The organism is Streptomyces sp. O3 (assembly GCF_054788135.1).
Window position 1 is genome coordinate 1 of record NZ_JBTVYK010000009.1, and the last position, 110,457, is coordinate 110,457.

114 protein-coding genes and 1 pseudogene (1 of these 115 only partly in view) are annotated in these 110,457 nt (G+C 71.6%); 67 read left to right on the top strand and 48 right to left on the bottom strand.

The features are described from left to right. From ACX6XY_RS06825 to ACX6XY_RS06835, 3 genes are all read left to right on the top strand, one after another. A partial coding sequence (locus tag ACX6XY_RS06825; RefSeq protein ID WP_460327499.1) for an adenosylhomocysteinase occupies positions 1-288 on the top strand: 288 nt, incomplete at its 5' end. A gap of 13 nt (positions 289-301) precedes the next feature. Then, entirely contained in the window at positions 302-982 is a 681-nt protein-coding gene (locus ACX6XY_RS06830) for a maleylpyruvate isomerase family mycothiol-dependent enzyme (RefSeq protein WP_460327501.1), read from the top strand. A gap of 118 nt (positions 983-1,100) precedes the next feature. Further along, positions 1,101-1,634: a hypothetical protein gene (locus ACX6XY_RS06835; protein WP_460327503.1), complete on the top strand. Its 534-nt coding sequence runs from the start codon at positions 1,101-1,103 to the stop codon at positions 1,632-1,634. Between the two features lie 167 nt (positions 1,635-1,801). Here the strand turns inward: ACX6XY_RS06835 and ACX6XY_RS06840 are convergent, their stop codons facing one another. Beyond that, the gene (locus ACX6XY_RS06840) at positions 1,802-2,569 is read right to left on the bottom strand and encodes a PIG-L deacetylase family protein (RefSeq protein ID WP_460327505.1); all 768 of its coding nucleotides are present in this window, start codon (positions 2,567-2,569) and stop codon (positions 1,802-1,804) included. A 168-nt stretch (positions 2,570-2,737) separates the two neighbouring features. Here ACX6XY_RS06840 and asnB point away from each other — a divergent pair, with 168 nt between their 5' ends. From asnB to ACX6XY_RS06870, 6 genes are all read left to right on the top strand, one after another. Next, the gene (asnB, locus tag ACX6XY_RS06845) at positions 2,738-4,609 is read left to right on the top strand and encodes an asparagine synthase (glutamine-hydrolyzing) (RefSeq protein ID WP_460327507.1); all 1,872 of its coding nucleotides are present in this window, start codon (positions 2,738-2,740) and stop codon (positions 4,607-4,609) included. 10 nt (positions 4,610-4,619) lie between these two features. Beyond that, the gene (locus tag ACX6XY_RS06850) at positions 4,620-5,663 is read left to right on the top strand and encodes a PrpF domain-containing protein (RefSeq protein ID WP_460327509.1); all 1,044 of its coding nucleotides are present in this window, start codon (positions 4,620-4,622) and stop codon (positions 5,661-5,663) included. 142 nt (positions 5,664-5,805) lie between these two features. After that, the gene (locus tag ACX6XY_RS06855) at positions 5,806-6,570 is read left to right on the top strand and encodes an SDR family oxidoreductase (protein ID WP_460327511.1); all 765 of its coding nucleotides are present in this window, start codon (positions 5,806-5,808) and stop codon (positions 6,568-6,570) included. A gap of 94 nt (positions 6,571-6,664) precedes the next feature. Beyond that, entirely contained in the window at positions 6,665-8,230 is a 1,566-nt protein-coding gene (locus ACX6XY_RS06860) for a class I tRNA ligase family protein (RefSeq protein ID WP_460327513.1), read from the top strand. A gap of 126 nt (positions 8,231-8,356) precedes the next feature. Further along, entirely contained in the window at positions 8,357-9,709 is a 1,353-nt protein-coding gene (gene mshA, locus ACX6XY_RS06865) for a D-inositol-3-phosphate glycosyltransferase (protein WP_460327516.1), read from the top strand. Between the two features lie 192 nt (positions 9,710-9,901). Continuing rightward, positions 9,902-10,102, top strand: coding sequence for a hypothetical protein (locus ACX6XY_RS06870; RefSeq protein WP_460327518.1), 201 nt, complete (start codon positions 9,902-9,904; stop codon positions 10,100-10,102). A gap of 72 nt (positions 10,103-10,174) precedes the next feature. Here the strand turns inward: ACX6XY_RS06870 and ACX6XY_RS06875 are convergent, their stop codons facing one another. The 8 genes and pseudogenes from ACX6XY_RS06875 to ACX6XY_RS06910 form a co-directional block, all read right to left on the bottom strand. Further along, positions 10,175-10,612, bottom strand: a complete 438-nt coding sequence (locus ACX6XY_RS06875; protein ID WP_460327520.1) for a Fur family transcriptional regulator — start codon at positions 10,610-10,612, stop codon at positions 10,175-10,177. Positions 10,613-10,741: 129 nt separating this feature from the next. Then, positions 10,742-11,800, bottom strand: a complete 1,059-nt coding sequence (locus tag ACX6XY_RS06880; protein WP_460327522.1) for a helix-turn-helix transcriptional regulator — start codon at positions 11,798-11,800, stop codon at positions 10,742-10,744. A 113-nt stretch (positions 11,801-11,913) separates the two neighbouring features. Beyond that, positions 11,914-12,843 carry a class I SAM-dependent methyltransferase gene (locus ACX6XY_RS06885; RefSeq protein WP_460327524.1) on the bottom strand — a complete coding sequence of 310 codons (930 nt, stop codon included), beginning with the start codon at positions 12,841-12,843 and terminating at the stop codon, positions 11,914-11,916. A 209-nt stretch (positions 12,844-13,052) separates the two neighbouring features. Continuing rightward, a complete protein-coding gene (locus ACX6XY_RS06890; RefSeq protein WP_460327526.1) occupies positions 13,053-13,538 on the bottom strand; it encodes a GNAT family N-acetyltransferase in 486 nt (161 codons plus the stop codon). Positions 13,539-13,676: 138 nt separating this feature from the next. Then, positions 13,677-14,606, bottom strand: a complete 930-nt coding sequence (locus ACX6XY_RS06895; RefSeq protein WP_460327529.1) for a M56 family metallopeptidase — start codon at positions 14,604-14,606, stop codon at positions 13,677-13,679. A gap of 95 nt (positions 14,607-14,701) precedes the next feature. Then, a pseudogene (locus tag ACX6XY_RS06900) lies at positions 14,702-15,064 on the bottom strand (BlaI/MecI/CopY family transcriptional regulator); the annotation flags it as partial. A gap of 141 nt (positions 15,065-15,205) precedes the next feature. Beyond that, positions 15,206-15,487: a metal-sensitive transcriptional regulator gene (locus ACX6XY_RS06905; RefSeq protein WP_460327531.1), complete on the bottom strand. Its 282-nt coding sequence runs from the start codon at positions 15,485-15,487 to the stop codon at positions 15,206-15,208. A 40-nt stretch (positions 15,488-15,527) separates the two neighbouring features. Beyond that, entirely contained in the window at positions 15,528-17,861 is a 2,334-nt protein-coding gene (locus tag ACX6XY_RS06910; protein ID WP_460327533.1) for a heavy metal translocating P-type ATPase, read from the bottom strand. Positions 17,862-18,071: 210 nt separating this feature from the next. On the opposite strand from ACX6XY_RS06910, the gene ACX6XY_RS06915 reads away from it, so the two are divergent. Beyond that, positions 18,072-19,106 carry a hypothetical protein gene (locus ACX6XY_RS06915; RefSeq protein ID WP_460327725.1) on the top strand — a complete coding sequence of 345 codons (1,035 nt, stop codon included), beginning with the start codon at positions 18,072-18,074 and terminating at the stop codon, positions 19,104-19,106. Positions 19,107-19,244: 138 nt separating this feature from the next. After that, the gene (locus ACX6XY_RS06920; protein ID WP_460327536.1) at positions 19,245-19,937 is read left to right on the top strand and encodes a copper homeostasis protein CutC; all 693 of its coding nucleotides are present in this window, start codon (positions 19,245-19,247) and stop codon (positions 19,935-19,937) included. A 34-nt stretch (positions 19,938-19,971) separates the two neighbouring features. Here ACX6XY_RS06920 and ACX6XY_RS06925 read toward each other — a convergent pair whose 3' ends face one another. Both ACX6XY_RS06925 and ACX6XY_RS06930 read right to left on the bottom strand, forming a co-directional pair. After that, a complete protein-coding gene (locus ACX6XY_RS06925) occupies positions 19,972-20,520 on the bottom strand; it encodes a hypothetical protein (RefSeq protein ID WP_460327538.1) in 549 nt (182 codons plus the stop codon). A 49-nt stretch (positions 20,521-20,569) separates the two neighbouring features. Continuing rightward, positions 20,570-21,859 carry a hypothetical protein gene (locus tag ACX6XY_RS06930; protein WP_460327541.1) on the bottom strand — a complete coding sequence of 430 codons (1,290 nt, stop codon included), beginning with the start codon at positions 21,857-21,859 and terminating at the stop codon, positions 20,570-20,572. A 115-nt stretch (positions 21,860-21,974) separates the two neighbouring features. On the opposite strand from ACX6XY_RS06930, the gene ACX6XY_RS06935 reads away from it, so the two are divergent. Further along, positions 21,975-22,538, top strand: a complete 564-nt coding sequence (locus ACX6XY_RS06935) for a TetR/AcrR family transcriptional regulator (RefSeq protein WP_460327543.1) — start codon at positions 21,975-21,977, stop codon at positions 22,536-22,538. Between the two features lie 113 nt (positions 22,539-22,651). Here the strand turns inward: ACX6XY_RS06935 and ACX6XY_RS06940 are convergent, their stop codons facing one another. Continuing rightward, positions 22,652-24,730 (bottom strand): HelD family protein, encoded by a 2,079-nt coding sequence (locus ACX6XY_RS06940; protein ID WP_460327545.1) that lies wholly within the window; start codon positions 24,728-24,730, stop codon positions 22,652-22,654. Between the two features lie 527 nt (positions 24,731-25,257). Here ACX6XY_RS06940 and ACX6XY_RS06945 point away from each other — a divergent pair. Then, the gene (locus ACX6XY_RS06945) at positions 25,258-25,713 is read left to right on the top strand and encodes a 2'-5' RNA ligase family protein (RefSeq protein ID WP_460327726.1); all 456 of its coding nucleotides are present in this window, start codon (positions 25,258-25,260) and stop codon (positions 25,711-25,713) included. 78 nt (positions 25,714-25,791) lie between these two features. Here ACX6XY_RS06945 and ACX6XY_RS06950 read toward each other — a convergent pair whose 3' ends face one another. Continuing rightward, positions 25,792-26,166, bottom strand: a complete 375-nt coding sequence (locus ACX6XY_RS06950; RefSeq protein ID WP_460327548.1) for a hypothetical protein — start codon at positions 26,164-26,166, stop codon at positions 25,792-25,794. Positions 26,167-26,437: 271 nt separating this feature from the next. Here ACX6XY_RS06950 and ACX6XY_RS06955 point away from each other — a divergent pair, with 271 nt between their 5' ends. Continuing rightward, positions 26,438-26,632 (top strand): hypothetical protein, encoded by a 195-nt coding sequence (locus tag ACX6XY_RS06955; protein ID WP_460327550.1) that lies wholly within the window; start codon positions 26,438-26,440, stop codon positions 26,630-26,632. A gap of 55 nt (positions 26,633-26,687) precedes the next feature. Here the strand turns inward: ACX6XY_RS06955 and ACX6XY_RS06960 are convergent, their stop codons facing one another. The 3 genes from ACX6XY_RS06960 to ACX6XY_RS06970 all read right to left on the bottom strand — a co-directional run bounded on the left by ACX6XY_RS06960 (position 26,688) and on the right by ACX6XY_RS06970 (position 29,758). Beyond that, positions 26,688-28,328, bottom strand: coding sequence for a DNA repair helicase XPB (locus ACX6XY_RS06960; protein WP_460327551.1), 1,641 nt, complete (start codon positions 28,326-28,328; stop codon positions 26,688-26,690). 252 nt (positions 28,329-28,580) lie between these two features. Then, positions 28,581-29,063: a hypothetical protein gene (locus tag ACX6XY_RS06965; RefSeq protein ID WP_460327553.1), complete on the bottom strand. Its 483-nt coding sequence runs from the start codon at positions 29,061-29,063 to the stop codon at positions 28,581-28,583. A gap of 392 nt (positions 29,064-29,455) precedes the next feature. Next, positions 29,456-29,758, bottom strand: a complete 303-nt coding sequence (locus tag ACX6XY_RS06970; RefSeq protein WP_460327555.1) for a glycine-rich domain-containing protein — start codon at positions 29,756-29,758, stop codon at positions 29,456-29,458. On the opposite strand from ACX6XY_RS06970, the gene ACX6XY_RS06975 reads away from it, so the two are divergent. Together ACX6XY_RS06975 and ACX6XY_RS06980 are read left to right on the top strand one after the other, a co-directional pair. Next, positions 29,750-30,466, top strand: coding sequence for a helix-turn-helix domain-containing protein (locus tag ACX6XY_RS06975; RefSeq protein WP_460327557.1), 717 nt, complete (start codon positions 29,750-29,752; stop codon positions 30,464-30,466). The two genes, ACX6XY_RS06970 and ACX6XY_RS06975, sit on opposite strands and share 9 nt — an antisense overlap. A 264-nt stretch (positions 30,467-30,730) precedes the next feature. Then, entirely contained in the window at positions 30,731-30,853 is a 123-nt protein-coding gene (locus tag ACX6XY_RS06980) for a hypothetical protein (RefSeq protein WP_460327559.1), read from the top strand. Positions 30,854-31,350: 497 nt separating this feature from the next. Here the strand turns inward: ACX6XY_RS06980 and ACX6XY_RS06985 are convergent, their stop codons facing one another. Beyond that, positions 31,351-31,665 carry an IPT/TIG domain-containing protein gene (locus tag ACX6XY_RS06985; RefSeq protein WP_460327561.1) on the bottom strand — a complete coding sequence of 105 codons (315 nt, stop codon included), beginning with the start codon at positions 31,663-31,665 and terminating at the stop codon, positions 31,351-31,353. A 221-nt stretch (positions 31,666-31,886) separates the two neighbouring features. Here ACX6XY_RS06985 and ACX6XY_RS06990 point away from each other — a divergent pair, with 221 nt between their 5' ends. Beyond that, positions 31,887-32,447: a zinc finger domain-containing protein gene (locus tag ACX6XY_RS06990; protein WP_460327563.1), complete on the top strand. Its 561-nt coding sequence runs from the start codon at positions 31,887-31,889 to the stop codon at positions 32,445-32,447. Positions 32,448-32,666: 219 nt separating this feature from the next. On the opposite strand, the gene ACX6XY_RS06995 is transcribed toward ACX6XY_RS06990, so the two are convergent. The 4 genes from ACX6XY_RS06995 to ACX6XY_RS07010 all read right to left on the bottom strand — a co-directional run bounded on the left by ACX6XY_RS06995 (position 32,667) and on the right by ACX6XY_RS07010 (position 34,968). Beyond that, a complete protein-coding gene (locus ACX6XY_RS06995; protein WP_460327565.1) occupies positions 32,667-33,503 on the bottom strand; it encodes an alpha/beta fold hydrolase in 837 nt (278 codons plus the stop codon). Then, on the bottom strand, positions 33,500-34,093 hold the full coding sequence (locus tag ACX6XY_RS07000; RefSeq protein ID WP_460327567.1) for a TetR/AcrR family transcriptional regulator: 594 nt from the start codon (positions 34,091-34,093) through the stop codon (positions 33,500-33,502). The genes ACX6XY_RS06995 and ACX6XY_RS07000 overlap by 4 nt, the downstream gene beginning before the upstream one ends. A gap of 223 nt (positions 34,094-34,316) precedes the next feature. Continuing rightward, a complete protein-coding gene (locus ACX6XY_RS07005; protein ID WP_460327569.1) occupies positions 34,317-34,631 on the bottom strand; it encodes a hypothetical protein in 315 nt (104 codons plus the stop codon). Between the two features lie 109 nt (positions 34,632-34,740). Next, positions 34,741-34,968 (bottom strand): hypothetical protein, encoded by a 228-nt coding sequence (locus tag ACX6XY_RS07010; protein WP_460327571.1) that lies wholly within the window; start codon positions 34,966-34,968, stop codon positions 34,741-34,743. On the opposite strand from ACX6XY_RS07010, the gene ACX6XY_RS07015 reads away from it, so the two are divergent. Next, positions 34,943-35,209, top strand: a complete 267-nt coding sequence (locus tag ACX6XY_RS07015) for a hypothetical protein (RefSeq protein ID WP_460327573.1) — start codon at positions 34,943-34,945, stop codon at positions 35,207-35,209. The genes ACX6XY_RS07010 and ACX6XY_RS07015 overlap by 26 nt on opposite strands. A gap of 100 nt (positions 35,210-35,309) precedes the next feature. On the opposite strand, the gene ACX6XY_RS07020 is transcribed toward ACX6XY_RS07015, so the two are convergent. Together ACX6XY_RS07020 and ACX6XY_RS07025 are read right to left on the bottom strand one after the other, a co-directional pair. Further along, positions 35,310-36,401, bottom strand: coding sequence for a phage baseplate protein (locus tag ACX6XY_RS07020; protein ID WP_460327575.1), 1,092 nt, complete (start codon positions 36,399-36,401; stop codon positions 35,310-35,312). 206 nt (positions 36,402-36,607) lie between these two features. Then, positions 36,608-39,238, bottom strand: coding sequence for a helicase-associated domain-containing protein (locus ACX6XY_RS07025; protein WP_460327577.1), 2,631 nt, complete (start codon positions 39,236-39,238; stop codon positions 36,608-36,610). A gap of 226 nt (positions 39,239-39,464) precedes the next feature. On the opposite strand from ACX6XY_RS07025, the gene ACX6XY_RS07030 reads away from it, so the two are divergent. The 3 genes from ACX6XY_RS07030 to ACX6XY_RS07040 are packed head-to-tail and all read left to right on the top strand — an operon-like array spanning position 39,465 to position 41,188. After that, a complete protein-coding gene (locus ACX6XY_RS07030) occupies positions 39,465-40,631 on the top strand; it encodes a hypothetical protein (RefSeq protein WP_460327579.1) in 1,167 nt (388 codons plus the stop codon). Positions 40,632-40,691: 60 nt separating this feature from the next. Continuing rightward, complete coding sequence (locus tag ACX6XY_RS07035) at positions 40,692-40,943, top strand: type II toxin-antitoxin system Phd/YefM family antitoxin (protein ID WP_460327581.1); 252 nt, start codon at positions 40,692-40,694, stop codon at positions 40,941-40,943. Then, the gene (locus ACX6XY_RS07040) at positions 40,940-41,188 is read left to right on the top strand and encodes a type II toxin-antitoxin system RelE family toxin (protein WP_460327583.1); all 249 of its coding nucleotides are present in this window, start codon (positions 40,940-40,942) and stop codon (positions 41,186-41,188) included. The genes ACX6XY_RS07035 and ACX6XY_RS07040 overlap by 4 nt, the downstream gene beginning before the upstream one ends. 15 nt (positions 41,189-41,203) lie before the next feature. Here the strand turns inward: ACX6XY_RS07040 and ACX6XY_RS07045 are convergent, their stop codons facing one another. From ACX6XY_RS07045 to ACX6XY_RS07055, 3 genes are read right to left on the bottom strand one after another with little or no spacing between them, the layout of a single operon-like run. Beyond that, positions 41,204-42,049: an ABC transporter ATP-binding protein gene (locus tag ACX6XY_RS07045; protein WP_460327585.1), complete on the bottom strand. Its 846-nt coding sequence runs from the start codon at positions 42,047-42,049 to the stop codon at positions 41,204-41,206. Then, the gene (locus ACX6XY_RS07050) at positions 42,046-43,149 is read right to left on the bottom strand and encodes a FecCD family ABC transporter permease (protein WP_460327587.1); all 1,104 of its coding nucleotides are present in this window, start codon (positions 43,147-43,149) and stop codon (positions 42,046-42,048) included. Before ACX6XY_RS07050 ends, ACX6XY_RS07045 begins: the two co-directional genes overlap by 4 nt. Then, positions 43,146-44,270 (bottom strand): FecCD family ABC transporter permease, encoded by a 1,125-nt coding sequence (locus ACX6XY_RS07055; RefSeq protein WP_460327589.1) that lies wholly within the window; start codon positions 44,268-44,270, stop codon positions 43,146-43,148. The genes ACX6XY_RS07050 and ACX6XY_RS07055 overlap by 4 nt, the downstream gene beginning before the upstream one ends. A gap of 161 nt (positions 44,271-44,431) precedes the next feature. Here ACX6XY_RS07055 and ACX6XY_RS07060 point away from each other — a divergent pair, with 161 nt between their 5' ends. After that, the gene (locus tag ACX6XY_RS07060) at positions 44,432-45,067 is read left to right on the top strand and encodes an HAD family hydrolase (protein WP_460327591.1); all 636 of its coding nucleotides are present in this window, start codon (positions 44,432-44,434) and stop codon (positions 45,065-45,067) included. Positions 45,068-45,118: 51 nt separating this feature from the next. Here ACX6XY_RS07060 and ACX6XY_RS07065 read toward each other — a convergent pair whose 3' ends face one another. Continuing rightward, positions 45,119-45,355, bottom strand: coding sequence for a hypothetical protein (locus tag ACX6XY_RS07065; RefSeq protein ID WP_460327593.1), 237 nt, complete (start codon positions 45,353-45,355; stop codon positions 45,119-45,121). Positions 45,356-45,504: 149 nt separating this feature from the next. On the opposite strand from ACX6XY_RS07065, the gene ACX6XY_RS07070 reads away from it, so the two are divergent. Continuing rightward, positions 45,505-45,888 (top strand): cold-shock protein, encoded by a 384-nt coding sequence (locus ACX6XY_RS07070; RefSeq protein ID WP_460327595.1) that lies wholly within the window; start codon positions 45,505-45,507, stop codon positions 45,886-45,888. A 53-nt stretch (positions 45,889-45,941) separates the two neighbouring features. Here ACX6XY_RS07070 and ACX6XY_RS07075 read toward each other — a convergent pair whose 3' ends face one another. The 4 genes from ACX6XY_RS07075 to ACX6XY_RS07090 are packed head-to-tail and all read right to left on the bottom strand — an operon-like array spanning position 45,942 to position 49,515. Continuing rightward, positions 45,942-46,853 carry a 1,4-dihydroxy-6-naphthoate synthase gene (locus ACX6XY_RS07075; protein WP_460327596.1) on the bottom strand — a complete coding sequence of 304 codons (912 nt, stop codon included), beginning with the start codon at positions 46,851-46,853 and terminating at the stop codon, positions 45,942-45,944. Beyond that, positions 46,850-47,650 (bottom strand): futalosine hydrolase, encoded by an 801-nt coding sequence (locus ACX6XY_RS07080; RefSeq protein WP_460327598.1) that lies wholly within the window; start codon positions 47,648-47,650, stop codon positions 46,850-46,852. The genes ACX6XY_RS07075 and ACX6XY_RS07080 overlap by 4 nt, the downstream gene beginning before the upstream one ends. Before the next feature lie 8 nt (positions 47,651-47,658). Beyond that, positions 47,659-48,153: a hypothetical protein gene (locus ACX6XY_RS07085; RefSeq protein WP_460327600.1), complete on the bottom strand. Its 495-nt coding sequence runs from the start codon at positions 48,151-48,153 to the stop codon at positions 47,659-47,661. A gap of 30 nt (positions 48,154-48,183) precedes the next feature. Then, positions 48,184-49,515: an MFS transporter gene (locus ACX6XY_RS07090; protein ID WP_460327727.1), complete on the bottom strand. Its 1,332-nt coding sequence runs from the start codon at positions 49,513-49,515 to the stop codon at positions 48,184-48,186. A gap of 487 nt (positions 49,516-50,002) precedes the next feature. Here ACX6XY_RS07090 and ACX6XY_RS07095 point away from each other — a divergent pair, with 487 nt between their 5' ends. Then, on the top strand, positions 50,003-50,929 hold the full coding sequence (locus tag ACX6XY_RS07095) for a DUF3027 domain-containing protein (RefSeq protein ID WP_460327602.1): 927 nt from the start codon (positions 50,003-50,005) through the stop codon (positions 50,927-50,929). 286 nt (positions 50,930-51,215) lie between these two features. Here the strand turns inward: ACX6XY_RS07095 and ACX6XY_RS07100 are convergent, their stop codons facing one another. Continuing rightward, positions 51,216-51,416: a DUF5988 family protein gene (locus ACX6XY_RS07100; protein WP_460327604.1), complete on the bottom strand. Its 201-nt coding sequence runs from the start codon at positions 51,414-51,416 to the stop codon at positions 51,216-51,218. 182 nt (positions 51,417-51,598) lie between these two features. On the opposite strand from ACX6XY_RS07100, the gene ACX6XY_RS07105 reads away from it, so the two are divergent. Then, positions 51,599-54,724, top strand: a complete 3,126-nt coding sequence (locus ACX6XY_RS07105) for a sacsin N-terminal ATP-binding-like domain-containing protein (RefSeq protein ID WP_460327606.1) — start codon at positions 51,599-51,601, stop codon at positions 54,722-54,724. On the opposite strand, the gene ACX6XY_RS07110 is transcribed toward ACX6XY_RS07105, so the two are convergent. Next, a complete protein-coding gene (locus tag ACX6XY_RS07110; protein ID WP_460327609.1) occupies positions 54,721-55,329 on the bottom strand; it encodes an SGNH/GDSL hydrolase family protein in 609 nt (202 codons plus the stop codon). The genes ACX6XY_RS07105 and ACX6XY_RS07110 overlap by 4 nt on opposite strands. Before the next feature lie 293 nt (positions 55,330-55,622). Between ACX6XY_RS07110 and ACX6XY_RS07115 the strand changes: the two genes are divergently transcribed. Continuing rightward, a complete protein-coding gene (locus tag ACX6XY_RS07115) occupies positions 55,623-55,997 on the top strand; it encodes a VOC family protein (protein ID WP_460327611.1) in 375 nt (124 codons plus the stop codon). Positions 55,998-56,050: 53 nt separating this feature from the next. Here the strand turns inward: ACX6XY_RS07115 and ACX6XY_RS07120 are convergent, their stop codons facing one another. Beyond that, positions 56,051-56,605, bottom strand: coding sequence for a class I SAM-dependent methyltransferase (locus tag ACX6XY_RS07120; RefSeq protein WP_460327613.1), 555 nt, complete (start codon positions 56,603-56,605; stop codon positions 56,051-56,053). Positions 56,606-56,801: 196 nt separating this feature from the next. Between ACX6XY_RS07120 and ACX6XY_RS07125 the strand changes: the two genes are divergently transcribed. The 5 genes from ACX6XY_RS07125 to ACX6XY_RS07145 all read left to right on the top strand — a co-directional run bounded on the left by ACX6XY_RS07125 (position 56,802) and on the right by ACX6XY_RS07145 (position 61,256). Then, complete coding sequence (locus ACX6XY_RS07125; RefSeq protein ID WP_460327615.1) at positions 56,802-58,016, top strand: helix-turn-helix domain-containing protein; 1,215 nt, start codon at positions 56,802-56,804, stop codon at positions 58,014-58,016. A 340-nt stretch (positions 58,017-58,356) separates the two neighbouring features. Beyond that, positions 58,357-58,602: a hypothetical protein gene (locus ACX6XY_RS07130; protein WP_460327618.1), complete on the top strand. Its 246-nt coding sequence runs from the start codon at positions 58,357-58,359 to the stop codon at positions 58,600-58,602. A gap of 160 nt (positions 58,603-58,762) precedes the next feature. Then, a complete protein-coding gene (locus ACX6XY_RS07135; RefSeq protein WP_460327619.1) occupies positions 58,763-59,101 on the top strand; it encodes a hypothetical protein in 339 nt (112 codons plus the stop codon). After that, positions 59,101-60,069, top strand: coding sequence for an ATP-grasp ribosomal peptide maturase (tgmB, locus tag ACX6XY_RS07140; RefSeq protein WP_460327621.1), 969 nt, complete (start codon positions 59,101-59,103; stop codon positions 60,067-60,069). Before ACX6XY_RS07135 ends, tgmB begins: the two co-directional genes overlap by 1 nt. Continuing rightward, positions 60,066-61,256 carry a methyltransferase domain-containing protein gene (locus tag ACX6XY_RS07145; RefSeq protein ID WP_460327623.1) on the top strand — a complete coding sequence of 397 codons (1,191 nt, stop codon included), beginning with the start codon at positions 60,066-60,068 and terminating at the stop codon, positions 61,254-61,256. The genes tgmB and ACX6XY_RS07145 overlap by 4 nt, the downstream gene beginning before the upstream one ends. A 50-nt stretch (positions 61,257-61,306) precedes the next feature. On the opposite strand, the gene ACX6XY_RS07150 is transcribed toward ACX6XY_RS07145, so the two are convergent. Together ACX6XY_RS07150 and ACX6XY_RS07155 are read right to left on the bottom strand one after the other, a co-directional pair. Continuing rightward, a complete protein-coding gene (locus ACX6XY_RS07150; protein ID WP_460327625.1) occupies positions 61,307-63,856 on the bottom strand; it encodes an HAD-IC family P-type ATPase in 2,550 nt (849 codons plus the stop codon). An 87-nt stretch (positions 63,857-63,943) separates the two neighbouring features. Beyond that, positions 63,944-64,282, bottom strand: coding sequence for a DUF2530 domain-containing protein (locus ACX6XY_RS07155; RefSeq protein ID WP_460327627.1), 339 nt, complete (start codon positions 64,280-64,282; stop codon positions 63,944-63,946). 243 nt (positions 64,283-64,525) lie between these two features. On the opposite strand from ACX6XY_RS07155, the gene ACX6XY_RS07160 reads away from it, so the two are divergent. After that, the gene (locus ACX6XY_RS07160; RefSeq protein WP_460327629.1) at positions 64,526-65,923 is read left to right on the top strand and encodes an NCS2 family permease; all 1,398 of its coding nucleotides are present in this window, start codon (positions 64,526-64,528) and stop codon (positions 65,921-65,923) included. Positions 65,924-65,951: 28 nt separating this feature from the next. Here ACX6XY_RS07160 and ACX6XY_RS07165 read toward each other — a convergent pair whose 3' ends face one another. Further along, the gene (locus ACX6XY_RS07165; protein ID WP_460327631.1) at positions 65,952-66,134 is read right to left on the bottom strand and encodes a ribbon-helix-helix protein, CopG family; all 183 of its coding nucleotides are present in this window, start codon (positions 66,132-66,134) and stop codon (positions 65,952-65,954) included. A gap of 145 nt (positions 66,135-66,279) precedes the next feature. Here ACX6XY_RS07165 and ACX6XY_RS07170 point away from each other — a divergent pair, with 145 nt between their 5' ends. The 3 genes from ACX6XY_RS07170 (at position 66,280) to thpR (ending at position 69,071) form a co-directional block, all read left to right on the top strand. Beyond that, positions 66,280-66,717, top strand: a complete 438-nt coding sequence (locus ACX6XY_RS07170; protein ID WP_460327633.1) for a MarR family winged helix-turn-helix transcriptional regulator — start codon at positions 66,280-66,282, stop codon at positions 66,715-66,717. Between the two features lie 144 nt (positions 66,718-66,861). Further along, a complete protein-coding gene (locus tag ACX6XY_RS07175) occupies positions 66,862-68,274 on the top strand; it encodes an MFS transporter (protein ID WP_460327635.1) in 1,413 nt (470 codons plus the stop codon). A 137-nt stretch (positions 68,275-68,411) separates the two neighbouring features. Further along, entirely contained in the window at positions 68,412-69,071 is a 660-nt protein-coding gene (gene thpR, locus ACX6XY_RS07180; protein WP_460327637.1) for an RNA 2',3'-cyclic phosphodiesterase, read from the top strand. Positions 69,072-69,200: 129 nt separating this feature from the next. Here the strand turns inward: thpR and ACX6XY_RS07185 are convergent, their stop codons facing one another. Together ACX6XY_RS07185 and ACX6XY_RS07190 are read right to left on the bottom strand one after the other, a co-directional pair. Further along, positions 69,201-69,572 (bottom strand): MerR family transcriptional regulator, encoded by a 372-nt coding sequence (locus ACX6XY_RS07185; protein WP_460327639.1) that lies wholly within the window; start codon positions 69,570-69,572, stop codon positions 69,201-69,203. A gap of 27 nt (positions 69,573-69,599) precedes the next feature. Beyond that, positions 69,600-70,367, bottom strand: coding sequence for an SDR family NAD(P)-dependent oxidoreductase (locus ACX6XY_RS07190; protein WP_460327641.1), 768 nt, complete (start codon positions 70,365-70,367; stop codon positions 69,600-69,602). A 109-nt stretch (positions 70,368-70,476) separates the two neighbouring features. Between ACX6XY_RS07190 and ACX6XY_RS07195 the strand changes: the two genes are divergently transcribed. Next, positions 70,477-71,469, top strand: coding sequence for an aldo/keto reductase (locus ACX6XY_RS07195; protein WP_460327643.1), 993 nt, complete (start codon positions 70,477-70,479; stop codon positions 71,467-71,469). A 158-nt stretch (positions 71,470-71,627) separates the two neighbouring features. Here the strand turns inward: ACX6XY_RS07195 and ACX6XY_RS07200 are convergent, their stop codons facing one another. Continuing rightward, positions 71,628-72,008 carry a hypothetical protein gene (locus ACX6XY_RS07200; protein ID WP_460327645.1) on the bottom strand — a complete coding sequence of 127 codons (381 nt, stop codon included), beginning with the start codon at positions 72,006-72,008 and terminating at the stop codon, positions 71,628-71,630. Positions 72,009-72,036: 28 nt separating this feature from the next. On the opposite strand from ACX6XY_RS07200, the gene ACX6XY_RS07205 reads away from it, so the two are divergent. After that, the gene (locus ACX6XY_RS07205) at positions 72,037-72,738 is read left to right on the top strand and encodes a class I SAM-dependent methyltransferase (protein ID WP_460327647.1); all 702 of its coding nucleotides are present in this window, start codon (positions 72,037-72,039) and stop codon (positions 72,736-72,738) included. 19 nt (positions 72,739-72,757) lie between these two features. On the opposite strand, the gene ACX6XY_RS07210 is transcribed toward ACX6XY_RS07205, so the two are convergent. Genes ACX6XY_RS07210 through ACX6XY_RS07225 form a run of 4 tightly spaced genes read right to left on the bottom strand, consistent with a single transcriptional unit; the run spans position 72,758 to position 74,150 of the window. Beyond that, positions 72,758-72,910: a hypothetical protein gene (locus ACX6XY_RS07210; RefSeq protein WP_460327648.1), complete on the bottom strand. Its 153-nt coding sequence runs from the start codon at positions 72,908-72,910 to the stop codon at positions 72,758-72,760. 36 nt (positions 72,911-72,946) lie between these two features. Further along, complete coding sequence (locus ACX6XY_RS07215) at positions 72,947-73,138, bottom strand: MerR family transcriptional regulator (RefSeq protein WP_460327650.1); 192 nt, start codon at positions 73,136-73,138, stop codon at positions 72,947-72,949. Continuing rightward, positions 73,138-73,815 (bottom strand): hypothetical protein, encoded by a 678-nt coding sequence (locus tag ACX6XY_RS07220; protein WP_460327652.1) that lies wholly within the window; start codon positions 73,813-73,815, stop codon positions 73,138-73,140. Before ACX6XY_RS07220 ends, ACX6XY_RS07215 begins: the two co-directional genes overlap by 1 nt. Continuing rightward, entirely contained in the window at positions 73,812-74,150 is a 339-nt protein-coding gene (locus ACX6XY_RS07225) for a WhiB family transcriptional regulator (RefSeq protein WP_460327654.1), read from the bottom strand. The genes ACX6XY_RS07220 and ACX6XY_RS07225 overlap by 4 nt, the downstream gene beginning before the upstream one ends. 194 nt (positions 74,151-74,344) lie before the next feature. On the opposite strand from ACX6XY_RS07225, the gene ACX6XY_RS07230 reads away from it, so the two are divergent. The 9 genes from ACX6XY_RS07230 to ACX6XY_RS07270 all read left to right on the top strand — a co-directional run bounded on the left by ACX6XY_RS07230 (position 74,345) and on the right by ACX6XY_RS07270 (position 81,000). Beyond that, positions 74,345-74,797: a helix-turn-helix transcriptional regulator gene (locus ACX6XY_RS07230; RefSeq protein WP_460327657.1), complete on the top strand. Its 453-nt coding sequence runs from the start codon at positions 74,345-74,347 to the stop codon at positions 74,795-74,797. Between the two features lie 291 nt (positions 74,798-75,088). Further along, the gene (locus ACX6XY_RS07235; RefSeq protein WP_460327658.1) at positions 75,089-75,838 is read left to right on the top strand and encodes a hypothetical protein; all 750 of its coding nucleotides are present in this window, start codon (positions 75,089-75,091) and stop codon (positions 75,836-75,838) included. 159 nt (positions 75,839-75,997) lie between these two features. Further along, positions 75,998-76,408, top strand: coding sequence for a hypothetical protein (locus ACX6XY_RS07240; protein ID WP_460327660.1), 411 nt, complete (start codon positions 75,998-76,000; stop codon positions 76,406-76,408). Between the two features lie 139 nt (positions 76,409-76,547). Beyond that, positions 76,548-77,117: a phage tail tube protein gene (locus ACX6XY_RS07245; protein ID WP_460327662.1), complete on the top strand. Its 570-nt coding sequence runs from the start codon at positions 76,548-76,550 to the stop codon at positions 77,115-77,117. Between the two features lie 112 nt (positions 77,118-77,229). Further along, complete coding sequence (locus ACX6XY_RS07250) at positions 77,230-77,520, top strand: hypothetical protein (RefSeq protein ID WP_460327665.1); 291 nt, start codon at positions 77,230-77,232, stop codon at positions 77,518-77,520. 161 nt (positions 77,521-77,681) lie between these two features. Further along, complete coding sequence (locus ACX6XY_RS07255; protein WP_460327667.1) at positions 77,682-78,041, top strand: hypothetical protein; 360 nt, start codon at positions 77,682-77,684, stop codon at positions 78,039-78,041. 217 nt (positions 78,042-78,258) lie between these two features. Then, positions 78,259-78,504 carry a hypothetical protein gene (locus tag ACX6XY_RS07260; RefSeq protein ID WP_460327669.1) on the top strand — a complete coding sequence of 82 codons (246 nt, stop codon included), beginning with the start codon at positions 78,259-78,261 and terminating at the stop codon, positions 78,502-78,504. 67 nt (positions 78,505-78,571) lie between these two features. Next, entirely contained in the window at positions 78,572-79,090 is a 519-nt protein-coding gene (locus ACX6XY_RS07265; protein WP_460327671.1) for a hypothetical protein, read from the top strand. Between the two features lie 1,046 nt (positions 79,091-80,136). After that, positions 80,137-81,000 (top strand): transposase family protein, encoded by an 864-nt coding sequence (locus tag ACX6XY_RS07270; RefSeq protein WP_460327673.1) that lies wholly within the window; start codon positions 80,137-80,139, stop codon positions 80,998-81,000. Positions 81,001-81,973: 973 nt separating this feature from the next. Here the strand turns inward: ACX6XY_RS07270 and ACX6XY_RS07275 are convergent. After that, positions 81,974-82,618 (bottom strand): hypothetical protein, encoded by a 645-nt coding sequence (locus ACX6XY_RS07275; RefSeq protein WP_460327675.1) that lies wholly within the window; start codon positions 82,616-82,618, stop codon positions 81,974-81,976. A 70-nt stretch (positions 82,619-82,688) separates the two neighbouring features. Here ACX6XY_RS07275 and ACX6XY_RS07280 point away from each other — a divergent pair, with 70 nt between their 5' ends. From ACX6XY_RS07280 to ACX6XY_RS07330, 11 genes are all read left to right on the top strand, one after another. After that, complete coding sequence (locus tag ACX6XY_RS07280; protein WP_460327677.1) at positions 82,689-83,327, top strand: hypothetical protein; 639 nt, start codon at positions 82,689-82,691, stop codon at positions 83,325-83,327. Positions 83,328-83,608: 281 nt separating this feature from the next. Further along, positions 83,609-84,607 (top strand): phage tail protein, encoded by a 999-nt coding sequence (locus ACX6XY_RS07285; RefSeq protein WP_460327680.1) that lies wholly within the window; start codon positions 83,609-83,611, stop codon positions 84,605-84,607. Positions 84,608-84,677: 70 nt separating this feature from the next. Then, a complete protein-coding gene (locus tag ACX6XY_RS07290) occupies positions 84,678-86,042 on the top strand; it encodes a hypothetical protein (RefSeq protein WP_460327683.1) in 1,365 nt (454 codons plus the stop codon). A gap of 76 nt (positions 86,043-86,118) precedes the next feature. Further along, entirely contained in the window at positions 86,119-87,060 is a 942-nt protein-coding gene (locus tag ACX6XY_RS07295) for a phage distal tail protein (RefSeq protein ID WP_460327685.1), read from the top strand. A 244-nt stretch (positions 87,061-87,304) separates the two neighbouring features. Further along, on the top strand, positions 87,305-88,507 hold the full coding sequence (locus ACX6XY_RS07300) for a hypothetical protein (protein WP_460327687.1): 1,203 nt from the start codon (positions 87,305-87,307) through the stop codon (positions 88,505-88,507). An 8-nt stretch (positions 88,508-88,515) separates the two neighbouring features. Next, positions 88,516-89,634, top strand: coding sequence for a hypothetical protein (locus ACX6XY_RS07305; protein ID WP_460327689.1), 1,119 nt, complete (start codon positions 88,516-88,518; stop codon positions 89,632-89,634). 6 nt (positions 89,635-89,640) lie between these two features. After that, positions 89,641-90,357 (top strand): hypothetical protein, encoded by a 717-nt coding sequence (locus tag ACX6XY_RS07310; RefSeq protein WP_460327691.1) that lies wholly within the window; start codon positions 89,641-89,643, stop codon positions 90,355-90,357. 184 nt (positions 90,358-90,541) lie between these two features. Next, entirely contained in the window at positions 90,542-92,002 is a 1,461-nt protein-coding gene (locus tag ACX6XY_RS07315) for a phage tail protein (RefSeq protein WP_460327693.1), read from the top strand. 137 nt (positions 92,003-92,139) lie between these two features. Further along, on the top strand, positions 92,140-93,063 hold the full coding sequence (locus ACX6XY_RS07320; RefSeq protein ID WP_460327695.1) for a peptidoglycan-binding protein: 924 nt from the start codon (positions 92,140-92,142) through the stop codon (positions 93,061-93,063). A 92-nt stretch (positions 93,064-93,155) separates the two neighbouring features. Then, complete coding sequence (locus ACX6XY_RS07325; protein WP_460327728.1) at positions 93,156-93,431, top strand: hypothetical protein; 276 nt, start codon at positions 93,156-93,158, stop codon at positions 93,429-93,431. Next, a complete protein-coding gene (locus ACX6XY_RS07330; RefSeq protein WP_460327697.1) occupies positions 93,428-93,691 on the top strand; it encodes a hypothetical protein in 264 nt (87 codons plus the stop codon). Before ACX6XY_RS07325 ends, ACX6XY_RS07330 begins: the two co-directional genes overlap by 4 nt. 26 nt (positions 93,692-93,717) lie before the next feature. Here ACX6XY_RS07330 and ACX6XY_RS07335 read toward each other — a convergent pair whose 3' ends face one another. After that, a complete protein-coding gene (locus ACX6XY_RS07335; protein ID WP_460327699.1) occupies positions 93,718-94,434 on the bottom strand; it encodes an SGNH/GDSL hydrolase family protein in 717 nt (238 codons plus the stop codon). Positions 94,435-94,519: 85 nt separating this feature from the next. Here ACX6XY_RS07335 and ACX6XY_RS07340 point away from each other — a divergent pair, with 85 nt between their 5' ends. Continuing rightward, entirely contained in the window at positions 94,520-95,545 is a 1,026-nt protein-coding gene (locus ACX6XY_RS07340; RefSeq protein WP_460327701.1) for a TolB-like translocation protein, read from the top strand. A 15-nt stretch (positions 95,546-95,560) separates the two neighbouring features. On the opposite strand, the gene ACX6XY_RS07345 is transcribed toward ACX6XY_RS07340, so the two are convergent. Next, positions 95,561-95,983: a PPOX class F420-dependent oxidoreductase gene (locus tag ACX6XY_RS07345; protein ID WP_460327703.1), complete on the bottom strand. Its 423-nt coding sequence runs from the start codon at positions 95,981-95,983 to the stop codon at positions 95,561-95,563. Positions 95,984-96,101: 118 nt separating this feature from the next. On the opposite strand from ACX6XY_RS07345, the gene ACX6XY_RS07350 reads away from it, so the two are divergent. After that, positions 96,102-96,680, top strand: a complete 579-nt coding sequence (locus ACX6XY_RS07350) for a hypothetical protein (protein ID WP_460327705.1) — start codon at positions 96,102-96,104, stop codon at positions 96,678-96,680. 149 nt (positions 96,681-96,829) lie between these two features. Here ACX6XY_RS07350 and serC read toward each other — a convergent pair whose 3' ends face one another. Beyond that, positions 96,830-97,948, bottom strand: a complete 1,119-nt coding sequence (gene serC / locus ACX6XY_RS07355) for a phosphoserine transaminase (protein ID WP_460327706.1) — start codon at positions 97,946-97,948, stop codon at positions 96,830-96,832. A gap of 105 nt (positions 97,949-98,053) precedes the next feature. Between serC and ACX6XY_RS07360 the strand changes: the two genes are divergently transcribed. The 8 genes from ACX6XY_RS07360 to ACX6XY_RS07395 form a co-directional block, all read left to right on the top strand. Next, positions 98,054-100,936 carry an FAD-binding and (Fe-S)-binding domain-containing protein gene (locus ACX6XY_RS07360; RefSeq protein WP_460327707.1) on the top strand — a complete coding sequence of 961 codons (2,883 nt, stop codon included), beginning with the start codon at positions 98,054-98,056 and terminating at the stop codon, positions 100,934-100,936. 184 nt (positions 100,937-101,120) lie between these two features. Continuing rightward, a complete protein-coding gene (locus ACX6XY_RS07365) occupies positions 101,121-102,074 on the top strand; it encodes an EamA family transporter (protein WP_460327708.1) in 954 nt (317 codons plus the stop codon). A 76-nt stretch (positions 102,075-102,150) separates the two neighbouring features. Beyond that, positions 102,151-102,969 (top strand): TIGR03084 family metal-binding protein, encoded by an 819-nt coding sequence (locus ACX6XY_RS07370; RefSeq protein WP_460327709.1) that lies wholly within the window; start codon positions 102,151-102,153, stop codon positions 102,967-102,969. Further along, positions 102,962-104,722: an acyclic terpene utilization AtuA family protein gene (locus ACX6XY_RS07375; RefSeq protein ID WP_460327710.1), complete on the top strand. Its 1,761-nt coding sequence runs from the start codon at positions 102,962-102,964 to the stop codon at positions 104,720-104,722. Before ACX6XY_RS07370 ends, ACX6XY_RS07375 begins: the two co-directional genes overlap by 8 nt. Positions 104,723-104,801: 79 nt before the next feature. Next, on the top strand, positions 104,802-106,400 hold the full coding sequence (locus tag ACX6XY_RS07380; RefSeq protein WP_460327712.1) for an acyl-CoA carboxylase subunit beta: 1,599 nt from the start codon (positions 104,802-104,804) through the stop codon (positions 106,398-106,400). Positions 106,401-106,414: 14 nt separating this feature from the next. Further along, entirely contained in the window at positions 106,415-108,400 is a 1,986-nt protein-coding gene (locus ACX6XY_RS07385; protein ID WP_460327715.1) for an acetyl/propionyl/methylcrotonyl-CoA carboxylase subunit alpha, read from the top strand. Next, the gene (locus ACX6XY_RS07390) at positions 108,397-109,575 is read left to right on the top strand and encodes an acyl-CoA dehydrogenase family protein (protein ID WP_460327717.1); all 1,179 of its coding nucleotides are present in this window, start codon (positions 108,397-108,399) and stop codon (positions 109,573-109,575) included. Before ACX6XY_RS07385 ends, ACX6XY_RS07390 begins: the two co-directional genes overlap by 4 nt. 164 nt (positions 109,576-109,739) lie before the next feature. After that, positions 109,740-110,457, top strand: the 5' end (the start) of a protein-coding gene (locus ACX6XY_RS07395; protein WP_460327718.1) for a 4-coumarate--CoA ligase family protein. It continues 863 nt past the right edge of the window; the window shows 718 of its 1,581 coding nt (coding positions 1-718); it begins with the start codon at positions 109,740-109,742; its stop codon lies off the right edge, out of view.

The following is a 110,457-nucleotide window of genomic DNA, read 5'->3' on the forward strand; positions in this document are numbered from 1 at the left end:
GTGCTCTCCGAGGGCCGTCTGCTGAACCTGGGCAACGCCACCGGCCACCCGTCCTTCGTGATGTCCAACTCCTTCGCGGACCAGACGCTGGCCCAGATCGAGCTGTTCACCAAGCCGGAGTCCTACCCGACCGACGTGTACGTCCTGCCCAAGCACCTGGACGAGAAGGTAGCCCGCCTCCACCTCGACGCCCTCGGCGTCAAGCTCACCGAACTGCGCCCGGAGCAGGCGGACTACATCGGTGTGAAGGTCGAGGGCCCCTACAAGCCCGACCACTACCGCTACTAGCGAAGGCGCCCAAGTGACCACCGCGACCGCCACCGGCTCACGCCCCCGCGACCCGAACCTCCCGGCCCGTCTCCTCACCACCGAACGCGACGCCCTCATCGCCTTGCTCCGCGCCACCCCCGACGACCGGTTCGCGCTCCGCACGGCCTGCCCCGGCTGGACCGTACGCGAGGTGCTGGCGCACTGCGGGGCCGCGCTCGTCCGCATCGTGGAGGGGCGGCTTGAGGAGGGGGTGTTCTCCCCGGAGTCGAACGCGGCGGACGTCGCCGAGCGCGCCGACTGGCCGCTAGCCAGGATCGTCGACGAGCTGGAGTACGGCCTGACCGAGGCCGGGCCGGTCATCGCCGGGCATGAGGACGGGCGGCTCGACGCGGTCGCGCTGGGGGAGTGGGTGCACGCCGGGGACGTACGCGAGGCGTTCGGCGCGCCGGGCGCGTACGCGGGCGACAGCACACGGCACGCCCTGCCCCTCCTCGCGGAGGCGAGCCGCAGCCGCGAAACCCCGCGGTTGTACGCGTACGTCCCGGACCACCCCGAGCCGTTGGTCCTGGGCAACGAGACACCGAGCCGCGCCCCGGCCGCCTACCACGGCGACGTCCCCACCCTGATCCGCCTGTACGCGGGCCGCCCTCTGGTGGGCACCCGCTACACCCTCACGGCCGCGACGGAATCGGACCTGCTCATCTACCGCTGACGCGGTACCGCCGTGCCGCATACGGCGACCGGTCTCCGCCACACCCGTGACGGAGACCGGTTGCGAGGGCCGGTGCGAGCTGGTCTTCGCACAGGATGTTCGACCATACTCCGGTGGCGTGGAGCAGCAGAAGAAGAACATCGCGCCCCTGCCCGTCGCGGCCGACCCCGTGCACATTCCGGGCCTGACGGTACCGGTCGCCGCCAAGCAGCCGGAGGACCCGGAGCAGTCGGGGGAGCCCGAGCAGGTGGTGGAACCGGCGGAGGCGGACGTTGATACGGGGGGTGCCGAGGCCGAAGCCGAAGCGGCTGCCGAACCCGAACCCGAAGCCGAAGCCGAAGCGGACGGTGAGGGTGCGGAGGGCGCGGAGGGCGGCGGGCCGTCGTTTTCCGTGTCCGATCGGCGGGGCTCGATCACCGCTGATCGCGCGGGCGTCCGGTACACGCTGGACGACCAGGAGGCCGAGTTCGGCTGGGACGAGATCCTGGCCGTCGAGACCAGCCACTCCCGGTTCGGGCGTCGTTTCACCGTCACGGTGCACACCGAGGGCAGCCGGTGGTACCCCGGTGAGGTGGTCGCGCCCGACAAGGCGGCGCTCGGGGCCTGGGACGAGGAGCTTGACGCCGTGCTGGACGCGTACTTCGAGGAGTAGGCCGCGGCGCGGAGCTGGCCCAGCGGATGCTCGCCGACGCGGGCTTCACGGGCATCCAGGTGCACGACGTCCCGGACGATCCGATGGACAGATGGACAGATGGACAGATGGACAGATGGACAGTCTGTACGTGGCCCGTAAGCCGGGCTGACCGCCGCTGACCACCGTCACTCGGTTCGTACGATCTGGAACGCCTCGGCCAGGCGGCCCTGCGGGAGGCCGCCCGCCCTGGCGTGCTCGCCGAGCCAGTCCCGCAGCAGCGCGGCGAGGTCGTCGAAGTGCGCGGTCTGCGAGGTGTGGATGCGCAGTGCTTCGACCTTGCGGTCGAAGACCGGGGTGACGTCGACGTACTGGTTCGGGGTCGGGCCCGTCATCAGCCAGAGCTCCGGGACGATCCAGGGGGCCAGGCCCTCGTCGCGCAGGAGTCCGGGGTGCGCGAAGGGGTTGCGGGCCTCGGGGTAGACCGCGCGGAGCGCGGCGTCGCCGACGGCGCGGTGGTCGGGGTGCAGGTCGGCCACCCGCTGCCAGTTGATCTCGGGGCTGGGGATGATCGCGCGCTGCGGGCGGGCCTCCCGGATCACCCGGCACAGGTCGCGGCGCAGCCGCACGCTGGGCTCGACGAAGCTGTCCGGGTAGCCGAGGAAGCGCACGTCGTGTACGCCGCTGAGCTTGGCCGAGTGGACCTGTTCGGCCCGGCGCAGGTCCGCCATGGCCTGGCGGGGGAGCCGGTCGTCATAGCCGCCCGCGCCGCCGTCCGTGACGATGCAGTACGTCACGCGGGTGCCCTGGGCGATCCACTGCATGACCGTTCCGCTGACGCAGAACTCGATGTCGTCCGGGTGTGCGGCCACCACCAGCAGGCTCTCCGGGGCGGTGCGGTCGGGCGGGTCGGGGGGATCGAGTGGGTCGAGTGGGTCGGTCCTGAAGTCGGCCATGAGGCAAGCCTGTTGACCTGCGGTGGGGCGCGGCAAGGCGTTCCCGGTGGCGCATTCACGACATGACACTTACGCGCCAGCCAAAAAATTGGTAGCTTCAAATTATTGGGCTCGTCAAGGGTGATGTGTGTGGGGCGGGCGCGGACGAGACTTTGGAGGTGACCGGCGATGTGCAGGATCTTCGGCTCCTTCGCCGTGACGGCCAGCGGACCCGAACTGGCCGCGGTGTCGGCCCGGCAGCGGCACGGCGGACCCGACGAGCGAGGCGTGCTCCGCGGCGCGGGGTGGTCGCTGGGCTGTGACCGGCTGGCCGTCACCGACCCCGTGGGCGGTGGCCAGCCGTACCAGCTGGCCACGGCCCCCGGCGTGCTCGCCGTGCTCAATGGCGAGATCTACAACCACCGCGAGCTGCGTCGCCGGTTGACGGCGCGCGGGCACCGCTTCCCCGACCGGTGTGACGGCGGGCTGCTGCCCGCGCTCTACGTTGAGTACGGGCCCGCGTTCGCCGAGCAGCTGGACGGGATGTTCGCGATCGCGGTGCTCGATCTGCGGGCGGCTCAAGGAGTCGCGTCCCGGCTGGTGCTCGCCGTCGACGACATGGGGATGAAGCCCGTCCACGTGCACCGCGGGGCGGACGGCGCGGTGCGCTTCGCCTCCGAACTCCCCGCGCTGCTCGCCTTCGACGGGGTGCCCGCCGACGCGCGCGACGACAGCCTGGACACCGTGCTCGCCACCAAGACGCCGTTCGGGACGGAGACCGCGCTGCGGGGCATCCATGTACTGCCGCCCGGCGCCACGGCGGTGGCCGACGGCGCGAACGGGCTGCGGGTGGTCAGGCGTACGCCGCGTACGCCCGGCCCCGGTCCCGGCCCCACTTTCGGTCCTGGCCCCGGCCGCCAGGACGCCGCGGCCGCCGCGGACCCGGCCGGCTTGGCCGCCCCGGCCGCCCTGACCACCCTGCGCCGCGAGGTGCGCAGGCTCGCCGGGGCCGACGTACCGCTGTGCGCCGTCACCAGCGGCGGCCTGGACTCCGCCCTGGTCACCGCGCTCGCCGCCGAGGCGCTACGGGACGACGTCGCGCCCCCGCTGCACACCTTCCACCTCGGCTACCGTGGCCGCTGGCCGGGCGCCGAGGACGGCTACGCGCGTGCCGTCGCCCGCAAGGCGGGTACGGTGCACCACCAAGTGGCCGTCGATCCCGATGAGTTGGTCTCGCTGCTCACCCGTACGGTCCGCCACCTCGGGCAGCCCAACGCCGACCCCATCGCGCTCAGCACGTTCGCGCTGTTCCGCGCCGTCCGCGAGGCGGGCTTCACCGTGGCCCTCACCGGCGACGGCGCGGACGAGCTGTTCGGCGGCTACGACCGCATCCGCGCCGCGCTCGCCGCGCCCGACGGGACCGACTGGGCCGCCGCCTACACCGACGCGCTCGGCGCCGCGCCCCGGCTGCTGCGTGAGCGCCTCTACACCGCCGACTACCGGACGTACATCAGGGAGCACGGCTCAGCGGCGGACCGGGTGCTGACCGAACTGCGCGCCGCGCGCACCGACCGGATCGGCGCCCTCACCGCGTTCGAGACCCGCTGGCGGCTGCCCGCGTACCACCTGCGCCGGGTGGACCACCTCAGCATGGCCTGGGCCGTCGAGGCGCGGCTGCCGTTCTGCCAGCCGTCGGTCGCCGCGCTCGCCCGCGCCCTGCCCGCCGCCGAACGCCACGGCAAGCGCGCGCTGTACGCCGCCGGACGCGGCCTGGTGCCGCGTGTCGTCCTGAACCGGCCCAAGCAGCCGTTCACGCTGCCTCTGTCCGCCATGCTCGCGCCCGGCGGCCCGCTGGCCGACACCGTGCGCGAACTGCTCTCACCGGCCCGGCTGCTGCGCTCGGGGAAGCTGCGCCCCGGCCGCGTACAGGCCGTGCTGGAACGGCAGTTCGCCCGGCCCAGCGAGCGGGACGCGCTCGCGCTGTGGGGGCTGGCCGTCCACGAGCTGTGGACGGAGGTCGTGCAGGGGATGCGGGTTCCGGCCGGATACGCGGCGGCGTGAGCGCCGGCCCGTGATCGTCGACGTCGTACGGGCCGAGGGCGCGCCGGGGCCGACCCTCGCCATCGACCGGGACCGGCTGCCCGGCGGCGCGCTCGCGCTACGGGACGAACTCACCGCCGTACGAGGGTGGTCGCTGCGTACCGGACGCGGCCACATCCGCAAGATCGGGCTCTACGGGGTGTCCGACGACCCCGCGTACGACCTGGACTACCGCTTCGTGCAGGCGCTGCCCAGCGGTTCCGATGGGTTCGACTTCCGTACCGGGTGCGGGCATTCGCTGCTCGCGTGCGTCGTGGCGGCGGGGCTGCCGGGGGCCGTCCGGGTGCGCGCGGTGACCACGAGGGACACGGTGGAGTGCGTACCGGAACCGGCGACTGGGCGCGGTGGCGCGTACACCGTGCGGCTCGTGCGGCCGACTCCGCTGCCCGCGCTGCTGCCCACCGGGCGGCCGCTCGACCTGCTGTGCGGGCTGCCCGTGTCGGTGGTCGACTTCGGCAATCCGTACGTCTTCGTGGGCGCGGACGCCCTGGGGCTGCGCACGCGGCGCGCGCTCCGCGAGGCCGGGCCCGGCGTACTGCGGCGGCTGCGCGAACTGCGGGCCGCCGCCGCGCGGTCGCTCGGCCGTCCGCCGCACAGCGCGCTGCCCAAGGTCGCCGTGGTCGGCGGGTACGCGCCCGGCCAGCTCGCGGTCCGCGCGGTCACCGTCTCCGGCTGGCACCCGAGCCTCGCGCTGACCGGCGCGCTCTGCCTGACCGCCGCGCGGGCCGTGCCCGGCACTCTGCCGCACCTGCTCGCGCCGACCGATGGCGGCGAGGGCGACACCTCGCGGATCCACACCCCAGGCGGCGTCGTCACCACCTCCGCCGACGTACGGGATGTGCGGAATCTACGGGATGTGCGGGGCGTGCAGGGCGTACAGGGCGTACGGGACGGCAGCGCGCACGCCCCGGCCGGTCGCGGCCCCGTACTGCACTCCGCCGCCGTGCACCACAAGCGCGCCCACGTCATCGAACGTGCCGCCGAGTTGCCCTGGCGTATCCACGTCACGGCGTGAACGCGCAGCCGCACGAGGAGGTTTCGCGGGGCGGACTTCTGCCACCCTGGTGAAAGGCCGGACAATTCCCAGACCTCTCCAGGGAATTCGACCGCTTTCGGCTGCTTCCGTATCCCGACCCCGACTGGGGGACAGAACCCGTATGAAGTTCGAGAATCTGCGTGTCGTGGTGACCGGAGCCTCCCGCTATTTCGGACGTGCGCTCGCCATCGGATTCGCCCACCTGGGGGCCGAGGTGTATGTGTCCGCGCGTACCGTCGAAGCGGCCGAGCGGACCCGCGCCGAGGTCATGGGAGCGGCCCGCGCACGCATCCACGCCTTCGGCTGCGACCTCAGCCGACCGGCCGAGATCCGCGATTTCGCCCGCCGCGTCGGCGAGCGCACCGACCGCGTTGACCTGCTGGTCAACAACGGTGCGCGGTGGCTGGACAGCATGGACCTGGAAGAGGCGTCGGACGACCGGATCGTGGAGACCATCGAGTCGACCGCCGGGGGCACCGTGCTGATGGTCAAGCACTTCCTGCCGCTCCTGCGGGCGTCCAGAAGGCCCGACATCGTGAACATGGTCGCGGTGTGCGGCGGCGCCGGCGGCCAGGGTGGCGAATCCGCCGCGCACGAGGCTTTTTACGCGGCCAAAGGCGCGCAGGCGGGATTCGCCGACATTCTCTCGCGCAGGCTCGGGCCGTCCGGAATCCGGGTGTTCTCGCTCTACCCGCCCGACTACTCCACTTCCGATCCGCGCTCCGCGGAATGGGAGGGCATCGGACAGCGCGGGGGCGACGGGCAGGGCGGCGGACCGGACCCGGACGAGAAACTCACCACCCAGGCGCTCTTCGAATGCATCGTGTACGCGGTCCAACAGCCCCGCGACTGCTTCATCCGCTCCTTCCACTTTGAACCCCGATAGCCCACCGCGCCAAGCGGCCCAGCAGGCCAAGCGGCCCAGCAGGCCAAGCGGCCCACCACGCTCAGCAGCCCACCACGTCAAGGAGGTCCGTTCCGTGAGCACCCCTCTCTGGATCACCGCGACCCCGCCCGCCACCCACGGAGAACTGCACATCGGCCACCTGGCGGGCCCCTATGTCGCCGCCGATGTGCTGGCCCGCTTCCTGCGCGCCGACGGCCAGGCCGTCCTGTTCACCACCGGGACCGCCGACCACGCCGAGTCCGTCGAGCTGCGGGCGCTGCGCGCGGGCCGCAAGCCGGAGGAGGTCGCGGAGGGCTTCCGTACCGCGATCACCGCCGACTGGCTGCGCTCCGGCGTCGAGTTCGACCGCATCGTCCACCCGCGCCGCGACCGCGGCTATGAGCGCTGGGTCCAGCGTCTGTTCAGCGAACTGCACGCGGACGGCGTGATCGCGCCGCGCACCCGGCTGCTGCCGTACTGCGAGACCTGCGACCGCTGGCTGTACGGGGCCCATGTCACCGGCGGCTGCCCGCACTGCGGCGAGCCGGGACACGGCGGCATGTGCCGCGCCTGCGCCCGCCCGAACGACTGCGGCGACCTGCTCGACCCCGGCTGCGCCCGGTGCGGGCAGCCCGCGCGCCCGCGCCGCTGCCGCAGGCTGTACGTACCCCTGGAGCCCTACCGTGAGGCGCTCGCCGAGTACTGGGCGGGCACCGAACTCCCGCCGCGCCTGGCCGTGTTGTGCGAGAGCCTGATCGAGGACGGGCTGCCGGACGTCGCCGTCGGCCATCCGGGCGACTGGGGCGTCCCGGTCCCCGTCGACGGCTTCCCCGAACACCGCGTGGACGGCTGCTTCGAGGCGGCCGCGATGCATCTGTTCGGCTATGGCTTCGACCGGGTGCCGCTGCCCGAACGCACCCTGCACTTCTGCGGCTTCGGGCACGCCTTCTGCCATGCCGTCCTGCTGCCGGTCCTGCTGCTCGCCCAGGGCGTGAAGCTGCCCCAGAGCTTCAACGTCAACGAGACGTACCACGCCGACGCGATGGGCACGAGCGGCACTTGGGCGCTCGACCTGCTCACCGAGTTCGGCTCCGACACGCTGCGCCGCCATGTGCTGGAGGCCCGCCCGGCCGGGCGCAGCACCGCCTTCGACCGTGCGCAGCTCGGACGTACCCGGCAGGTGCTCGACAACTCCTGGAACGACTGGCTGGCCCGGCTGTTCGCCGCCTTACGGGAGCAGAGCGGCGGCGTGGTGCCGGACGCGGCCCCGGACGGCGCGGGCTGGGAGGTCCAGCTGCGGCGGCTCGCGCGTACGGTCGACGATCTGCGCGACGCGTACGGGCCCGAGGCGTTCGCGCCACGCCGCGCGGTGGCGCTGCTCGACGAGATCGTCCGCACCACGGACGACTTCGGGCACGTCAACACCCATGAGCGGCGCAGGCCGAGCAGCGCGGAGAGCCATCTGCGGCCGCTGGTAGCCCAGTTGGCGGTGGCGCGGGCGCTGGCCGCGTGGGCGCGGCCGGTGATGCCCGAGGGTGCGGACCGGCTGGCCGCCGCGCTGTCGGCCCCGCCCGGCGGTCCGGTCGACCTGGCGGCCCTGGCCGCACCCCCGCCGGGCACCCGCCTCGCACCGCCGTCGGGCCCGGTCTTCGGCTTCTGACCCGCGCGGTATCAACGAGCGCGGTACCAACGAGCGCAGTACCAACGAGCGCAGTACTCAACCGCCGCGTGGCCGTGCGTCGGCAGCCGCGGCGCGGGGCACGTGGCCCTACCCAAGGAGCACCACGTGTCCCTGCGCATCGCCATGCTCAGCGTCCACACCTCGCCGCTCCACCAGCCCGGCACCGGGGACGCGGGCGGCATGAACGTCTACATGGTCGAGCTGGCCCGCGCCCTGGCCGAACAGGGCGCGCGGATCGACCTGTTCACCCGCTGCCGGGGCGAGGGCCAGCCCCCTCAGGTGCCGATCGCCCCCGGTGTGCGGGTGCGGCACCTGCGGGCCGGGCCGCGCCGTCCGCTGCCCAAGGAGGCCATGCCCGGACTGGTCCTGGAGTGCGGGCTCGCGCTGCTGCGGTCCCAGGCCGCCGCGACCCGCCCGTACGATCTGGTGCACTCGCACTACTGGCTGTCGGGTCAGGCGGGCGGCCTCGCGGCCGAGCACTGGGGGGTTCCCCTCGTGCACACCATGCACACCCTCGCCAAGGTCAAGAACGCCTCGCTCGCCGAAGGCGACACCCCGGAGCCCGAGGCGCGCATCCGGGGCGAGCGCGAGGTCGTCCGCAGCGCCGACCGGCTGATCGCCAACACCGCCGACGAGGCACGGGCGTTGCGCGGCCTGTACGGCGCTGACGCGCCCCGTACCGAGGTCGTCAGCCCTGGTGTGGCCACCGGTACGTTCCATCCGGGCGACGGGCGGGCCGCCGCGCGGGCCAGACTCGGGCTGCCCGCCGACGCCCTGGTGCCGCTGTTCGCGGGCCGTATCCAGCCGCTGAAGGGGCCCGATGTGCTGGTCGGCGCGGTGGCCGAGCTGCTGCGGCTGGCCCCCGGACTGCGCGCCAGGCTGCTGGTGCCGGTGGTCGGTGGGCTCAGCGGTACGGGCGCCAGGGCGTCCGGCGGCCTGCGGGAGCTGGCCGCCCGGCTCGGGGTCGCCGATGTGCTGCGCTGGGAACGGGCCGTACCTCAGCAGGAGTTGGCGGACTGGTACCGGGCGGCGGATGTGCTGGTGGTCCCCTCGCGCAGCGAGTCCTTCGGCCTGGTGGCGCTGGAGGCGCAGGCGTGCGGCACGCCCGTGCTCGCGTCGGCCGTGGGCGGGCTGCCCGCCGCGGTCTGGGACGGGGTGACGGGGCGGCTCGTACGCGGGCACGCCCCGGTGGCGTACGCACGCCAGCTGCTGTGGTTCGCGGAGCACCCGGAGCTGGCCGCGCCGATGGGCGCGGCGGCGGTGCGCCATGCGCGGGCGCTGGGCTGGGACACCGCGGCCGAGCGGACCCTGGGGGTGTACGAACGTGCCCTGGCCGCCCGGCGGTTGCGTATGCGAGAGGGTGAGGCAGGGGCGGCGGCACGCCCCTGCCCCGGCGGCCGCCCCCTCCTGGAGGAACGGGAGAGCCGCGTTCCCAATCTAGCACCTTTTTTGGTGTAACCAAAAGACTGTAAGTGTCCAGGAAATCGGGCCAGTTCGCGGCTCCTTGTCGTACCCACGCCATGGCGAGTGAACGACTGGAGAAACCATGGATTCTGACTTTAGCGCGGGACATCATAGAGATGTCTTCACCAAGGGCCCGGCGGCACGGGCCAGGTGGGACGGAATTCCCGTTCACTTCCTGGAGGAATCATGCTCGAGACTTCTCGCCCCGTGGTTTTCCGCACTGTTCTCCGTCAGTTCGCCGTCGCTTTGGTGCTGTGCACCGCGGTCGCGGGCGGCGCGGCGCTCTCCGAGGCCGGTGACGTGCGGCAGGTGGCGGCCGACCCCGACAGCGAGTGGCAGCGCCTGACCGGCGCCGTCGCGGGGACGGACGACAGCGAGTGGCAGTAAGTCACCGGCACGTCGGGCCTTGTGGCCAGCGCCTCGCGCGCGGCCGCAAGGCCCTTCGCCGTTCGTTCCGCGTCAGCTCTGGCGGCAGTCGGGGCACAGGCCCTTGAAGATGACTTCCGCGTCATCCGTGCGCCAGCCGTTCAGGGCCTTTTCCGGGGGTGCGGGCGATTCCATTTCCACATTGTCCACGCGCCCGCAGTTCACGCACAGAGCGTGCTGGTGCGCGGGGCCCGAGATTTCAAATACGGCGGGCCACCCCGGCCGCTCGAACCGGTTAGCCAGGCCGGTTTCCAGGAAATGCCGCAGCATTTCATAGACCGCCTGACTGGTGAGCGTGCCCAGGCGTTCGCGGGCCACCGCGGTCAGTGTCTCGACGTCCAGGTGCCCGCCCGCGGTGAGCACCTGGAGCACTTCGAGGCGCGGACCCGTCACCCGCAGCCCGACATCGCGAAGCCGCTGGATCGCCGCCTCGCGCCCGGCCTGTCCGTCCGCCAATGCCTCGCGTGCCATCTCTCCGCCATCTGGTGAGGCCAAAACTTTGCAGGCATCGTACCTCTTGGCCGTTCAGCGGAGGCGGTGACAGTCGACTCAGGGGCAGTCGACTCGGGTTCAGTCGAGCTGGGTTCAGTCGAGCCGGGGTCAGTCGAGCCAGCCGAGCCTGGTGGCGCGTACGCCCGCCTCGAAGCGACTGGACGCGCCCAGCTCCTGCATCAGCTCCGAGAGCATGCGGCTGACCGTGCGCAGGGAGACCCCCAGACTGCGGGCGATCTTCTCGTCCTTCATGCCGGAAGCGAGCATGCGCAGCGCCGCCCGCTGCTGCTCGGAGAGCCCGTCCCCGCCGTGCTCGGCGGGCAGCTGGTCGCCGAAGGGGACGGCCGCGTGCCAGCACTGCTCGTACAGCGCCAGATAGGAGCGCACCAGCGCGGGGCCCTTGGCGAGCACCGCGCCCGCGCCGCTGTCTTCGGGGTCGACCGGGAGCAGGGCGAACTGGTGGTCGGCGATGACCATGTTCATGGGAACCACCGGGGACAGCCGCAGATCGACGCCGACTTCGACCTTCCGGCGGAAGTACTCCGCCATCTCCGGCAGGGCCGCGAAACGCTGGTTGTAGATGGCGCGCACCCGCACCCCGTGCTCCACCTGCCGCCGGTCGCGGCTGAGGACGCGTTCGGGGATGTCGCGGGAGACCGCCGCGGGGTGCATCGAGGCCTGGCCGCTCTGCACGGTGTCCGCGATGTCCTCCAGGACCTGCTGGATGCGCCGGTAGTCCGTGATCACCTCGATCTCCACCTTGGCGGCCTGGGCGAGGGTCTCGGCGCGCAGGAACTGCCCGGCCAGGGTCTCCAGGTCGCTGTACGCGCGGTCGGCCTGGCGCAGATGGTCGCGCAGCCTGGTGCGCTCCTGCTCCAGGAGGCGGAGCAGCGCGATCTCCGGGGAGATGACGGTGACCGCGTCGGACTCCGTCTCTAAGGTGCCGCCCGCGTTCAGTCCCAGCTGGTTGTCGTGGGCGTGCCCGGTCGGCACGATCAGGCCGAGCTCGATGAGTTCGAGGCGGCAGCGGGCGTGGTCCGCGGGCTCCAGATCCATGTCGGAGGCGACCTGCTCGAAGCTGGACGCCCCTCGCGCCCGCAGCTCCCGGTATACGGCGAGCGCCAGTTCCGTGCCTTCGGCCCCCAGTCTGCCCCCGTTTTTGACCACCGCGAAGTGACCCCCCTCGTGATTCTCCGAGTCGCCCCTGTCACACCATGTCACAAGCTTCAACAGTCTTCGGCGCTCTCGAACATCGATGTGACGCGCGTCACTGCGCGTTCTCACCGCACCGTACGGCAGACCAGCAGAACGGCGCGGGTGCGGTGGTCGAGCCGCTGCTGCCGCAGGTCGGCGACGTGCAGCCCCGCCGCGCGCAGTTCCCGCGCCAAGTGGTCAGGGTTCACTATCCACTTGACGGTGCTCGTGACCGATCTGCGTACCCGCGTCTTGTCCGAGTGTTCACGGTAGTACGTGATCCGCTCGCTCATCGCGGCCGGGTCGAAGACCTGCCGGGCGACCACCCACTCGGCGACCCCGTCGAACCGGGGCACCTGGAACGGCCAGGAACGGCACGGGTCTTCGGCCAGACCGGCCGTCTCGTGCGCGGTGTAGTCGAGAGCGAGCGCGCCGCCGCTGCCGAGGTGGGAGGCGATCTCCCGGAGCATGCGGGGGCGGGCTCCGGGGTGCACGCCGGAGATCATCGCTCCGGCGAGCAGGGCGAGTTGGTACTCGCGGTCCAGGCGCAGTGCGGCGAGATCGGCGTGCGTGGTGGTGACGCGTCCGCGTACCCGCGGACCGATCCGGTCGGCCCAGGCGCGCAGTCGGCGCAGGCTGTCCGCGTCGCGGTCGACGGCCTCGACGGTGAACCCGTGCCGGGCGAAGGGCACGGCGAGCCGCCCGTATCCGGCCCCGAGGTCGAGCACCGGGCCGCCGGTGGAGCGGGCAAGGCGCAGGAAGTCCACGATGTCGCCGCTGTACGGGCCGAGCAGCGAGTCATGCAGCCAGAGTTCGTCCTGTGGATGCGGCGCCACCGACTCCAGGCCGGGCAGCTGTACGGCCGCGGGGTGCGCACCAGGGTGCGCACCGGGATGCGTGCCGGGATGCGTGCCGGGCTGCGTGCCGGTGAGGGGGCCGCGCGGGGTGCGGGCGGGCCGGGACGGCGGGACCGGGTCGAGTGCGGGCGTCACCGGTGCGCCGGTCTGTATGTACATCCGCTCCTCCAGGTGGCTCGACCGGTCCCTGCCGTCCGACGGGAACCCCGTGCCGCCGGGGTGCGCCGTCGATCACCATCGTGGCCCGGAGGAGAAGTGCCGGGCCAGCCGAACCGGCTGCGCGTCCACGCCAACGCGTAGACACGCCAACCGCGTTGCCGTCGCTGGAGGGCGACCGGTGTTGCTGCCGCCGGAGGCGGACCGCGCTGCTACCGCTGGGGGAGCGTGCGGGTCAGCCGCTGGCCGTCCCCGGTGAAGCCGTGCGCCCGGTAGAACGGCAGCGCCGGATCGGCGGCCGCGGGCAGGCTGACCGACTGGCGCGTGGCGCCGTGGTCCGTCATCCGCTCGGTGACCGAGGCCAGCAGGGTGCTGGCGACCTTTTCGCGGCGGCGGTCAGCTGCCGTGCACAAGGTGTACAACTCGCCTTCCCGTGGCGTGGGTACGCCTCCGGCCGCCGCGCCGATAACGCGTTCCTGCGCATCGGTGGCGACAAGCCAGCCGAGCCATCCGGGAGCGCCGCCGGGAATTCCGATTTCCGCGGTGATGCGGGTCAGCGAGCAATTGGTACTGACCAGCCGCAGAGTGTCCGCCTCTCCGAGCAACTCCAGGTAGCTGCTGCGGATCGCCGCGCCGAGCAGCCGGGATATCGCGGGAGCCTGGGCCGGAACCGCCGGGCGCACCTCCAGTAGGCGCATATGTTCAGAACCTCCCCCTGGGGCAGGCAGGTCAGCCGCCCCAATGGCCCCACAGTACCGGGGAATTCGTGGGTTCGGGCCCGGAGAGCAATCTACGAATTCACTTAGTAAATCAGTAGTGCGGCGGGCGTCGCCGGTTTATCCGGGAATGGCGCAGCAGGCCATCAGGAGCGGTGCCGACGCGCCCAGCGCGGCGACCGCGGCGAACAGTCCGCGCAGGACGGGACGGCCGTTGCGGTGCGGGGTCAGAATGCGGCGCATCCGCATCGCCGCCGACGGCCCGCCCGCGGCGAAGGCGGCGCGCGGGGCCTGCCCGGACGCCATGGCGTACAGCGCGGTCGCCAGCGCGTCACGCGAACAGCGGCGCAGCGCGCGGTCGTCGGCGGCCATCTCCAGGAGCAGCGGCACCTGGGTCCGCACCCGGCCGGTCAGCGGCAGCCAGCGGAAGACGGAGCTATACGCCTCGGCCGCCGCCACGAGGAGGTGGTGGCGGCCGGAGATGTGCGCCCACTCATGCGCGAGCACCGCGCTGAGCTGCGGCCTGGTCAGCAGGTTCAACGCGCCGGAGCTGACCACGACCTGGGGGGTCCGCCCCGGCAGGCAGTACACTGCGGGCGTGGGGTGCTCAAGGAGGGTCGCGTCAAGCCCCGGCGCGCGGCTCCCGGCCAGGCGCAGCAGCTCCGCGTGCCGCCGTCGGCGTCCTCTGGCCCGCATCAGCGCGCGCGCCCAGGCGACGCCGGGGAGCAGCACCACGGCCGAACCGGCCGCCACGGCGGCGAGTTCGGCGGCGCTGAGGCGCAGCAGCTCCCGTGCGCTCGGCCAGGGGGTGTCCGTCCACGGCAGGCAGGCGCTGACCAGGTCGGTCAGCCAGTGGTCGCTGTCGTGCGGCATCAGAGCCTGGGTGAGCGTCGCCGCCGTCGAGAGGGTGAGCAGCACGGCCAGCACACACCAGACGGCCACCGCGAACCGCGGGGCCTGCGAGGTCCAGCGGGCGCGGCTGAGCAGGAAGGGGATCAGCGCCCACGCGGCCACCGCGAAGCCGAGCGGCGGCAGGATGTGATGATTCACCGCGCCGTCCCGGTCTCATGCGCCGTCCCGGTCTCATGCGCCGTCCCGCCCTCACGCGCCTGCCCGGTCTGGCGCGCCTGCCCGGTCTGGCGCGGGTCCCCTTCGCGGTCCACGGCTCGCAGGGCCGCGTCCAGGGCCTGTACGTCGTCCCGCGACATGTGTTCCACGAACCGCAGCAGCGCCGCCGGCCGGTCCTCCGTCGCGCCGAGCGCGTCCCGCATCAGGCCCGCGGTGTAGTCCTCGCGGCTGCGCTCGGGCTCGTAGATCCAGGCCCGCCCGGACTTCTCGCGGCGCAGCCAGCCCTTGCGGTGCAGGATGTCCGCCACCGTCATGACGGTGGTGTAGGCGACGGGGCGTAGGTGATTGATGTCGTCGACGATCTCGCGGACCGTGGCCGGACGCCCCCAACGCCACAGCCGGTCCATGATCTCAGCCTCCAACTCGCCCAGTGGCCGCACGGTTTCCCCCTCCTGTGGCCGCCCCCGCTACGGGATGCGCCACATCGTACGGGGCACCGCCCCCGTACACCCGGTGTCGGTGTACGGGGGCGATGCCCCGAGCTGGCTGTTCTGGCTGTTCTGGCCGCTGGGCGTGGCCGGTCATGTCCTGATCAGCCGGGAGATGGCCTTGGACGCCTCGCCGATCTTGGCTCTCGCCTGGTCGTCGCCCTGCCGGATGGCCTCGCTGACACAGCAGTTGAGGTGCTCGTCGAGCAGGGAGACCGAGCAGGCCTGGAGCGCGGCGTTGATCGCGGAGATCTGGGTCAGTACGTCGATGCAGTAGGTGTCCCGCTCGACCATCCGCTGGACCCCGCGCACCTGGCCCTCGATCCTCCGCAACCGCCTGACGACGTCGTCCTTGTGCTTCTGATACCCGGCCATGACCGTCCCCCTCTCCCGCTGCCCGTCCCTCTCGCGGTGCTCACTCGCCCGCCGCCTGGAAGCCGCGCAGCCGCAGGCTGTTGCCGACCACGAAGACCGAGGAGAAGGCCATCGCCGCGCCCGCGATCATCGGGTTCAGCAGCCCCATCGCGGCCAGCGGCAGAGCGCCGACGTTGTACGCGAAGGCCCAGAACAGGTTGGTCTTGATGGTGCCGAGGGTCTTGCGGGAGAGCCGGATGGCGTCCGCCGCGGCCCGCAGGTCACCCCGTACGAGGGTGAGGTCGCCCGCCTCGATCGCGGCGTCCGTGCCGGTGCCCATGGCCAGGCCCAGGTCGGCCTGGGCGAGCGCGGCCGCGTCGTTGACGCCGTCGCCGACCATGGCGACCGAACGCCCCTCGTCCTGAAGCCGCTTGACCACGTCGACCTTGTCCTGCGGCAGCACCTCCGCGATCACCTCGGCGATCCCGACCTCGGCCGCGACCGACTCGGCGACCGCCTTGTTGTCGCCGGTCAGCAGGATCGGCGTCAGGCCGAGCCCGCGCAGCCGCCTGATCGCCTCGGGGCTGGTCTCCTTGATGGCGTCGGCCACTTCGAGCACCGCCCGCGCCTCGCCGTCCCAGGCCACCGCGATGGCCGTACGGCCCGCCGCCTCGGCGTCGGCCTTGGCGCGCTCCAGCCCGGCCGGCAGGCGGATCTCCCACTCGGCCAGCAGCTTGGCGCGGCCGACCAGCACCGCGTGACCGTCGACGACGCCCTGGACGCCGAGTCCGGGGATGTTCGCGAAGTCCTCGGGGGCGGGCAGTTCGCCGACCTCAGCGGCCGCGCCCGCGGCCACGGCCTGCGCGATCGGGTGCTCGGACGCGTGCTCCAGCGCGCCCGCGAGCCGCAGTACCTCGGCCTCGTCGGTGGAGTCGGCGGTGTGCGCGGCGAGCAGCGTCATCTTGCCGGTGGTGACGGTGCCGGTCTTGTCCAGCACGATGGTGTCGACCTTGCGGGTGGTCTCCAGCACCTCGGGGCCCTTGATCAGGATGCCGAGCTGAGCGCCGCGCCCGGTGCCGACCATCAGCGCGGTCGGTGTGGCGAGCCCCAGGGCGCAGGGGCAGGCGATGATCAGTACGGCGACGGCGGCGGTGAACGCGGCGGCCAGGCCCGAGCCGTTGCCCAGCCAGAACCCGAGGCTGCCGAGCGACAGCGCGATCACGATCGGCACGAACACCGCGGAGATCTTGTCGGCGAGCCGCTGGGCGGCCGCCTTGCCGTTCTGCGCGTCCTCCACCAGCTTGGCCATCCGGGCCAGTTGGGTGTCGGCGCCGACGCGGGTGGCCTCGACGACGAGCCGTCCGCCCGCGTTCAGCGTCGCCCCGGTGACCGCGTCACCGGCGCCGACCTCCACCGGCACGGACTCGCCGGTGAGCATGGAGGCGTCGACCGCCGAGGTGCCGTCGACGACCACGCCGTCGGTGGCGATCTTCTCGCCGGGGCGTACCAGGAACCGGTCGCCGACCTGCAACTGTGAGGTGGGAATGGTCTCTTCGCGTCCGCCGTCCCGCAGGACGGTCACGTCCTTGGCGCCCAGTTGCAGCAGCGCCTTGAGCGCCGCGCCCGCCTTTCGCTTCGACCGGTGCTCGAAGTAGCGGCCCGCGAGGATGAAGGCGGTGACCCCGGCCGCGGCCTCCAGATAGATGTTGGCGCTGCCGTCGCTGCGGGCGATGGTGAACTCGAAGGGGTGGGTCATGCCCGGCGTACCGGCCGTACCGAAGAACAGCGCCCACAGCGACCACAGGAACGCCGCCCAGGTGCCGACCGAGATCAGCGTGTCCATCGTCGCCGCGCCATGCTTGGCGTTCGTCCAGGCGGCCTTGTGGAACGGCCAGCCCGCGTAGATGATCACCGGCGCGGTCATGGTCAGCGACAGCCACTGCCAGTACTCGAACTGCCAGGCCGGGACCATCGCCATCGCGATGACCGGCACGGCGAGCACCACGGCGGTGGTCAGCCGCTGCCGCAGCGGCCGCAGCGCGGCGTCCTCCTGCTCCGCCTGCTCCGCTTCGGACAGCCCGCCGGACCCGGCTCTGGACCCGGCCCCGGCGCCGGCCCCGGCACCGGACCCGCCGTCCCCGCCCGGTACCGAGGTGCCGGCGGCCGGGGCGGGCTCCCGCGCCGTGTAGCCGGTCGCCTCGACCGTGGAGATCAGCTCGTCGACGGCGATGTCCTCGCGGAAGGTGACCTTGGCCTTCTCGGTGGCGTAGTTGACGGTGGCCTCGACCCCGTCCATGCGGTTGAGCTTCTTCTCGATCCGGGCGGCGCACGAGGCGCAGGTCATGCCGCCGATGGCGAGTTCGACTTCTGCGGCGCCGGGTGTGGTGGTGGTCATGTCTGCTGCCTCCTGGGCGCGTGGGGAAGGCCCGTCCTCCTAATACCCTGAGGGGGTATCTGTCTTCCGGTCTCCATGTATACCCCCCACCCGTATTTAGCGCAAGAGAAGTCTCCACTTGACTTCATACCCCTAGGGGGTATGTTGGCAGTGTCGGCCGCCCAGAGGAGCAGCGGCCGCTCGCGAGGGAGGCACACCATGAAGACGGGCATGAACACGGGACTGCGCATCACGGTCTTCGCCGCCGCGCTCGCCGCGACCTTCGGCACGGCGTACGGCGTGGGCTCGGGCGTCGACCCCGTAGTGGCGACGGACGAGCGCGGCCAGCGGCACGGGGGCGGCGGTCACGGCGACGGCGAGGGCGCGAAGGCGAAGGCGAAGGAGCCGGGTCCGGAGCCGGAGGGGGCGGGCGGGCACGGCGGGCACGAGACCGCCGCCGCCCCGCCCGGCGGACTCCAGATCTCCGACGGCGGCTACACCCTGGACCTGAGGTCCGACCGCCTCGCGGCCGGGAAGAAGGCCGAGCTCAGCCTGGTCATCGAGGACGGCGGCGGCCGCGCGGTCACCGCCTTCAAGCGCGAGCACGGCAAGGAGCTGCACTTGATCGTCGCCTCGCGCGACCTCACCGTGTACCGCCACCTGCACCCCGTACGCGCGGACGACGGCACCTGGTCGGTCCCGGTGCGGCTGCCCGAGGCGGGCGGCTACCGCGTCTTCGCCGACTTCACCCCCGACGCGAAGGGTGCGAGCGGCCTCACCCTCGGCGCGGACCTGGCCGTCTCCGGCCTGTACGAGCCCGAGCGGCTCCCCGCGCACAACACCACGGCGAAGACCGATGGCTACGAGGTCACGCTGAACGGCGACCTGCGCCCCGGCAAGGCGAGTGAGCTCAAGCTGAACGTCAGCAAGGACGGCGACCCCGTCAACGACCTCCAGCCCTACCTCGGCGCGTACGGCCACCTGGTGGCCCTGCGCTCCGGCGACCTGGCCTATCTGCACGTTCATCCGAACGGCGCACCCGGCGACGGCGAGACGAAGCCCGGCCCGGAGGTCTCGTTCACGGCGACCGCCCCCAGTGCGGGCGCCTACCGCCTCTTCCTGGACTTCCGGCACGAGGGCGAGGTCCGCACGGCGGCCTTCACGGTGCACGCGAAGGGCGCGGCGGGCGCGGCGGGTGAGGCGGGTGAGGCGCCCGCGCCCGCCGCCGACGGCGACGGCGACGAGTCCGAGGCCCACGCGCACTGACGGTCACGCACTGACGGTCACACACTGATGATCACGCCCCGACGATGACCTCTGGCCGGGTAGGCTGGTTTATTGGACTAGACCTATTGGGTAGTGCTGCGGCGCCACCCCATCCGACCAGCCAGAAGGAACCCACCCATGAGCAAGCGTGCAGTCCTGGAGGTGATCGCCCTCAACGCCGAGGACGCCGTCGCCGCCCAGGCCGGAGGCGCGGACCGCCTTGAGCTGGTCACGGACATGGCCGCGGACGGGCTCACCCCGCCGCTCGCCGCCTTCGCCGAGATCCGCGCCGCCGTCGACATCCCGCTGCGGGTGATGCTGCGCGCCTCGGACGGCTTCGCCGCGGGGGATGTGGACGCGCTGGCACGGGACGCGCGCGCCCTGCGCGAGGCGGGCGCCGAGGAGTTCGTCCTCGGCTTCCTCGACGAGACGGGCGCGGCCGACGTCGCCGCGATCGAGCGACTGCTGCCCGCGCTGGACGGCGCCCGCTGGACCTTCCACCGCGCCATCGACCGCGCCGCCGACCGCGACGCCCTCCGCAAGCAGCTCGCGGACCTCCCAGGCCTCGACACCTACCTCACCGCGGGCGCGGCGACCGGCGTCGAAGACGGCCTCCCGACACTCCTCACCGAGGCCGCCCGCACCGCCGAGCCGGGCTACGCCCAGCAGATCCTGGTCGGCGGCGGCCTCACCCTCCACCACGTCCCGCGCCTGCGCGCGTCAGGCATCGACGCGTTCCACATCGGCGGCGCGGCCCGCCCGAACGGCTGGTCCGCACCGGTGGCGACGACAGCGGTCGCACAGTGGCGCGCGGCGCTGGACACGCCCTAGGTCCGCGCGGCGTTGCCGCTCGGGCGAGGTGGCGCTACTTCCAGGTGGCGATCGGATCACTCTTGCCGGAGTCGGCCCACTCGACCTGGGTCGGGCCCGCGCTGTCGCCCGCGTCGGTGAGGTAGATGGTGCAGGCTTCGTAACTCTCGCCCTTCGGTGCTTTGTTGAACTCCTCGTAGCTGTGCTCGTCGGTGCACTTGTCGAATTTGGGCGCCTTCGAGTACGTGAGCTTTCCGTCCGCGCCGACGCTGGGGGACGGGAAACTGGGCATGATGTTCAGCTGTGTGAGCCGTCCTCCGTCGCCTACGGCGTCGAGGTCGGGGCTCTTGACCTCGCCCCGCGTGGTCTTGGCGACGCGGTAGTGGACGTAGTACGGCGTCCGGTCGGCGTACTTGTCGGCGTCCTTCAGCATCGCCAGGTCCGCGGTGCTGCCCTGCTCCACGCGCAGCACGGTCACGTCGAGGTCGTTGGCGCTGGCCTGCTCGCCGTACGAGAGTTCCTGCCCGGAGGAGCAGGCGGTGAGGGCGACGGCGGCGGCAATGGCGAGGGCGGGCGGGGCGGCGAGCTTCGGTCGGAGCTTCAAGGGTCCCCCTGGGGGCGGTGTGGTGTGGTTTGGCCCGGTCTGGTTCGAGTCAGGTTGATGCTGGTCTCTTCGGTTCGTTGCGGTCTGCGGCGATGTCCTGCCAGACGAACGCCACCAGGCCCAGGAGCGCACCGGCGTGCAGCAGCCACCAGCCGCCCTCGAAGGAGACGGTGAGGCTGGCGGCCGATCCGGCGGGCAGGCCCATGACCACCGGCTCCCACCAGACGTCGTCGGCGAGGAGCCGCAACGGAAGGGCCAGGGCGCAGAGGAAGCCGAGGATCCGGGCGAGTGTGCGGGGCCGTTGCGGCAGGGCGGCCAGATACAGCGGGGCCGCCTGCGCCAGGAGCGGGGCGAGCAGCCAGGGCCAGGACAGGACGCCGGGGGGCGTCGACAGGCCGGGGAACTCGTCCAGGCCGAGGGCCCGGTAGGCCGACTCGTTGCCGTGGTAGGGCTGGCCGTCGCCGGTGTCGACGTCGAACTGATAAGCCATGAGCGGCATGGCGCAGACGAACAGTGCCAGCACGGCAGCGCACGTGAGCACGATCCCGATCATGGCGCCCCACCGCACCTCGTGCGTGGGACGTGGTGGCGGTGGTGGGTACACCGGATGCGCGTACGCCGGGTGGGGTGTTGGCGGTGGTGCGTACGCCGGGTGGGGTGTTGGCGGTGGCGCGTACGCCGGGTGGGGTGTTGGCCGTGGCGCGTACGCCGGGTGGGGTGTTGGCCGTGGTGTGTACGCCGGGTGGGGCGTCGACGGTGGTGGTGCGTACGCCGGGTGCGGCGGGGGTGTGAGCGGGGGCCGGGTCGGGGTCGCGCGCTCGTCGTCCGGTCCGGTGACGACGATCTCGATGTGCGGCGGGGCGTGTTTACGGGCCTTGGCGGCCATCTTGTCGAGGTCGAACTTCCGTCGCTCGACGGCCACATGGAGCGGTGCGGGCATCGCCGGGCCGGGCGCCGGGAGGTCCGCGTCGGCCGGGACGGTCGCGCCGGGCCGCAGATCGGCGCCGAGCAGGACGTGTTCGCCGTACGGGGGCATCGCGACGACGAGCCGCGTGACGTCGGTCCACGGCAGGAGCGCACGGCCCACCCGCACGCCGTCGGCGTCGAACTGGAACAGGACGCGCCGCGCGTCGAACCACAAGGAGACGAACGGGATCGCCAGCACGATCACCTTGCCGCCCCTCAGCTCCAGCGCCCACCCGAGGACGAGGGCCAGCGCCACGATGCCGGTGATCACCCCGCACAAGGCGGCCAGGTCCCGCGGGGAGAACGGCCGGGTCACTCGGTAACGGGCCCAGCGCGTGCGGCGTGCGGCACCCTGGGCCGTCGGCTGCGGCATCCCTTCCCCCCTTCGAGATGACCGACCGGCTGGTCATTCACTGACCGGCCGGTCGGTCAATAAAATAGGGTCAGCGGTGAGCGGGCCGCAAGCGCACGGGAGGAGCGGACAGCTGATGAGCGATCAGCCGAAGAACCTGAGACAGGAGTCCGCGGAGCGCACCCGTGCCGGGCTCATCTACAGCGGGCTCTGGCTGGCCGAGCGGCGCGGGCTGGCCGGACTCAGCGTCAATGCCCTGGTGGCGGAACTCGGCGTGTCCAAGGGGACGTTCTTCCATCATTTCGCCACCCGGACGGAGTATCTGCTGGCGCTGCACCGCGAGTTCCATGAGCGGCTGGAGGCCGAGATCAACGCGGTGATGGCCGGGCGGACGCCAGGGGCCGAGAGGCTGCTGGTCGGCTCGTACGCCTATCTCGACGCCTGTCTGCGCGAGCACGGAGTGAAGGCACTGCTGCTGGAGGCGCGCGCCGAGCCCCAGGTCGCCGACGAAGTGCAGGCGCGCAACGCGCGGATGGCCGCCCTGGCGGAACCGGACTTCCGGGCGCTGGGCTGGCAGCACCCGGCGGACTGCGCCCGGCTGTGGGTCGGCATGGTCGCCGAAGCGGCCCTGCTCGAACTGCGGACGGGTGAGCGGCGTCCGGCGGTGCGGGTCTCTTTGGGGCAGTTCATCGGGCGGTGACTGGTGGCTGGTGACTGGTGACTGGCGGGCGGTGAGCGGCGGTGGTGAGCGGCAGCGGCAGCGGCAGCGGCGAGCGGCGGGCTCGGCCCGGCCGTAGCGGGGCAGGCAGGGGGCTAGGCCCTGTCCCCCGGCGCGAGTTGCTCCGGGAGCTCGGCCCCGTGCACCACCGTCAGGCCCGACACCGCGCGGGTCAGCGCCACGTACAGCCGTCGCAGGCCGGTTCGCTCGTCCGGCTCGCCGTCGACCACCGCCGCCGGCTCGTCCAGTACCACGTAGTCGTACTCCAGGCCCTTGGCGAGGGACGCGGGCACCAGCGTCAACCGGGTGTCCGGCGTCGTCTCCTCGCCGGGGGAGAGGTACGACAGGCCCGCCGCGTCCAGGGCCTGAGCCAGCACCGGAACCCGCGCGTCGGCCGCGATCAGGCCGATGGACCCCTCGTGGCGGAGGGCCGAGACGCAGGCCTCGACGGCCGCCGCGGCCAGGTCGTCCCCGGCGGTCCGCCGCACCTCCAGCGAACCCGGCGACTCCCGCACCGACGACACCTCCGCGAGCCCCGGCGCGATCCACGGCAGCAGCCGGGACGCGAACGCGATCACCTCGCGCGGCACGCGGAACCCCGCCGTCAGCTCCTCCACCACCGCGTCCCGCTTGCCGAGATGGGCCAGCGCGTCGTCCCAACTCCGCGTCGCCCAGGGCGTGGTGCCCTGCGCCAGGTCGCCCAGTACGGTCGCCGAGCCCGTCGAGCAGCGCCGTCCCACCGCCCGGTACTGCATCGGGGAGAGGTCCTGCGCCTCGTCGAGCACGACATGCCCGAGCGAGTGCGTACGCGACACGAGGTCGGTGGCCTCGTCGACCAACACCGCGTCCGCGGCGGACCACTTGGCGGTCTTCGCCGAACGCGCGGGCCGCTCCCACAGGATCGCCTTCTGCTCGTCGGAGCTCAGCACGCCCTCCGCGTGCACGGCGAGGAAGTCCGCGTCGGACAGCAGCCGCAGCACCAGCTTCGCCGGGTCGACCGGCGGCCAGATCGCCTTGACCGCCGCCTTCACCGCCGGGTTGCGGGCGACGGCGTCCTGCACCCGGTCGTCCGGGGCCTCGCCCGACTGCTCCATCCGGACCAGCACGGCATGCGCGATGCGCTGCGGCAGGGCCTCGCGGGCGGCCCCGTAGCGGATATCCCGGTGCAGCAACTCCTCGACGATCTCCTGGAGTTCATAGGACGGGATACGCCACCGCCGCGAGCCGCGCACCACTGTCAGGGCCTCGGTCGGCGGCGTCACATGCGAGCGCACGGCCCGTCGCAGCACCTCGGCCATCCGGGCGTCGCCCTTGACCGCGGCCGCGTCCGCCGCGTCGGCGGCGCGCACCTCCACATGGGCCACCAGGTCATCGACCGTGGCCTGTTTGACCTCCAACTCGCCGAGCGCCGGAAGCACTTGCTCGATGTAGTGCAGGAAGGACGCGTTCGGGCCGATGACGAGGACGCCGGTACGGGCCAGCCGCTCGCGGTGCGCGTACAGCAGGTAGGCCACCCGGTGCAGCCCGACCGCCGTCTTCCCGGTGCCGGGCCCGCCCTGCACGCACACCGTGCCGCCGAGCCCGCCGCGTACGATCTCGTCCTGCTCGGGCTGGATGGTCGCCACGATGTCGCGCATCGGGCCCACGCGCGGGCGCTCGATCTCCTGCTGGAGCAGCTTGCTGGTCCGGGCCGCCTCGGTGGGGTCGGAGAGGTGCTCGTCCTCGTACGCGGTGAGCTCGCCGCCGGTGTAGCCGAAGCGGCGGCGCAGGGCGATGTCCTGCGGGTCCTTCTTGGAGGCTCGGTAGAACGGCTGCGACACCGGCGCGCGCCAGTCGATGACCATGGGGTCGCCGTCGCCGTCGTGCACATGCCGCCGCCCGATGTAGAAGCGCTCGCCGCCTGCCCGTTCGGCGCTCACCGCGTGCAGACAGTCCAGCCTGCCGAAGAACAGCGGCGTGTGCGAGAGGTCCGCGAGCGACTTGATCCGCTCGTCGATCTGGTGCTGGAGGACCGCCGCGTTCACCCAGTTCGCGGTGACGTCGCGGATGTCCAGTGCCTCGGCGTCCGCCCGCATGGCGCCCAGCGCGGCCCGCGACGCGGCGAGGTGCGCCCGCTCACGGGCCAGCGGGTCGACGGTGCTGTGGTCGTCTGCGTCATGGGCGTGCGCGGGCACGGGTCGCCTCCGGAAGGGGTATGAGTGACTCTGGGCTCAGGTCAACGCGGCCGGCCGGTTACCGACCGGGCGGCGGCACTCCGTAGCGGAGGCGGGCAGACGGAGGAGTGTAGGCCAGGTCCCGTCGCGCGCGCGAACGAATTTCCCCGGCCCTGGCGGCCCCGGCTCACCCGACGCCGGGGACGGCGAATCGACTCGCCCTGCCCCGGCCCCCGTTGGTAGACAGGGACGATGGCGGACGAGAGAGACAGGGAGCCCGAGGGTGCGACACGGGGCTTTCAGGCCGGGCAGTCGGGGCTGATCGTACGAGTCCCGGAGGCTAGGCCCTGTCTTCAAACTCCCGCCTGCTGCGCGACGCCATGCACGCACTCTCGCCGCACCGGGCACGAGCCCAAGTACGTCCAGTACGAGGGCCCGCGCCCGGCACGCCGAGAGCACGCACCTGACGCCGCGCAGCCCGCCCTCCGGGCGGACGACGGGAGTTTGAAGACAGGGCCTAGCCCGCCGTACGAGCGTGGCGGGATCGACTGGACCCGTCGGCCCGTGCCGGGGTTCCGGCACACGTCACGGTGCTGTTCCCGTTCCTCGACGCGGGACGGATCGACCGGGACGTCCGCGCCGGGATCAGTGAGGCCCTGGCGCGGCACGAACCCTTCGAGGCCCGGTTCGCGCACTGCGGCCGGTTCCCCGGCGTGCTGTACCTCGCCCCCGACTCCGACATCCCCTTCAGACGCCTCACCGAGGCGATCGTCGAGCGGTGGCCCGAGAACCCGCCGTTCGGCGGGCGGCACGACGACGTCGTCCCGCACCTGACCGTCGCCCAGGACCAGGACGAGGCGGCCCTGGAGCGGGCCGAGGCCGCCCTGACCGCCAGGCTGCCCGTCGCCGCGAGGGTCTCGACGGTCGACCTGTTCGTCCACGACGGGACGCGGTGGCGGCAGCGGTCCTCCTTCCCGCTTGGGGCGCCGGGGCGGCGTACGTAGGCGGTGTGCGCGGTGTGCGACGCATGAGTCCCCCGCCGGCTCGCTGACAGGGGACTCATGCGTGGTGAAGTGGAGAGGTCAGGCCTTGATCCAGTCCTCGATGCAGACGTTGTAGCTGCCGTAGTCGACGCACATGCGCCACTTGGTGATGGGGTAGTCGCGGCTGTAGGCGTTGCCGCAGCCGGACTTGGCGCCGTTGCCGTCGGACATCCGGTAGAACTTACTGCCGCGGTAGTACTCCACGACCGCGACGTTCCCGTCCGCGAGGTCGTCGCAGACGGTGATCGACTTGTGGTCGGAGGAGACGTAGGCGTGGCCGCAGCGCTGGGCGGCTGCGAAGCCGCACCCGGCGTAGTAGTCGTAGCTCGTCGAGTGCGCCTGGGCCGGGACGGCTCCGGCCAGGACCGCGGCGCCTGCCGCCGCCAGCGTGACGGCGAGGGAACGTGCTCGCATGGGTGGTACTTCCTTCCGTGTGACGCGCCTGTGTGCCGTGCGCAACTATCACGGCGCGTTCACGGAGTGATCAACCTATGACTTTTCAGGGTCACTTGAGGACTGCTCGTGCGCTTCCCGCCGGGCTGTGGCCGGCGGGGCGGACGCAGGCCCTGAGGGGGCGGGGGCGGTCCCGTAGGGGACAGGGTCTGTCTTTGGTCGTACGCGGGTGGGGCGGTGGTTCAGTCCGCAGGGCGATGTGTAGGAAATGTCCGGAATTCATGATGGATGCATGAGTGCCGAAACCTTCACCCCAGTCCCTGTCACCGCCCCCGCCCCAGGCCTGCGCCCCGTCACCGGTGCGCGGCGCGGCCGTCGCCTCGGGGACGGCCTGCGTGCCGTCAAGGTCTTCGCGGCCGCCGCCGTGAGCGTCGTCATACTCGGCGAGTGCGACGACGAGGAAGCAGGCGTACGCCGCCACCGCTGACCGGCGGCAGGCGCCGGGCACCGCCACCGCTGACCGGCGACCAAGCCCCGGCGGGTCAGCCCTCCGCCAGCACGTCCCCCGCGTCCACGATCCGGTACGCGTACCCCTGCTCCGCCAGGAACCGCTGGCGATGCGCCGCGAAGTCCTGGTCGATCGTGTCCCGCGCCACCACCGAGTAGAACCGGGCCTCATGCCCGTCCGCCTTCGGGCGCAGCACCCGCCCCAGCCGCTGGGCCTCCTCCTGCCGCGACCCGAACGTCCCCGACACCTGGATCGCGACCGTCGCCTCCGGCAGGTCGATCGAGAAGTTGGCGACCTTGGACACCACCAGCACCGAGAGCGCGCCTTCCCGGAACGCGTCGAACAGCTTCTCCCGCTGCGCGTTGGACGTGTCCCCCTTGATCACCGGCGCGTCCAGATGCTCGCCCAGCTCGTCCAGCTGGTCGATGTACTGCCCGATGACCAGGGTCTGCTCGCCCCGGTGCCGGGCCACCAGCGCCTCGGTGACCTTCCGCTTGGTCGCGGTCGTCGCGCAGAAGCGGTACTTCTCCTCGGCCTCGGCCGTGGCGTACGCGAGCCGCTCGCCGTCGGTCAGGTTGACCCGTACCTCCACGCAGTCGGCGGGCGCGATATAGCCCTGCGCCTCGATCTCCTTCCACGGCGCGTCGAACCGCTTCGGCCCGATGAGCGAGAAGACGTCCGACTCGCGGCCGTCCTCGCGGACCAGGGTCGCGGTCAGGCCGAGACGGCGGCGGGCCTGCAGATCGGCCGTGAACTTGAAGACCGGCGCGGGCAGCAGATGCACCTCGTCGTAGACGATCAGCCCCCAGTCGCGGGAGTCGAACAGCTCCAGGTGCGGGTAGATCCCCTTCCGCTTGGTCGTCAGGACCTGGTACGTGGCGATCGTGACCGGGCGGATCTCCTTCTTCGTACCGCTGTACTCGCCGATCTCGTCCTCGGTGAGCGACGTCCGCTTCACCAGCTCGTGCTTCCACTGGCGCGCCGAGACGGTGTTGGTGACCAGGATCAGCGTCGTCGCCTGGGCCTGGGCCATCGCCCCGGCCCCGACCAGCGTCTTCCCGGCCCCGCAGGGCAGGACCACCACGCCCGAGCCGCCGTGCCAGAAGTTCTCCACGGCCTGCTTCTGGTACGGGCGCAGCGCCCAGCCGTCCTCGGCCAGCTCGATGGCGTGCGCCTCGCCGTCGACGTACCCCGCGAGGTCCTCGGCGGGCCAGCCCAGCTTGAGCAGGGTCTGCTTGATCTGGCCGCGCTCGGAGGGGTGCACGGCGACCGTGTCCGGGTCGATCCGCGCCCCGACCAGCGGCGCGATCCGCTTGGACCGCAGTACCTCCTCCAGTACGGGGCGGTCGGTGCTGGTCAGGACCAGGCCGTGCGCCGGGTGCTTGGTGAGCGTGAGACGCCCGTACCGGTCCATCGTCTCGGCGATGTCCACGAGCAGCGCGTGCGGCACGGGGTAGCGCGAGAACTCCACCAGCGCGTCCACGACCTGCTCCGCGTCGTGCCCGGCGGCCCGCGCGTTCCACAGCCCCAGCGGGGTGACCCGGTAGGTGTGGATGTGCTCGGGCGCCCGCTCCAGCTCGGCGAACGGAGCGATGGCGCGGCGACAGGCGTCGGCCTGCTCGTGGTCGACTTCCAGGAGCAGGGTCTTGTCCGACTGGACGATCAAGCAGGACACATATACCTCCGAGATGGGATCGTCGCTGTGACAGAGATCACACCTGAGCGTCCGGGCCAGGCTCGGGCATTGCCGCGCGCCAAGCGCCGGAAGGGCGTTCCGGCGAACGCACCTGGCATGCGCGCCGCCATCTATGTTCGCCTATCACGCGAAACTGAAGAGTCTACTTCGCCCGACCGCCAACGTGCGGCCTGTGAGGCTCTGTGCAAGGCGCGCGGCTGGGAGGTCATTACTGGATCAAGGGCGGCCCGCTTACGCGGCCCGCCGCGCGCCGCCCCACTTCGTGCCGCTCCAGCCCTGGACAGCGCGGCTTCGTGCTTCCCGCCGACGCTCCGGAAGTACGGGCGTCGCAAAGTCCACCTTGAGCAACTGCTTATAGGCGAAAGTTGCGGCGAACAGGCAAAGAGTCACTGCGGCCAGAAAGATCACACCGGGGCCGTAGCCAAGAACCCGGAAGACAGTGAGTGCAACGAAGTTCTGCCACGCTGGCCGCTTGCGAAGACTCACCAAACTGTGCGCATCCCGAGCCAGTTCGCGAGCTTCCTGGCCGTCACCCGCTGTAACGTAGGGAACTATTCCTAGTTGAACCACTACATGCGGCTCCTCCATGACGAAGCGTACGGAGTCCAAGTCCTCCGGTGCGGCATCTCGGAGATCTTCAACCTCGTCGGCTATGGCATAGCCGTCTACGAGAATGACGACCTCCTGAGCACGTTCCTTCAGAAGGTGGTGCACGCTCTCGACATCATCCAGGCAGAGTTGAGCTCCGCGGATGGACCAGAAGTCCTCAGTCGCCGGTGCCCGGTACGGGCGCGGGAACCTCCGTAAGGCGCACCTGACGGCGAGCGTACTGACACGACGACGCTGCCGGTCAACTGATTCGGAATAGATGGCGAGTTGCCCCGATAGTAAGAACCCCGCGCACACGGCGGAAACCGTACGAGCGGGCTTTCACGCAACGGAGGCGAAGTCCGCTGATTCCTCAGCCTACTTGGCCGCTTTGCGGAAGTCCGCCACCACCTCGGACGGTAACTCGGTGATGGTCTCGGACACCCGATTGACTCCTTTCCGGGTAGAAGGGGACCGGCCCCGATGAGGGACCGGCCCACCTGGTGTCGAGCTACCGCCTACGCGTTGCTGTAGGGGCGTCCGTCGTCGGAGTCGCACTGAGAGACGCCGCCTTCGACGTGAGCCCAGTATTTGTCCTGGACGACGTAACCGGCGTCGAGAATCGCCGACTTGGTGTACGCGAGCGAGCCCGCAGGGCGCCCGCCCTTCTCGGGGTGCGGGTTGTGGTGCAGGAAGCGGCCCGCGATGCGGTCGAAGAGATCGGCGGCTTCGCGCGTGTGCAGCAGGATCGCGTGAACGCCACGGTCACGGAGCCGAACGACACTCTGTGCGCCGTCCGGATCGGCATGCGCATGAGCCAAGAGGACTTCGCCAAAGCCCTGCGCAAGGCAGGCGCGGAACTGGACGAGCCCAACGAAGCGAGCAAGCGGCTCGTCCAGCGCTGGGAGTCCGGCGTAAGCAAATCCCCCCGAGGGGTCTATATCCGGGCCCTGGAGCATGTCACAGGCCGCCTCATCGAAGAGCTGGGGTTCACACTGGCTGTCATGGCACGAGTGCACGACGACGGCGCAGGGGGCCACGACATGGACCCGGACCCTGAAGGCGTGGCCGCAGCGTCCCCGGACGCGGACACGGCCGCAGCGAAGACCGAAGAGCAGCACGGAGGCGTGTGGCTGTCCCGGTACGAGTACTACTCGTCCGGCCGGGACAGCGCGTACGAGGGCAAGCACTACGTGGTGGTGGTGCAGACCGGCAACCGACTCACAGTCCGGAGCCTGCCCGGAGCGAGCAGCAACCCTGACAGCCCTCTGTCCATTGACCTGACGCTGGACCGGTCAGTCGTCACCGGTTCCTGGACCGAGCAGACGGCATCCGATGGCTACTACCAGGGCGCCCGCTACCACGGCGCGGTTCAGATGCTGGTGGAGCCGACAGGGCGACGCATGGCCGGGAAGTGGGTCGGCTTCGGCAAGGACTTCGACGTGAACACCGGGCCGTGGGAGCTGCGCCTCATGGACCCCTCTACGAGCAAGGCGACGTTGGAGCGCTACAGCCGCCCTCCGGAGTAGGGCGGCGCCGCAGCCAAGAGCCCGCCAGCCCCGCCAGCCCGCCAGCCTGCCGACCCACGGCAGCAGGCGGGGCTTCGTACTGTGGGCCCCGGACTCCCAGCTCTGTCCCCAGGGGCAAGTAACTGGCGGGTAGCTTTCGGATAGTCAGATGACCGGTTTCCTCGCTCTCGGGCGCCTCGTTGGGCCGTCCGGATGAAGCCCGGAGCAGGCGAGGGAAGGGGCGGGTGTGCGGCAAGAGTGGTCGCCGGAAGAGCTGTTGGCGAGTTGGACGCTGGTGGACGGCGACTGGGGCCTGGTGGCGAGAACAAGACCGAGGCGACGCGGCTGGGCTTCAGTCTGCTGCTGAAGTTCTTCGAGCTGGAGGGCCGGTTCCCGGATCTGCTGTAGGAGGTTCCGCAGCCCGCGGTGGAGTACGTCGCGGGGCTGGCGAAGGTGCCGGCGGCCGAGTTCGCGAAGTATGACCTGCCCAGCCGGGTCGGCGAAGAACCACCGCAAGCAGATCCGTGAGGCGCTGAAATTCCGGCCTGCAACCCGGGCCGACGAGGAGAAGCTGATCGCGTGGCTGGCCGCGGAGGTGTGCCCGGTCGAGCTGGTGGAGGACCGGCTGCGTGAGGCCCTGCTGGTGGAGTGCCAGGCCAGGACGATCGAGCCGCCGGGCCGCATCGACCGCATCGTCACCGCGGCCCAGACCCGGACGGAGAAGACGTTCTGCGCAGAGGCGGACTGCACAGGGCGTGGCCGAAGCGGGGCGCCGTTCAACGGCGGCCCGCGATCTGGCGGCGCAGGTGCTGGTGACGTCGGCGGTCACGCCACTAGGCCAGCCGGTCAGCGGGCGGGGCTGGTTGTTGTAGTCCGCGGCTGCCGCTGGAGCCGCGGCGCGCCAATCAGACCCCCGTCTCCATCGTGTATCTGGAAAGGCCGCCCTGTGGGGCTACGCCGAACGCCTCGGTGTAGTGAAAGTCGATCTCGTTGCTGGGTGTTCCGTCGGCGTGCACGACGACCTTCGCGGTGCCGGTGGATCCGCTGGGTGTCAGGCAGGTCACCGTGACCGAGCTTTGTACGCGTACGTCCGTCGCCGCGGCGCCGGCGAAGGTCACTTGGTCGACGTGTTGCAGGCGCGACCCGGTCAGGGTGACCTGGGTACCGCCCGAATCCGGACCGCTGTCGGGGGAGATCGATGTCAGATGAGGGTCAGCCATAGTGTTCCAACTCCTAGTGTGTCCATAGTTGTTGGTGTGTTCGGAAACGAGCGTGTCGCCGGTCGGACGAAGTCGCGCAGCGCCCGCCGGGTGCACCGCCCAGGAGGGCCGCCGGGCGAGGATCAGGCGGTGCGCATCGGCGCGCCCGCTCCGAGGCTACGCCCAAGATCATTATCGAAATCCGCTAAAGACCCACGTCGGGAACAAGTTCACCCAATGATGTGAACCCTCTTCTCGATCGTTGTGATCTCGGGCGGATCGGGTATCGACTCGGACGGTCGGACGCCGACGACGTCGAACAGCACGCCTGTCCGAAGTGCGACGCACAGCCCGGCTCGCCGTGCCGCTCGCGCGGCGGCGCGGTCGCCTCCGCCTACCACACCCGCCGCTTCACGAAGGTGCCCCGGCTGAAGAAGGCGCTGCGGGTGCCGACCCCGGCCGCCGCGGCCGACCGCGGCGGCCGGGCACCCCGCCGCCGGCGCTCATCGACCCGGACCTGCCGAGCGCGGACATCCGCATCGGCTACGCCCGGTGCTCGACCCTCGGGCAGGAACTCGACTCCCAACTCGATGCGCTCAGCAAGCACGGCATCCCCCGCGACAGGATCTTCAGCGAGAAGACCAGCACCCGGGTACGGGTCCGCCCCCGGACGGCCTGGTGCTGGAGATGCTCGCCGGCCCGCTGCCCGGGATCTACGACCCGACCGGCCCGGGGAAACTGCTGTTCGCGTTCTTCGCCGCGATGGCGGTTATCTCAAGCTCGCCGATCATGCAGGGCTGTGACCTGGGTGGCCAGGTCAAGGACACTGTCTTCGACCTGGCCGCTAACGTCTTCGAGGCCCCGTCAGCACAGGCCGATCGTTATTTGAAGCGCGACGCGGTGCACTGGGTCGGGGTCTGCGTGGCAGCGGCCACGAGGATTTCCCCGGGGACGGCTAGTTGCGGATGTGACATTCAGTGACCAGCTTCGGTGGTGTTGGCCAGGACGGGTCGGATCAGGGCCTAGGCGCGGAAGGCCTTCCGAAGGAGTTCGCCGAACTCGGCGGGGTGCGTGGTCAGGCCGGTATGCCCGCCTGGATAGTGCTGGAGTTCCGTGCCGAGACGCTCGGCCAGGAGAGCCGCAGGACGGTAGGGCAGCTCGCCACGTGAGTCCTGGCCGCCCGCGAGCACGAGCCGGTCCGACAGCGCCTCCAGTCGGTGGAGGTCCGGGGCGTAGGACATGAAGCTGGGCACGATGTGCCCGACGAAGTACGGGAGGTTGGCCATTGTCCGCTCGGCCCGCGCCGCTGCTTGCGGCGGAAGCTTGAGCTCGGCCTTCGGCGCGGTCGTGTTGCCGTCCTTCTTCAGCCCCGCGGCGAACACGGCCATCGCCGGCATGAGCCCCTGAGTGTGAAGCGTTTCCTGCACGCGCGCGATGAGCGTGCGATGTTCGGCGGCGTCCGGCAGGACCTCCACCATCGGCGGCTCGTGCGCCACGACGCGTTCGATGCGTTCGGGATGGGCGGTGAGCAGGTGCAGGGCGGCGATCGCGCCCGAGCTGGCGCCGAACACCCGGGCGGGCTCACCGGGAGACAGCAGTTCCAGCATTCGGAACGCGTCGTCGGCGTGCTCGGCCACGTGCTGCTCGGCCTCGGGGTCGTCCAGCGTGCTTCGGGACATGCCGCGCGGGTCGTAGGTCGCGACCGTGTATTCGGCGGCCAGGTCGTCGGCGATGCCGTCGTAGGAGGCCGTGTCGCCCGCCCCTCCGGGGATCAGCAGCAGGAGCGGGCCCCGGCCGCGCACTTCGTAGTGCAGGGTCGCGCCGTTCACGCGCAGGCTGCCGATGGTCGGGTCGGTCATGAGGAGTCTCCTTCTCGGGACGAGGACCAGTGCTCCAGGAGGGTGTGCAGGGCGTCGAGGGCGCGGACCCAGGAGTGTTGCGGCGAACGCTCGTGCGCAAACCCGCCCGCAGCCTCCAAGGCGACGAACCCGTGGAACGTGCTGCGCAGCAACCGGACCGCGTCGGTCAGATCGGGCTCGGCCAGTCCGTAGCCGCGCAGCATGCCGTAGGTCAGCTCGACCGCGCGCCGCGGTCCGGGAGCTCTTGCGGCCAGTTCAGGGTCGACCTGGATCGGGGTCTGCGTCGCCATGTAGCGGCCCGGATGCTGGTGGGCGTACTCCCGCCAGGCGTCGGCAAACGCGATCAGCGCGTCCTTGCCCGCCCGCCCGGCAGTCGCCTCGGCGATACGGATGGTCTTCTCATCGGCGGCCAGCAGTGCGATCCGTCCGCGCAGATCCTCCAGACTGCGGACGTGCGTGTAAAGACTCGCGTCCTTCACACCCAGCCGTCGCGCCACCTGCGACATGGTCACCTGGTCGAGCCCCACCTCGTCCGCCAACTCGGCGCCCGCGATCGTCACCCGCTCCGCCGTCAGCCCGGCCCGCGCCATGCGCCCTCCCAATGATTCCTAGGACTCCTAGATATAACCTAGGAGTCCTAGGAATCCAAACGGGGGCGCGTTCGCGCGGGTACCGCTGTTGCGGATGACGAGGTATCAGAGCTGGCCACCAGCGCCTGTGCGTGCGGATGCCCGCTGGTCGCCGAGCGCGTGAGCGAGTTGCCGACGCAGACTGCGCTTGCGGGCGGCGGCGATGAGCGGTGCGGGGTTGGGCTCAGGAGGCATCGGCGGCCGCCCCACCGGTGTCTGACTGTCCGTCGTCTTCGAGCGACGTGATGATCTTCTCCAGGTTGTCGGCGACCTGCCGGTTCATCTCCACGAGCCGCTTCTGCCCGCGGGCTTCGGCCGACGAGGTGATCTGCAAGGTCTGCTGGCGCTGTTCCCGGTGCTGGGGCAGGAACTCGGCGGTGGTGATGAACATCGGGCAGGTCAGACACGAGTTGGCGTGCGGGCAGGACTGCACCACCGGCAGTCCGCAGTAGCCGTTGGGCAGGGCTTGCGTAGCCCGGAGAGCCTTTGTTTGGCCCACGTCGCCTCCGCGAGAGGGCCGACTGGGCCCAGGGAAACGGTCTCGCCTTGGGCGGGGCGGGGGCGCGCAGGCATGCCGCCTACCGTACGGCCCCCGGCGCCAGCCGCTGTCAGCCCAGGCTGAATGCGCCTGGCCGGACGGGAGCTGAGGGAAGGAGTTCCGCCGGCACGTCGAGGGTGAGGTCCACCGAGGTTCCGTCGCCGGCCACCGCCGCGGCGACGACGGTGGCTTCGGTCCCCTCGGGCAGGCCCTCGACGCGCAGGGGTACGGTGCGGCCGGTCTGGCTGTCGAAGCAGTCCGGCGCGAACACCGTGCCCGGCTCGGCCGACTGGTTCATTGATACGCGTGTCATATTCCTCGCGGCCCAGGCCCTCCTGGAAGCGGCCGTCATCTCGGTCACCGGCGGCTACCCGCCCAAGTCCAGGGTGAGGCTGCGCGACGGCCGTACGGCCGTCATCGGCTCAGCCCGATGGGCGCGGGACGGTGCCCCTGACCACTACCTCAGCCGCTTCCCCGGCGACGCGGCCGAGCACACGATCCGCGCGAACGAGATCGCAGGACCGGACGAACCCCGCTGAGGCCGGGCGCGAAGCGGCGGGGAGAGGCAGAGGGCCGACGGCTACTTTGCACCGTGGTCAAACCTCCAATGTGCCGCATGGCCGGTGGCGGCCGTTGCCGTCAGGTGAGTGCTTTGTAGTAGATGCGGTAGTGGCGGGCGCCCGGCGGGCCCTCCGTGAAGCCCAGGCAGAGGCGGGGCTGCTCGCCTCGGCGGCGCAGGACGGCCAGGCCCTCTGGTTCGCGCGGGCGGAGGTCGGGGGCGGTGCGTTCGAGCTGTTCCTGGGCGACTCGGCCGGTGCGGAGGTTGATGCGGTAGAGGCGGGCGTCGCCGCCGGACGACACCGGGTTGTCGGGTCCGTACGCGTGGCCCAGCAGCTGGTAGGCGTGGTCGCCGTACAGCGTCATGCCCTGGAAGGGCAGCCGCAGGTCGGCACCGGGCTGGGGGAAGTCGACCAGGGGGCGGAACCTGCGGGCGCGGAAGTCGGTGAGGGAGTAGAGCGCGAAACGGGCCACGCCCTTGACCTTGTAGCGCAGCAGCAGGCGGTGGTAGACCGCGTCGATCGCGGCGTAGTTGCTGGTGGAGCCGGGGACGGGGTGGTACGTGCGGAGGTCGGGGCTGTCGCGGTACAGCAGCCGGCCGTGGGTGAAGCGGAAGCGGCACACGCCGCGGCCGTAGCCGGACCTCGGGTTGGCGTCCCACTCCGTCCACAGGGTGATGCCGACGGTCGACGGCTGGAGGCCGATCGCGCCGCCGTGGCCGAAGCCCTTCAGATACATGTGCCCGGCCGGGCGGCCGTCCAGGGTCAGGCGGTTGAGGCAGAGGTCGCCGCGCCGGGAGCGTTCGGCGTGGCTGAGAGGCGCCTCCTCGTCGGGCAGCTGGACGCCGCTCGGCAGTACTTGTAAGGCGTAGATGTGGCCGCGCGGCACGTCGAACGCGAAGGACTGCAGGACCGTGGTGTGGCGGAGTCGGCCAGCGAGCAGCTGACGGCCCGGCTCGGCGAGCGCGGGGGGCTTTCGGTCCGGGGCGGGCGCGGCGGTCGGCGCTGCCCGCGCCCTGGGGGCGGGCGGTGCGGCGGCGGCCGCCAGGGTCAGGCCGAGCGCGAGTACGGCTCTGCGGCTGGTGGGGGTGGTGTGGCTGGGGTGGTCGGCGTGGCTGGGGTGGGTGGTGTGGCTGGGGTGGGTGGTGTGCGGGCTGTGGGGGTGGCTGGTCATCTGCTCCCGGTTCCTGGCGTCGACCGCGTTTGCCGTCGCGGTGGTCGGATCTCCTGGTAGTCGGACTGGATGGCCGGATCCATTGTGATCTTCGACGTCCTGAACGCGGGAGTGTTACACGCCCGTACGTGTGTGTGGCGCGTGGCGTACGAGGTGCGGTGTGCGGTGTGCGGCGCGTGGCGTACGAGGTGCGGAGGGGGGCGGGGTCAGGTCGCGTCGTCCGCCAGTTCGGCCACTCCGGTGATGCGGTGCAGGGGGTACGTACGGACCTCGTCGGCGGTGTGGTCGTACGCGGTGACGAAGCCGCCCTCCACCCGGACGGGGGCGATCACGCGCTGGCTCGCCGCGCCCTCGGCGTTCACGTACCCGATCCAGAGCACGTCGCCGGTGAGTACCGCGGCCTGCATGGTGGCGAGGGTCTCGGCCGATGTGGTGCGGGGCAGGGCGCCCGGCGCCGCGGGGGGCGCGGTCGCCGCCGCCTCCGCCGGCACGGGCTTACGGGGCGCCGTCGCGGCCAGGTCACCGGCCCGGATGGCCCGTACGGCGGCGCTGAGCAGGGTGGCGTCCGGCACCGGCGGGCCCTCGGGGACGGGGGTCGGCGCGCTGCGGGGCGGCGTGCGGTGGGCGTGCGCGCGGTGGATCAGGACGTCGCCCTCCGCGCTCTCGGCCGCGGGCGCGAACCCCATCGCGCGCAGCCCTTCCAGCAGTGTGGCGGGGTCCGTCTGGGCGGCCAGGACGGTGGGGGCGAGGCGGCGCAGGCGCAGGCCCTGGGCGCGCTTGTCGGCCAGGATCTCGTTCAGCATCGCGTCGTCGTCACAGCGTACGTACGCCGACGCGGCGCCGATCCGCAGCTGGCCGTGTCTGCGGGCCACGTCGTCGATGAGGTACGTCAGCGGCTGCGGTACGGGCGTCCGGGAGTGCTCGGCCAGGAACGTGTGCAGGTCGGCGGCCGCGCGTCCGGCGTCCAGGGCGCGGCGCACCGAGGCCGGGGTGAAGCGGTAGACCGTGGCGCCGCCCTTGGACTCCACGTCGGCCAGCACGCTCAGCGTCTCGGCGAGCGGGCGGTGCAGCGGGCCGGGGGCCACGGCGGTCAGGTCCGCCTGGAGGAGTACGTGGTCCAGGGGCTCGGGGAGCAGCGGGGCGAGCGCCGCGGCGGCCCGCGTGGCGGTGGTGGCGGCCTCGGCGGGGGTGGGGTGGGGGTAGGGCGGTTCGGTGTGCGGGCCCAGGAGGGCGCGGGCGTGGGTGGCGAGGGCGGCGCGGCCCGTGATGCCGAGGAGTTCGGCCTCGGCGAGGGTCCAGCGGGCGATGCGGGTGCGGAGGTCTTCCGTGGTGCTGGTGCTGGTGCTGGTGCTGGTGCCTGTGCCTGTGCCTGTGCTCGTGGTGTCCGTGGCCGTGGCGCGTAGGGGGTGTTCCCAGGCGAGCCGGGCCAGGATCGCCTCGGGGGACGGCGCCGCGCCCTCGGGGAGCTCCGCGAGCAGGGTCAGGACGCGGCGGCGCACCTCGGGCGCGGCTGAGCGGTCCAGGTGCGGGCCGAGCGCGGAGAGCGTACGGCCCGCCGCCGCACCGCTCGCCGCGGTGTCGCGGTCGCCGACCAGGCCCGCCGTGCGGGTGGCGGCCAGCCAGGCGGAGGCCAGCGACGCCCAGCGCTCGGCCGGGGGCAGCTCCAGCCACGCGTCGTACGCGGGCGTCGGCGCGTACCGCTCGTCGACTTCGCTGTCCGACGCCAGCAGCCCGGCCGCGTAGGCGAGTTCGACCCAGAACGCGGCCAGGGGCTCGGTGACGTCCAGGGCGACCGCGGTCCGCTTCAGGTCGCGGACGCTGAGCCCGCCCGCGCGGAGCACCGGGGGCCCGCCCTCGTGCCACTCCCGCAGCAGCTCCTCCACCGTCGCGAGCGCGGTGTACGCCTGCCCCGCCGCGGTGGAGTCCACCGCGGCGGGGCGGTACTCGGCCCTGACCTCCAGCGCGGGCGGCACCGGTCGCGGCGCGCGGTGCGCGCGCCCGCCGCGCAGGCGCAGGGCGACCTCGCGGGGCAGCACCACCCGTCCGGCCGCGGTCGGCAGCAGCAGCCCGCGATCGAGCAACCACCGTACGTGCGCCGCGGGTTCGGCCGTGACCTGGCCGTACGGTGGGCCCCAGGCCAGCCGTCCGAGTACGTCCCGCGCCTGCGGCGGCGCGCCGTCGAGCAGGGCCGCCAGCCGGGCGCGGTCCGTGAACAGGGCGGTGAGCGACTCCACCGCCGACACCGGGTCGTGGGTGGCCGGCAGGCCAGCGGACTCGAGCAACTGCTGGAGGCGGCCCGGAGACATTCCGGCCGTCGCCTCGGCGACGGTCGGGCCGAGTCCGGTGGGCGAGGGGTGCGCGGGGGACGGGGCGAGGAGTTCGCGCGCGGTGCGGACCAGGCGCAGGCGGCGGTCCGGGCCCCAGACGAGGGCGCGTTCGCGGAGGGTGGCCAGGGCGGTGGGGAGTGCGGCCTCGATGTCGTGGGCGAGGTCGGGGTGGGGTTCGGGTTCGGGTGCGGGTTCGGGCCCAGGCTGGGGTTCGGGCTGGGGCTCGTCACCGGTGAGGAGGGTCTGGAGCGTCTCGTACGCGGTGGGTTCCTGCGCCACCGCCAGGGCCTGCGCGGTCTGCAGGGTGAAGGTGTCCAGCCGTTCCAGAGCGCGGACCACCGACGCGCGGGTGCCCGCGCGGGTCGCCAGCTGGGTGAGATCGTTGGGCACGGGAGTGAGCAGGTCGGCGCGCGCCCGCAGCAGGGCGGTCAGCGACGCGTCGTCGCGGTGCCGCAGCGCTTCGGCGAGCGTACGGGGGAAGGAGTCGCCGGACGTGCTCTCGGTCCTCATCCGCCCCACGGTAGTAGGTACGTCCGACATGCGTCCGGCCCCGGAGCGGTGAGGCGGTGAGGCGGTGAGGCGTGGAGACGCTGAGGCGCTGAGGCGCCGAGGACCAGCGCGCGGCCGCCCGCGCGCGATACCGTCGGTGCGCCGACAGTCATGACGCGGCCGTACGGCGGCGGCACGCGGGCGTCGGGAGTACGGAGTACGGCAGCGGCACGGCACAGGGGGCCTCGTGGCGATCGAGAGCGACCAGCTCGTCTTTGACTATCTGAGCCGGGTCGGGGACCTCGCCCAGCAGCGCCAGGTGCCATCCGGCACCCGGATGCGGCTGGTCACCGAGCTGCGGCGGGAGATCGACCAGCGGCGGGGCGCGGCCACGGGAGACAGCCCCGGCGAGGTGAAACGCATTCTGGCCGGGATCGGGACGCCCGAGGAGGCGGTCGGCCGGGTGGCCGGGGAGCCAGGGGGCGCTTCGGGGGCGGCCGTGCCGGGGCCGCGGCCAGCGGAGCCGAAGGCGAAGCCGCGGCTGCGGGGGATGTCGTTGCCGCGGCCGCGGCGGGGGAAGGGAACGGCGCAGGCGGGCGCGGGGGGCTCCGAAGGGCCGAGGGTCCCTGCGGTTCCGGAGGTTCCGGAGGTTCCTGCGGGTCCGGAAGTCCCTGCGGGACCGAGGAGTTCCGCAGGCCTGGAGGGTTCCGCGCCGACGCCTCCGGAGCCGTCGGCGCCGACCGCCGCCGTTCCGGAGCCGCGCTCGGCCACCGCCGCGTCGCCGCCGCATCTCGCGGGCGAGGACGAGTTGGGGCCGTCCGAGGGCGGCGCTGGCGGCGGTGGTCAGGACTGGTGGCGGATGGGGGCCGCGCCCTCGGGCGACGGGGCGGACACCGTGCCGGGGTTCGTGGGCGGCGTGGAGATCCCCGAGATGCGGGCGTCCCTGGGCAAGGCGGAGCCGGACGCGCCCGCCGCGAAGGAACCCAGGCCGAAGCCCGGCCCGGACGCCAACACCGACACTGACGCGGCCCCCGCGCGCCGTCGCCTCCCCCGGCTGCGGATCGGAGGCGGAACGGGGTTCGGCAGTCCGCTGCTGCTGTGCGCCGCCGCACTCCTGGTGGCCGGTGCGTTCATCGGCCACTGGATCACGCTGGGCCTCGGCTGGATCCTGGCGTACGCCTCGCGCCGACTCACCCGGCGTGAGGCGAAGTTCGCCGTACTGGGCGCGCCGGGGCTGGTCGCGGCGGCGGGGATGGTGTGGCTGTGGGGGCGGGCCGGGGGGCGCTGGGGCGCGGAGATCCCCGAGGGCGGCATGGCGGACGCGCTGGCGGACACCTGGCCGTGGGTGGTCCGGGGCGCGGCGCTCGCCTCGGCCCTCTTCCTGCTCTGGCGCGCCCACCGCCTTCGGTCCTAGGCGCGGGACGCCTTGCGCCACATATTGACCACTAGATTAATATTGTGCATGCTTGATCTCATGACGGAGATCGCGATCAGCGCAGCCCGCTCCCAGCTCGGCGACCTCGTGCGCCGTGCCGCTCACGGGCGCGAGACCATCGCGCTGACTGACCACGGTCATGTGGCGGCGGTGTTGGTGTCTCCCCAGGTGATAGAGGACCTCGAAGACGCCTTGGCACTGGCGGAATACCAACGCCGCAAGGCCGAAGGCGCTCCCGAGGAAGGCATTCCGCACGAGGAGGTCGGGCGCATGCTGGGACTGCGCCCGTGACCTACCGGATCATCTGGGAGCCCGGCGCCACCCACGCGGCCGTACGGTTCCTCAAGGACGACCCGACCGGACTCGCGGCCGTCTACGAAGCCGTCGACGCGCTCGCCGAGACGCCGCGACCTGCCCAGTCCACCGTGTACGGGCCCGGTGCGCGGCGCTTGCGTGTCGGCGACTGTCGCGTGCTCTATCTCATCGAGGACGACGCCATCCGTATCCTGGTGACGCATCTCGGGCGCAGGCCCTGAACCCCTCAGCCCTTCCTAGGCCAGCGGAGCCGCCGTGTCCGCGGCGGCGGGCTCCGCGGGCGGCTCCGCGGGCGTCGCGTGCCAGGGAGCGCCCGGCACCACCAGGGGGGAGCCCGTGACCGGGTCGGGGACGACGACGCAGTCGAGGCCGAAGACGTCGCGGACCAGGTCGGCCGTGACGATCTCGGAGGGCGGGCCGGAGGCCACGACATGGCCGGACTTCATGGCGACCAGGAAGTCGGCGTACCGGGCCGCCTGGTTGAGGTCGTGCAGCACGATCACGACGGTGCGGCCGCGGTCGTGGTTCAGCTGGCGGACCAGGTCCAGGACCTCGACCTGGTGGGAGATGTCCAGGTAGGTGGTCGGCTCGTCCAGGAGGAGCAGCTCGGTCTCCTGGGCGAGCGCCATCGCGATCCAGACGCGCTGCCGCTGGCCGCCGGACAGCTCGTCGACCGGGCGCTCGGCGAGTTCGGTGACGTCGGTGCGGGCCATCGCCTCGGTGATGGCCCGCTCGTCGGCGTCCGACCACTGCTGCCACCAGTGCTGGTGCGGCTGGCGGCCGCGGGCGACCAGATCGGCGACCGTGATCGCCTCCGGGGCCGCGGGCGTCTGGGGCAGCAGGCCGATCTGCTGGGCGACGCGCTTGGTGGGCAGCTTGGCGAGCTCCGCGCCGTCCAGCAGGACCGCGCCGGACTTCGGCCTCAGGAGGCGGCCCAGCGCGCGGAGCGTCGTGGACTTCCCGCAGGCGTTCGGGCCGACGATGACCGTGACCTCGCCGTCCGGAACCGCCAGGTCCAGCTCGTGGACGACCGTGCGGTCCTCGTAGGCGAGGGTGAGGGCTTGCGTGCTGAGCCGGGTCACGGCTTTCCTCCGGTACGGCTACGGATGATCAGCCAGATCAGATACGGGGCGCCGACCGCGGCGGTCAGGACGCCGACCGGGAGTTCGACGGGGGAGAGGAGGCGACGGGCCAGGAGGTCGGCCAGGACGACGATCAGCGCGCCCATCAGCGCGCTGCACAGGAGCGGGATCTGGGCGGTGCGGGTCAGTCGGCGGGTGATCTGCGGGGCGAGCAGCGCCACGAACTCGACCGGCCCCGCGGTGCCGGTCGCGACCGAGGCCAGGACCACACCGAGCGCCACCAGGCCGAGCCGCACCCGGCCCAGGCGCACCCCGAGCGCGGTCGCCGTGTCGTCGTCCATGCTCACCGTGCGCTGCGCCCGCGCGGCCCAGGCGATCGCCGGGGTCAGGGCCAGCAGCACCCAGCCCATCGGCGCGGCCTGCTCCCAGCCGAGGCCGTTGAGCGAACCGGTCATCCAGATCATGGCCTGTTGGGCGACGAGATAGTCGCCCTTGGTCATGAAGAGCGTGGTGAGCGCCCGCAGCGCGAGCGCGAAGCCGATGCCGATCAGGACGAAGCGGGTGGCGTGCAGCCCGCCCCGCCAGGCGAAGACGTAGACGAGGGCGGCGGCCAGGACGCCGCCGCTGACCGCCACGTACGGCAGGGCGGTGTACGACGCCAGGCCGAAGGTGAGCGTGGCCACGGCGAGCGCGCTCGCGCCCTGGCTGATGCCGATGATGTCGGGGCTGGCGAGCGGGTTGCGGGCCACGGTCTGGATCAGCGCGCCCGCCACGCCGAACGCCGCGCCCACCAGGAGGCCCACCGTCATACGGGGCAGGCGCAGGGTGCCGACGACGAACTCCTCGGACGACGGCCGGCCCAGCAGTACCTTGACGACTTCGGCGGGCGTCGCGTACGTCTCGCCCACACAGAGGTACGCGACGGACACGGCCGCCACGAGCACCGCGAGCACCGTCGCGACCAGCGCCGCACGTCGGTGCAGGAGGAACGCGGCCCGGCCCGCGCGCAGCACCGTGTATCCGGCCGGGCGCACACGGGCGGGGCGGGCGGGCGCGTCGGGCGCGTCGGGCGCGGCGGCCTCGCGGACGTCCGCGGTCATGCCGGGACCGCCTTACGACGTACCAGCGCCACCAGGAATGGGACGCCGATCAGGGCCGTCATCACGCCCGCCGGGACCTCGCCCGGCGGGAACAGGACCCGGCCGACGCAGTCCGAGACCAGCAGCATCACCGGGCCGATCAGCGCCGCCAGCGGCAGCACCCAGCGGTGGTCGCCGCCCACGAGCGCGCGCGTGATGTGCGGCACCGCCAGCCCGACGAACGCCACCGGGCCCGCCGCCGCCACCGCCGTACCGGTGAGCACCGTCGCCCCCAGGCCGCCGACGACCCGGACCGCGGCGACGTTCTGGCCGAGGCCCCTGGCCACGTCGTCGCCGAGCGCGAGAGCGTCCAGACCGCGCGCGACCGACGCCACCAGGACGACCCCGACCAGCAGGAACGGCCAGATCTGGCCGATCAGCGCGGTGTCCCGCCCGGCGATCGAGCCCACCTGCCAGAACCGGAACTCCTCCAGCGCCGAGGCCTTCGTGGTGAGCACCGCCAGGATCACGGACAGCAGCAGCGCGTTGATCGCGGCCCCGCCCAGCGCGAGCTTCACCGGCGTCGCGCCGCCGCGGCCGCTGGAGGCGATGGCGTACACCGCGACCGACGCGAGCGCCGCGCCCCCGAACGCGTACCAGATGTAGTCGGAGAGGCTCGCCGCGCCGGTGAAGGCGATGGCGATCACGACCGCGACCGACGCGCCCTGGCTGATGCCGAGGATGCTGGGGTCGGCGATCGGGTTGCGGGTGATGCCCTGGAGCGCGGTGCCGGTGACCGCGAGCGCCGCGCCGACCATCAGGCCGATCAGGGTGCGCGGCACCCGGAGCTCGCGCACCACCGCGGCGTCGTCGCCGGTCCCGCCGTGCAGCAGGGCGTCGAAGACGGCCGACGGGGCGATCGGCCGGGCGCCGACCGCGAGCGAGAGCAGCACCGCGGCGGCGAGCGCTGCCGCGGCGGCGGCCACCCAGGCGACGCGCCGGACCGTCAGCGAGCGACGCACGGCCGCGGGCTCGGCCGCGGGTGCGGTCGCGGGAGCGGGCGTGGTCGCGGTTGCGGGCGTGGTCGCGGGTGGCGCGGGGGACTCGGGAGCCTCAGGGGGCTCGGGCGGTACGGCGGCCATCTGACCCTTTTCACTGTGAGCTTAGGCTTGGCTAAGTGTACGGGCCGGTGGTTCGGCGGCGGTCTGGCCGGTGGGTTGGTCGGTGGGTTGGCCGGTGGGCTGGGTGGTGGTCCGTTGGGCGTCTGGCCGGGCGTCTGGATCGGGTCGGCACAATGGACGGCATGGCATCTCATCAGCTCAACGGACCGTTCACCGTCGGCTTTGACCTGGATATGACCCTGATCGACTCACGACCCGGCATCCGGGCGGTCTATCAGGCGCTTTCCGCCGAGACCGGGGTGCGGATCGACGCCGACGTCGCCGTGTCGCGGCTCGGGCCTCCGCTGGAGCACGAAGTGGCGCGGTGGGTCCCCGAGGAGCGAGTTCCGGCCATCTGTGAGCGCTTCCGCGAGCTGTACCCGACCTACGCGATCGAGCCAACTCCCGCCCTGCCCGGCGCCCGCGAGGCCGTCGCCGCCGTACGCGAGCAGGGCGGCCGCGCCATCGTCGTCACCGCCAAGAACGAACTCCACGCCAAGCTCCACCTCGCCCGCCTCGGCATCGAGCCCGACGCGGTGGTCGGCTGGCTCTGGGCCGAGGCCAAGGCGGAGGCCCTGCGCGAGTACGAGGCGGCGGTGTACGTCGGCGACCACCTCGGCGACGTACGCGGCGCGCGGAGCGCGGGGGCCCTCTCGGTCGCCGTGCCGACCGGGCCCTGTGACGCGGACGAACTGCGCGCGGAAGGCGCGGACGTGCTGCTCAGCGACCTGACGGAGTTCCCCGGCTGGCTGGCGCGGTACCGCGCCGGGCAGGGCTGAGCGGCGGCTGACCCTGGGCGGCGCGCGGCCGCGCCCCGGCCGGAGGCGCGGCTACAGCGCCTCGCGCGCCGCGCGGCGCTGTGCCGCGATGGACCGCAGCACGCCCGCGCCCGCGATCGCGAAGCCCACGCCCATCAGCATGGACACGGCGTACGCCACGGTCGGGAACGGGTCTGTGCCCAGGAACAGCGGGGCCACGGTGACCAGAGTGGCCAGCGCCCCGACGAAGAAGACGATCGCGCCGACACGGACCAGCCGGTCCCCCGCGCCCATAGGTGTGTCACTCACGCGACCAGGGTAGTTCCCTGCGGGCAGGAACCGGCCGGGGGCGTCTTGTCACCGGCCCAGCGACCAATAGTCTTGGTGGCAGCGGGTCAGACGGCCCGCTGTAGTGCTATCCAGAGCCGTTTCCCACGAGTACGAGGACGAGGACAGACGTGCCTACCGGCAAGGTCAAGTGGTTCAACAGTGAGAAGGGCTTCGGCTTCCTCTCCCGCGACGACGGCGGTGACGTCTTCGTTCACTCGTCAGTGCTGCCCGCTGGAGTGGACTCGCTCAAGCCTGGCCAGCGCGTCGAGTTCGGTGTCGTCGCAGGTCAGCGCGGTGACCAGGCATTGTCTGTGACAGTGCTCGACCCCGCGCCGTCGGTGGCGGCCGCCCAGCGCCGCAAGCCGGATGAGCTCGCCTCGATCGTCCAGGACCTGACCACCCTGCTGGAGGGCGTCACCCAGCAGCTGGAGCGCGGGCGCTACCCGGACAAGACGCACGGCGCGAAGATCGCCGGGATGCTGCGGGCGGTCGCGGACCAGTTGGACGTCTGAGGCGTCTGGGGTGTTCGGGGCGTCTGGGGTGTTCGGGGGCGTTTGGGGGCGGTTTAGAACGGCTTCAGCGCGTCGCGGCCGAGCGGCGGTACGAGACCCTCGGCCGCGGCGCGCGTGAGCAGTCCCCGTACCGCCGCGTAGCCGGACTCGCCGAGGTCGGCCGTGAACTCGTTCACATAGAGCCCGATGTGCTGGTCGGCGACGCGCGGGTCCATCTCCTGGGCGTGCTGGAGCACGTACGCGCGGGACGCCTCGGGGTCGTCCCAGGCCATCCGCACGGACGCGCGCGCGGCGTCGGCCAGGGACTTCAGCGTCGCCTCGCCCAGCGACCGCTTGGCGATGATCGCGCCGAGCGGGATCGGCAGGCCGGTCGTCCGCTCCCAGTGCGCGCCCATGTCCGCCAGACAGCGCAGCCCGTACTCCTGATAGGTGAACCGCGCCTCGTGGATGACCAGACCGGCGTCCACCCGGCCGTCCCGTACGGCGGGCATGATCTCGTGGAACGGCATGACGACGATGTCCCCGACGCCGTCGGCCAGCGTGTCCGCCGCCCAGAGGCGGAACAGCAGATACGCCGTCGAGCGCTCGCTCGGCACGGCCACGGTCTTCCCGGTCAGGTCGGCGTCGGCGTCGGGTTCGCGGGTGAGGACGAGGGGGCCGCAGCCGCGGCCCAGCGCGCCGCCGCAGGGGAGCAGGGCGTACTCGTCCAGTACGTAGGGCAGGACGGCGTAGGAGACCTTGAGTACGTCCAGCTCGCCGCGCTCGGCCAGGCCGTTGGTGACGTCGATGTCGGCGAAGGTGACGTCGATCTCGGGCGCGCCGGGCACCAGGCCGTGCGCCCACGCGTGGAAGACGAAGGTGTCGTTCGGGCAGGGCGAGTAGGCGAAGCGCAGCGCCGCCTTGCCTGTCCCGTCCGTCCCGTCCGTCCTGTCCGTCCTGTCTGTCTTGGCGGTCTTGGCCGTCATGGGGTCTCCGTCGGGCGGCGGGCGTGGGTGCGGAGCGGCGGCGGTTCGGCCTCGGGGTGCGCAGGTGTCGCCTCGGGGGGCGTGGATGACTCGTAGTGGGCGAGTGCGGGGGCGAGTGCGGCGCAGGTCTCGGTGAGCGCCGCCAGCGCGTCGCCGATCCGCCAGGCGGCGCGGTCGCGCGGGCCCACCGGGTTGGAGACCGCGCGCAGTTCCAGCACCGCGCAGCCCTGCGCGGCGGCCGCCTCGGCGACCCCGAAGCCCTCCATCGCCTCGGCGACGGCGTCCGGGTGCCGCGCCCTGAGCCGCGCGGCCCGCTCGGCGGTGCCGGTGACGGTGGAGACCGTCAGCACGGCGCCGGTGAGTACGGCGCCGGTGGTGCGGGCGGCGGCGGCCGCGTCGGCGGCGGCCCGTACGAGCGCGGCGGGCGGCCGGTGCTCGACCGTGCCGAAACCCAGCTCGGTCACCGGCAGGAACCCGTCGGCGGTCTCGGCGCCCAGGTCGGCCGCCACGATCGCGTCGGCGACCACCACGGACCCGACCGGCGCATCGGGCGCGAAGCCGCCGCCGATCCCGGCCGACACCACCAGGTCGTACGGCTCACCCGCGAGCGCGGCGGCGGTCAGCGCCCGAGCCGTACCCGCCGCGGCGGCCGCGGGGCCGACGCCCGCGGCCAGTACGTCCACGCGCGGGGCGACAGGGCTGCCGGGGCCCGCGCCCCGGCCCTGGGCGGCGGCGGGCAGGCCCGCGGTGACGGCGTCCGCCTCCGCGGCGACCGCGGTGACCATCAGCACCCGCATCGGCGGGATCAGGCGTCGTCGTTGACGAGCTTGAAGTTCCAGACGCCCCTGAACTTGGTGCCCTCGTCGTTCGCCTGCTCCACGACGCTGATGTAGAGGTTGTCCTCGACCGAACCGTCCTGCTGCGGCGCGAACACGTCGATGCCCTGGAAGCTGCGGAAGGTCTTCTTGAACGCGTTGGGGCTGATGACCTGCTGGCCGTTGACCCACAGGGTCCAGCCCTTGTCGGCGATCTCCTTGTCGACGCCGATGCGCATCGTCTCGCCCTGCGACACGGTGACGGACTTCTTCGACTTCTTCAGGGCGCACTCCACAGCCTTCTCCCGGCTGAAGCCCTTGCCGTCGTCGTAGCAGGTGGCCTCGGAGCTCACCGTGCTGTCACCGAAGGTGACCGTCGCGATGGGCGTCGGCTTCTCGCAGGCCGCGAGTACGAGGAGTCCGGCGGACACGGCGCCGAGGGCGGCGGCGGGGCGGCGGCCCTTGGCCGCGAGCAGGAAGGTCATGCCCCGAAGGCTATCGGGAGCGGGCGCGGGTCATGCCACGCGGGGGTGCGGCGTGCCCCGTCTGGCGGCGGCCAGCAGCCCGCGTACGGTCGTCAGCCAGCCGACGCCGACGATGCTCGCGCCGACCGCCAGACCCAGGCCGCCGTTCAGCGGCAGTGCGATGCCGATCGCGCCGCCGATCACCCAGGACATCTGCAGCGTCGTCTCGGAGCGCGCGAACGCGGAGGTGCGCACCAGCTCGGGTACGTCCCGCTGGATCGTCGCGTCGAGCGAGAGCTTCCCCAGCGCCTGGGCGAAGCCCGCGGCCGCCCCGAGGCAGGCGATCACCACCGTGCCGTACAGGATCGCCGCGGTGATCGCCACGGCGAGCACGAACGCGACGACCGTCACGATGATCAGCTCCGGCGCGCGGGCGCGCAGCGCCGCGCCGACCGCCGTGCCGATCGCGTTCCCGACGCCCGCCGCGACCCCCACGATGCCGAGCGACACCGCGGCGCTCTGCCCCGCGAGCGGCTCCTCGCGCAGCAGGAACGCGAGGAAGAAGATCAGGAAGCCGGTGAGACAGCGGATCGAGGCGTTGGCCAGCAGCCCGTGCGTCACCGACGGGCCGACCGTACGCAGCCCGATCTTGCGCGGCGACTCCTTCGGGGTGCCGGGCAGGTGTACGTGGACGTGTTCCGCGTCCGCCGCGAGCAGCGCCCGGCGCTCGCCGCGCGCCGAGTCCACCTTGTGCGGCAGCGTGAACGACAGGACCATGCCGGTGACGAACAGCGCGAACGCGCCGTACAGCGGCCACTCGGGGCCGATCTGGTGCAGCCCCGCCGCGACCGGCGCGGCGACGCCGGTCGCGAGCAGCCCGCCGAGCGTCACCCGCGAGTTCGCCCTGACCAGCGAGAAGCGCGGCGGCAGCAGGCGCGGCACGACCGCGCTGCGGACCACGCCGTACGCCTTCGACGACACCAGGACGCCCAGCGCCGCGGGATACAGCTCGATGCTGCCGGTGGCCACCGCGCCCGACAGGGTCAGCGCGAGCAGCGCCCTGGCCAGCATCGAGCCCGCCATCGCCGCGCGGCGGCCGTGCGGGATACGGTCCAGAAGCGGGCCGATCACGGGGGCCAGCAGAGTGAACGGGGCCATCGTGATCGCCAGGTAGAGGGCGACCCGGCCGCGGGCCTCGTCGGTCGGCACCGAGAAGAACACCGTGGAGGCGAGCGCCACGGTCACCATCACGTCGCCCGCGCCGTTGACCCCGTGCAGCTCGATCAGCTTGCCCAGGCCCGACTCGCCCGCGCCGTGCGCGTGCGTGGCGCGTCTGATGCCCTTGGCGGTACCGGTGAACGGCAGGTGCAGGGCGCGGGCGATGGCGCGGGCCGTCCTGCGTAGCGGGCCCGCGCTCTTGGGGTGCGCCTTCTTGGGGTGCGCCTTTCTCGGGTTCTTCGGGTTCGGGTTCGGGTTCTTCTTCGGGTTTTCCGGGTTCTCTGGGTTCTCCGGGTTTGACGACCTCGCCGTGGTCACTTCGACATAGTGCCCCAACACCTGCCACACCGGGGTGGTCCCGTCGTCGTCGCGTCCTGGTGTGCTCCTTGGCGCGCTCCTGGCGTGCCAGGACGCGTCTACCCGGATCCCCGCACCTTGATGTGGGCCTTGGCTCGCGAAAGAGGTAGCGTGCGTAGCGCGCCTGCGGCGGTTGTGCTTGGCCGCGCGCCTCTTCGCGATCCCGCAGAATGGATGGCGTAGGTGCGCCCGAGAGTGACCGGGCGCGGACGTCGACGCGGCCCACCGGTCCGCTCCGTCCGCACCCCGTGCCGGGTCGGCGCACTCGTGACGGCGTAGGAGAGAAGCGATACCTGTGAGCGCAGCGACAACGCGAAGCCGCACCCCCGACCGCCTGTGCGCCGAGGCGGTCGACCTCGCCAGGGCGGCGGCCGAGGAGACGGCCGCGCCCGGTGTCGTCGGGGAGCACGTCGGGGCCGTCTCGGAGGGCGACCGGGTCGTCACCCACCTCTTCGCGTGCGAGGAACTGGGCTACCGGGGCTGGCGCTGGGCGGTGACGGTCGCCCGCGCGTCCCGCGCGAAGGTCGTCACCCTGGACGAGACGGCGCTGCTGCCGGGGCCGGACTCGCTGCTCGCGCCCGAGTGGGTACCGTGGAGCGAGCGGCTGCGGCCCGGTGACATGGGGCCCGGCGATCTGCTCCCCACCGACGCGGACGACCTGCGTCTTGAGCCCGGTTTCAGCGCCGAGGACGTTCCGCCGCCGAACTCCGCGGTCTCCGAGGAGATGGCGGAGCTGGTCGAGGCGGAGGACGCGGAGGTGACCGACGGGCCGCCCGCCGAGCTGCCGATCGCCCCGGCGCGCGGGTCCATCTCGGCGGTCGCCGAGGAGCTCGGCCTGCGGCGGGCGCGTGTCCTGTCCCGGTACGGGCTGCACAGCGCCGCCGACCGCTGGGACGAGAACTTCGGCGCGAAGACCCCGATGGCGCAGGCCGCGCCCGCCAGCTGTGTCAGCTGCGGGTTCCTGGTGCCGATCGCGGGGTCCCTGCGGCAGGCGTTCGGGATCTGCGGCAACGAGTTCAGTCCGGCGGACGGGCGGGTCGTCTCGCTGGCGTACGGGTGCGGCGGGCACTCCGAGGCGGCCGTCATGCCCAAGCCGCCGCGGCCCGCGCCGCATGTGCTCGACACCATGAAGGTCGAGCCGATGCCGTTGCGGCCGCCCGCCGACTCGGGATCGGTGGCGCCGGAGGGGGCGGCGGAGGACGCGGACCTGGGGCACTCCTGAGCGGGGCGGCGGGGCGGCTGGCGTGAGCGGGGCGGCTGGCGCGCCGTTCGCCTGGTGTTTCGTCGTGGGTCGGGGGCCCGTCGGGGGGTACGTGCTCACGCCGATGGGGAACCCGGTGTCGGGAAACGCGTGCGGCGGCGGTGACCATCGGCGCTGCGCGCGCACCCCCCGACGGGCCCCCTTCCGTCTCGTCGGCGGCCGCGGTCCGGTGGGGACGCGCGGTACGGCCGCGGCCCGGTCCACCACACCGCGTCCGTGACGCGAACGCCCCGCGTGGCTCCGTGGGCTATTCGGCGATCTCGGTGCGCTCCCACCACTCGTAGACGACCAGGCGGCCCTGGGCCGTGTCTGTGTGCCGCGGGGTGGCCTTGAAGTGCTCGTAGCCGCCGCGGTGCAGGATCTTCAGCTCCTGGCCGGGTGGGGTGATCGGGACGATGCGCTCGGGCAGGTCGTCCGGTCCGCCTTCGAGGAATGCCTTGACTGCCATGAGGTCAGTCTTGCCTCGGGCCGTACCGGCCGCATGTCGGGTGGTTCAGCCGAACGACACACCTCGTGTCGCGGGCGGGGGACACGCGTGTGCGGCCCGGTGGGTGACGGCCCCTGCGCGGGCGGGGCGCGGTGGTGACGCGGTACCTTCGGGCGCAGTCGTCGTGAGAAAGGCAGATCCCCGTGAGCAAATTCGTGCGGCCCGCCCCCGAAGGGACCGACCCCTTCGGCACCGCGCGTCTGCGGCGGGCGGTGCTCGACGCGTGGAGCACCGCACCGGCCCGGTTCCGGGAGGACGCGAACGCCGAGGAGGAGCTGGTACTCGGCGGCTACCGGGACCGGCTGGTCGTGGAGCTGGCGCAGAACGCCGCCGACGCGGCGGCCCGCGCGGGCGTGCCGGGGCGGCTGAGTCTCACCCTGCGGGACGGCGTGCTGGCCGCCGCCAACACCGGTGCGCCGCTGGACGCGGCGGGCGTCGAGTCGCTCAGTACGCTGCGGGCCTCCGCCAAGCGGGACGGGCGGGAGCGGTCGGTCGGGCGGTTCGGGGTCGGGTTCGCCGCGGTGCTCGCGGTGAGCGACGAGCCCGCCGTGGTGGGGCGTACCGGCGGGGTGCGGTTCTCGCTGGCCGAGGCGCGGGAGCTGGCTCAGCGGGCCGCCGAGTCCGGTCCGGGGCTCGATGTGGAGCTGCGCCGGCGGGACGGGCATGTGCCGCTGCTGCGGCTGCCGTTGGCGGCGGCGGGCATCGCCCCCGAGCCGTACGACACCGTGGTGATGCTGCCGCTGCGGGACGCCGCGGCCGAGGCGCTCGCGGAGCGGCTGCTCGACGGGATCGATGACGCGCTGCTGCTGGCCCTGCCGGGGCTCGCCGAGGTCGTCGTCGAGACGCCGGACGGCACGCGGACGCTCCGCCGGAGCCAGGACGACGACTGTGTGCGGATCGAGGACAGCCGGTCGGGCGTCACCCGGTGGCGGACCGCCAGCGTGGGCGGGGAGTTGGACCGCGCCCTGCTGGAGGGGCGGCCCGTCGAGGAGCGGCTGCGGCCCCACTGGTCGGTGACCTGGGCCGTTCCGGTGGACGAGCGGGGCGCTCCGGGGCGGCCTCGTACGGGGGCGGTGGTGCATGCTCCGACGCCGAGTGACGAGCCGCAGGGGCTGCCCGCGCTGCTCATCGCGTCTTTTCCGATGGACGCGATGCGGCGGCGTGTCGCCCCTGGGCCGCTGACTGACTTCCTGGTGGAGCGTGCCGCCGATCTGTACGGTGAACTGCTGGCTGGGTGGCGGCCGTTGACGACGGGCACGCTCGATCTGGTGCCGGGGCCGCTGGGCGGGTCCGAGCTGGACGGCGCGCTGCGCGCGGCGGTTCTGGAGCGTCTGCCGCGCACTCCTTTCCTGGTTCCGGCGCTCTCCGGCGCGGAGGAGGATGAGGGGGAGGGCGAGGACGGTGACCTGCGGGGTGAGCGGCCCCTGACCCTGCGGCCCTTCGAGGCCGAGGTGATCGAGGGCGCGGGCGCTGAGACCGTACGCGTGCTGGCCGAGGTGCTGCCGACCCTGCTGCCCGCCGGGCTTGAGCGCCGTGCCGAGCTGCGCACGCTCGGGGTCGCGCGGGTGCCGTTGCAGGACGCCGTGGACCGGCTCGCCGGGCTTGAGCGGGAGCCCGGCTGGTGGTGGCGGCTGTACGAGTCGCTGGCCGGGGTCGACCCGGACCGGCTGACCGGGCTGCCGGTGCCGCTCGCCGACGGGCGGACCACGATCGGCCCCCGGCAGGTGCTGCTCCCCGGTCCCGATACGCCGGGGGATCTGGCCAGGCTCGGGCTGAAGGTCGCGCACGCCGTCGCCGCGCACCCCCTGCTGGAGAAGCTCGGCGCGCTGCCCGCGACCCCGCGCTCCGTGCTGACCACGCCCCAGGTGCGGGCCGCCGTGGCCGCGTCGCTGGACGACGAGACATGGGACGAGGACGGGGACACTCCGGACGCCGACGAACTGGCCGAGACGGTCCTCGCCCTCGTACGGGAAGCGGGCCTGGAGCCGGGCGACGAGCCCTGGCTCGGCGCACTCGCCCTGCCCGACGAGGACGGCGAGCTGGCCCCGGCGGGTGAACTGGTCCTGCCCGGCAGCCCGTTCGCGCAGATCATGCGCGAGGGTGAACTGGCCGAAGTGGACGCCGACTTGGCCGAGCGCTGGGGTGAGGGGCCGCTCGCCGCGTGCGGGGTGCTGGCGACCTTCGCCCTCGTACGGGCCAGCGACGTCGTCCTCGACCCGGACGAACTCGACCCCAGGGAAGGCGACTTCGCCGAGCCCGACGACGCGGGCCTGCTGGACGCGGTCGACGTCTGGGCCGAGGACGTCCTGGACCAGCTGCCTCAGTCGCCCGTCCCGCCCGTGGCCACCGAACTCGTCGCCGTACGCGACCTGGACCTGGTCGACGACGACCGCTGGCCGCAGGCGCTGGCGCTGCTGTCCCAGCCGCCGCTGCGGGACGCGCTGACCCTGCCGGTGCGGGTCCTGCTCCCGGACGGCACGACCGAGTCCGTACGGCCCTATACGGCCTGGTGGCTGCGCGGGCACCCGGTGCTCGGCGGCCGCCGCCCCGCCGGGCTGCGCGCGGCGGGCGGCGACCCGCTGCTGGCCGGTCTCTACGAGGAGGCGGACGCCGCCGGCTTCGACGACGAACAGGTGCTGCGGGCGCTGGGCGTACGCACCTCGGTGGCGGCCCTGCTGGACGAGCCCGGCGGCGCGGCCGAACTCCTGGACCGCCTCGCCGACCCGTCGCTGCCCGTCACCGCCGCCCAACTCCACGCCCTGTACGGCGCGCTGGCCGACCTCGACCCGGAACAGGTCACGCTCCCCGACGAGTTGCGGGCGGTGGTGGACGGCGAAGTCCGCGTGGTGGCCGCGGCGGACGCCATGGTCGCGGACGCCCCCGACCTGCTGCCGCTGTCCGCCGGTCTCGCCCTGCTGCCGGTACGCCCGGCACGGGCGGCCGAACTCGCGGAGCTGTTCCAGGTGCGGCGGCTCAGCGAGGTCGGCGCGGAGGCGATCCCGGACGAGGGCGTCGAGCGCACCGTCCCGGACGCGGTACGCGTACTGCTGGGCCCCGCCACCCCGGCGACGTACCGCGAACACGAGGAACTGGGCGACCTGGAGTGGCGTCGCACCCCGGACGGCGCGGTCCACGCCGCGACCCTGGAGGGCGTGGCGGCGGGCCTGTCCTGGGCGACCGCCCAGTGGCCCCGCCGCTTCGAGGTCGCGGCGCTGCTGGAGGACCCGTCCCGCACGGAGGAACTGGCCCGCGACCGCTGGTTCGACTAGCGCGAGTCCAATTCCCCCAACCCCATCGCCCGCAGCGCGAGGTCGGCCAGCTCCAGGTGGCCCGCCGGGTTGGGGTGGGCCGGGTCGTCGAGCCACGCGATGGGGTCGTCCGCGCCGAAGTGCTCCCGCCAGTGCGTCTCATGGTCGACGAGCAGCGCGCCGGTGTCCTTCGCGAGCTCCCGCACGGCCTGGCAGTACGCGGGAAGCGCCGCGCGCCGCTCCCGCCCCGCCACGCTGACCAGCGCCGGGGTGTGCAGCACGACCTGGGTCTGCGGCCCGGACCCGGCGATGATCCGGTGCATCGCGTCGCGGAACTCGGGCAGCCCGTCCTCCCCGGCGAGGCAGTCGTTCGTCCCGAGCGACACGGACAGCACGTCCGGCGCGAACCGCCCGATGAGCCGGTCTCGCTCCGCGAGCACATCGACCGCGCTCCACCCGGAGACGCCGGTGTTGACCACGACGTCGGTGAGCCGCCCCAACTGCCACCGCACCCGCTCGTGCAGATGCTCGACCCAGCTCCGCGCCCCGTGGGTGTGCAGCACCCCCTGAGTGATGCTGTCCCCGGTCACCACCCAGGTCATGGGCCCGTCCGCCAGCCGAATCATCCCGCTTCCTCTCTGCCTGCGCTGCTCGGTGTGCGTCCCCACGCACCACGCCTCGACTCTACTGACCGCGGGAGTGCGGATACGTTGGCGTGACCAGCCGGTTCGCGTAGGCTCTTGCGATGTGAACACCGGACCGGCGCTACGCCACACACGGATGGGCCACCCGGTGGGAGGCTGATCACGCAGCGGGTGCGGAGAAGGCACCCCCTCAGTTCGGCACGCGGACCTCCCCGTGCTCGTGCACCACGAGTCCGTTTTCCGTTTTCCGTGCCGAGCACAACGAGGTCAGCTGAATGACTGTCACGTTCAACCACACCATCATCGCCGCCAAGGACCGCCACGAGTCGGCTCGCTTCTTCCGGGAGCTGCTGGAACTGCCGGAAGCGCCTTCCTGGGGCCCGTTCACCAACATCCAGCTCGCCGACGGCGTGCTGCTGCAGTTCGCCGAGCCGCCGGTGGAGATCCAGATGCAGCACTACGCGTTCCTGGTCGACGACGAGCTGTTCGACCGGGCGTACCGGCGGCTCTGCGACCAGGGCGTCGAGCACTGGGCCGATCCGCGGATGCGACGCCCGGGCGAGATCAACAACGAGCACGGCGGCCGAGGCGTGTACTTCAAGGACCCCGGCGGCCACGCGATCGAGCTGATCACCCGCCCGTACCTGTAGCCGGGGGGCCTGGTCGGGCACCCGCAGGGCGGTGCCCGACCACCGTGCCCGCGTCAGCGAAGTTCGAGCGTGAGCAGCGGCTCGGCGAGCTCCGGCGCCGGGGCATCGGGGTCCGCGGCGACGGCCTGCTCCACTCGGCGCAGGCCCTCCTCCAGCTCGGCGGGGCTGAGCTGCGCGAAGAGCGAGAGGGTGCGCAGGCGCAGCCGTCCGCCCGGCCTGAGCACCCTGGCCAGTTCGCGGGCGGCTCGGGGCTGGTCCTGGACGTGGTGCCAGGACCAGGCCAGGAGCGCGTAGTCGGCGCTCTCGGACGGCACCGGTATCTCCTCGGCTGCGCCCGCGATGTACCGCACATCGGGATGCCGCGACTGGGCCTGCGCGACCTCACGCATACGGTCGGCCGGTTCGACGCCGACGACCGGCCCGAACGTTTCCGCCAGCGCGGGCGCGAACCTGCCGGTGCCCGAGCCGACGTCCAGCCCCGCCAGCGGACGCCGTTCGGGCAACGCCGCTGCGAAGGCGCTGATCCACGCCTGTAGTTGCCGCTCGGTGAGTGCGCGGCCGCGCGCGTAGTCCTGGTGCTGCTGCGTGTTGTAGTCGACGGTCCGCATCGCATCTCCCGCGTCAGCCGGACGGCCACAAGTGCCGCCCTGATATATCGAGTTGATACATCGGAACGATATGCATCACCACGCGACCCCACAAGAGCGCCAGCCCGCCCCACCGGGATAGCGTCCCAGGGCCGTCTAGGCGCCACACGCCGTGTACCGGGCGTAGCGTGGAGACCACGACCATCCGGGAGTGGCCATGGAGTTCCACGAGGAAACCGGCATCGGAGATCGAGTCGCCCGGCTTCGGCTCCGACGCAAACTGACGCAGGAGAGGCTGGCGGAGCGCGCGGGCCTCTCCGTCGACATCGTCCGGAAACTTGAGCAGGGCCGTCGGCAAACCGCTCGACTCGCCACGCTCAACGCGCTTGCCCGCGCGCTGGATGTGGAGCCCTCGATACTGGTTGGTCAGCCCAGCACGTTCGAGGTTCACGACGAGGCCGATCCGCCCTCCGTCCTGGCACTGCGGCAAGCGGTCTCGCCTGTGTCCGAGTTCTTAGGTGAGGACCCGGATCCTGAAGATCCCCCGAATATCGCCGAGTTGCGGCAATCGTTGAAGTCGACAGAGCGCATCCGGCGCGAAGGCCGCATGGCGGATATCGGAACGCTGTTGCCACAACTGATCTCAGACGCCAGGGCCGCCGCGCAAACCCACACTGGGGACGATGCCGCTGCCGCCTATTCCGTTCTCGCAGAGGCCTATCAGGTCGCCGCGACGACGTTGGCAGCTCTCGGTAAGGAAGACGCGGGGTTCACGGCACTTGAGCGGTCCATGGACGCGTCCCGCAAGAGCGACGATCCCCGTCTTGAGATCGTGGGGATCTCGTGTCTGTCCTGGATCTTCACGAAGCAGGGCAGACTCGAAGACGCCGAGCGCGTCGCTCTGTCACGTGCCGACACGATGGATCCGGGGTTCCGTTCACAGCCTGTGGATCTGGCGCTGTGGGGAGTTCTCCTGCTGCGAGCGGCCACGGCGGCGGTCCGGCGGGAGAAGCGGGACACCGTGCGGGAGCTGCTCAGCATGGCAGGCGCGGCAGCCGCCAGAATCGGGGTGGACCGCCTCGATTACGCCACCCCTTTCGGCCCTACGAACTTGGGCGTCGCCAAGGTGAACTTCTTTGTCGAGATGGAGGAAAGCGCGGAAGCGTTGCGTACCGCGCGCACGGTTCCAGATCTTCAGACGCTCCCCCCGACATGGCGCGCCCGATTCCACGTCGACCGGGCCCTGGCCTACGCCGACGTGAACGACGAAGCAAGGTCGGTCCAGGCTTTGCTGAGAGCGGAGGGCATCGCACCCGAGTGGATGAGGTATCACGCGACGTCGCGTCGCATCGTTGCCGAGTTGCGTAGCCGTGAGCACCGCAGGACATCTCCGGTATCCGAGTTGGCCGACCGTCTGAATCTCGACGGGTAGGACGTAGCGTCCTAGCTCCACGGCAAAGTGGGACAGCGCGTCGCTGTCAGCCTGTCCACGAGCGCCCTAGCGTGCGGCACTTAAGACCCCCGCGACCGCGCGAACGGTCCGGGGGCGTGGCCACCAGCTACGAGGGAGCTGACGACGGTGAGCATTATCCATGCCCTGATCCTGCGGGCGAGTCTGGCGTTCGGTCCGCGCGGATGCGGCGGTCGACACCGGGCCCGCCCAGCCGCACCGCGACCGCCCGCGCCTGTTCCCGGCACGCTCCGACAGAGGCAGACGGGGGAACGACTGCCTGCTCCCCGCTCCCCGTACGGGCTCGACGTACCGCTGGACGGTGAGGACTCGGCCCTGGTCCGCCCGTACCTCGCGGCGTACGAGCAGCGGCGTGCCGGGGGCGCGACAGGTGCCGTGCACCCGTTGCAACGAAACCACCGACTGCCCGGTGCTCGTCTCCGAGGTGCACCAGAACTCCGGGCCCGGCTTCAGCGTCTACGCCTGCCCCGACTGCACGGTGCACTTCCCGCCCCTGCCCGATGCGTCGGACCTGCTGTCGGACGCTGTTGAGCGGAGGGCAAAGTGAAGGCCGCCCCCCGCCTGCCGGTGCCTCGCGCATGACACTGCACGTCTACCAGCTCAGTTGCGCACCTCCCTGGCCGGAACGGCTATCACCAAAGGCCTTCCCGCCCTACACGGGCGGGAATGTACGAGCACTTCCCACCCATTGAGAAAGGGGAAGCGACATGCCCACCACACCCATCGAAGAGCGGCGACCCACCGGGTTGGCTCTCGACGTACCGGAACTGCGGTTCCCGTTGAGCGCTGACAGGGCTGCGACCATGCCGGAGCTGTCTGGCCAGGAGGGGCCGTCGCCGTTCGCGTTTCGTTTCCTGGTGCCGGTGTCGGCCACGGGCGGCATCCTGCCGGGCGATGTCGTGTACGACGAGGCCTCGCAGACGGGCACGTATGAAGGTATGCCGCCCGGCGTCTACATGACCAAGAACCCGCCGAAGACGTACGGCCCTACGCAGCCCTCCGGACAGATGGACGCGCCGGACGACCCCGGACCGAGCGACGACTGATGAACGATGCCGGACAGGTTCTCATCCTGGCGGGTCGCTTCGATCCGACCTGTGATCTGGTGGTTGAGGAACTGAACCGGCGTGCCGTGCCCGTCTTCCGGGCTGACCTGGCCGAGTTCCCGCTGAGGCTCACACTCGCCGCGAGCCTCAGCGGGAACCGCTGGCACGGCACGCTGACAAGCGACCGTCGCACGCTCGACCTGGCGTCGGTTCGGTCCGTCTACTACCGCCGCCCCGCTCGCCCGAAGTTTCCCGAGAAGATGGCCGTTGAAGCCCGTAAGGTCGCCGAGACCGAAGCCCGCTGGGGTTTCGGCGGGTTGCTGTCCGCCCTGCCGTGCCGTTGGCTTCCTCCCCCTGGGAAGGCGGCCGACGCCGAGTACAAGCCGCTGCAACTGCGCGTCGCCGCCGAGGCAGGGCTGAGCGTTCCCCGAACACTGATCACCAACGATCCGGACGCCGCACGGGACTTCGCCGACTCGATCGGTGGCCAGCTCGTCTACAAGCCGTTCTTTCACGTGCGCGGCACTGTGCACGGACAGACCGCCGCCGTGTACGCGAGCATCGTCACCGTCGCCGATCTGCCTCACCCGGACATCGCCGTCACAGCCCACCTGTTCCAGGAGTGGGTGCCCAAGGCGTACGAAGTTCGGCTGACCGCCGTCGGCAGCCAGATTTTCGCGGCCGAGATCCACGCGGCTTCCGATGCGGGGCACATCGACTGGCGGAGCGACTACGACAGCCACACGTACAAGGTCTGCGAGCCGCCTCACGATGTGGCGGCCGGGGTGCTGCGACTGCTCGACCGGCTCGGTCTTCCTTACGGTGCCTGTGACTTCGTGGTGACCCCGGAAGGCGATTGGCGGTTCCTGGAGGTGAACCCGAACGGACAGTACGGGTTCATCGAGCAGGCGACGGGGCTGCCGATCACGGCCGCGATCTGTGACTACCTGGAAGGGAACGACCAGTGACGAACGTCCTCGACGATGAGCAGCGTCTCATCGCCGCCCGCGTCTCGCTCACGCGGCAGATCGACCGGGGCAGCGTGGTGCTGTCCGCACGGCTGGCGGGGGCGTTCCTCAATGTCCCCCGGCATCCGTTCGTGCCCGCCTTCTACCGGCGTGAGGGTGAGCGGTTTATCCCGTGGCGGTTCGCCGACGGTGACCCTGACGCGTGGCTTGACGCCGTCTACGCGGACGAGTCGCTCATCACGGAGGTGGACGGCGTACACGCCGAGCAGGCCGACCCCGAGGGACTGACCGGCGTGCCCACCTCGTCCTCGACCGCGCCGAGCCTCATGGCGGACATGCTCGACGCCCTCGACGTCAATGAGGGCGATGAGGTGTACGAGGCCGGGACCGGCAGCGGCTACCACGCCGCGATGCTGTGCCGCCTCGCCGGGGCCGGGCACGTCACCACCGTGGAGCGCTCCGGCGCCCTCACGACCATGGCCCGCGCGCGGCTCGAAGCGGTCGGCTTCGAGCCGCGCGTCATCCACGGCGACGGCGCGCGGGACCTCCCGCCCGGCGCGACGTACGACCGCCTCATCGCCACCGCGTCGGTGCGTCGCCTCCCGCCCGAGTGGCTGGAGCGGTGCCGTCCTGGCGGCATCATGGTCGTGCCCGTCAAAGGGGCGTTGGCCGGAGGCGTGCTCGCTCGGCTGACCAAGCTGCCGGACGGCGCGGCGGTCGGCCGCATCCTGCACACACCCGCGGCGTTCATGCCGCTCAAGAGCGGCCCCGAAGCGCCGACGCCCGAAGCGTCGACAGGAGTGCCTCCGGTTCCGGACGGTCCCCGTCGGGCCTCCGAGCTGTCGGGACGGGAGCTGGACGACTGGACGTTCTCGTTCTTCGCCCAGCTCCATATGCCCCCGGACGTCATCCGGACCTACGGACAGCGCGCGGACGGGCGGCACATCACGACCCTGTACGGCCCGGCGGACGGCTCGGCGGCCCGTGTCGAGGACATGCCCGACGGGCCGCCGCAGGTGACGTCCACCGGGCCACGGGACCTGTGGAGGCCGGTCGAGGCCGCCCACCGGAACTGGCGGCGGCTGAACCGGCCGCGCCGCGAGTGGTTCACCGTCGAAGCCACCCCCGCCGGGCAGACCGTGACGTACACGGCCCCGGACGGCCGGGCCCACCGCTGGCCCCTGTAGCGACGCCCGCCCGGCCGGGCCCCGCGTGGTCGTGGCGGGTCAGGCGGGTGTCAGGCCGGAACCCGGCGGTTCACCCAGCGGAACGCGAGCTCGATGCCGAGTGCCGCGACCGCCGCGATGCCCACCGCGCCCCATGGCATCGTCGTACCGACCAGCTGGAGCTTGAAGAAGTCCTGGAGCCAGGGGACCACCATGACCAGCAGGAAGCCGAGGCCCATCGTGCCGATCAGGGCGATCCGCCACCAGGTGTACGGGCGGGCGATGATCGCCAGGACCCAGATCGCGATCAGGAACAGGGTGAGGGTCGCCGCGCTGGTCTCGGCCTCGCGGGCGCCCGGCCCGTCGTAGTGGTGGCGGGCCAGCAGGTACGTGGCGAAGGTCGCCACGGCCGCGATCGCGCCGCCGGGGATCGCGTACCGCATGACCCTGCGCACGAAGTGCGGTTGCGCGCGCTCCTTGTTGGGGGCGAGGGCCAGGAAGAAGGCGGGCACGCCGATGGTGAGGGTGGAGAGCAGGGTGAGGTGGCGGGGAAGGAAGAGGTACTCGACCTGGGTGCAGACCACCAGGAGGGCGAGGAGGACCGAGTAGACGGTTTTGACGAGGAAGAGGGTCGCGACTCGGGTGATGTTGCCGATGACGCGACGCCCCTCGGCGACCACCGAAGGCAGCGTCGCGAAGCTGTTGTTGAGCAGGACGATCTGGGCCACGGCTCGGGTGGCCTCGGACCCCGAGCCCATCGAGACGCCGATGTCGGCGTCTTTCAGGGCCAGTACGTCGTTGACGCCGTCGCCGGTCATCGCGACCGTGTGGCCGCGTGACTGGAGCGCGCCGACCATGTCCCGCTTCTGCTGCGGGGTGACGCGGCCGAACACCGCGTTGTCCTCCAGGGTCTTGGCCATCTCGTCCCGCTCGGCGGGCAGCGTACGGGCGTCCACCGTGTGCTCGGCGCCGGGCAGGTCGAGCTTGCCCGCCACCGCGCCGACCGACACCGCGTTGTCGCCGGAGATCACCTTCGCGGCGACGTTCTGCTCCTCGAAGTAGCGCAGGGTGTCCGCCGCGTCGGGGCGCAGCCGCTGCTCCAGGACGACCAGGGCGCTCGCTCGCGCGCCCGTGGCGACCGACTCCGCGTCCAGGTCCTTGACCGCGCGGGCCAGCAACAGCACGCGCAGGCCCTGCTCGTTGAGGTGGTCGATCTCGGTGAGGGTCGGGTCACCGGCCGGGAGCAGGACGTCTGGCGCGCCGAGCAGCCAGGTGGAGTTCTCGCCGTCGCCCTCGCTGAACGAGGCGCCGCTGTACTTGCGGGCCGAGGAGAAGGGGAGCGACTCGGTGCAGCGCCATTCCTCGCTGTCCGGGTACGCGTCGATGATCGCCTGGAGCGACGCGTTCGGGCGCGGGTCGGACTCGCCGAGCGCGCCGAGCACCTTGCGTACGTACGCCTCGTCCGCGCTGTTCAGCAGGCGCAGCTCGGTGACGTCCATGCCGCCCTCGGTGAGGGTGCCCGTCTTGTCCAGGCAGACCGTGTCCACGCGCGCGAGGCCCTCGATGGCGGGCAGCTCCTGCACCAGGCACTGTTTCCGGCCGAGCCGGATGACGCCGATCGCGAAGGCGACCGAGGTGAGCAGCACCAGGCCTTCGGGGATCATCGGGACGATGCCGCCGACGGTGTAGGCGATGGACTCCTTGAAGTTGTCGTCCTTGACGACGAGTTGGCTGATGACCAGGCCGATCGAGGTCGGGATCATCAGATACGTGACGTACTTGAGGATGGTGGAGATGCCGGAGCGCAGCTCGGAGTGGACGAGCGTGAAGCGCGACGCCTCCTCGGCGAGCTGCGCGGCGTAGGCCTCGCGGCCGACCTTGGTCGCGGTGAACGCGCCGCCGCCCGCGACCACGAAGCTGCCGGACATCACCGGGTCGCCGGGCTTCTTCAGGACCGGGTCGGCCTCGCCGGTGAGCAGCGACTCGTCGATCTCCAGGCCGTCCGCCTCGACGACGGCGCCGTCCACGACGATCTTGTCGCCCGGCCCGATCTCGATGAGGTCGCCGAGCACGATCTCGGAGGTGGAGATCTCGGCGGCGACGCCGTCGCGGCGGACCGTGGGCTTGGCCTCGCCGATGACCGCGAGGTTGTCCAGGGTCTTCTTGGCGCGCAGCTCCTGGATGATGCCGATGCCGGTGTTGGCGACGATCACGAAGCCGAACAGGCTGTCCTGGATCGGCGCGACGATCAGCATGATCACCCAGAGGACGCCGATCAGGGCGTTGAACCGGGTGAAGACGTTGCCGCGGATGATCTCGCCGATCGAGCGGCTGCTGCGGACCGGTACGTCGTTCACCTCGCCGCGCGCGACGCGCTCGGCGACTTCGGCGGTGGTCAGGCCGAGAGGGCTGACGGCGACGGGCTGCGGACCCGAGGGGCCCGTGTCCGTGTCCGTGTCCGTGTCCGACGGTGCCGGTGGGGAGGCCGGGTGTACGGGGTCCGGGGCGGCGTCGGCCCCGGCTCCGGCCTCGGCCCCGGCCTCGGCCCCGGTGTCGCGCCGTTGCCTGCCGCCGCCTCCCGGCTCAGGTCCGTCGGTGTCGAGATCTGCCCGCTGCGTCATGCCTCAGACGGTACGGGGCGCGGGAGCGGTTCACTCGCCGAGGGGTCCGGAATCAGGGTTCTGGCGGGAGAAGATCAGACCTGGGTGCTACTTGCCGGGGCCCTGGGCGGGGTCGTCCTCCGGGGCCGCCGTCGCCTCGGCCGTGGCGGAGGTGGTCGCCTCGGTCGCCTCGGCCGCGCGTGCCCGCTTGATCGCGGCGTCGCGCTTGCGTACGTACCAGATGCCGATCAGGCCGAGGCCCGCACCGGCCAGCGGGGTCCACACCCACCACAGGCGGTCGTGGTCCGCGAACCAGCCGTAGAACGGGAGCTGCGCGAGGAACAGCACGAACCAGATGACGGTGCCGCCGACGACGGTGGCGACCACCGGGCCCTCCAGGGGCTCCGGCGCCTCGTGCTTGATGGGTCCCGCGAAGAATCCGGCCATGCGACCAGCTTACGAGGGGCCCTCGCGCGGGCCGCGGCCGCCTGGTCAGGCCCGTACGACTGGGGAGCTGCGCGGGGTCTACGCGCGGAGATAGTCATTTCTTCCTTATGTGTTCATACTGAACCGGTCCCCGCTGGCTGTTTTTGTTCGTAGGAACATACAAGCGTTGCCGGATTCGGGGTGACTCTCTCCTGCTCCTAGCTCTCAGCTCCTAGCTCTCCACGCCCCGAAGGTCACGCACGCATGTCTGGTAACGCCCTCGATCGCTACTTCAAGATCTCGGCGCGGGGCTCCACGCTCGCCCGCGAGGTGCGGGGCGGGTTCGCCACCTTCTTCGCGATGGCCTACATCATCGTGCTGAACCCGATCATCCTCGGCAGCGCCAAGGACATACACGGCCACCAGCTCGACAACGGCCAGCTGGTCACCGCCACCGTCCTCACCGCCGCCTTCACCACCCTGCTGATGGGCGTCATCGGCAATGTGCCGATCGCGCTCGCCGCCGGACTCGGCGTGAACACCGTGGTCGCGCTCCAGCTCGCGCCCCGGATGAGCTGGCCGGACGCCATGGGCATGGTGGTGCTCGCCGGGTTCGTCGTGATGCTGCTGGTCGCCACGGGCCTGCGGGAACGGGTGATGAACGCGGTGCCGCTGGGGCTGCGCAAGGGCATCGCGATCGGCATCGGCCTGTTCATCATGCTGATCGGCCTGGTGGACGCGGGCTTCGTCACCCGCATCCCGGACGCCGCGCAGACCACCGTCCCGCTGCAACTGGGCGGCGACGGCCACCTGACCGGCTGGCCGGTGCTGGTCTTCGTGCTCGGCGCGCTGCTCACGCTCGCCCTGATCGTCCGCAGGGTGCCCGGCGCGATCCTGCTGAGCATCGTGGCGATGACCGTACTCGCGATGGTCGTCAACCTGGTCGCCGACGTCCCGTCCTGGGGTCTGACCACCCCCGAGTGGCCGGGCAACCCGGTCGCCGCGCCGGACTTCGGGCTGATCGGCGAGGTCAGCCTGTTCGGCGGGTTCGGCAAGGTCGGCCTGCTCACCGGCGTCCTGTTCGTCTTCACGGTGCTGCTCTCGACGTTCTTCGACGCGATGGGCACGATCATGGGCGTCAGCGACGAGGCCGGTCTCGCCGACCGGGACGGCCAGCTGCCGGGCATGAACCGGGTGCTGTTCGTCGACGGCATCGCCGTCGCGGCCGGTGGCGCCAGCTCGTCGTCGGCCACCACCTGCTTCGTGGAGTCCACGGCGGGCGTCGGCGAGGGCGCGCGTACCGGCTTCGCGAACGTCGTCACGGGCGGGCTGTTCGCCGGGGCGCTCTTCCTGACGCCGCTGGCCACCATGGTGCCGTCGCAGGCCGCCACGCCGGCGCTGCTCGCGGTCGGGTTCCTGATCCTGTCCGGTTCGGTCGGCGCGATCGACTGGACGGACTACACGGTCGCGATCCCGGCGTTCCTGACGATGCTGATGATGCCGTTCACGTACTCGATCACCAACGGCATCGGGATCGGCTTCATCGCCTTCACCGTGCTGCGGCTCGCCGCCGGGCGGGGGCGCGAGGTGCCGGTCGCGATGTACGTGGTGTCGGCGGTGTTCGGCTTCTACTACCTGATGCCGTCGCTCGGGCTGACCTGAGGCGGTCTCGGGCGGGCCCGGAGGGGGCCTAGGGCACGCCGTAGAACTTCTCCGTCTCGTCCACCGCCGCCTTGAAGCGTTCGTCGAAGTCATCGCGAATGAGCGTCCGGACTACGTAGTCCTGGACGCTCATTCCTCTTTTGGCCGCGTGTCGTCGGAGCCGCTCCAGCAGCTCCCCGTCTATGCGCAGGCTGAGCACGTTGGTTCCCATGCGCTTCAGGGTCGCCGGGACGGGGTGGCCAGTGCGTCACTTTCCGGAATCAGCTCACTCGTATGGGTGAGGCTGTGCCGCGCTCGGTCGACGTCGTGCGCTAAACGACTGGTCCTTAGTCAGGGTAATGAGTTACTCTAACTACATGCCGGACCTTTCCCATGGCGACAACGCTGCCGCCGTGAACGCCCTGCGCTCCGCGATCATGCGCCTCGGCCGTCGACTCAAGCACCAGAGGGTCGACGAGTCGCTGAGCCCCACCGAGATGTCGGTGCTCGGCACCCTGGCCCGCTGCGGCTCGGCCACACCGGGCGAGCTCGCGCGCCGGGAGCATGTGCAGCCGCCGTCCATGACCCGCATCGTGGCCCTGCTGGAGGCCAAGGGGCTGGTCCGGCTCGAACCGCACCCGGACGACCGCCGCCAGAAGGTGGTCAGCCAGACCGAGACCGCCGAAGCGATGCTCGAGGAGAGCCGCCGCAAGCGCAACGCCTGGCTGGCCTCGCTCGCGGCGGACCTGGACGAGGAGGAGTGGGCGAAGCTGCGCGCGGCCGCGCCCGTCCTGGAGAAACTCGCCCACCTGTAAGCCGGACCAGCGGTCGGGCCGATGGCCAGACCTGTGGCCGGACCAGTGGCCAGACCAGTGGCCGGATCGAGCCAGTCTTGAGCCGCTCCCGCTGTGCTGGCCGACGTGACAGAACCGACAGAACCGCATGGAGGCGAAGCCCACTTGAGTACGGGACCCGGAGCAGACTCCGCCCCCGGACCAGATACCCCCGACACTCCTGACCCGGCCGAGGCTGCCGAGCCCGCCAAGCCCGCCGAGCCCGCCGAATCGGCCGCGCCCGCCAAGCCCGGCATGTTCAGCTCGCTGAAGAACCGGAACTACCGGCTCTTCTTCACCGGGCAGGTGATCTCCAACACCGGCACCTGGATGCAGCGCATCGCCCAGGACTGGCTGGTGCTGACCCTGACCGGATCCGCGTCCGCCGTCGGTCTCACCATCGCGCTGCAGTTCCTGCCGATGCTGCTGTTCGGCCTGTACGGCGGCGTCCTCGTGGACCGCCTGCCCAAGCGCCGCACCCTCTTCGCCACACAGTCCGCGATGGCCCTGACCGGTGTCGCGCTCGCCGTGCTCACCCTCGCCGGGCACGTCCAGACCTGGCATGTCTACCTCACGGCGTTCCTGCTCGGCCTGGCCACCGTCGTCGACAACCCGGCCCGGCAGGCCTTCGTCGCCGAGCTGGTCGGCCCCGAGCAGCTGCCCAACGCGGTCAGCCTGAACTCCGCGAACTTCCAGTCCGCCCGGCTGGTCGGCCCCGCCGTCGCCGGTGTGCTGATCACCGCCGTCGGCAGCGGCTACGCCTTCCTGCTCAACGGCCTGTCCTTCCTCGCGCCGCTGATCGGCCTCGCGCTGATGCGCCCCGCCGAGCTGCACAAGGTGGAGCGCGCCCCGCGCGGCAAGGGGCAGCTGCGGGAAGGGCTGCGCTATGTCGCCGGGCGTCCCGAGCTGATCTGGCCGATCGTGCTCATCGGGTTCATCGGCACCTTCGGCTTCAACTTCCCGATCTGGCTGAGCGCGTTCGTGGACGACGTCTACCACTCGGGCGCGAGTACGTACGGCCTGCTCAACACCCTGATGGCGGCCGGTTCGCTGGCCGGAGCGCTGCTCGCCGCGCGGCGCGGCAGCCCACGGCTGCGGATCCTGGTCGGCGCCGCGGTGCTCTTCGGCGTACTGGAGATCGTGACCGCGTTCGCGCCGTCGTACTGGCTGTTCGCGGCGCTGCTCGTACCGCTCGGCATGTTCGGCCTGACGGTCAACGTGGTCGCCAACTCCAGCGTGCAGATGGCCACCGACCCGGCGATGCGGGGCCGGGTGATGAGCCTGTTCATGATGGTCTTCACCGGCGGTACGCCGCTGGGGGCGCCGCTCGTCGGCTGGGTCACCGACACCTACGGGGCCCGGATCGGCTTCGCCGCGGGCGGGGCCGTGTCGCTGCTCGCCGCGCTGGTGATCGGGCTGATCCTGGCGCGGGTCGGCGGGCTGCGGCTGCGGGTACGGATGCACCGTGGGCACCCCCAGGTGCGGTTCGTGCCGCGGGAGCGCGCGACCGCCGCGCCTGAGACGGCCGCCGCGGCCTGAGGCGGCTGCCGGGCCTGAGGCGGCTGCCGGGCCTGAGGCGGCTGCCGGGCCTGAGGTGGCTGCCGGGCCTGAGGTGGCCGTCGGGTCTGAGGTGGCGTCGTGGTCTGGGGAGGCCGGGTCGGGTAGGAAGGTCCCCGATGAGACTCTTCGCCGCCGTACTGCCTCCCTCGTCGGCCCTCGCCGAGCTCGCCGCCGAGGTCCGTACGCTGCACGCGCTCCCCGGCGCCGACCGGCTGCGCTGGACCGAGCGAGCGAACTGGCACTTCACGCTCGCGTTCCTGCGGGAGGTCACCGACGACGCGCTGCCCGCCCTCACCGAGCGGCTGGCCCGCGCCGCGCACCGCACCGACCCGTTCGGGCTCGCCCTGCGCGGCGGCGGCCGCTTCGGGGACCGCGCGCTGTGGGTCGGGGCGGCGGGCGAGCTGGACGTACTGCGGCGGCTCGCGGAACGCGCGGACGCGGCCGCGCGCAAGGCGGGCGTGCGGATGCCGGAGCCGCCGCGCCGCTTCACGCCGCACCTGACGGTGGCCAGGAGCCGGGGCGTACGGCGCGAAGGCCACCGGGACGTACGCCGTGACGACCACCAGGACGTACGCCGCGACGGCCACCGGGACGCGAGCGCGGCGGCGTCCGTCGACCTGCGCCCGTACGCCGCCGCGCTCGACGCCTTCGACGGCACGCCGTGGACGGTGGGCGAGCTCACGCTCGTCCGCAGCAACCTCCCCACCAGCGGAATTCCGGGCGAACGGCCACGCTACGAGGTGGTCGGGCGCTGGCCGCTGGGCGCGCCCGGTTAACCTCGAGGGGTGGACCCGAAGACCAGAAACCGGATCATGGCCGCCGTGCTGTTGCTGATGTTCGCCGTGATCGCGGTGGCGAGCGCGGTCGGCTGACCGCACCGCGCGCCCGCCGTGAGCGTTTCCGGGTCAGACCGCCGGTCGGATCCGGTCATCGGTCTTCTCCCGGAGCGCCGCTCTCAGCCGGTCGCGGGCCTGGGTCTGGGCGGCGATCCGTTCGTCGAGTACCGCCAGCCGGTCCAGCGCGACCCGCAGGCCCTTGCCCGACGGCGGCGCGGCGGCCACGTCGCCGTCCAGGCAGGGCAGGAACACCCGCACATCGTCCAGGGTGAGGCCGGCGGCCAGCAGATAGCGGATGTTGCGGACCCGCACCACCGCCCGCTCGTCGTAGACGCGGTAGCCGTTGGCGGCCCGCTCGGCGGAGATCAGCCCGGCCTGCTCGTAGTGCCGCAGCGCACGAGCGGTCGTCCCCGTCGTCCGGGCCAGCTCACCGATCCGCACCCGCCACACCCCCTCGGACCACTCCTATCACGCCACGACCGCTCCGCCGTCGACGGGGAGCACCACTCCGGTGACGAACGACGCGCCCGGCGCGGCGAGTTGGGTGATCGCCCAGGCGACCTCCTCGGGGCGGCCGATCCGGGCCAGCGGCGTGTGCGCCAGTTGCCATTCCCGTACCGCGGCCATCCGCTCCGGCGTCAGGCCCTGGTGCTCGCCGATGGGAGTGTCGATCGCGCCGGGCGCGACCGCCGCCACTCGGATTCCGCGGGGCGCCAGTTCGACCGCCCAGCTGCGGGTCAGCAGTTCCAGGGCGGTCTTGCTCGCCGCGTAGACCGAGCTGCCGGGCCAGGCCCGCTGCCCCACCGACGTACTGACATTGACGATCACCCCGCCCGACGCCTCCAGGGGCGGCAGCGCGGCCTGCGTCAACAGGACGGGGGCGACGAGGTTGGTGGCGAGCTGATCCGTGATCGTCTCCGCCGTCAACGTGCCGAGTCCGCCGCCGCGTACGATCCCGGCGTTGTTGACCAGCACGTCCAGTCGGCCGTGCGTCTCCCGTACCTGCCGGACGATCCGTTCGGGCGCGCCGTCGGCGGTGATGTCGACGGGCAGCGGAGTGATCCGGTCGTGCCCGGACGCGGTCTCCTCGAGCGGCTCGCTCCGCCGCCCGATCGCGACTACGCGGGCGCCGTCGGCGGCGAAGGCGCGGGCGGTGGCCCGGCCGATGCCGGTACCGGCTCCGGTGACGACGACGGTCCTGCTGCTCTGCGGTGCGGTGCTGTTCATGCCGGTCATCGTGCAACCCTGACGCCAACGGCAAGGTCAAGGCTCAGGGCCAAGGCCGGCGGCCGGGGGCGGCGGGGGGCTTGCCTGGAGTGGACTCGAAGGGGTTCGCTGGGTGTTCATGGAATACACGCAGCTGGGACGTACCGGACTCAAGGTCAGCCGCATCGTGCTGGGCACGATGAACTTCGGTCCGCAGACGGACGAACCCACCAGCCACGACATCATGGACGCGGCTCTCGACGCGGGTCTGAACTTCGTGGACACGGCCAACGTGTACGGCTGGGGCGAGAACAAGGGCCGTACCGAGGAGATCATCGGCACCTGGTTCGCCAAGGGCGGCCAGCGCCGCGACAAGACGGTGCTCGCCACCAAGGTATTCGGGAACATGGCGGGCGACGGCGGCCCGGTCTGGCCCAACCACGACCACCTCAGCGCGGTGAACATCCGCCGCGCGGTGGACGCCAGCCTGAAGCGGCTGCAGACCGACTACATCGACGTCTACCAGTTCCACCACATCGACCGCCGCACTCCCTTCGAGGAGATCTGGCAGGCCATCGACGTGCTGATCCAACAGGGCAAGATCCTGTACGCGGGGTCCTCCAACTTCCCCGGCTACAAGATCGCCCAGGCCAACGAACTGGCCGCCCGCCACGGCCGCGTCGGGCTCGTCAGCGAGCAGTGCCTCTACAACCTCGCCGAGCGCCGCGCCGAGATGGAGGTCATCCCGGCCGCGCGGGAGTACGGGCTCGGCGTCATCCCGTGGTCGCCGCTGCACGGCGGACTGCTCGGCGGCGTGATCAAGAAGGAGGCCGAAGGGAAGCGCCGCAGGGACGGACGCAGCGCGAGCGCCCTGGAGAACACCAAGGTGCGTGAGCAGGTCCAGGCGTACGAGGATCTGCTGGACAAGCACGGCCTGGAGCCGGGCGAAGCGGCCCTCGCCTGGCTGCTGACCCGGCCCGGCGTCACCGGCCCGATCGTCGGGCCGCGCACGCGTGAGCAACTGGACTCGGCGCTGCGCGCGGTCGAGCTGGAGCTGAGCCAGGAACTGCTCGCCTCCCTGGACGAGATCTTCCCCGGTCCTGGCCCCACTCCGGAGGCGTTCGCGTGGTGAGGTAGCGGGACCGCGTGAAGGGCCGCCGCCTTCTGCTCGCACCGGAAGCGAGCCGGAGGCGGCGGCTTCGCCGTTCCGGCGAACGGCTGGAGGTTGTAGGGCGGTTCGTCGTGCGGATCCTGGTGACGCCGGGCGGGGGGGGCGGCGTGCGGCGCTGGCTACTCCCGCCAGGTGAAGGCCGCCAGGCCGGTCGGTTCTTCGTCGCCGTCGGCGTCCTGCACCGGTCCGCCGTAGCCGTAGCCGTAGCCGCCACCGTCGGCTTCGTCGTCGCCGTCGGTGCGCCAGCGCTGGATCAAGTGGGCGACGAGGGCGGTCGCGCCGAGCAGCAGCGCGATCAGACACACCAGGCCGAGGAAGAGCCCGGCGAGCCCCAGCAGTCCGTAACCGGCCAGGGTCGTCGCGATGTCGATAGGGCTGAAACAGCCGCAGGCCACCATTCCAGCAGCTTGCGGGCGGCGGAGCGCCGTCGCGAGCCCCAGCGGCCCCTGGATGTCGAACTGCCGCCCGAGGGTGACCGTTCCGATATGAGGGAGGAGCACTGTCAGTGGTCCCGCCTAGAGTTGCCTCATGACCGAAATGGCCGACCCGACCCCGCCGACCGTCCTCCAAGCCACCCGCGACGCCTACGACCGCGTAGCCGCCGACTACGCCGACCGCGTCCGCACGCTGCTCGAGGACCAGCCGCTGGAGCGTGCGACGCTCTCCGCCTTCGCGGAGTTCGTACGCGGAGCCAGGGAGGACGCTCGGGACGGCGGCGGGCCGGTGGCCGATGTCGGCTGTGGGCCGGGGCATGTGACGGCCCATCTGCGGGGGCTGGGCCTGGACGCTTTCGGGGTCGACCTGTCGCCGGAGATGGTGGCGCTGGCGCGGCGGGCCTATCCGGGGGTGCGGTTCGCCGAGGGGACCATGGGAGCCCTGGACATGGTGGGCGACGGCTCGCTCGCGGGGCTGGTCGCCTGGTACTCCGTGATCCACGTACCGCCGGAGCTGCGCCCCGAGGTGTTCGCCGAATTCCACCGGGTGCTGGCTCCCGGCGGCTCGCTGCTGCTGGCGTTCCAGGTCGGGGACGAGCCGCTGCACCTCACGGAGGCGTTCGGGCACACCTTCTCGCTCGACTTCCACCGGCTGAGGCCCGACCGGATCGTCGAGGAGCTCACCGACACCGGGTTCGCGATACGTTCCCAACTGGTGCGCGAACCCGACGGGACGGACCCGTCGAAGGTCCCGCAGGCCCACCTGCTGGCCTACCGGGCCGGTGCGTCCGATTAGGTCGTAGGTCGGACAGACCCTAGTCGCGGGGGAACTCGTCCGTGGTGAAGGTGAGGCCGATGGGCGACTGCGCCAGGTCCACCTCGCCGCCGAAGGCGACGATCGTCTCGGTGGTGTAGTCGCCGCCCTTCGGGCCGGTGTAGGCGTGGCACTTGCCCTGGTACGGGTCCACGATCAGGTAAACGGGGACTTCAGCGCCTCCGTCTGGCTAGCGTCGCGCCCCCGCTGTGTCCCGCACCCCCGCCGCGTCCCGTTCCGCCGTGAAGACGTCCTCCAGGCGGTACAGCAGCGCGCGCCCCTGCTTTCCCGCGGGGGTCAGGCGGCCGAGCTGCACCCACTTGCGGACTGTGGCGGGTGCGACACCGGCTTCGCGTGCGGCGATGGCCCCGGTCACCAGCATCAGGCCGCACCTCCCGGCGAGGGCTGTTCCCGCGGTCCGGCCGCGGGCGGGATGTCGGCCTGCGGCCATACGTGCCGGTGCGCCGGGTCGGTGAAGCAGTCGCATCCGGCCGGGTCGTCGCAGCGGCAGCCGGGGTTGACGCACATGACCTCCGCCCGTTCCGGCAGGGCGCGCAGGGAGACCGAGCCGCACCAGGGGCAGCGCCCCGGCACCGGGGCCATGGGTTCGGTGTCGCCGAGGGTACGGGCACAGCGGCGGGCCATCCGGCGGGCCTCGGAGCATACGTGTTCGGCGAGTTCGGTGTGTGCGGCGATCTCGTCGAGCAGGGCGAGGACGCGGCCGATGCGCTGGGGTACGCGGGCGGCGCGGGCACGGCCGAGGCCGAGTCGGTCGCGTACGGCCTCCTCAAGCTCGATGACGCCGTCGGTGATGTCGCGGATCGCGTCGGAGACGTGCAGGCGCAGCGGTGCGGTGCGGCGGTCGGGGGTGGCGGGCCCCGGAGTATGCCGGGGCAGGCCGGGGGAGCTGCCGCCGGGGGCGAGTTCGGTGGCGAGCTCGGGGAACTGGCGTCCCAGAGCGCCGAGCCAACGGGATATCTCCTGGCGGTGCTCGGCCTCCTGCTGCTCCTGGCGGCGTGGGGCTTCTGCGCTGCTGTGGCGGTGGCGGTGCGTCGTCATGCGGCCTCGGTTCCCTCTCCGTTCGCGCCCTTCTGCGGGGTGGTTCCGCTCTTTTGTGTCTTCGTCTTCCGGGTGCGCGGTGTGACCGGGCGTCCGTTGCGCCACAGGCGTCCTCCGCTGACCCCGTCGAACCAGCTCTCCGCCGGGGCGACGGTCTCCTCGCAGCGTTGCCGTACGGGACAGCGAAGGCACGCGCGGAGTGCGGGCAGGGCGTCCCGCTCACTGCGGGCGAACACGGTGCGGGCGGGCAGCCCGGCGCAGCTGGCTGCCCGCTGCCAGGCGAGAGCGGCCTGGCGCTTGGCGAGCGGCGTCGGGGTGGGCAGGTACGGGTTCACAGAGCCTCCGGGCTCAACGGGGCGGTCTCTCAAGCTGATTGCGTCACCGCACGATCGCATGTTGCGAGTGCGCGCGCAACAGAATTGAGACGGAGGCTCCCTCGAGCTACTAGATTTCGCACGGACGCGCACGTAACTTCTTGCCCGCGAGCACGCTATGCTTTCGCGCACCGGAAAGGGGGTGCTGAGGCACCATGGCAGCAGCAGACGAAATCGAGCACTTCGCCGCGTGGATCGAAGCGGTGATCCGCGACCGGGGTTACGACATCGACAGCCCGAGAGGCGGCGGCAAGTCACAACTCGCCGATGCTGCTGGCGTGCACCGCGCCGCGGTCACCCGGCTGCTTCAGCGGCAGAGCATGCCGGACCTGGAGACCATGCGCCGGATCGCCCGCGTGCTGCGCGTGCCGATCCGGGACATGCTGATCCGCTCCGGCCAGCTCAGCCCCGAGGACCTCCCGCTCGCGCGGCTCGACCCCGACCCGGACGCCGAGCGGCCGCGCCCCGCCTCGCTCACGCTGGAGCAGGCGGCCACGCTGCTTGGCGTCGCCGACGACCAGCGGGAGATGTTCATCAGGGTGGCCAGCCAGTTCCTGCCGCAAGGCGTCGAGAGCCCGGCGCAGGAGCCCGGCCGAGAGGCCCGCTGACCGCTCGCCCCCCCCGGCCCCCCCCGGCCCCCCGGCCCCCCTCCGGCTCGTACCGGCGCACGCCGTCCAGCGCCGCCCACACCGCCGCCCACGCCCGTCCGCCTGGCTCCCCGGTGACCGGTCCCGCGGTCGCCCTCCGTGACCAGTCCTGCGGCCGGTCGCTGTGGTGTGCATACGATGGCGTCTGCCCAGGTGGTGTTCAGACGGTGCGCACACCGTCTCCACCTGGGCATTCCTGGGCCACCCCCCCCCACCCCGGGAGCAGGAACACCGCCGGAGCGGGGAGAACGCGTGCATGACCGGATCGACGCCGAGCAGCGAGAGTTCGACGAGGAACTTCGTGGACTCTTGGCCGCGCTCGACGAACTGACAAGGGAGCAGCAGAGCCCCATCGACTTGGCCGCCCTCCTCCAGGAGCGGCTGCGCCAAGCGGAGCTGCGCGCGTACGCCAAGGGCTGGCAGGACGCCGAGGAAACGTTGCGCCCGGAGCTACAGAAGGCCCGCGCCGTGCTCGCGTCGAGGCTGCGGCTGGTCCACTCCAGCGACCGCCCGGCTGACGTCCTCCCCTTCCCGCGCCCACGCCCGGCCGGGGACGCCGCTGCCCGGAGCACTGAACGGGACGACGTACGAGAAGCCGTACGGGACGACGCCGACGGTCCGGCCGAGGTGGCCGCCGCTGGGGGCGTAGCTGAAGGCACCGCCCAGGAAGGCTCCGAAGGCGACGCCGACTGGTCAGCCGACGAGCCGTCAAAGGCAGCGGCAGACGCAGACGCCGACGCAGACGCGGAGTCGGCGGCGGAGGCGACAGCCCCGAAGCGGTACAGGCGCCCGGCTCGGCGTCGCGAGCGGACTCCGCAGGGCACAGCGGAGGCGGACGGCGACATGGGTCCGGAGTCGGCAGACGCGCCACAGCCCGTCTTCGACCGCAAGAACCCCCAATCCCGCACCCCCACGATCCCGCCGATCTCCCGGCGCGTTCCGCGCCCCCGCACGGTGGCCGACGAGCCGCCGGAGCCTAAGAAGAGCTGCGGCAACCAGTAGTTAGTTGCGCGCTCGCACGCTATCCGTCACACTTGGACGCAGCGGCGGAGCTGTGCCCACCAACAGGGAGGGCGCGGCCCGCCGTTCGTGCTGAGTGGGGGTCTTCTCCCTCGCCCGGTGCGCCGTCCATACCCACCCCTTCAAGGAAGGAGGAACCGTGTGGCTGGACCCGTGGTCGCGTTCCCGGACGCTGAGCGGCTGATCGTCGACTACCTGACCGACCGGCCGGAGATGACCGGGATCACCGTTGACGACATTCCCCCCGCCGGCTTCGACGGGACCCAGCGCGTGGTGCTGGTCTCCCGAGTCGGCGGCGCGTGGATCGACGACGAACATCTCGACCGCCCGCTGGTCGAGTTGGAGGTCTACGGTCCCGACAAGCCGACGGCCCACACCGATTCGCTGTCGATGCGGACCGCCCTGGTGCAACTGCGCGGAGTCACCTACGGCTCCGTCACGGTCACCGACGTAGTGGAAGCGGACGCTGTCCGCTGGCTGCCGGACTACAACCGCCCGGCGGCGAACCGTTACCTGACGACGATTCAGCTGTCGCTGACCCCCGTCGAATGAGTTCCCGCGCGGACTCTGCCGAGCTCACGGACTCTGCCGAGCTCTGGGTCTCTGTCGAGCTCTCGGACTCTCCACACCTCATCTCTCACTTCTCACACCGCACTCACCTCTCTTCTCATTCCTGACAAGGAGCACTCGCATGGCAGCTATGAACCCGAACCAGATCCGTGTCGCAGGCAACGGCCGCATCCTGGTCGCCCCTGTCGGCACGGCCGCCCCGACCGACATCGTCACCGAGTGGGGCGCGGACTGGCACGAGCTCGGCTATACCGGTTCCGACGGCGTCAAGTTCGGCCGTAAGGAGAAGGTCACCCACGTCGACACCTGGCAGTCGGTCGGTCCGGCCCGGTTCATCTACGCCGACCGGGACCTGACGGTGAAGTTCGACATGCTGCAGTTCAACTCCGACACCCTCCCGCTGTACTTCGGCGGCGGTGCGGTCACCGAGACCGCGGCCGGCTCGGGGGTCTACACGTACGACATCGCCTCCGACCCGGTCGCGGACGAGCGCGCGCTCGGCCTGGAGTTCACCGACGGCACCGATGTCACCTACCGGTTCATCGTGCCCCGCGGCCAGGTCACCGAGACCGACGAGGTGGAGATGAACCGCAAGGGTTCGCTGAAGCTCGGCATCACCTTCATGGCGATGGGCAACGACCCGGCCGACCCGCTCGCCACCTGGATCATGAAGGACTCGCACTTCGCCTGATCCGGGGCACCAGGGTCGGGTGCGGGGCCCTCTCCCCGCACCCGGCCCACTCTCTTACTCTCCCCTCTCGCTCTCCTCTCTCGCTCAACTCACCACGAAGGAGCCGGACATCATGTCCTCGTTCGACGTCAACGCCGCCCGCGCCCAGCGCCAGGAGGCACTCGGCCGTACCTGGTCCTTCAGCCTGGACGACGACACTTTCGAGATGCCCAACGAACTCAGCCGCCGCACCGCCCGCGAGCTGCGGGAGCTGGACGACAACGACATCGACGGACTGCTGCGCCTGCTCCTCGGCGAGCAGCAGTTCGAGCGCCTCAACCGGCACGACCTCTCCATGCAGGACGTGGCGGCCATCCTGGAGGCCTACGGCAAGGAGACCGGGCTCGGCCTGGGGGAAGGCTGAGCCTCGACGCGTTCGTCGACGAACACGCCGAGGCACTAGAGGCCGACCTGCTCCGCTACTACGGCACCGACCTGCTGGACTGGCACCGAGGGCGGCTCTCCACCCGGCGACTCGGTGTGCTGCTCCGGCACCTCCCGCGCGACAGTGAGGTGAACCGGGCCTTGCACGGTGAGTCGGCGGAGTGGAACGTGGGCGACTATCTGCTGGCCGCGGCCGTGGACCATCTCGCGGCCGCGAACTGGATGACCGCCACGCTCAACCGGGACGAGGACGAGGAACCGCTGGAGTACCCCGAGCCGGTTCCCCGGCCGGGGGACGCGGGTCAGGCCTCCGCGGCTGCGGAGGACGCCGACGGGTCGGGCCCCGAGAGGGCGCCCGACGCCGACGCGGCCCCGCCAAGCGCCACCGCCCCACCCCCCTCCCCTTCGCGCTCTCCCTCGCCTGGCCTGGACGGCCCGGACGGTGGCCCGGCCCCCGCCAGCGGCCCGTCCCCCGCCGCGATGGCCCGCTTCTTCGGCTGATCCGGCCCCTCCGCGGCGACCGCCCGCCGCCCCCGCAACAGGGGGCACGGGCGGTCGCTGGGGCCCCCGGCACCCCTCTACTCGAATCTAAGTTCGATTTTTCTCTCGCGTGGCTCTATGCTGACGCTGGGTACACGGCCTGCCACTCAGTAGAGAGGGATCCCCCCACACGTACACCCATCGATGCAGTTCACGAACGCGACGAGCGCGAGGAGCGGTGAGCCAGGTGATCACGCAGGGCAACGAAACACGCCAGGGTGACGCGATACAGACGGACGGGCACGAGCACCCCCCAAGCGCCGCGGAGCCCCTCCACCGCTTGCTCACCTCCGTCCTGAACCGCCTGGACGAGGCCGCGGCCGAGTCCGTCCTGCACGCGGTCACCGCCGAACTCGACGCCCGAGACGCCCGCGCCTACGCCAGCGGCTGGCAGGACGCGGTACGAGCCATGAGCGACGGTTGAGTACCGTCAAGCACCGGCTGCCGCACCGCCGTGCGGCGGCGCTCAACTTTGCGGAGGGGGCGGCTCGGTGACGGACGAGTCAACAAGAAAGTCGCAACGGGATTGGACTTGGGGCATCCTCGGGGTGCTACTGGGAGTACCGATTCTTTTCTTCCTTGCCCTGGCGCTCCTGTTCCCGCCGCCAGACAGGGACATCGATTGCGACCTGGCCTGCGACGGGAGAGTAGTGGCGGCGGGCACCACCGTCACTTATGACGATGGGCTCCAGGTCACGGTCTCACCGGCGCGCTGGTTCAAGGAAGACGTCAAAGCGCAGATGACCGTTACTTTACGGAATACCGGAAGCGAGCCCGTGGCACAGGGAACTCTGTCAATGGGAGCATTCGACACCTTCAAAAGCATGAGCCTGGAGCAGGACTGGCAGGATTCCGAGGTTGTCGGAGTCATCCTGCCGGGTGACGTCACAGAAGTTCGCTACAGTCTCTGGGTCGAAAACCTGGGAAGCAAGTCACTACTCAAGATCACTGCCACTCCAGGAGACACCTATAAGCGGGCCCGCTGGACTGTTCGTATGCCCGTCGAATAAAGCCCGAAGGCGCACAACCGATTGAACGTCAAGCGCACCCGGACTTCACAGCGGGATCATGAACTTCTGCGTTGCTCGTTTCTCACTCGGCTACCTATGATCAGGACGCGGTCAGACAGGGGGATGGGGGTGGGGGCATGGCGGATGGTCCGGTTCGTCGGTCCTTCGAGGAGACCTGGTCAAGGTGGTGGTGGATCCCGCTCGGTGTCGTGGTCGTGCTCACCGCAACCTGGGATGCTGAAGGGTTGATCGACGGTGGCTGCGAGCGCGGCCCTCGGGGCGGCTGTGTCGCTGCGGAAGGATACGAGTGGCAGGGCTGGCTGCTCTTCCTTATGGTGGTGCCGTTTCTACATCGTGGTGATCACGGGCCTGTCCGCTGACTGTTGGCCGCCGGTACTGGGCCTCGCCGTCGGCGTCCCAGCGAGTGGGCTGTACGCGCTCGTCCAGGGCCGGACGGTTCCCTATGTGATCACCGGGAGTGTGCTCATCGCGCTCGCTGCTGTGGCACCCGCTCTGGCCTGGCATCGACAGCAAGGTAGTCCGCTGCTTCAAGCCGTGCGACGTCGGATGCATCGGACGGCACGACAGGGTGGGTGAAGTGGCTGCGAGCATCCATCGTGGTCAGCGAGAGCCAGGACAGATCAGAGGCGGACGATGGGGCAGCGTCCACAGCCCTTGGCTCCTCAGCGATAGAGGTTGATTATGGGGGCAGGTCACTCCCTTGCCTAACCCGCACCAAATCGAAAAGGTCAGGTATACGGATGTCTTCCCAGGTGAGTCGATGGTCCGGCTGGCGCAGCCGGCTTGTTTCAGTCAGAGAAAAGGGCCAGCAGGGGCCTATCCCGTTGAAAATGAGCAGGGGCATCACAAGCTCATTCAGTGTTACGCCGGTGAAAGTGCTCTCTTCACGGGAAGTCTCAGGGCCTACTCATATGGTACTGAGTTCTTCCGATCGTGCCCGGATCGGGTGACGGCAGGGCCGTGACGCACAAAGCTCCCTGCCCGTTGCGATAGTGCCAACTTCCGCTACGGAGCAAGGGAGCTTCGTGGTCACCTATCGTGCCACCCTTGACGTACCCGATGACCTCGTTTCCTGGCTGGAGAACCTCATCGCCACCCGAAGGGGCGAACTCGGCGGCTCCTGGCGGAAATTGACCTCCTTCGACCAGGCCGTCATGGTCCTGGTCCACCTGGCCCACGGCGATACCTTCGCCCAGCTCGGCTCCCACTTCGGCGTCAGCACCGACACCGCCTGGCGCTACGTCAACGAAGGCATCGACGTCCTGGCCGCCTGTGCACCGGACCTCGCCGAAGCCGTGAAAGCCGCAGGCCACAAGCGTCGCCTCCTGCTCGACGGCACGCTGATCCGCACCTGGCGCTGCGCGGGCCTGGCCACCGAGACCAACGACGATCCGCTCTACAGCGGCAAGCACCACGACCACGGCGTCAACGTCCAGGGGCTCACCGGCGCAGACGGCGAACTGGCCTACCTCGGCCGTGCCCGGCCAGGATCGACCACCGACCTGCCCGCCGCCCGCGCCGAGGGCATCGTCACCGCCGTCACCGAAGCCGACATCGAAACGACGGCCGACCTCGGATACCTCGGCGCAGGCGGCACTGTCCGCACCCCGGTCCGCCGCCCGAAGGGCAAGGGACACAACGGCTGGGAGAAACTCACCAACTCCGCCCACGCCCGATACCGCGCACCTGTCGAGCGGGCCTTCGCCGTCCTCAAACGCTGGCGAGTACTGGACCTGGTTCGCATCAGCCCCGAACTGGTGCATCACGAGATGCGAGGTGAGGCGCCTAAGATTATTTCCAGCTCGTTGGAATGCCGCGAGATGTTGACTCTCCATGGCGAGGGCTTCGTGGAGCTGTCCGCACGGAGCTGGCACATGCGTCTCGTGTGATAGATCCGCCCCCGGCGGACGGCCGCGAGCGCATGCGACCCGACCCCGGCCAAGGTGTCGATCAGGCAGGAGGCCGTCAGGTTGGACGCCACCGGCCCGAAAGCTCCCGGCTTGGCCCACAGCATCGCCACGTTTCGCCGGGAAGCCGCCGCCCAGCGCGACCGGCAGCGCCACATCCGGCAGGGGACCGAACCTCGGTGAGGGAGTGCCCCTCCGGGGTGCGATGGATGAGCTTCAGGCCATGGCCATCATGATTCCAGCGGTGAGCACTAGAACCCCAAAGATGGCCAGACAGAAAAATCCGTCGCGTGATTCTCGCGAGTTCAGGTGAGATGAACTCTCGACCAATTTCGGCTTGTCTGGGTCAATCAGCAAGTCGAGAGTTTCCCCCACTCTGGGAGCGGGCCTAGGGGGATTGACAAGTGCGTAGCGTTCAGTGCCATCGGGTGTTTGGAACCTGCACCTGATGTTCATCACTGTAAGGCCGCCACGGTAAAAGGCGCTCCTCGCAGATAGCGACTATCCTCTCCCCTCTTTTCCTGAGCCGATGATTGCGAACCAGTGTGGGGATGAAGAAGACAGATACGATGCCGACGGAAACGGAAAGAGTAACCACTATCTTGAAGACGTCCGAATCTGGAATGTTCAACATGACTCCAATCTAGTTATTTAGAGAACAAGAGGATACTCGCCAGCGCGAGAAGTATCCCTACCCCGCAATTACTTCACTGGGTAATTTGATTCGGTGGCCGGGCAACTCGCAATTGGTTCGATGAGCACGGGAAACGCGTAAGCGATCCCGTTCAGGCGCTCTATGCGAGTTTTCAGTGGCCAAGGTGGATCTGTCCACCACCGCTTTATCGTGACGCCATCAAGTATGATGAGTCTGGATCTTTTGTGGCTGGCATTATTATAGCGGCCACATCCGTCGCTTGCTGACCGCGCCGCAGAGCCATCCAGCGTCGCACGGGTGTCAGATAGCTGAGTGAAGAATCAGAGCGAACAGCACGCCAGTCAGTATTCCCAGAACAATTGCTACGTAGTGAGCCACTTCGTAGGGAGTCAGGGGGCCGCTCTGTGTTATGGGATTAGACATTCGTATGTCGCTTGAAGCGTAGGTGGCCGCGCGAAAGTGGAATCGGGCAGGTCTGTTTACCTGCATGCGAAACGCTGAAACAACTGCGAGAGAGATTAGAAGGATCGCACCAAGAAGGTAGACTGTGGCTGCGATGAAATTGTCCACGAGAATCGCAATGAGTACCAGAGTCACTCCCGAGAAGAGTTCTGCGTAGGGCGCCAGCAGGAGTTGAAGTGGAAACCTTCGACGCCTGTCAAAGAAATCTTTAACTGTTGGAATTGTTCCTGCAGCGATAAGGGCGGCACTGGTGAAAATTCCCACGAAGCTGCGACCGTAGGCCCGCTCCATTTGATCCCGATCGCTACTATCGTCATACCGACAGTATCTTCCGCTGCAATCTCCGGCATCCGGCAGGCTGTCAGCTAGGTCAAGTAGGGATAGTGCAAGTAGCTCCACTCCAGACAGTAGGGAAAATACGGAAAAAACGGTCACTGTAAGCCATTTCGTGACTGCCTGTGAGGTATTTTTACCATTCAGCATACCGGGATGTTAGCACGCACTTGGATCGGAAGTTAGCGGTCTCGACACGTGAAAGATAGAGGTTTATTTAATGGGTAAGAGTGGAGAGATAGAGAAACTCAAAGAGCGCATAAGTGACCTCGAGGAGGCGAGTAAGGAGACGCGTCGAGAGTTTAATGAAAAATCGACCGAGAGTTCCGAGAAAATTGAAGACATAGCCGAAAGTCTTGAGAAGGCTCAAGAGCGGATTCAGGATTTTGATGTAAAAGCCGAATATGGTTATGCGAAGGGTGACTTGGTGGGGGCGGCCGGTGCGATGACAGGTGTCGCCGGCAGCCTTACTGGAGCCGACCTTAGCGCGAAGTTGCTGGACGCAAGTATCAAGCTCAAAAGTTTTGATTTCTCCCTACTGGATTGGTATAAGGAAAGGAGGCAGCGGAGGGAGGATGAGGCAAACGGGCTCACGATAGCTCAAGTAAAACTCACGGCTGAGCGGGCGCAGCGGCAGGCTGACGACGCGCGCGGGATTGCCGTCCGGGCGCATCAGCGCATGGATGGCCTCAGGGGGCAGATGAGGGCTGATCCGCAAGCAGTGCGAAACCGCATAAATAATAATGTGCGTGGACCTGTTGCCTCTGCGGCGAACGCTCCAGCGAGTCTTTCTGAGGCGTCCGCACAAATCAATCAGCTCGACGCACGCATAACAAGTCTGATAAGAGCCTTGGGTTGAACTTTTGGGTGGCGGTGGGCGTCGCCTCGATATATCTTTCATGATTCACAGGGAAGTGATTGGCTGTGTCGCTGAATAGTTCCCTCAGGCGGGCCTCTGGCTCGTTGCGGCAGTTTAAAGCCGCGTCCGGTGTGGCTGATAGGGCTGTTACCGGGTTTGGGCGGAAGGCCGGTGTTGCTGATAAGAATGTTGGCAAGATAAAGACCGGGCTTAAGCAGAGTAATAAAGAATTGAAGACTATGAAGCGGGCGGCCGATCAGGCCGCCCGTTCTGTTTCCAAGGTGGGGAAGCAGGCCGTCAAGGGCGGTCCGCAGATGGGGCGGTTCCAGCGGGGGCTTAAGAAGGCCACCGGGGGGTTCAAGGCGCTCAACAAGGAGATGAAGGGGAACATCTTCGGGCTGCTGCTGTCGCTGCTCACCCCCGTCATCGAGAAGATCGTGGCGATGATGACGCGGTCGAAGACGATGCAGAAGATCATGAAGAAGGTCTTCTCAGTCGTCGGCAAGGTCATCAAGAAGGCCATGAAGATCATCGGTCCGATTCTGAAGACCCTGGGGAAGGTCTTCAAGAAGGTCTTCAACGGGATCAAGAAGGCCGTGACGGTGGTCGTGAAGGTCATCGTCAAGGTGGTGAAGACCTACTTCGCCATCTGGAAGAAGATCATCACCACCGCCTTCAAGGTCGTGCGCAAGGTGATCGGCGCCGTGATGAGCGGCATCAAGAAGGTCATCAGTCCGGTCGTGAACTGGATCAGGGACAAGATCCCCGCGGCGTTCCGCAAGGTCTCCGACAAGATGAAGGCCATCTGGAACAAGCTGTCCGGGATCGCCAAGGGCGCGTTCGACGGCGTGAAGAACGCGGTGAAGGGGCCGATCAACGCCGTCATCGGGCTCATCAACCGCGCCATCAGCAGCCTCAACGGCATCAGCGTGTCCATCCCCGGCTGGGTGCCACTGGTCGGCGGCAAGACCTTCGGGGTGAATCTGCCCCCCATCCCCAAGCTCGCCGAGGGCGGCGTCGTCACCCCGCGCTCGGGCGGTGTGCCCGCGATCCTCGCCGAGGCCGGGGAGTCGGAGGCCGTACTGCCGCTGTCCAAGCTGGAGTCGCTGCTCAGCCGGACCGCCGCCGAGGCCAGGCAGCCCGTCGGGGCCGGTGCGTACGTGGGCGGCGGGGCGGTCAGCGCGAGTGGGTTCCATATCGAGCACTACTACGCCACCGAGGTCAGCGACCCGCAGGACACCGCCGAGGCGCTGCTGTTCCTCGCCAAGGCCCGTGGCTAGGCCCGCGGCTGGGACCGCGGTCGGCGGCAGCCGTACGTACCGGTGGCGTCACGAGAGGAGGTGACCAGGCATGAGCATCGCCATGCTCGCCCAGGCCGGGCCCGGATTCCGGATGTTCGGCGGGGCGCTCGCCCAGGTCAACCGCCGTCTCGCCGCGGACCGGCGGGGCATCGCCGCCGCCGCCCGCGCGGCCGGGGGCCTGCGGGGCGCGTCCGCGCAGGCCCAGCGCGAGATGCGCAAGCTCGGACCCGCCAGCCAGCCAAGTGGCCAGGCGCTGCTGGGCCTTGGGCGGAAAAGCGCCGCCGCCCGGCCGCAGGTGGACCGGGGGCGGCTCAAGTTCAAGGCGGCCAACCGGGAGATCAAGCGGCTCAAGCGCCAGTCGACGACCGCGGCCCTGCTGGTCAAGGTGAACGGCAAGGGCGCGGGGACGACGACCAAGCTCAGCAAGGTGTTCGGGCGGGTCAGCAAGCTCGGCGCCGGGGTGATGAAGCTCGTCAACACCGTGATGAAGGCGAACCCTTGGGGCCTGGTGCTCGGGTTGATCACGCCGCTGATCGCGTACCTGGTCGACCTGGCCGTGCAGTCCAAGACCGGCCAGAAGATCATTCAGACGGTCACCGCCGTGACCATGAAGACCGTGCAGACGATCGCCAAGGTGATCATGCCGGTGGTCACGGCCGTGGCGAAGATCGCCATCGCCTACGTCCAGGGCTATCTCAAGGTCATCTCGACGGTCGTGAAGTGGATCGTCCGGATGGTACGGGACCCGATGGCGGCCATCCAGCGTCTGGTGGGCAGCTTCGGCGGCGCGCTGCGGCGCACCGCCGACTCGGTGTTCGGCGGGGTCAAACGCGTGGTCACCGGCGCACTGGACTGGCTCACCAGCAAGCCGCGCCAGATGTTCCAGGACGTGCTGGGCGCGATGCGCTCGTCCCTGGGCGCCATCGGGGACTTCATCACCACCGGTCTCCAGATGGTGATGAACGTGATGAAGGCGCCGCTCAACGGCCTGATCGGCTTCGCGAACTGGGTGATCGACGGGCTGAACAGCCTGAGCTTCTCGATCCTCGGCAAGAAGTTCGGCGTCGACATCGACAAGATCCCCCTGCTGGCCGAAGGCGGTGTCGTACGGCCACGGCGCGGCGGTGTGCCCGCGGTCCTGGCCGAGGCCGGGGAGGCGGAGGCCGTCTTTCCGCTGCCCGACCTCCAGCGGCTGATGGACACCACGGCGCGGCACGCCGCCGCGACCCGTGCCGCCGGCGGCTACCTGGAGCACTACACCGAGCCCGCGGAGCGGGGCGCTCACGGGGTCGCCGAGGACCTGCTCTTCCTCGCCCGAGTCGGCGGACCGGCGGACCCGACGGACCCGGCGGGCGTGCCGGGCGTGCCGGGCGCGTCGGGCGTGCCGGGCGTGGCCACAGGGGCGGTCCGATGAGCAGGATCCGAGCCAGGGCAACCAGGGCAACCAGGGCAGAGCCCCAGGTCAGAACCAGGAAGGTGATGACACCACGATGATCGATACCTCACAACAGAACACGGACCAGACGCCTCCCGGCTCACTGATCACCCGCGACGGGCAGATCCAGTGGGCCGGACTGCTGTTCGGCCCCGGCACCCCGTACCAGATCGGGGCCAAGGGCATCACCGGCTGGGACGACCTGCCGGGGCTGGACACCGCGGACGTGTCCCGCCCCGACCAGCACGGCGCATGGGCGGGCGCCCGCTGGGCGAAGCCCCGTACCGTCGGCGCCTCGGTGTGGCTGCTGCCCGACTCCCCGGACCAAGCCGGGGACGCCATGCGGAAGTTCCGCGCCGCGACCGGCCTGGCCTCCGGCGAGGCGTGGCTCGCGGTGCGGCTGCACGGCGAGACGCTCGCCTGCCGCGCGCGGGTCAGCCGCCGCGTCATCCCGCAGGACCGCGGCTATGTCACCCAGGGCGCGGCCAAGTCCAGCCTGCAGTGGATCGCCACCGACCCGCGCCGCTTCGAGCCGCAGCGGCGTCAGGCCAGCGTCAGCCTGCCCACGCCGGAGGCCGGTCTCGCCTGGGAAGCGCCCGGCGGCGCCGTCAAGGGCCTGGAGTGGCCCCTGGACTGGGGCGCGGCCGGGCAGACCGGCACGGTCGACGTGGTCAACGACGGCTCCGCCGCCGCGCATCCGGTGATCGAGCTGCGCGGCCCGGTGCAGCGCCCGATGCTGACCCGGCTGACCGACGGCCGCCGACTCCACTACGACATCGCCCTCGGCCAGGGCGATGTGCTGACCGTGGACACGCTCGCCGGAACCGTGGTGCTCAACGGCACCGCGTCCCGGCTCTACACGGCGATGCCGGGCTCCGCCCCGGAACAGCTCTTCCAGCTCGAACCGGGCGCCACGCCCCTGGTGTTCCGCTCCGCCGACACCACGCCCGACCCGCGCGCCTCGGCCACGGTGCGCTGGCGCAACGCCCACTGGTGAGCCCGGCTCACGGCCGCGATCACGACCCGGTTCACGGCCGCGATCACGGCCCGGTTCACGCCCCGGCTCATGGCCCGGTTCACGCCCCGGCTCATGGCCCGGTTCACGCCCCGGCTCATGGCCCGGTTCGCGGCCCGGCCCATGGCCCGGTTCACCGCCCGCACCGCATTCACCGCCCGCACCTCATCGACCGCATTCACCACCCGCACCGCATCCACCGCACGACGCACTGGAGGACGACGACATGCCCGTACGCAGCGCATGGCTGATCAACCGCACCGACACCACCACAGGCCAGTCCCGCACCGACACCCGGCTGACCCCCGTCGGCACGATGTCCCCGCAGGGTTCCCTCGCGTCGCGGGACGGCGTGATCCCTGGTTCCTCCACCGGCGAGTGGGTCATGGACGGCCTGTACGTGTACGGCCAAGAGGCCGGGATGACCGCCAGCATCGCTCCTGGCCGGGCGATCATCCAGAGCTTCGAGACGGCCGGGGCCTACCCGGTCGTGCTCACCGACTACACCTCGCTCACGCTGGCCGACGGCGACCCGGCCAATCCGCGCGTCGACGTGGTCGTCGCACGGATCTACGACGCGCAGCACGACTCATCCGGCCGCACCGAGGCCGTGCTGGAGGTGGTGCAGGGCGTCCCCGCCGCCGACCCGCAGCCCCCCGCGACGCCGAAGGGCGCGATCGCGCTGGCCGAGGTGAAGGTGCAGGCGGGCGCCTCGGTGGGCACCCAAGGCATCGACTGGGACAACGCGGTCTTCGACCGCCGCCGCCCGACCGTGGCCGTGGGCGGGGTGATCCCGCAGAGCTGGGGCGACTCGTTCGACGGCGCCTATCCGGGCCAGTACCGCGACACCGGGGGCCACCTGGAGCGCTGGGACGGCGCGACCTGGCAGCCGTACGCCCGCCAGCTCGGCGGCATCGCCCCGGAAGGCGAGCTGGCGGCCGGGCAGTACGTGGGCCAGTACCGCGACGACGACGGCCGCCTGGAGCGCTGGGACGGCACGGTGTGGCGGCTGGCGGCGCCCGGCCCGGTCTTCGCATTCCACAACGACGGCGGCGACTGGGACAAGACCACCTGGACGGAGAGCGGCCTCGCCGGCACCACGGGGCCGACCGTCACCGCCACCTTCACCGCACCGGCCTCCGGCGGGGTGATCGTCGCCCTCGGGTTCTACGGGCGCGGCGGCGCCGACACCGGCTACGCGGAGATGTCGTGCCGTATCCGTCAGAGCGGCACCCTGGTCGTGGACGTGCACGGAGACCGGTCGGCGCGCTCAAGGGGCCTCAGGGACTCCTCGGTGAGCACGCAGTTCCGGGTGACCGGTCTGAAGCCCGGTACGGAGTACACCGCGACCCTCGCCTATCGCTCGTCCGGGGCCGGGGAGAAGTGCTGGTTCGACAACCGGTTCATCCGCGTCGACCCGATGCAGTGAGGCGGCCGATGAAGACGACCCAGACGTCGGCTCCGGCGGGCGCGACCTACCGGGCGCTGTTCTGCGATCTGCGCACCGACCAGATCGTGGACGTACTGCCCCTGACCGAAGCGAAGTTCGACGACTACATCGGCAAACCCGGCTCGCTGACCGCCACCGTCCCGCTGCCGAACGCGGACCTCGCGCGCCGGGCGCGCGCCGCGCTGCTGCCCGGCCGCACCGCGGTGTGGCTGGAGCGGAACGGCGACATCTGGTGGGGCGGCGTCCTGTGGACCTGCACGCCTTCATCCGACCAACAGGGCCGGATGAAGGCGCAGTTCCAGGCCGCGACCTTCGACTCGTACCTCGATCACCGGGTGCTGTCGGCCAGCATGTCCGGCACCGCGACCGACCAGTTCGACATCGTACGGCTGCTGATCGAGCATGTGCGGGAGCAGCCCGGCGGGGACATCGGGATCAGCGTGGGCAGTGAAGTGTCCGGTGTGCGCCGGGACTTCGGCTACGGCTACACCGCGCTGGCGCGCGTGCGGGAGCTGCTGGACAAGCTGGCCCGGCTGGACGACGGATTCGAGTGGCGGGTCCACTGCTTCCGGGACGGGCAGGGGCGTCGGGTCAAGCGGCTCCAGCTCGGGCATCCGCGGATCGTCACCGGCCACACCGAGATCGTGCTGAGCCATCCGGGGCCGGTGCTCTCGTACAGCCTGCCGTCGGACTCCACCGTGCAGGCCAACGTGTGGATCGCGCGCGGGGAGTCCGCCAACAGCGACCAGTCGCAGGGGTCGGTTCCGTTGACCGTGCGGCATGTCGACACGGACGACATCGCGGGCGGCTGGCCCCGGCTGGAGGCCAGCTCGGACCACAGTTCCGTCAAGGACGAGGACACCCTGCACTCGCTGGCACGGGCCGAACTGGCCCGGCACCGCAGGCCGGAGACCATCCCCCGGATCACCGTACGGCTCGACGGCAGCGTCACCCCGGCGCTGCTTGGCGCGCGGCTGCGGCTGCGCGTCAACGACCTGTGGCACCCGGAGGGCGCCAGCGGCGGGTACCGGATCGTCGGCCTCTCGGTCGCTCCGCCGCAGCGCACCAAGCCCGAGACCGCCACGCTCTATCTCGAAGGAAGGTGACCGGCCGTGGCGATCATCCCGACCGACCTGCTGGACCGCATCCGCGCGCTGGAACGCCAGGTCCGCGACCTGATGGGCAGCGCCAACACCGCGCCGCCGATGAACGAGATCAGCGGCGGCGACGTCGTCATCGGCGACGGCGGAACCCTGCGGGTCCGCACGGACCTGGGCGAGGACCTGTTCTACCTCGGGCAGGTCCAGCCCGACCGTGCGGACGGCAGCCCGCAACAGGGCCTGGTGGTACGGCGCGACGACGGCACCCTGGCCCTGACCGTGTGGACCGGCACGCCGGACACGCTGCCGGTGCAGCCGGTGCAGATCCTGGACCGGCAGGGCAACGTCGTCGTCGCCGACGACGCGGAGCGGTACGGCCTGGCCCGGCCGTATGTGCCCTATCCGCTGCCCGCTCCGGTGGACCGCGCCGCGCGCTGGGAGTCCACCGGGTCCACCGCCTGGACCACCCTCTACGAGGGCCCCGGCCTGGCTCAGCATCCCCAGCTGCACTGCCGGATCGCGGCGGACGGCAGCGCGGGGGCGGAGCTGCGGCTGCTCGTCAACGGCGTGGCGGTCGGCCCGGTCGGCGGCCCGGACGGCCTGGAGTTCACCGCACCGCTCGGCGAGGACTTCGGGGCGCTGGTGACCTTCGCGGTGCAGGCGAGGGTGGCCGCGGCCGGTGACACCGTCCGGTGCCGCCCGATGGCGCTGTACGGCGTCCAGTCCTGACCCCGGCGGCGGGCCGCCCGCCGTGACTCGCCCGGCGGCGGCCCGCCCCGCGGTGACTCGCCCGGCGGCGGCCCGCCTCTGGCCCTCAGCTGCCCGCCCCCGGCTCCCCGCTGCCCGCCTCTGGCCCTCAGCTGCCCGCACGCCGGGCCCACCCCACTTACCGACTGCCCGAGGAGAATCCTTCGTGCTGCCTGAAACCATCCCCACCGTCACCGTCACGGCGTGGTATCTGACGCCTGACGGTCGCCCCATGACCGGCTCGGTCGAGTTCCGGCCGCCCGCGATGCTGACCCACGCCGACGCCGATGTGATGCTGGGCGGCCCGACGATCGCCCGGCTCGACGAGGAGGGCCGGATCAGCGTCGTCCTGCCCGCGACCGACGCCGACGGCTGGAACCCCACCGAGTGGACGTACACCGTCAGAGAGCGGCTCGCCGGTGTGACACCGCCGCGCGGCTACCAGATCGTGCTGCCCGCGGCCCAGCCCACCGTCGACCTCGCGGACGTGGCCCCCGTCGACCCGGCTGCCGCCGACTATGTCGCGGTGCCCGGTCCGCCCGGTGAGCCGGGCGAGCCGGGGCCCGCCGGTCCGGCCGGTGAGCCCGGCCTGGTCACATCGGTCAACGGGGTCTCCCAGCCCGAGATCACGCTGACCGCCGCAGACGTGGCCGCCGTGCCCCAGGCGTCGGTGGGCGTCGCGGGCGGGGTGGCCGCGCTCGGCCCGGACGGCATCGTGCCCGTCGCCCAGCTTCCCGCCGGGACCGGAGACGGCGTCTCCTCGGTCAACGGCCAGACCGGGGCCGTCTCGCTCGCCGCCGCCGATGTCGGCGCGCTGGACCAGGCGACCGGCGACGCCCGCTATCTGGCCGTCGACGGCTCGCCGGTGAAGTCCGTCAACGGCCTGACCGGTGCGGTGGAGCTGACCGCGGCGAGCGTGGGCGCCGCCGACCAGGCAGAGGTGGTGACGCTGACCGGACCGCAGACCATCGAGAGCGCGAAGGTCTTCACCACACCGCCGTTCGCCACGGCCGCCCCGAGCAACCCCGACCATCTGACGCGTAAGAGCTATGTGGACGCGGTCTCGGCGGCGGGCACCTGGTCGCCGTCCGCGCTCGGGTTCGCGGGCTGGTCCTTCGACCCCGCCACCACGGACGCCACCACGGCGCAGTACTGCATCAACGGCTGGCTCTACCTCATCGGCATCCCGCTGCACGCACCGACCACCGTCCGGAACGTGGTGTTCTACGTGGCCGGTTACGCGGGCGGCGGGGCGCTCAGCAGCTCCTCCTACGCCGGTCTCTACACCGACGCGGGCGAGCGGGTCGGCACCACCGCGTCCCTGGACACCCTGATCCTCGCCACCGAAGGCGAGACCGTCGTCTGCCCGCTGGACGCGCCGTACGCCGCGCAGCCCGGCCACTACTGGGTCGCGCTGCTGGTCAACGGCCCCAACCCGAAGACCGATGGCCCCGGCTTCATGCGCGGTGCGAGCGTCGGCAACTGGCCGGGCGGCAGCGCCCGGATGCCGGGGGCGTTCATCCGGCACGGACGGCTGTCCAGCACCGGGCAGACCTCCCTGCCGGTCTCGTTCAACCCGTCGTCGGTGGTGGACGACTCCAACGCCGTCTGGGCCGCGCTGTCCTGACACGGCCCCGCCCGCTCTCACCTCTCCTTTCTCACCTCTCACTCTGTTCCACCCGTGCCCTGTGCCGCGCTTCACGTCGCGCTCTCCGCGTGCCGTGTCGCGCGGCACAGGGCCTTTCCCGTCTGGAGGCCCTGTCCATGGCCAAACCCCTGACCGCCGAGCAGCTGCTCGCCGCGCTGCGCCAGGAAGGCGTACGCGTGGTCGAGCACGGCTCCTGGCGTACGCACAACCGCAACCACAAGGGCTCCTGGGGCCCGATCAACGGGGTGATGATCCACCACACGGTGACCAGCGGCACGGACGCCACCGTCCGGATCTGCCGCGACGGCTACTCCGGCCTGCCCGGACCCCTGTGCCACGGCGTCATCGCCAAGGACGGCACCGTCCACCTGATCAGCGACGGCCGCGCCAACCACGCGGGAAGCGGCGACGACGACGTACTGGCCGCCGTCATCCGGGAGGACGACAGCCTTCCGGCGGCGAACTCGAACAACACCGACGGCAACGCCCGCTTCTACGGCTTCGAGTGTGTCAACCTCGGGGACGGCGACGACCCGTGGCCCGCCGCGCAACTGGAGGCGATCGAGCGGGCGTCGGCGGCGATCTGCCGCGCGTACGGCTGGAACGCGGAGAGTGTCATCGGCCACAAGGAGTGGCAGGTCGGCAAGGTCGACCCGCGTGGATTCTCCATGGAGGGCCTGCGCGAGCGGATCGCCGAGCGCCTCGGCGGGAGCCCCGCCAAGCGCCCCGCCAAGCGCCCCGCCGAGAAGCCCTCCGCCATTCCGGCGAGCCGTCCCGGCGGCGGGACGCGCCATCAGCCGTTCCCCGGCGCGGCGTGGTTCCGCCGCGAGCCGCGGTCGGCCGTCGTCACCGCGATGGGCGAGCGGCTCGTCGCCGAGGGCTGCTCGGCCTACGCCGTCGGTCCGGGCCCGCAGTGGACGCACGCCGACCGCCGTTCCTACGCCAAGTGGCAGCACAAGCTCGGCTACCGCGGCGCGGACGCCGACGGCTGGCCCGGCCGTACGTCGTGGGAGGCGCTCAAGGTGCCGTACGCGGACTGACCTCAGCCCGACCTCAGCCCGACCTCAGCCTGACCTCAGCTGACAGGCGTGAAGCCGATGGCATGCATGACACCGATGAACGGAAGGCCACCTTGTCCGAAGCCACCACCCGTACTCTCCGAACCCTCCTACAGACCGCTGTCGGCCTCGCCGTCGTCCTGCCTTCGGCGGTCGAGGCCTCCGGCCTCCCCGCCACCCTGCCCTGGGTCGCCGGGGCGCTGACCGCCGCAGGCGCCCTGACCCGTGTCATGGCGCTGCCAGGTGTGCAGGCGCTGCTGCCCCGCTGGCTGCGGCTGCCTACGGACGTGCCGCCAGCACAGCGGCGTACGCCGACGGACCCGGCGGGCCGGGAAGGGGGCGGCGCATGAGCGAGCGCGAACCGGATGTTCCGGCAGCGGTCGCGCTGGAACTGGAGCGCCTGCGAGGCGCCGTCGAGGCCGGGTTCACTCGGGTCGACGGCTCCCTGGCGCTGCTGGTCCAGCGCAGCGACCAGATAGACAAACAACTCGACGACCATGAGGCCCGGCTCGACTCGCTGGAGCGGTCCCGCTGGCCGCTGGCCAGCGTCACCGCCCTGGCGGCGATCTCCGGAGTCATGCTGACGGCCTGGCAACTCGCCGGGAACTAGCGGCCGCTAGCCGGAACTAGCCGGAACTAGCGGCCGGGAGCGGCCGGGAGGGCACTCGCGCCGCGGGTGCCCTCCCGGTACGGCGCTCCCACCCCCCACGCCTGGTACATCGCGTCGGCGAAGGCCCCGGCCAGCTTGTGTTCGCCGGAGGGGGCGGGGTGGGTGCCGTCGTAGGTGTCGTAGTGGATGTCGTACGTGGGCGGGACCGAGGCCAGGAGGATCGGGGACCGGTCGGTGTCCAGGTCGGCGACCGCCTTGGCGAGGAGCTCGTTGAAGCGGGCGACGGACGCGGCGAAGGGCTCGTCCTGTTCGGCGCGGATATTGGGGATCACCGGGAGGATGACGATGGCCGCCTCCGGGTTCGCCGCGCGGGCCTCGGCGATGAAGCGGCGGGCGTTCGCGGCGGTCTGCTCGGCGTTCGTGTAGAAGCCCAGGTCTATCAGGCCGAGGGATACCAGGATCACGTCCGCCTTGGCGGCGGCGACGGCCTCGCGAATCTGCGGGGCCAGGTGCAGCCAGCCCTCGCCCCAGCCCGCCAGGTGGCGGCGCGGGAAGTCGGGTTCGGCGTAGTCGTACGAGAGCGGGGCGTCGGCCGCCTTGTCGTAGAGCGCCTCGCGCGGTCCGACGATACGGAACGGGCCGCCGAAGGAGGCGCACAGGTGCTGCCACATGCGGTAGCGCCAGGTGTACTCACCCGCGCTGCCGATGGTCATCGAGTCACCGACGAAAAGGAACCTGAGCATCCGGTCATCATCGCCGATGGGCGCGTACGTCTGCGATGTGAGTCTGAGCACGGGGGAGCGGGGCCGGTGGTGGCAGGGTGGGGGTATGCGTTCGGGAGCCAGGGTGAGTGCGGTCGGTACGGTGAGTGTCGTGGTCGGGGTCGTCGGCGCCCTGGCGGTGGGCGGGACCGCGGGTGCGGTCGCCGACGAGGGGCGGGACGGCTTCACCGTCGAGGACCCGAGGATCGTCGAGTCGAGCGGGCTGGCCGCGAGCCGCGCCCACCCCGGCGTGTACTGGACGCACAACGACAGCGACGACGGGCCCTACCTGTACGCGGTCGACGGCGAGAGCGGCGAGACGGTCGCCACGGTCACCCTGCGCGGGATCGGGGAACCGCGCGACGTGGAGGCGATCTCGATCGGGCCGGACGGCGACCTGTACGTGGGCGACATCGGGGACAACCAGGGCGGCGCCTGGCCGCACGTGTGGATCTACCGCCTGCCCGAGCCCAAGGAGCTCCGGGACGTGACCGTGACCGCCACGCAGTACGTCGTGCAGTACGAGGGCGGCGCGCGGGACGCCGAGTCGCTGATGGTGCACCCGAAGACCGGACGGGTCTACATCGCGGACAAGAAGAAGCAGGGCGGCGGGCTGTTCGCGGGACCGGAGAAGCTCTCCGCCTCCGGGACGAACACGTTCCGGCGGGTGTCGGACGTCGACCTGTGGGCCACGGACGGGGCCTTCTCGCCGGACGGCGAACGGCTGGTGCTGCGCGGCTACTTCAAGGCCAGGTCGTACGCCTGGCGGGACGGCGGCATCAGCGGCGGCGGCGAGCCGCTGAGCCTGCCGTTCCAACGGCAGGGCGAGTCCGTGACGTTCACGCCCGACGGCGGGACGCTGCTGTACGGGTCCGAGGGCGAGCGGAGCCGGGTGCGGGCCGTCCCGGTCGAGGGCAAGGAGAACCCGGCAGCCTCCGGAGGCGGGGCGGAGCAGGACGAGGGCGGTTCGGCCGGTGCGCGCGGTGAGGACGGCGAGGACGGCGACAGCCCGAGCTTCGCGCTGGGCGCGGTCGTCCTCGCGGTCGCCTTCGGCGTGACGTTCGGGCTGAAGCGGCTGCTGCGGCGTAAGTGAGCCACGGGGCGTGACTCATTCGCCCAGAGCGCGCACCTCGTAGTGCAGCGTCTTGTCCCGCTTCACCTTGTGCACGAGCGGTACGACGAATCCGTGCAGGAACGGATGCTTGCGGGCGATCATCTCGGCCGCGTGCTTGCTCTCCGGGCTGTCCCGGTCGAGCAGCCGCACCCGCGCCTTGATCTCGGGGCCGGTCGGCGCGCCGCGCAGGGTGGAGGGCGCGATCTCCACCTCGGGGTTGTTCCGCATCCGCTTGACCTTCCAGGCCTTGGCGTAGGTGCGGATGTACGCGTGGTCGCCCTCCACCGCGATGTTCACCGGGGTGCCGACGCCGCTGCCGTCTCGCTTGTGGCTGGTGAGCAGGACGGTGTACTGCTTCACGAAGGGCGCGAGCGCCGCGCTCTCGGGGCCGCCCGACGGGGTGTCTGGTGTCGTCATGTCCTCCAGTCACGCACGGCCGTGGTGTCGTGGCACTCCCGCTTTCCGCCCGCCTGGGGGTTATTCGTCCGTTTGGGTGAGCGCGCCGCCGGTCCGCCCGCCTCGTAAGATCGACATCGTGACGGTCAGCGGAGAAGCCAACGGACAGGTAGCCGAGGACGGCCGGTACGAGTGGGCGCATCACCCCCGGACCGTATGGCTCCAGGCGGGGCCGCTCGGCCTGTTCGGCGCGGCCGCGTTCGCGGGCATCGGCGGCGGGATGGCCAACGGGGACGACTTCTCCACGGCGGGCGTTGTCCTGTGCGCGGTCGTGGGCGGTCTGCTGGGCGCGCTGCTCGCCGGCGGAACCGCCTACCACCTGGCCGCCGCGCGCATGGAACTCAAGAGCGGCGTGCTGCGGGCCTCGACCAGCCAGAAGAAGGTCACCGTCCCCCTGAGCGCCATCGTCTACGCGGGCCGTGCGGAGTTCAGCCGGGCGAACCGGTGGCGGCTGTCGCGGTTGAACATCGTCGTGGAGCGCGGCCCCGGCATCGAGCTGGTCGGCCGCGACGGGACGTACATCACCGTCAGCACGCCCCACGCCGACGCCGTGTTCCAGGCCTTCGTCCAGCAGGGCCTGCACCCGGACGCGCTACGCCGCCCCTTCCCGTCCCAGACGGTCTCGGCCAAGCCCCCGGCCCACCGCGAGCCACGCTGACTGACGTTCCTCCGCGTCCCGGCACGGGCGTCCCGGCTGGCCCTGGGTGACCGTGACGTCGCGTTGGAATCCCTGGTCCGCGGGCAGCACCGAAAGCGCCCCCAGCCGAGGGGCTGGGAGCGCTTGCCGGGACAGCGGGAGGCGGGTGCCTACAGCTGCTCGATGACGTAGTCGACGCACTTGGTGAGCGCCTCGACGTCGGACGGCTCGATCGCCGGGAACATCGCGACGCGAAGCTGGTTGCGGCCCAGCTTGCGGTAGGGCTCGGTGTCGACGATGCCGTTGGCGCGCAGCGTCTTGGCGACCGCGGCCGCGTCGATCTCGTCCGCGAAGTCGATCGTGCCGATGACCTGCGAGCGCTGCGCCGGGTCCGTCACGAACGGCGTCGCGTACTTGGAGTCCTCGGCCCAGCCGTACAGCCGTGCGGAGGAGTCCTTGGTGCGCGCGGTGGACCAGGCCAGGCCGCCCTGGCCGTTGAGCCAGTCCAGCTGCTCGGCGAGCAGGAAGAGCGTGGCGAGCGCCGGGGTGTTGTACGTCTGGTTCTTGCGGGAGTTGTCGATCGCCGTGGGCAGGCTGAAGAACTCCGGGATGTGGCGGCCGCTCGCGTGGATCCGCTCGGCGCGCTCGATCGCGGCGGGCGAGAACACGCCGAGCCAGAGCCCGCCGTCCGAGGCGAAGGACTTCTGCGGGGCGAAGTAGTAGACGTCGGTCTCGGCGATGTCGACCGGCAGGCCGCCCGCGCCGGATGTGGCGTCCACCAGGACCAGGGAGCCCTCGTCCGCGCCCGCGACCCGCTTGAGGGGGGCGGCGACGCCGGTGGAGGTCTCGTTGTGGGTGTACGCGTAGACGTCGACGCCCGCCTCGGCCCGCGGCAGCGGGTGGGTGCCGGGCTCGCTGCTGATCAGCGTCGGCTCGGCCAGCCAGGGCGCGAGCTTCGCGGCCTTGGCGAACTTGGAGGAGAACTCGCCGAACGTGAGGTGCTGCGACTTGTTCTCGATCAGACCGTGGGTCGCGATGTCCCAGAACGCGGTGGAGCCGCCGTTGCCGAGGACCACCTCATAGCCCTCGGGGAGCTGGAAGAGGTCGCGTACGCCGTCCCGTACGCGGCCGACCAGGTCCTTGACCGGGGCCTGGCGGTGGGACGTGCCGAGCAGGGAGGCGCCGGTGGCGGCCAGGGCCGCCAGCGCCTCCGTGCGCACCTTGGAGGGGCCCGCGCCGAAACGGCCGTCGGCGGGCTTGATGTCAGCGGGAATCCGGATCTCAGCCACGCAAGGAGGGTAGCCCGTCCGGCTCGCGGGGCGGACGAGCCGTCCGTCCGGTGAGACACGGGGTTGAGACGGGAGCATCTCGGACGGACCGGGCATGCTGAGCCCATGGCTGAGCGCATGAGGGATCTCGACAGCGATCCGGGCGAGGGTGAACTGGGCCGGGCACTGCGCGCGGGCGTGCGCGGGGAAGTGGACTTCTCCGTGACCGCGCGGGCGCTGCACACCATGGACGCGTCCAACTACCGCCGGGTGCCCAGGGCCGTGGTTGCGCCGAAGGACGCCGACGACGTGGCGGCGGCGCTCGCGGCGTGCCGTGAGCACGGCGTGCCGGTGGTGGCGCGCGGCGCGGGCACGTCGATCGCGGGCCAGGCCACCGGCGCCGGCGTCGTACTCGACTTCACCCGGCATATGCGCCGGATCGTGGGTCTGGACGCCGAGGCGCGCACCGCCGTCGTGCAGCCGGGCGTGATCCTCGACGACCTGCGCGCCGCCGCGGCCCGGCACGGGCTGACGTTCGGGCCCGACCCGTCCACGCACAGCCGCTGCACGCTCGGCGGGATGATCGGCAACAACTCCTGTGGCTCGCACTCCGTCGCCTGGGGCACCACGGCCGACAACGTCCGCGAGCTGTCCGTCCTCACCTACGGCGGCGGCGAGCTCCGTTTGGGCCAGGGCTGGCAGGGCGCGCCGGACGGCCTCAAGGCCCTGGTGGACGGTGAGCTGAAGCTGTTGCGCACCGGCTTCCCCGAGCTGCCCCGCCGGATCTCCGGGTATGCCCTGGACGCCCTGCTTCCCGAGCGCGGCGCCGACGTCGCCCGCGCCTTCTGCGGCAGCGAGGGCACCCTCGGGGTGCTCACCGAGGCGACCGTACGCCTGGTCGACGCGCCCCGCGCCCGCGCGCTCGCCGTACTCGGCTACCCGGACGAGAGCGCGGCCGCCGAGGCGGCGGCCGGGCTGCTGCCGCACGGGCCGCTGACCGTGGAGGGCATGGCGGCCGACCTCGTACGGGACGCGCAGGGCCTGCCGCGCGGCGGGGCCTGGCTGTTCGTGGAGACCGGCGGCGCGACGCCCGCCGAGGCCCGCGCCCGCGCGGAGGCGATCGCCCGCGCGTCGGACGCGCTGGACACCGTGACCGTCACCGACCCGGCCGGGCAGCGCGCCCTGTGGCGGGTACGCGAGGACGCGTCCGGCACCGCGACCCGGATGCCGGACGGCAGCGAGGCCTGGCCGGGCTGGGAGGACTGCGCGGTGCCGCCCGCCCGGCTCGGCGGGTATCTCCGGGACTTCCGCGCCCTGCTCGCCGAACACGGCCTGCGCGGCACCCCGTACGGCCACTTCGGCGACGGCTGCATCCACGTGCGCATCGACTTCGACCTGCTGACCGAGCCGGGCGTGGCCCGCTTCCGGCGGTTCTCGGAGGATCTCGCCGCGCTCGTCGTCGCGCACGGCGGCTCGCTCTCCGGCGAACACGGCGACGGCCAGGCGCGCGCCGAGCTGCTCCCCAGGATGTACGGGCCCGAGCTGGTCCGCGTGTTCGAGCGCGCCAAGGCGCTCTGGGACCCGGACGGCGGCCTCAACCCCGGCATGCTGGTCCGCCCGGACCCGCTGGACGCCAACCTGCGGTTCGCGGTGCTCCCGCGCGAGCCGGTGGACGTCGCCTTCGGGTATCCGCACGACGGGGGCGACTTCTCGGCGGCGGTCCGCCGCTGCGTGGGCGTCGCCAAGTGCCGTACGGCGTCGGTGTCCGGCGCGGGCGTGATGTGCCCGTCGTTCCGGGCCACGGGCGAGGAGGAGCACTCCACGCGGGGGCGGGCCCGGCTGCTGCACGAGATGCTCGCGGGCGAGGCGGGCGGCGTCGTCACCGACGGCTGGCGGTCGACCGAGGTGCGGGACGCGCTGGATCTGTGCCTCTCCTGTAAGGGATGCAGATCCGACTGCCCGGTCGGCGTCGACATGGCCACCTACAAGGCGGAGTTCCTGCACCACCACTACGCGGGCCGCCGCCGTCCCCCGGCCCACTACTCGATGGGCCGCCTCCCGCGCTGGCTGCGCCTCGCGGCCCCCTACGCGCGCGTGCTGAACGCCGCGGCACGCGTGCCGCCGCTCGCCGCGCTCGCCAAGCGCGTCGGCGGGATCGCCCCCGAGCGGGACATCCCGCGCCTCGCGCCCCGGACGCTGCGCCGCTGGTTCGCCGGGCGCCCACGCGCGCGTACCCAGCCGCGCGCACCGCGCGCCGCCCAGTCCGGCCGGACGGTCGTCCTCTGGCCCGACACCTTCACCGACCACCTCTCGCCCTCAGTCGGCCAGGCCGCCGTACGGGTGCTGGAAGCCGCGGGCCTCACCGTCGTACTCCCCCCGAAGGGCGTGTGCTGCGGCCTGACGTACGTCTCGACCGGTCAGCTGGACCAGGCGCGCACCGTCATGCGCCGCACTCTGGCCGCCCTGGACGGCCTCGACCCCGACACGCCCCTGGTCGTCCTGGAGCCGAGCTGCGCCGCCGCGCTCAAGACCGACCTGCCGGAACTGCTCGGCCCCGGCGACCTGCGCGCCCAGCGCCTGGCCACCGCGGTCCGCACCTTCGCCCAGACCCTGGAGGAGTACGCACCCGACTGGACCCCGCCCCGCGTCGACCGCCCCGCCGTCGGCCAGACCCACTGCCACCAGCACGCGGTCCTGGGCGACGCCGCCGAACGCCGCCTGCGCGAGCAGGCGGGCCTCACGGGTGAGCTGAGCGGCGGCTGCTGCGGGCTCGCCGGGAACTTCGGATTCGAGGCCGGGCACTACGAGGTGTCGGTCGCCTGCGCCGAGGAGCAGCTTCTGCCGTCGGTGCGCGACGCCCCCGAGGGCGCGGCGGTGCTGGCGGACGGGTTCTCCTGCCGTACGCAGCTGGAACAGCTGGCCGGCCGGCCCGGTCGGCACCTGGCGGAGGTCCTCGCGGACGCGCTGGACGACCGAACGACCGAACGACCTGACAACCGAATGCCCTGACGAGCGAACGCTCTGAGGGGCGCATACCGAAGGGTCATATGCCGTAAGCGTCGAATGTCCTCAATATGGGACGCCTATGCGCGCCCTGGGCCGCTCTCGTAACCTGCAAAAGGAGAAGACGGGACTGACTGTGGTCCAATATCTTCCACCGATAGGTACTTCACCATGAACTAAGGGCGGTCCCGTGAACACATCCGCGCAGCCAGAGTCGTCCCCGGCCGCGGCGGCCGTCGGTGCGAAGGCCGCACGACCCGAGGCGGCCGGGTCCGCACGGCGGCGGGGGTCGCTCGGGCCGGTCGGACTGGTGCTCGCGGGCGGGTTCTCGGTGCAGTTCGGCGCCGCCGTCGCGGTGACGCTGATGCCGCGCGCCGGGGTCGTCGGCATCGTCACCCTGCGCCTCGTCGCCGCCGCCGTGGTGCTCCTGCTCATCTGCCGCCCCAGGCTGCGCGGGCACTCGCGTGCCGACTGGGGCACGGTCGTCGCCTTCGGCGTGGTGCTGGCCGCCATGAACGCGTTCATCTACCAGGCCATCGACCGCATCCCGCTCGGCCCGGCCGTCACGCTTGAGGTGCTCGGCCCGCTCGCGCTGTCCGTCTTCGTCTCGCGCCGCGCCGTCAACGTGGTGTGGGCCGCGCTGGCGCTCGGCGGGGTCTTCCTGCTCAGCGGCGGCCACTCGGGCGGCTTCGACGGGCTCGATCCGGTGGGCGCGGCGTTCGCGCTCGGCGCGGGGGTCATGTGGGCCGCGTACATCGTCTTCAGCGCCAAGACCGGGCGGCGCTTCCCGCAGGCGGACGGGCTCGCGCTGGCCATGGCGATCGGGGCGCTGCTGATATTGCCGTTCGGTGCGATCGAGGCCGGGGGGAAGCTGCTGGACCCGACCATCCTGGCGCTCGGGGCCGCCGTCGCCGTGCTGTCCTCCGTGCTGCCGTACACGCTGGAGCTGCTCGCGCTGCGCAGGATGCCCGCGTCGACGTTCGCGGTCCTGATGAGTCTGGAGCCCGCGATGGCGGCCGGGGCGGGATTCCTGATCCTGAGTCAGGCGCTGTCCGCGACCGACGCGCTGGCGATCGCGCTGGTCGTCGTGGCGAGCATGGGTGCGGTGCGGACTCAGGCGGGTGCCGGAGCGAGGCGTAAATAATCCAAGCACGCTTGATTGTTTCTCTGGGCGCTGTCATGCTCGCGGACACACCGACGTCCCGTGAGGGGAGCGCGCCGTGTCCGACCCCGTGCCCGTGTTCGACGATCTGCGTGACGAGGGCGAGGAACTCGACCTTGCCGTGAGCGGGTTGAGCCAGTCGCAGTGGTCCTGGCCCAGCAGCGCGGAAGGCTGGACGATCGCCCACCAGATCGCCCATCTCGCCTGGACGGACCGGGCCGCGCTGCTCGCCGCCACCGAGCCGGATGCCTTCGCCGAGGAGGCCGAGAAGGCCCTGGCCGCCCCCGACTCGTTCGTCGACGCGGCCGCCGACGAGGGCGCGGCCCTGCCGCCCGCCGCCCTGCTCGCCCACTGGCGCGACGGCCGCGCGGAGCTGCTGGGGGTGCTGCGCGCCGCGCCGCCCGGCACCCGCATCCCCTGGTACGGGCCCCCGATGGGGGCCGCGGCGATGGCCACCGCGCGGCTGATGGAGACCTGGGCGCACGGCCAGGACATCGCCGACGGCCTCGGGACGCGCCGCGCACCCACCGCCCGACTGCGGCATGTGGCGCGGATCGGCGTCCGTGCGCGGGACTACGCCTTCGGGGTACGGGGGCTGCCGACGCCCGGCGAGGAGTTCCGGGTCGAGCTCGACGGCGCCGACGGCGAGGTCTGGGCGTACGGGCCCGAGGACGCCGCCCAGCGCGTCACCGGACCCGCGTACGACTTCTGCCTCCTGGTGACCCGGCGGGCGCACCGCGCGGACCTGGCGGTACGGGCCGAGGGCGCGGACGCGGACCGCTGGCTGGACATCGCCCAGGCCTTCGCGGGCCCGCCGGGCAAGGGACGGGAACCGAAGCAAGGGACCCCTGGGGAGGCGGGGACCCCCGGTGAGTGAGGGCGTGCGGCCGGGCGTGGGGCCGCTGCGGATCGGGAGCGCCTCCGGCTTCTACGGCGACCGCTTCGACGCCCTGCGCGAGATGCTCACCGGCGGGCCGCTCGACGTCCTCACCGGCGACTACCTCGCCGAACTGACCATGCTCATCCTGGGACGCGACCGGCTGCGCGACGCGGACCTCGGGTACGCCAAGACCTTCCTGCGGCAGCTGGAGGAGTGCCTGGCGCTGGCGTGCGAGCGCGGTGTGCGCGTCGTCGCCAACGCGGGCGGCCTCAACCCGGCCGGACTCGCCGCCGAGATCCGCGACCTGGCCGAGCGAGTCGGCGTGCCGGTGCGGGTCGCGCACGTGGAGGGCGACGACCTACTCGCGCGCGGAGGCTGGGGCGACGGCGTCCTCACCGCCAACGCCTACCTCGGCGGCGGCGGCATCACCGCGTGCCTGCGCGCCGGGGCCGACGTCGTGGTCACCGGGCGGGTCACGGACGCGGCGCTGGTCAGCGGGCCCGCGGCGTGGTGGTTCGACTGGCCGCCCGACGCGTACGACCGGCTCGCGGGCGCCGTGGTCGCCGGGCACGTCCTGGAGTGCGGGACACAGGCGACGGGCGGCAACTACGCCTTCTTCACGGAGCACATGGAGCACGCGAGCCGCGCGGAGCACGCGAGCCGTGCGGGCGACGTGCTCCGCCGCCCCGGCTTCCCGCTCGCCGAGGTGTACGAGGACGGGTCCAGCGTCATCACCAAACACCCCGGCACCGGCGGCGTCGTCGACACCGGCACCGTCACCGCGCAGCTCCTGTACGAGACGGGCCCCGCCCGGTACGCGGGCCCCGACGTCACGGCCCGCCTCGACACCGTACGGCTCACCGGGGACGGCGAGCACCGGGTGCGGATCGAGGGCGTACGGGGCGAACCCCCGCCGCCCGCGCTCAAGGTCGGGCTCAACCGGCTGGGCGGCTGGCGCAACGAGGTCGTGTTCGTGCTCACCGGGCTCGACATCGAGGCCAAGGCGGCGCTGGTGCGGGCCCAGTTGGAGGACGCGCTGAGCAAGTCCCGCCCGGCCGAGACGCGGTGGGAGCTGGCCCGCACCGACCGGCCGGACGCGGCCACCGAGGAGACCGCGAGCGCGCTGCTGCGGCTCGTCGTCCGCGACCCCGAACAGCGGGTAGCGGGGCGCGCGGTGAGCGGCGCGGCGATCGAACTGGCGCTCGGCAGCTATCCCGGCTTCCATGTGACGGCCCCGCCGGGCAAGGGGACGCCGTACGGGGTCTTCGAGGCGGCGTACGTCGAGCGGGACTCGGTGCCGCACACGGCGGTGCTGCCGGACGGGCGGCGGGTCGTGCCGCCAGGACCGCCGCGCACGCGCCCGCTCGACGCGGTGCCGGAGCCGCCGCTGCCGCCGCCGCTGCCGTCCATGGCGGCCACCCGCCGGGTTCCGCTGGGCCGGGTCGCCGGGGCCCGCAGCGGCGACAAGGGCGGGGACGCCAACGTCGGTGTGTGGGTGCGGTCGGACGAGGCGTGGCGGTGGCTCGCGCACACGCTGACCGTGGACCTCTTCCGCGAACTCCTGCCGGAGACGGCCCCCTTGCCGGTGACCCGGCACGCCCTGCCGAACCTGCGCGCGCTGAACTTCGTGGTCGAAGGGCTGCTGGGCGAGGGCGTGGCCGCCCAGGCGCGCTTCGACCCGCAGGCGAAGGCGGTGGGGGAGTGGCTGCGGGCGCGGGAGGTCGAGGTGCCGGTGGGGTTGCTGCCGTGAGGTGTTCTTCGCCTATGGGGGAGACGTCCGCCGCAGGCGCCCAACGCTCGCCCGCACTCACCCGCACCGGAGGTGCCAAGTGACCACTCTCCCCACCGCCGTCGACCCGACCACCCCCGACTACACCGCGAACCGCGCCGCCATGCTCGACAAGCTCGCCGAGCTGGAGGCCGAGCACGCCAAAGCCCTCGCGGGCGGCGGCGAGAAGTACGTCGACCGGCATCGCGGGCGAGGCAAACTCCTCGCCCGCGAGCGCGTCGAGCTGCTGCTCGACCCCGACACCCCGTTCCTGGAACTGTCGCCGCTCGCCGCCTGGGGCAGCGACTACCCGGTAGGCGCGTCCATGGTCTGCGGCATCGGCACCGTATCGGGCGTGGAGTGCCTGATCACCGCCAACGACCCGACCGTACGCGGCGGCGCGTCCAACCCCTGGACCCTCAAGAAGGCCTTCCGCGGCCATGAGATCGGCCACGCCAACCGCCTCCCGTCCATCCATCTCGTCGAGTCCGGCGGCGCCGACCTGCCGTCGCAGAAGGAGATCTTCATTCCGGGCGGGGCGCTGTTCAAGCACCTCACCCAGTCGTCCGCGGCCGGAATCCCCACCATCGCCGTGGTGTTCGGCAACTCCACGGCGGGCGGCGCGTACGTCCCCGGCCTCTGCGACCACGTGATCATGGTCAAGGAGCGGGCGAAGGTCTTCCTCGGCGGGCCCCCGCTGGTGAAGATGGCCACCGGCGAGGAGAGCGACGACGAGTCGCTCGGCGGCGCCGAGATGCACGCCCGCACCTCGGGGCTCGCCGACTACCTCGCCGCCGACGAACCCGACGCGCTGCGCCAGGCCCGCCGCGTCGTCGCCCGCCTCAACTGGCGCAAGGCGTACGCAGATCCCAGGCCCGCCGAGCCGCCCAAGTACGACCAGGGCGAACTGCTCGGCATCGTGCCCGGCGATCTGAAGGTCCCCTTCGACCCGCACGAGGTCATCGCCCGTATCGTCGACGGATCCGACTTCGACGCGTTCAAGCCGCTGTACGGGCCGAGCCTGGTCACCGGCTGGGCCACCCTGCACGGCTACCCGATCGGCGTGCTCGCCAACGCCCAAGGCGTCCTGTTCAGCGAGGAGTCGCAGAAGGCCGCCCAGTTCATCCAGCTCGCCAACCAGCGTGACATCCCCCTCCTCTTCCTCCACAACACCACCGGCTACATGGTCGGCAAGGAGTACGAGCAGGGCGGCATCATCAAACACGGCGCGATGATGATCAACGCGGTGTCCAACTCCACCGTCCCGCACCTGTCCGTCCTGATGGGCGCGAGCTACGGCGCCGGGCACTACGGCATGTGCGGCCGCGCCTACGACCCCCGCTTCCTGTTCGCCTGGCCCAGCGCCAAGTCCGCGGTCATGGGCCCGCAGCAGCTCGCGGGCGTCCTGTCGATCGTCGCCCGGCAGTCCGCCGCCGCCAAGGGCGAGCCGTACGACGACGAGGCGGACGCCGCGCTGCGCGCCATGGTGGAGCAGCAGATCGAGTCCGAGTCGCTGCCGATGTTCCTGTCCGGGCGGCTGTACGACGACGGCGTCATCGACCCGCGCGACACCCGCACCGTGCTCGGCCTGTGCCTGTCCGCGATCCACACGGCCCCGTACGAAGGCGCCCGCGGCGGCTTCGGCGTATTCCGGATGTGAGGACGTTCCCGACGATGATCAAGTCTGTACTCGTAGCCAACCGCGGCGAGATCGCCTGCCGGGTCTTCCGCACCTGCCGCGAACTCGGCATCGCCACCGTCGCCGTGCACTCCGACGCGGACGCCGACGCCCTGCACGTACGCGAAGCGGACACGGCCGTACGGCTGCCGGGCACCGCGCCCGCCGACACCTATCTCCGCGGCGACCTGGTGGTGAAGGCCGCGCAGGCGGCCGGGGCGGACGCTGTGCACCCCGGCTACGGATTCCTCTCCGAGAACGCGGAGTTCGCGCGCGCGGTCCTGGACGCGGGGCTCGTCTGGGTCGGGCCGCCGCCCGAGGCGATCGAGGCGATGGCGTCCAAGACCCGCGCCAAGGAGCTGATGGCCGCGGCGGGCGTGCCGCTGCTCGACCCGGTGCGGCCGGAGGCGGCCACCGCCGACGCCCTCCCGCTGCTGATCAAGGCGGCGGCGGGCGGCGGCGGGCGCGGTATGCGCGTCGTACGGGAACTGAAAGACCTGCCGGGTGAGTTGGCGGCCGCCGAGGCCGAGGCGCTGAGTGCGTTCGGGGACGGCGAGGTGTTCGTCGAGCCGTACATCGAGCGGGGCCGGCATGTCGAGGTGCAGATACTCGCCGACGGGCACGGAACGGTCTGGGCGCTCGGCACCCGCGACTGCTCGCTCCAGCGCCGCCACCAGAAGGTCATCGAGGAGGCCCCGGCGCCGGGCCTGCCCGACGAACTGAGCGCCTCGCTGCACGCCTTCGCCACGGCGGCGGCGCGGGCCGTCGGCTACCGGGGCGCCGGGACCGTCGAGTTCCTGGTCACCGGCGAAGGCCGCGCCTGCTTCCTGGAGATGAACACCCGTCTCCAGGTCGAACACCCGGTGACCGAAGAGGTCTTCGGCCTCGACCTGGTCGCACGGCAACTGCGCGTCGCGGAAGGCGGGGCGCTGGAGCCCGCCCCGCCGTCGCCGCGCGGCCACGCCGTGGAGGCCCGCCTGTACGCGGAGGACCCGGAGCGGGGGTGGGCGCCGCAGACCGGGACGCTGCACCGGATCGACGTCCCCGCGCCGCCCGGCGTCCGCCTGGACACCGGCTACCGGGACGGCGACGCGGTCGGCGTCCACTATGACGCGATGCTCGCGAAGGTCGTGGCGTGGGCCCCGACGCGCGCGGAGGCCGTCCGCAAGCTGGCCGGGGCGCTGGAACGGTCCCGTGTGCACGGCCCGGTGACCAACCGCGAGCTGCTCGTACGGTCCCTGCGGCACCCGGAGTTCGCCGCGGGCGACGTCGACACGGGCTTCTACGCACGCCACCTGGACGACCTCACCGCGTCCCCGCCGGACGGCGAAGCCGTCGCCGCCCTCGCGGCGGCCCTCGCGGACGCGGCCAGCAGGACCGCGCGGGGCGGCACCCGCGCCGGAGCCTGGCGGAACCTGCCCTCACAGCCCCAGCTCAAGGCCTACCGGGGCCGCACCGGCGACCACGAGGTGCGCTACTGGCGGACCCGCGACGGGCTCACCCCCGACGGACACCCGGACATCCGCGTACTCGACGCGACCGAGCACCGCGTCCGCCTCGAAGTCGACGGCGTACAGCACCGCTTCGAGGTCACCGCGTACGACGACGCCGCCGACGGCCACAGCCGCGAGCGCGGCCACGGACACGGCCACAGCCACGGCCGGGTGTACGTCGACACGCCCACCCGCTCCCACACCTTCACCCCCCGCCCCCGCTTCCCCGACCCCGCCACCGGGCACCAGGACCCCGGCTCCCTGCTCGCCCCCATGCCCGGCACGGTCGTGCGCGTAGCCGACGGGCTCGCCGAAGGCGACCGCGTACAGGCAGGACAGCCGCTGCTCTGGCTGGAGGCCATGAAGATGGAGCACCGCGTCACCGCTCCGGCCTCCGGCACGCTCACCGCTCTGCACGCCGAACCCGGCCGCCAGGTCGAGGTCGGCGCCCTGCTCGCCGTCGTACACGAGGAGGAACCACCCGCATGAGGAGTACCGCGCACACGAGCCCCGTCATCGAAAGCCAGGAGCACCAGGACCTGCGCGCCGCCGTCGCCGCGCTCGGCGCCCGCTACGGCCGCGCGTACCTGACCGACGTCGTACGCGACGGCGGCCACCCCCGAGAACTCTGGGCGGAGGCGGGCAAGCTCGGCTACCTGGGCGTCAACCTCCCCGAGGAATACGGCGGCGGAGGCGGCGGCATCGCCGAACTGTCCATCGTCCTGGAGGAGCTGGGAGCGGCGGGCAGCCCGCTGCTGATGATGGTGGTGTCGCCCGCCATCTGCGGCACCGTGATCGCCCGCTTCGGCACCGAAGAGCAGAAACGCCAGTGGCTGCCGGGCCTCGCGGACGGCGCCCGCACCATGGCCTTCGGCATCACCGAGCCGGACGCGGGCTCCAACTCGCACCGGATCACCACCACGGCGCGCCGCGACGGCGGCGACTGGGTGCTCACCGGCCGCAAGGTCTTCATCTCCGGTGTGGACATCGCCGACGCCACGCTCATCGTCGGCCGCACCGAGGACGCCCGCACCGGCAAGCTCAAGCCCTGCTTGTTCATCGTCCCGCGGGACGCCGAAGGGTTCCAGCGCCACCCGATCGACATGGAACTCCAGGCGGCCGAGAAGCAGTTCGAGCTGGTGCTGGACGAGGTGCGGCTGCCCTCATCGGCGCTCGTCGGCGACGAGGACGCGGGCCTGCTCCAACTGTTCGCCGGGCTCAACCCGGAACGGATCATGACGGCCGCGTTCGCGCTCGGCATGGGCCGGTACGCGGTACGCCGCGCGGTGGAGTACGCCAAGGAGCGCAGCGTCTGGAAGACGCCGATCGGGGCGCACCAGGCGATCGCCCACCCGCTGGCGCAGTGTCATATCGAGCTGGAGCTGGCCCGGTTGATGATGCAGAAGGCCGCGGCGCTGTACGACGCGGGCGACGACGCGGGCGCGGGCGAGGCGGCGAACATGGCGAAGTACGCGGCGGCGGACGCGTGCGTCAAGGCGGTGGACCAGTCGGTGCACACGCTCGGCGGCAACGGCCTCACACGGGAGTACGGCCTGGCGTCGCTGGTCCTGGCGTCACGGGTGGCGCGGATCGCGCCGGTGAGCCGCGACATGATCCTGAACTACGTGTCCCACCAGACGCTCGGGCTGCCCAAGAGTTACTAGTTCCCCTGCCCTCGACGGCCGGATGAGCTCCAATGGTGGGGGCGTCCTAGGCCCTGTCGTGAAAAAACCCCCCGCCCCCCCCCCCGGGCCACGGGGGGTGGTTTTCGACCGGGCCCAGCCCCCCCCCCCCCCCGCCCCACACCCCCCCCCCCGGAGGGCCCGCCATGGTGTTCCAGAGCGAGTTCGCAGACGTACCGCCCCTCAACGTGCCCATCCACGACGCCGTACTGGGCCGCGCCGCCGAGTACGGCGAACTCCCCGCCCTCGTCGACGGAGTGGACGGCACGACCCTCAGCTACGCCCAGCTCGACGCCCACCACCGCCGCCTCGCCGCGGCTCTCGCCGAGGCCGGGATCCGCAAGGGCGACGTCCTGGCGCTGCACAGCCCCAACAGCGTGGCCTACCCGGTCGTGTTCTACGCCGCGACCCGCGCGGGCGCGACGGTGACCACGGTCCATCCGCTCGCCACGGCCGAGGAGTTCGCCAAGCAGCTCCGCGACTCCGGTGCGATCTGGATCGTCACCGTGTCCCCGCTGCTCGGCGCGGCCCGCGCCGCCGCCGAACTCACCGGCGGCATCCGGGAGATCTTCCTCTGCGACCGCGGCGACGGCCACCGTTCAGTACCCGACCTGCTGGCCGGCACCACCGCCCCGGAACCCGCCGTCGACATCGACCCGGCCGAAGACGTCGCCGTACTGCCCTACTCGTCGGGCACCACCGGCGTTCCCAAGGGCGTGATGCTCACCCACCGCTCCATCGCCACCAACCTGGCGCAGCTCCACCCGGTCATCCCCGGCGGCCCCGACGACCGCATCCTCGCGGTCCTGCCGTTCTTCCACATCTACGGCCTGACCGCCCTGATGAACGCACCTCTGCGAGACG

What these genes read in the sequence shown, in the direction of transcription:
- ACX6XY_RS07290 (WP_460327683.1), top strand. Translation starts at nt 84,678, where the DNA reads ATGAGCATCGCCATGCTCGCCCAGGCCGGGCCCGGATTCCGGATGTTC.
- ACX6XY_RS06930 (WP_460327541.1), bottom strand. Translation starts at nt 21,859, where the DNA reads ATGCCGCAGCCGACGGCCCAGGGTGCCGCACGCCGCACGCGCTGGGCC.
- ACX6XY_RS07305 (WP_460327689.1), top strand. Translation starts at nt 88,516, where the DNA reads ATGAAGACGACCCAGACGTCGGCTCCGGCGGGCGCGACCTACCGGGCG.
- ACX6XY_RS07025 (WP_460327577.1), bottom strand. Translation starts at nt 39,238, where the DNA reads ATGAGGACCGAGAGCACGTCCGGCGACTCCTTCCCCCGTACGCTCGCC.
- ACX6XY_RS07160 (WP_460327629.1), top strand. Translation starts at nt 64,526, where the DNA reads ATGTCTGGTAACGCCCTCGATCGCTACTTCAAGATCTCGGCGCGGGGC.
- ACX6XY_RS06870 (WP_460327518.1), top strand. Translation starts at nt 9,902, where the DNA reads ATGCTCGAGACTTCTCGCCCCGTGGTTTTCCGCACTGTTCTCCGTCAG.
- ACX6XY_RS06890 (WP_460327526.1), bottom strand. Translation starts at nt 13,538, where the DNA reads ATGCGCCTACTGGAGGTGCGCCCGGCGGTTCCGGCCCAGGCTCCCGCG.
- ACX6XY_RS07120 (WP_460327613.1), bottom strand. Translation starts at nt 56,605, where the DNA reads ATGCGGACCGTCGACTACAACACGCAGCAGCACCAGGACTACGCGCGC.
- ACX6XY_RS07190 (WP_460327641.1), bottom strand. Translation starts at nt 70,367, where the DNA reads ATGACCGGCATGAACAGCACCGCACCGCAGAGCAGCAGGACCGTCGTC.
- ACX6XY_RS06855 (WP_460327511.1), top strand. Translation starts at nt 5,806, where the DNA reads ATGAAGTTCGAGAATCTGCGTGTCGTGGTGACCGGAGCCTCCCGCTAT.
- ACX6XY_RS07345 (WP_460327703.1), bottom strand. Translation starts at nt 95,983, where the DNA reads ATGACGACACCAGACACCCCGTCGGGCGGCCCCGAGAGCGCGGCGCTC.
- ACX6XY_RS06975 (WP_460327557.1), top strand. Translation starts at nt 29,750, where the DNA reads ATGAGCCAAGAGGACTTCGCCAAAGCCCTGCGCAAGGCAGGCGCGGAA.
- ACX6XY_RS07155 (WP_460327627.1), bottom strand. Translation starts at nt 64,282, where the DNA reads ATGGCCGGATTCTTCGCGGGACCCATCAAGCACGAGGCGCCGGAGCCC.
- ACX6XY_RS06875 (WP_460327520.1), bottom strand. Translation starts at nt 10,612, where the DNA reads ATGGCACGCGAGGCATTGGCGGACGGACAGGCCGGGCGCGAGGCGGCG.
- ACX6XY_RS07110 (WP_460327609.1), bottom strand. Translation starts at nt 55,329, where the DNA reads ATGATTCGGCTGGCGGACGGGCCCATGACCTGGGTGGTGACCGGGGAC.
- ACX6XY_RS06910 (WP_460327533.1), bottom strand. Translation starts at nt 17,861, where the DNA reads ATGACCACCACCACACCCGGCGCCGCAGAAGTCGAACTCGCCATCGGC.
- ACX6XY_RS07280 (WP_460327677.1), top strand. Translation starts at nt 82,689, where the DNA reads ATGGGTAAGAGTGGAGAGATAGAGAAACTCAAAGAGCGCATAAGTGAC.
- ACX6XY_RS07080 (WP_460327598.1), bottom strand. Translation starts at nt 47,650, where the DNA reads ATGCGGGTGCTGATGGTCACCGCGGTCGCCGCGGAGGCGGACGCCGTC.
- ACX6XY_RS07230 (WP_460327657.1), top strand. Translation starts at nt 74,345, where the DNA reads ATGGCAGCAGCAGACGAAATCGAGCACTTCGCCGCGTGGATCGAAGCG.
- ACX6XY_RS07330 (WP_460327697.1), top strand. Translation starts at nt 93,428, where the DNA reads ATGAGCGAGCGCGAACCGGATGTTCCGGCAGCGGTCGCGCTGGAACTG.
- ACX6XY_RS07320 (WP_460327695.1), top strand. Translation starts at nt 92,140, where the DNA reads ATGGCCAAACCCCTGACCGCCGAGCAGCTGCTCGCCGCGCTGCGCCAG.
- ACX6XY_RS06950 (WP_460327548.1), bottom strand. Translation starts at nt 26,166, where the DNA reads ATGCGAGCACGTTCCCTCGCCGTCACGCTGGCGGCGGCAGGCGCCGCG.
- ACX6XY_RS07000 (WP_460327567.1), bottom strand. Translation starts at nt 34,093, where the DNA reads ATGGCGCGGGCCGGGCTGACGGCGGAGCGGGTGACGATCGCGGGCGCC.
- ACX6XY_RS07165 (WP_460327631.1), bottom strand. Translation starts at nt 66,134, where the DNA reads ATGGGAACCAACGTGCTCAGCCTGCGCATAGACGGGGAGCTGCTGGAG.
- ACX6XY_RS07010 (WP_460327571.1), bottom strand. Translation starts at nt 34,968, where the DNA reads ATGAACCAGTCGGCCGAGCCGGGCACGGTGTTCGCGCCGGACTGCTTC.
- ACX6XY_RS07135 (WP_460327619.1), top strand. Translation starts at nt 58,763, where the DNA reads ATGCCCACCACACCCATCGAAGAGCGGCGACCCACCGGGTTGGCTCTC.
- ACX6XY_RS07205 (WP_460327647.1), top strand. Translation starts at nt 72,037, where the DNA reads ATGACCGAAATGGCCGACCCGACCCCGCCGACCGTCCTCCAAGCCACC.
- ACX6XY_RS07390 (WP_460327717.1), top strand. Translation starts at nt 108,397, where the DNA reads ATGAGGAGTACCGCGCACACGAGCCCCGTCATCGAAAGCCAGGAGCAC.
- ACX6XY_RS07385 (WP_460327715.1), top strand. Translation starts at nt 106,415, where the DNA reads ATGATCAAGTCTGTACTCGTAGCCAACCGCGGCGAGATCGCCTGCCGG.
- ACX6XY_RS07295 (WP_460327685.1), top strand. Translation starts at nt 86,119, where the DNA reads ATGATCGATACCTCACAACAGAACACGGACCAGACGCCTCCCGGCTCA.
- ACX6XY_RS07170 (WP_460327633.1), top strand. Translation starts at nt 66,280, where the DNA reads ATGCCGGACCTTTCCCATGGCGACAACGCTGCCGCCGTGAACGCCCTG.
- asnB (WP_460327507.1), top strand. Translation starts at nt 2,738, where the DNA reads ATGTGCAGGATCTTCGGCTCCTTCGCCGTGACGGCCAGCGGACCCGAA.
- ACX6XY_RS07055 (WP_460327589.1), bottom strand. Translation starts at nt 44,270, where the DNA reads ATGGCCGCCGTACCGCCCGAGCCCCCTGAGGCTCCCGAGTCCCCCGCG.
- ACX6XY_RS07245 (WP_460327662.1), top strand. Translation starts at nt 76,548, where the DNA reads ATGGCAGCTATGAACCCGAACCAGATCCGTGTCGCAGGCAACGGCCGC.
- ACX6XY_RS07335 (WP_460327699.1), bottom strand. Translation starts at nt 94,434, where the DNA reads ATGCTCAGGTTCCTTTTCGTCGGTGACTCGATGACCATCGGCAGCGCG.
- ACX6XY_RS07195 (WP_460327643.1), top strand. Translation starts at nt 70,477, where the DNA reads ATGGAATACACGCAGCTGGGACGTACCGGACTCAAGGTCAGCCGCATC.
- ACX6XY_RS06955 (WP_460327550.1), top strand. Translation starts at nt 26,438, where the DNA reads ATGAGTGCCGAAACCTTCACCCCAGTCCCTGTCACCGCCCCCGCCCCA.
- ACX6XY_RS07215 (WP_460327650.1), bottom strand. Translation starts at nt 73,138, where the DNA reads ATGCTGGTGACCGGGGCCATCGCCGCACGCGAAGCCGGTGTCGCACCC.
- ACX6XY_RS06885 (WP_460327524.1), bottom strand. Translation starts at nt 12,843, where the DNA reads ATGTACATACAGACCGGCGCACCGGTGACGCCCGCACTCGACCCGGTC.
- ACX6XY_RS06985 (WP_460327561.1), bottom strand. Translation starts at nt 31,665, where the DNA reads ATGGCTGACCCTCATCTGACATCGATCTCCCCCGACAGCGGTCCGGAT.
- ACX6XY_RS07275 (WP_460327675.1), bottom strand. Translation starts at nt 82,618, where the DNA reads ATGCTGAATGGTAAAAATACCTCACAGGCAGTCACGAAATGGCTTACA.
- ACX6XY_RS07050 (WP_460327587.1), bottom strand. Translation starts at nt 43,149, where the DNA reads ATGACCGCGGACGTCCGCGAGGCCGCCGCGCCCGACGCGCCCGACGCG.
- ACX6XY_RS06935 (WP_460327543.1), top strand. Translation starts at nt 21,975, where the DNA reads ATGAGCGATCAGCCGAAGAACCTGAGACAGGAGTCCGCGGAGCGCACC.
- ACX6XY_RS07115 (WP_460327611.1), top strand. Translation starts at nt 55,623, where the DNA reads ATGACTGTCACGTTCAACCACACCATCATCGCCGCCAAGGACCGCCAC.
- tgmB (WP_460327621.1), top strand. Translation starts at nt 59,101, where the DNA reads ATGAACGATGCCGGACAGGTTCTCATCCTGGCGGGTCGCTTCGATCCG.
- ACX6XY_RS07035 (WP_460327581.1), top strand. Translation starts at nt 40,692, where the DNA reads ATGACGGAGATCGCGATCAGCGCAGCCCGCTCCCAGCTCGGCGACCTC.
- ACX6XY_RS06920 (WP_460327536.1), top strand. Translation starts at nt 19,245, where the DNA reads ATGAGCAAGCGTGCAGTCCTGGAGGTGATCGCCCTCAACGCCGAGGAC.
- ACX6XY_RS07020 (WP_460327575.1), bottom strand. Translation starts at nt 36,401, where the DNA reads ATGACCAGCCACCCCCACAGCCCGCACACCACCCACCCCAGCCACACC.
- ACX6XY_RS06915 (WP_460327725.1), top strand. Translation starts at nt 18,072, where the DNA reads ATGAACACGGGACTGCGCATCACGGTCTTCGCCGCCGCGCTCGCCGCG.
- ACX6XY_RS07360 (WP_460327707.1), top strand. Translation starts at nt 98,054, where the DNA reads ATGGCTGAGCGCATGAGGGATCTCGACAGCGATCCGGGCGAGGGTGAA.
- ACX6XY_RS07250 (WP_460327665.1), top strand. Translation starts at nt 77,230, where the DNA reads ATGTCCTCGTTCGACGTCAACGCCGCCCGCGCCCAGCGCCAGGAGGCA.
- thpR (WP_460327637.1), top strand. Translation starts at nt 68,412, where the DNA reads ATGAGACTCTTCGCCGCCGTACTGCCTCCCTCGTCGGCCCTCGCCGAG.
- ACX6XY_RS07100 (WP_460327604.1), bottom strand. Translation starts at nt 51,416, where the DNA reads ATGGCAGTCAAGGCATTCCTCGAAGGCGGACCGGACGACCTGCCCGAG.
- ACX6XY_RS07075 (WP_460327596.1), bottom strand. Translation starts at nt 46,853, where the DNA reads ATGACGGCCAAGACCGCCAAGACAGACAGGACGGACAGGACGGACGGG.
- ACX6XY_RS07340 (WP_460327701.1), top strand. Translation starts at nt 94,520, where the DNA reads ATGCGTTCGGGAGCCAGGGTGAGTGCGGTCGGTACGGTGAGTGTCGTG.
- ACX6XY_RS06995 (WP_460327565.1), bottom strand. Translation starts at nt 33,503, where the DNA reads ATGACCGACCCGACCATCGGCAGCCTGCGCGTGAACGGCGCGACCCTG.
- ACX6XY_RS06905 (WP_460327531.1), bottom strand. Translation starts at nt 15,487, where the DNA reads ATGGCCGGGTATCAGAAGCACAAGGACGACGTCGTCAGGCGGTTGCGG.
- ACX6XY_RS07150 (WP_460327625.1), bottom strand. Translation starts at nt 63,856, where the DNA reads ATGACGCAGCGGGCAGATCTCGACACCGACGGACCTGAGCCGGGAGGC.
- ACX6XY_RS07220 (WP_460327652.1), bottom strand. Translation starts at nt 73,815, where the DNA reads ATGACGACGCACCGCCACCGCCACAGCAGCGCAGAAGCCCCACGCCGC.
- ACX6XY_RS07085 (WP_460327600.1), bottom strand. Translation starts at nt 48,153, where the DNA reads ATGACCTTCCTGCTCGCGGCCAAGGGCCGCCGCCCCGCCGCCGCCCTC.
- ACX6XY_RS07060 (WP_460327591.1), top strand. Translation starts at nt 44,432, where the DNA reads ATGGCATCTCATCAGCTCAACGGACCGTTCACCGTCGGCTTTGACCTG.
- ACX6XY_RS07300 (WP_460327687.1), top strand. Translation starts at nt 87,305, where the DNA reads ATGCCCGTACGCAGCGCATGGCTGATCAACCGCACCGACACCACCACA.
- ACX6XY_RS07125 (WP_460327615.1), top strand. Translation starts at nt 56,802, where the DNA reads ATGGAGTTCCACGAGGAAACCGGCATCGGAGATCGAGTCGCCCGGCTT.
- ACX6XY_RS06840 (WP_460327505.1), bottom strand. Translation starts at nt 2,569, where the DNA reads ATGGCCGACTTCAGGACCGACCCACTCGACCCACTCGATCCCCCCGAC.